Here is a 115,343-nt window from a genome sequence, read left to right on the forward strand (position 1 = left end):
TTTTATTCAAAACCTCTTCTGTAATAATTGTCGGATATTGTTTCATTAGTTCTTTAACATATGCTTCACTATCAAGTTTTTCAATAATTTCCTCTTCTGAAAAGTCCGTTTTATTTGAAAGTATGGTTGCTATTTGCTCCAAGTTTTTTCCTTCAGGGATTGTGATGGAGAATAATGCTTCTTTTATAACTTTTCCTGTCTTTAAATGAGCAATAATTTCATTTAACTCCATTGACGGACTAAGCTCGTAATCTCCTGCTTGAAAGCCGGACTCGTTTTTAAACTTTACATAATAACGAAATACTGTACCATCTTTAATAATGTCATTTTCTTCTAAAATATTAGCAATGCCTCGAACAGACGAACCAATTGGTATTGTAATCGACACTGTTGTCTCGTCTTCTTCATTAACGGGTTGTAAAGCAGAATTTATATAAAGGTACCCAGTTATTGAAACACCAATTAGGACAAGAGTAATAATAGAAACAATAATAAATACAATTTTTCTAACAAGATGTGCCTCTTGCACCCGTTCCTTATACTTAGCCCGGTAATCTTTTTGATTTTGATTAGATGTCCCCAAAAAGTTGTCCTCCCTTCATCCGTATTATTATACTACATGAACAACATTTTTCGAGGAATTTTTTACAAAAAAAAACGAGCATTAACTGCCCGTTACTAAAAATTATGGTTATTCGCCTTCTTGTTCAGCAAATGTATTTAACATTTCTTCAACCATTTCCCATTCTTCGTCAGTTTCAATTGGAAACAGTGCTAAATCATCCTCATCTTCATTCTCTTCAAAGCGGAAAGCAAAAACCTCAATGTCCTCTTCATCATCGTCATTCTCTTGGTTAGCTACTGGTTCAAGAACCATATAGGATTTCCCTGTTTCCTCCACATCAAAAGTGAATAACACCTCAAATAGATGCTCGTCTCCATTTTCATCAGGAATAATAATACGCTCTTTTTCTTCTTTTGCCATTATGCTTGCCACTCCTTTTTATTTTTGACTATCAAGATAGCCTTGTAATATCATGACGGCAGCCATCTTATCAATTACCTTTTTCCGTTTTTTACGACTGACATCGCCACTTAGCAAAATTCTTTCAGCCGCCATCGTAGAAAGGCGCTCATCCCAAAGAATTACTGGAGTATTAAAAGTATCCTTTATCAATTCTGCAAATTGGGCACAAGCTTCTCCTCGGGGGCCAATTGTTCCATTCATATTTTTCGGGAAACCGACTACGAATTTCTCTGGTTGATATTCATTCACAAAATGTGCAATTCGCTCAAGTCCGTAATCATTTTTGTCAACATCAATTTTGATTGTTTCTATTCCTTGAGCAGTCCACCCGAGTTCATCACTTACAGCTACTCCTATTGTTTTCGTTCCAACATCTAAGGCAATTATTCTCATTTATTTGTGCCTTCCTGATGAGTCTCTAAATACGATTTAACTAATTCTTCAATTAATTCGTCTCGTTCAAGCTTACGAATAATATTTCTTGCATCTTTGTGGCGTGGAATATATGCTGGGTCACCTGACAAAAGATACCCTACAATTTGATTGATTGGATTGTATCCTTTTTCCTTTAATGCTTCGTGTACTGTGAAAAGTACATCTTTCACATTTGTATCAACAGGCTCATCTTGGAAATTAAACCGCATCGTATTATCAAAAGAGCTCATCGTGACACCTCCGTTCTCGATATGAAACAGGGGATATCGATTATATCCCCCCATTTATCATAATCATTTTCTTATATTGTACACTATATTAGTAAAATTACGAAATAGTTTTCATCCATTGCTCCGCATAATTTAATGCAGCCACTAACTCACCTGGGTTTTTGCCACCTGCTTGAGCCATGTCAGGGCGTCCACCGCCACCACCACCGCAGCGAGAAGCAACCTCTTTTATTAAATTACCAGCATGGTAACCCTTTTCTATTAAATCCTTTGTTACACCAGCCGAAAGATTAACTTTATCGCCGTTCACTGCACCAAGAATAATAACGGCTGATCCTAATTTACCCTTCAAATCATCAACCATTGAGCGAAGACTATTCATATCTTTCGCACTAACCTTTTTTGCTAACAGCCTCACACCATTGATTTCTTTTACATCATTTATAATATTGGCGGATTCTATATTGCTTAATTTTGCAGAAAGTGATTCATTTTCTCGTTCTAACTGACGGATTTCTCCATGTATCGCTTCAATTCGTACTGGGACATCCTTTATATTGGTTTTTAATTTGTTAGCAACTTCTTTTAGAATTGCAATTTGTTCATTCATTAAAGCATATGCAGCACCACCAGTAACTGCTTCAATACGACGTGTACCTGCTCCGATACCTGTTTCTGACACTATTTTAAATAACCCGATGTGAGCAGTATTTGCGACATGACACCCACCACAAAGCTCAAGACTATAATCTCCTACCTGAACAACGCGGACAACATCACCATATTTTTCACCGAAGAGAGCCATTGCCCCCATTTCTTTTGCTTCATTTAAAGATTTGTTAAAAATATTCACGTCAATACTTTGCCATATTTTATTATTAACAATTGCTTCAATTTCATCTAATTCCTCTGGCTTAATTGGTCCAAAGTGCGAAAAGTCAAAACGAAGTCGTTCTGGAGCAACTAACGAACCAGCCTGAGCAACATGATTACCTAGTACGTCTTTTAGAGCTTGGTGAAGTAAATGGGTTGCTGTATGATTTTTGATAATCTTATTTCTTTTTTCCTCATTAATCCTAGCCTTTACTTTAACACCTTTCGTTAATGTGCCTTTTTCAACAATAACGGAGTGTAAATGTTGTCCATTTGGTGCTTTTTGGACATCCTTTACGTAGAGTTCCAGCCCATCATTTATCAAATAGCCTTGGTCAGCTATTTGACCACCAGATTCTGCATAAAATGGTGTTACGCTTAAAATAATTTGTGCTTCTTCACCAGCTTGGATGTTGTCAACATAATTATTATTTTGTAAAACAACATCTATGATTGCTTCAGTCTCACTCTCATTATAGCCAATAAAGCTGCTTTCTACTTTAATTTCACCAAGAACGCCGCCTTGTACTTGCATTGAGCCTTCATCGTGGCGCGCATTGCGAGCTCTTTCACGCTGTTTCTCCATTTCTTCGTTAAAGCCTTGCTTATCAATTGTCATACCTTCTTCGTCAGCATATTCCTCGGTAAGTTCATATGGAAAACCGTACGTATCATAAAGTCGGAAAGCATCCTCTCCACTTATGATTGAGCTACCCTTATCCTTTTCCTTTTTGATTATTTCTGCAAGAATTGCAAGACCCTCATGTAATGTTTCATGGAATCGTTCCTCTTCGTTTTTCATTACTTTTTGAATAAACTCTGTTTTTTCTTTGACCTCTGGATAATAGTCAACCATAATTTCAGCAACAATGGGAACTAACTCAAACATAAATGGTCGCTGTATATTAATCTGTTTCGCATAACGAACTGCACGGCGTAGCAATCGCCTTAAAACATAGCCACGTCCCTCATTCGATGGGAGTGCGCCATCACCTACAGCGAACGTTACTGTACGGATATGGTCGGCAATTACCTTGAATGCAACATCTTTTTCAACACTTTCATTATACTTTTCCCCAGAAATTTCTTCTGTCGCTTTAATGATTGGCATAAATAAATCAGTGTCAAAATTCGTTGGAACATCCTGCATAACAGAGGCGACACGCTCTAATCCCATCCCCGTATCAATATTTTTCTTTGGAAGCGGGGTATATGTATGGTCTGGATTATGATTAAACTCTGAAAACACAAGATTCCATATTTCAAGATAGCGATCATTTTCTCCACCAGGATAAAGCTCAGGATCATTCGAATCATTTCCGTATTCTTCGCCACGGTCGTAGAAGATCTCAGTGTTTGGACCACTTGGGCCTTCGCCAATATCCCAGAAATTCCCTTCAAGACGAATGATTCGCTCTGCTGGGATACCGATATCGTTTAACCAATAATTATAGGCCTCATTGTCCTCCGGATGAATCGTAACTGATAGCTTTTCCGGCTCTAACCCAAGCCACTTTTCACTTGTTAGAAACTCCCATGCCCATTCAATCGCTTCTTTTTTAAAATAATTTCCAATTGAAAAATTGCCAAGCATCTCAAAAAATGTATGATGTCTTGCAGTTTTCCCAACATTTTCAATGTCATTCGTACGAATTGATTTTTGTGCATTACAAATCCTTGGATTATCGGGAATGACACGTCCGTCAAAATACTTTTTCAAAGTCGCTACACCACTGTTGATCCATAATAATGACGGATCTTCATGTGGAACAAGAGAACGGCTTGGTTCAACAGCATGCCCTTTCTCCTTAAAAAAATCAAGATACATTTGCCGAATTTCGGCAGCAGATAGCCTCTTCATTACTTTATCCTCCTATAAATATTTCTTTGTTGAATTTATTCATAAAAAAACTCTCATCCCTACAGTATTCTGCAGGGACGAGAGTTGTTCATTCTCGCGGTACCACCCTGATTATGAGACGTCCTATTACATACGAAGCCCCATCACCTTCAATTACCTTAACGCGGTACACGGCAAGGTTTTTATCCTTGCACTCTGGATTAGCATTCAGTTATCCTTCATCTGGAGCTTCTTTCAGCCAAGGAATCTCCTCTCTTTTGATGGACTATAACCTACTAGTTCCTTCATCATTCAAGTTATAAAATTAATTCACATATGTGATATTTTAGTCATATTATCTAACATTTGTCAAACCTTTCATATGCGTAGTTCTAATTCTTTACACTACGAGTTTTCTTCAAATTAAACACTAGCAGAAAAATTACTTCTCGTAGTATGGCTATAACTGGAACCGCTAAAATCATCCCTATGACTCCAGCAAGCTCTTCACCAACTAATAACGTTATAATAATAACCACCGGATGCATATGTAAGCTTTTCCCCACTATTAATGGCGCTAGTATGTTTCCCTCTAAAAATTGTAATAATACAATAATCATCGCAACAATTAACACCATTTTCCCTGATAGTGTAATCGCCACGATAATAGCAGGAATCGCTCCAATAAAAGGGCCAAAATACGGAATAATATTTGTTATACCAATGATTGTCCCCAAAATTAATGGATAATTCATTCCAACTATCCAAAAACTTGCCGTCGCAACAATTCCAATTAAGAGACAAACAAAAAGCTGCCCCCTAATATAATTGCCAAGCGATTCATCGATTTGTTTTAATAATTGGATGCCAGGTCTTCTCCATTTTCGCGGTGTAACATACCAAATTGCCTTTTTAAAAAGACTAATATCCTTTAACATATAAAATACTATTAGTGGAATAAGCGCAAATAGAATTAATGAGTTTAATAACTCTTTTAGGAAGACGGCAATTGTTGTTAATAGTTGGTCAATTCCAGACTCTATACTATGTAGTCCTTCCTCTATACGCTGATGGATCCCTTCAGGGAAATGCTCCGTACGAAAATCAATTTCATTGATCCAATGACGATATGTGTTGACTAAGTAAGGGATATTCTCATTTAAATCCTTAAATTGATTTAATAACTGTGGAATTAGTTTATAAAGTCCAAAACCGATACCGCCAAAAAACACGACATAGATGGCTAATATTGCAATAACTCTTGGGACTCTTCTAGCATGAATGAATTCTACAACAGGTAAAAGTAAATACGCAATAAAGCTGGAAATTAAAAGTGGGGTGAGTGCTGTTAGTAAGATTTTTCCAATTGGTTCCCAAATTGGAAGGAGTTTTATAAAAACAAATAAACATAACAATGTAATTAACAAAGTAGCAGCACGAATTAACCAAACATATTTGTGATTCCCCATTACGTCACACACCTTTTAAAAACTTTAAGAGGGCTGTTTTTGCAAACAGCCCCCATTTCTCTATTAAAAGATCGCTTTTGTAATTCGTTTTCTCATTTTTCGCATCGTTCTTCCGTTAATCATGTTATTTCCTCGTGTCATGCTATACGCTGCTGCGCCAATTCCTAAAGCTAGTAACGATGTCATTGTTCTATTCAAAACAATCACCACCTAGAAGAAAGTTTACATTTCCATGCGTAAATCCTCTTCTTCAAATAAGTCATCTAATGAACTTAAAGTGCCATCTTCTTCAACCTGATGTGTAAATAACCGATTATTTTGAACGGATAGCTCAATAAAGCAATTCCAACAATAATATTGATTAACACCGATTTTTCCTAAATCTTTACTAGAACAGTTCGGGCACTTCATAGGGTTAGTCACTCCTCTTTAAAACGAGACATAAAAATTAGATTAATCAAGATCAACGATTAATATACTTTCACCTATAGTTAATGGATTTTTCGATCGATATAGTTTCCGACCTTCTGCCATATCAGAAAAAAAGCCATCCGAAACTTCATACCCTATGATTGTGCCCAATTCTTCCTGAAAATATACATCTTCGACTAAACCTAGCTTTTCCCCCTCGGTTGTAACTAACGGCTTTCCAATTATTCGATCGTGCACCCGATGAAGCACCCTATCTTTCTTTTCCGTTTCATTCAGCTTTATTTCGGCTGGTTCATTAGACAACATAACCCCATCCATTCCTAATGAAGCAATTTTAACAAGAGGAATAAGCATATTTTTTTTTAGTAACCCTTTCGGATCTATCATTAATCCATTAACTGTCCCGTTTTCATCAAAGCAAAGATCGATTACCTTTCCAAGTTCTTTACCAGATCCTCCATTATAGACAGGTAAATCTTTAATAGAAGAGAACGTTCGCAAAAGGACTCCACCTTTCGAACATTCATTTTCATGTATGAGGTTGACCAAATATATGTTTATCTCTTACAAAACATTTCAGGTCAACCTCTACATTCATATATTACGGAACCTCACATAAAATCATACGGACTAAGACTTTCCATGTTTGTTTCTTCTTGTTTTTCAACATTATTCTCATTAAATCTTTCGGTAATTTTGACTGCTAACGTTGTTTTCCTTAAGCCTTCATCCTGCCGTAGAACACCTTGTCGCAAAGCTTCCTCATCACCACATAAAATTAAATAATCCTTACTTCTTGTAATCGCAGTGTAAATCAAATTTCTTCGGAGCATTCGATAATAACCCTTTACAACTGGAAAAATTACAATTGGAAATTCACTTCCCTGTGACTTATGAATGGAGCAACAGTAAGCGTGAGTTATTTTGGAAAGGTCCTGCCTTGTATATAAAACTTCAATACCTTCAAAGCTTATTATAATTTGATCCGTACCTTCTGTATTTTCTTTAGCATAAATGATACTTACGATTTCACCGATATCGCCATTAAATACATTATCATCTGGTTGGTTGATAAGCTGTAGCACCTTATCACCTACTCGGTAAATAATTTCTCCAAATGATAACTCGCGTTTTTGGTCACTTTTAGGGTTAAATAGCAGCTGCAGCATTTTATTGAGCGTATCTATACCCGCTGAGCCACGGTACATTGGTGCTAATACTTGAACATCTCTTGCAGTATAGCCTTTTTTGAGTGCGTTTTGACATACTTGAGATACGACATCGAGAATTTGACCCTGCTTACATTTAAAAAAGGCACGGTCTACTTTTGGACTTGTTATATCAGTTGGTAGTTTTCCAACCTTAATGCTATGTGCTAAATCAATAATCGAAGAACCCTCCGATTGCCGATATATATCTGTTAATCGAACCGTTTTAATTTTTTCTGTCATTAGCAAATCTTTAAGGACTTGACCTGGGCCAACAGACGGTAATTGATCTTCGTCACCAACTAAGATTACTTGGACTTCATCAGGTAATGCCTTAAAAAGCTGATTGGCTAACCATATGTCAACCATTGAAAATTCATCAATAATAACAAGCTTTCCCCCAATTGGATTTTCTTCATCATGACTAAAGCCTTCAGATCCGTTCCACCCAAGTAGTCGATGGATAGTTACTGCAGGAAGCCCAGTTGATTCTGTCATTCTTTTTGCGGCTCTCCCTGTTGGGGCTGCTAATATGAAAGGAAAACTTTCGTCCTTTTTATAGTCTTTAGGGTTTAATGAATATCCATGCAACTGTGAATAAATTTCAACAATACCCTTAATAACGGTTGTTTTCCCAGTTCCTGGTCCACCCGTCATGATCATAATTGGTGAGGTAATTGCTGTTTGTATTGCATCCTTTTGTGATGGAGCATATTGTACCTGTAATCTTTCTTCTAATGATCCTAATGCCATTAAAAATTCAGATTCGGGAAATTGCTCATTAAACTTTTCTTGCTCTGCAATTCTTTTCAAGCTTGTAACAAGACCTTTTTCCGCGAAAAATAGCGAGGGTAAATAAACTCGATCCTCTTCGACAATAATTTTTTCTTCCTCGCCAAGTGAAATTATTTCCCGAGAAATGTCGACTTCAGAAACCTTATTTTCTTTGGCTTTTTCATTTATTAATTTATAAACCTCAATTATAAAAGGCTCAATATTCAAATAAACGTGACCATCCTGAATGGACTGTTGATTTAACGTATATAGGCACCCCGCCCTGATTCGATCAGGGTGATTTCCTTTTATTCCCATAGATTGCCCTAGTTCGTCAGCTCTAGTGAAACCAATCCCTTCAACGTCTTCAATTAGCTTATATGGATTGTCCTGAATGATTTCGAGGGTATCTTCCTTATAGGTTTGATATATTTTCATTGAAAGCTGAGGACCGAAGCCGTAATTTGATAAAGCAATCATAATTTGTTCTAAACCTTCGTGGAGCATTAATGTTTGATAGAGGTGCTTTGCCTTTTCCTCAGGAAATTTTGGAATTGTCATTAATACGGAAGGATTCTCGATTATTTTAGTAATAGCTCGTTCTCCTAATGCTTTTACAATCTTTTGTGCAGTCTTTTTACCAATTCCAACAAATAAATCACTTGATAAGTATTGAATAATACCATCTTCCGATTGCGGCAATTCTTTTTTAAAATGATGAACCTGGTATTGTAAGCCGTGACGGGGATGGTGATGGAATTGACCGAAAAATGTATATACTTCGTCTTCATGTATGTAAGGGAAATAGCCAGCAACAATGACTTCTTTATCCTCATATTGCTCATTCGTTTCGATTATCCGAATTCTTGCAACCGAATATACGGTTTCTTCATTATGAAAAATCATAACAATGAGCTTACCTTTAATAAATCGCTGTTGTTCTTGAAAGATATCAATTGATTGCTGTTTTTCCATTGTTATTCCCCTTTAATGCTTACGAAAGATTTGTTCAACGTTTTTCTTCCCATTGGCTGCCAAGAAGTGGTCAGGTTGTATTTCCAATGCTTTATTAAACATCTGTAGTGAAGAAGCTGGATCATCTTTAAAAGCATAAGCAACACCTAAATTATAGTATGCATCTGAATGTTCACCATTTATTTCAATTGTTTTTTCAAAATGCGGGATTGCCTCATCTACCATTTCGAGCATTGCTAAACATAATCCGTATTGAAACTGTGCATCAGCATCCCATTCATTAAGCTCAACTGCTCGTTGAAAATATGGAAGAGCGAGCTTCTCCTGCCCTAATTGAGAAAGGCTCATGGCAAGCATAAAATAACAATCACCTTCAGCTAACCCATGCTTCAACGCTTTTTCAAACATATCCTTTGCTTCAATAAAGTTGTCTTTATTATAATACGTACTTCCTGCTCCATAATAGGCGGTTGCTAACGAATCATCAATTTCTAACGCTTTATTAAAAAACGCTAGTGCCCGTTCCGGCTCACCTACTGCCGCCAATAAATTCCCAAAATTTATATAAGCAATTGGATCATTTGGATTTTCCGTTATCATCTCGTTAAATAACTTCGCCGCTTCTTCATACTTTCCTTGTTGCATATATTGAATTCCAAGAGTATTTTTATCAATCATACAATAGTCTCCTTCATTTAACGTGAATCCTGTCCTTCGAAACACATTGTAATTTCTAAATTAATAAGCTTATTTATGAGATTTTTCAATTCTTAACGAGTTAAACCTCAATTCTAAGATGAATTGAGGTTACACATACGTTAAGCGTTCATTATTTTTAAACACTTGATCAATTGTTGCACCACCGAGACATTCATCTTCATGATAAAAAACAACGGACTGACCAGGTGTGATTGCACGTACTGGGTTATCATAAATTACTTTTACCATTCTATCATCAAGAATTTCTACTGTAACAGCAATATCCGGTTGCCGATAGCGAAATTTAGCGGTACATTTGAAAGCTGAAGCTGGCTTACGATCGCTTACCCAGTTCACGTCGACGGCTATTAAAAAGTGGGAATACAATAGCTCGTTATGAAAACCTTGATCAACATAAAGAATATTGTCTTTAAGGTTTTTACCGACCACAAACCACGGCTCACCTGAACCACCTATTCCCAAGCCATGACGTTGACCAATTGTATAATACATTAATCCATCATGCTTTCCTTTTATTTCTCCGGTTAACGTTGCCATTGGACCTGGTTGAGCTGGCAAGTAATTGCTTAAAAATTCTTTGAAGTTTCGCTCTCCAATAAAACAAATGCCTGTACTGTCCTTTTTTGTGGCAGTGGCAAGCCCTGCCTCTGCTGCTATTTTTCTTACCTCAGATTTTGGTAATTGGCCTAACGGAAACATTACTTTCGATAGCTGCGCTTGACCTAATTGGTTCAGAAAATACGTTTGATCTTTATTTTCATCAACACCGCGGAGCATTTTATACTCCCCATCTCTGAATTCAACCCTTGCATAATGACCTGTTGCTAAATAGTCAGCTCCAAGAGTGAGCGCATGCTCTAAAAATGCTTTAAATTTTATTTCCTTATTACACATTACGTCAGGATTCGGTGTTCTTCCCGCACGGTACTCATCTAAAAAATACGTGAATACTTTATCCCAATATTGCTTTTCAAAATTAACAGAGTAGTAAGGGATGCCAATTTGATTACAGACACGGATTACATCATTAAAGTCTTCTGTCGCTGTACAAACACCATTTTCGTCCGTATCATCCCAATTTTTCATGAAAATACCAACGACATCATAGCCTTGCTGTTTTAACAATAAAGCGGCTACGGATGAATCTACCCCTCCAGACATCCCTACAACAACTCTTGTTTCTGCAGGAGATTTTTGAGCACCCATAATTTTCACCTCCTACCAATAGTTTCGATCTAGTTCATATATGCTTGTGCTGTTAAAGAATTGTATTGATTTTTATGTTAACCGTTTAACAATTTTTGTAATATCATATGCTGCTTCTTCAACTTGTTCAACAGTATTGCCATAACCAAAGCTAAAGCGAATTGATGAATGGATCTTGCTCGCATCTTGTCCGAACATTGCAACTAGTACATGGGAAGGGTCAATGGAACCAGCTGTACACGCAGAACCACTAGAGGCTGCAACACCAGCCAAATCAAAATTAACTAGCAATGATTCCACATTCGTTCCCGGAAAAGAAACATTTAAAATCTGTGGGAGAACTTCTTTTGCTCCTTTATTATTGATTGCAAAAGCAATCCCTTCTTCAGTAAATATAGTGATCATCCGCTCTTTAAACCGTAGGAAGCTTTCAATCTTTTTAGCACGTTCGTTTTCAACTATTTGAACAGCTTTTTTAAACCCAATAATCCCTGGCACATTTTCAGTACCAGCCCGACGTTTCCTTTCTTGTTCACCGCCATATTGCTGTGCCACTAACTTTACACCTTTTCTTACATACAATAAACCAATCCCTTTAGGGCCATTAATTTTATGTGCAGACGCTGACATTAAATCTAAGCGAAGTTCGTTTACGTCAATTTCGACGCTTCCGAACGCCTGGACAGCATCTGAATGAAACAGTATATCCGTTTCTGCTAACAATTCACCGATAGCTTGAATTGGTTGCATTGTGCCAACCTCATTGTTTCCAAGCATAATCGATACTAAAATAGTTGTGTCCTTTATTGCTTTTTTCAAATCTTCAACATCTATTTCTCCGTATTGATTTACCGGTAAATATGTAATTTCGAAGCCTTCTTTTTCAAGATATTTGCATGTATGTAAGACCGCATGGTGTTCAACGGCTGTTGTAATAATGTGATTCCCTTTTTCCTTATAGGCTCTAGCTACGCCCATAAGAGCAAGATTATCCGCTTCCGTACCACCACTAGTAAAAATAATTTCACTTTCTTTAGCATTTATACTTTTTGCAATAATTTCCCTAGACTCGTCCACCGCATGTCTCGACTTACGCCCAAACGAATGAACACTGGAAGGATTCCCAAAAACATTGACCATATAGGGTATCATCTCTTCCACGACTAAAGGATGTGTTGGCGTTGTTGCTGCATGGTCTAAATATATCGGTTGTTGCATACTTTCACCTGCTTTTTTCGATAGCAATGTTAAATGTAAAACATATATGAATCTTGATTATCCCCTTCATATGTAGCTAAATCATGAAGCGTCGTCGTATCAAGCACTTCTTTGACCGCATCACGAATTCGGATCCATAATTCCCGCTTGGCAGGCTCTTCGTCATCTAAAACCTCGACAGGACTTATTGGTCCTTCAAGCACTCGAATGATATCACCAGCAGTAATATTTTCGGCTTCTTTAGCTAAAATATAACCACCATATGCCCCACGAACACTTTTTACTAATCCCGCATTCCGTAAGGGCGCAATTAACTGTTCTAAATAATGCTCTGATAAATCATGATCCTTTGCGATATTTTTTAATGGAATCGGTCCTTCTCCAAATTTTTTTGCTAACGCAATCATGATGGTCAAGCCGTAACGACCTTTCGTCGATATTTTCAAAACACTCACCTCAATAACACTTTTTAAAATTACAATTTTCAACATCCGCTTCCAAAATGTCAACGCTATTATATCATGAAAATGTTTCCTCATACATTTTTTCAAGTTTTTAATTGATATGCTATTTTAGCATGATACTTAGAAAAATTAAAATAAAAGTAATTATTTTCTGTTACTATAGATGATAGAAATACGTGATAGAAATAAGTGATAGAAATAAGTGATAGAAAATTATTCAATACTGTCGCAACGTAGGATTGAATGGTGTATTGAAAAACGAATGAAAAATATTTGGAGTGATTTAGATGAGAATAGAGCCACTTGCTTACCGAATGCGGCCTTCCATTATTGAAGATGTAATCGGCCAAAAACATTTATTAAGCTCTGGAAAACCATTAGCACAAATGATTGAAAAAGGACAGCTTTCCTCAATTATTCTTTACGGCCGACCTGGAATTGGTAAAACTTCAATTGCCAATGCCATCGCAGGTTCATTAAAGCTCCCTTTTCGTAAGTTAAATGCTGTTACAAATAACAAAAAGGATTTGGAGGCTGTTGTCCAAGAAGCAAATGAGTTAAATGGTACGATTATCTTATGTGTCGATGAACTTCATCGCTTTAGTAAGACGCAAATAGAATTTCTTTTGCCTTTTATCGAAAATGGTTTATTAATATTAATCGGATTAACAAGTGAAAATCCATATCACAATATTAATCCTGCAATTCGCTCAAGGTGCCAAATTTTTGAGCTAATGCCATTAACTAAAGAAGAAATAATCACGGGATTGAAGCGTGCAATAGCTGATCACCAAAACGGGCTAGGTGACAACCAGCTTGAAGTAAGTGATGAAACTTTAAATTTCATTGCAGAAATGAGTGGTGGAGACTTACGAAGCGCATTAAATAAGCTTGAAATCTCATTCTTAACTGCCAAAACAAATGTTATTACGACCGATTTGGTGAAGGAAGCAATTCAAAGAAATGATATTAGTATTGACAAAGATGGTGATGCTCATTACGATGCATTAAGTGCCTTCCATAAATCACTACGTGGTGGTGATGTTGATGCCGCAATTTTATACTTAGCATTACTAATCGAAGGCGGAGATTTGATTGGCATTTCACGACGATTGCTTTGTGTTGCCTATGAAGATGTTGGCTTAGCAAAGCCTGAAATGGGGGAACGTACATTAGCTGCAATTCAAACCGCCGAGCGTTTAGGATTCCCAGAAGCACGTATACCCTTAGCAAATATCGTGATTGAGCTTTGCCTTTCACCTAAATCAAACCGTGCCTATATGGCTATTAATCAAGCACTTGATTTTATTAGAAGCGGAAAAAAAGTCGCCATTCCTAGTCATTTAAAGGATGCACATTACCATAACGCAAAGAAATTAGCACGAGGAATTGATTATCAATACCCCCATGATTTTCAAATCGGTAAATTTGGGGGGTGGGTCCCTCAGCAATATTTACCAAATGACCTCATAAATAAAAGATTTTACGACCCACTTGAAGCTGGTCAAGAGGAAAAATACATGAAGCTTTATGAGAAGTTAAAAACTGAACAACTGAAAAGAATAACGAAGTAGCTCAAACTTATTTCTAGATATTTCTAGTAATAGTCTCCAACTCCCTATTAAAGGAATGTCCTACTATTTTAATTGATATTGGCACTTACATGAACCATTTTCAAAGAATGTTTGGCCAAACTAGTAAAGTATAATCAAAAAAAAAAGTGGGCAGATTAATAGATAAAGGCAATAAAATCTATTAACGTAAAGGAGTTGAAAATATGAAAATAAGACAGGATGCTTGGTCACACGAGGATGATTTGCTACTTGCTGAAACTGTATTACGGCATATCCGAACTGGTAGCACACAACTAAATGCGTTTGAAGAGGTTGGCAATAAGCTTAACAGGACCTCAGCTGCATGTGGATTTCGTTGGAACGCCGAAGTACGACAAAAATACGAACAAGCAATGGAGCTTGCCAAGAAACAACGGAAAGAAAGAAAAAGAATACTAGCCCTGCAATCCCAACAAAATAACAAAGAACAAATGATAACGAATCTTTCATTTGATTATGAAAAAACAGTCGAGGCTGAAGCACCAGCTCCTTTTGAACAATTACCTCGGCAATATGCTGAGCAGGATTCGTTTATAAATCGTCAAATAAACAATCAGACAGACCAAAAGGATATGGACATAAATACCATTATTGCATTTCTAGAACGTATGAAAGTCTCTAGTGCAAATTCTCAAATCGTCAGAACAGAAAATGAAAGACTTGCTAGAGAAAATTATCAGCTTGTAAGCGAGAAAGAAAAATTACAAAAAAAATTACAAAGAGTGGCACAGGAAAACGAAATGATTCAAGAAGATTATCAGTCTTTATTACACATTATGGACCGTGCACGAAGGATGGTTTCAATTCAAAATCAAAGCAATCTCTCACCATTGGATGAGAATAATGAAGGTTTTGAACAAATAGCAAAATGAGGTTGTTGTCTGACAACCTTATTTTTGTGGTGCTACCCGATTAATCTTTATATCCTTTATGATTTCAGTTACCACATACCCGCCCATAATTAATCCTGCTGTTGAAGGAACAAAAGCGTTAGAGGCAGGCGGTATTTTCGCTTTTCTTACTTGTGCATTTTCATCTGGGACGATTTCTTTTCTAATATCTTCTCGGATGACAATTGGACTTTCATCTGAAAATACAACTTTCACTCCTTTATGAATTCCGTCCTTACGTAGTTTTTGACGAATTACCTTGGCAATTGGATCGGTATGTGTTTTCGAAATATCCGCTATCTTTAAACGCGTTGGATCGAGCTTGTTTGCTGCACCCATACTCGTTATTAACGGCACATGTCGTTTAAGACATTCTTTAATTAAATGGATTTTATATGTGATCGTGTCAGATGCATCAATTACATAATCCAGATTATATCCAAAAAACTCCTCGTACGTTTCTTCTGTATAAAACATTTTTAAAGCAATTACTTCACATTCCGGATTAATGTCAGCTATTCGTTCCTTCATTAGGTCAACCTTTGGGCGACCGATTGTTGATAATAACGCATGTAGCTGACGATTAATATTTGTAATATCCACGTCATCTTTATCTACAAGTATTAGTCTTCCAACTCCGGATCGCGCCAAAGATTCCACCGCAAACGATCCTACTCCGCCGATGCCTAAAACGGCAACAGTGCTATTTTTTAATAATTCCAATCCTTCTTTCCCGAAAGCTAACTCATTTCTAGAAAATTGGTGCAACAATTTAAATCACACTCCTAAATATCACGTCGGTGCCAGGGCGGTGTCCATAGAGGTGTCCATAGAGGTTCCTGACCCCGGAATAAAATGGAAATACTATGCCCTAATATAATATTGTTTTTCCCATTTACGGCATAAAAAACCCTAAGCAAATTTTGCTTAGGGCTGATCATTTACATGATTGAAAGTCCCGATTGTGTCGTCATCGTCCTTCGTTTTGGCCCCGCCAAACGTAGGTGGGTGCTCTGTTTCAAACTTCTGTAGATCCTCAGGCGGCAAAATGCCAGCTCATTTACAAGGCGTGTACGCAGTTCGAAAACTCCAAGCTCCCTTAAACTTTCTGTTCGGTCAAAACTTAATGGTTAATAACGAGTCACTTCAGGACTTTGTACTGTCATAATACCATATTTAAAAGACAGATTCAAGATTATCTCGACCATTGACTGGGATTGATTAAATAGCCATTTATAAACGTATTTGTAAATTTAATTCCAGCAGTTGATCATGGCTAACTTCACTTGGTGCATTTGTCATGATGTCACTTGCACTCGCTGTCTTTGGAAAGGCGATCGTATCACGAAGGTTTGTCCGTCCTGCTAATAGCATGACAAATCGGTCTAGTCCAAAGGCTATTCCCCCATGCGGTGGTGTTCCATAATCAAACGCATCTAAAAGGAAGCCAAATTGTTCACGTGCTTCTTCCTCTGGCATGCCAAGCACTTTAAACATCTTTTCTTGAATATCGCGCTCGTAAATACGGGCAGATCCCCCACCTAATTCATAACCATTTAATACGATATCATAAGCTTGAGCACGTACTTTGCCAGGATTCTCATCTAATAAAGGTAAATCTTCGCGAACTGGCATTGTAAATGGATGATGTGCCGCAAAATAACGGCCAGCCTCTGGATCAAACTCAAGTAACGGCCAATCCGTAATCCATAGGAAATTAAACTTCGTTTCATCGATTAAGTTTAAGTCCTTCGCAAGTTTTACACGAAGTGCACCTAAGCTGTCAGCAACAACTTGTTTTGAATCAGCAACAACTAAAATTAAATCTCCATTTTCAGCTTCCATTACTTTTTGAATGCCTGCTTGTTGATCATCGTTGAAGAATTTTGCGATTGGACCTTTCAATCCATCTTCTTCAACCTTGAACCAGGCTAAACCTTTAGCCCCGTAACGGCTAACATACTCCGTTAACCCATCAATATCCTTACGAGAATACTTTTCGGCAGCCCCTTTTACATTAATCGCTTTAATTTGACCGCCACCTGAGATCGCATTCGCAAACACTTTAAATTCAGTTTCTTTTACAAGCTCCCCGATATCAACTAGCTCCATGCCAAAACGTGTGTCCGGTTTATCAGAACCGTAGCGTGCGATCGCATCGTCATATGTCATTCGAGGGAATGGAGTTTGAATTTCCACTCCTTTCACTTCTTTTAATACTGTTGCCATCATTTCTTCCATTAACGCAATAAGATCCTCTTTATCCATAAACGATGTTTCAATATCCACTTGTGTAAATTCAGGCTGACGATCAGCACGTAAATCTTCATCACGGAAGCAGCGTGCAATTTGATAATACCGCTCAAAACCAGATACCATTAATAATTGTTTAAAAAGCTGCGGTGATTGCGGTAATGCATAAAATTGTCCTTCATGAACTCGACTTGGAACTAAATAGTCACGCGCACCCTCTGGTGTGGATTTTGTTAAAATGGGTGTTTCAACGTCTAAAAATCCATGGTCATCTAAAAAATTACGAACTACTTTTGTAACTTGATGACGCATTTTGAATGTATTGAACATTTCAGGACGGCGTAGGTCCAGATAACGGTACTTTAAGCGTAGCTCCTCAGATGCATCGACATCATCTTCAATCATAAATGGTGGTGTTTTTGATGCATTGATAATTGTAATTTCTTCAGCTTGAACCTCAATCGTTCCTGTTGCAATTTGTTTGTTATATGTTCCTTCAGCACGTGCAACAACTTTACCTTTTATATCTAAAACGAACTCACTTCGAGCTTTATCAGCTGTTTTTAACGCTTCTCCACTAACATCAGGGCTAAATACAACCTGCACGATCCCTGTACGATCGCGTAAATCGATAAAAATAAGTCCTCCTAAATCACGTCGCTTTTGAACCCATCCCTTTAACTGAACGGTTTCTCCCACATTCGTTTCCCTTAATTCTCCACAAAAATGACTTCTTCCTAATTCAGACATTCTATTTTTCCTCCTAAATTAACTTCTTTCTAGTAAATATTCAATAAAGTTCGAGATCCCAACTTCCTCTTGGGTACCTGTTGACATATCTTTAATGTTAATGACATTTTTCACTAACTCATCTTCACCTAATACTGCTACAAACTTTACGTTGAGACGATCAGCTGTTTTAAATTGAGCTTTCAATTTGCGATCTTGATAATCTTTTTCTGCCGTGAAACCAGCTTTTCTAAGTTCGTACAATAAGGAAGTAGCTTTATCCTTTGCTTGATCGCCAAGAGCAATTAAATAACAATCAAGCTCCTGTGCAATTGGCAAGCTAATATTTTCTGCTTTTAAAGCAAGCAGTAAACGTTCTATACTTAACGCAAATCCGATTCCGGGGGTAGCCGGTCCGCCGATTTCTTCAACTAAACCGTTATAACGCCCTCCACCCATTAATGTCGTAATCGCACCAAAGCCTTCCGCATCACTCATAATTTCAAATGCTGTATGATTGTAGTAATCTAACCCCCGCACTAAGTTTGGATCGACCTGAAATTCAATTCCGATATCAGTTAAATACGTTTTCACTTTTTCAAAGAATACGCGAGACTCGTCATTTAGATAATCGAGTATCGATGGTGCAGATTTTATCAATTCGTGATCGCGATCTTTTTTACAATCTAAAATTCGCATTGGATTTTTTTCTAATCGGTTTTGACAGTCACCACAAAATTCTCCAATTCTTGGTTTAAAATGATTCATCAGGGCTTCGCGATGTGCTTTACGGCTTTCGATATCACCAAGGCTATTAATTACGAGTTTTAATCTTTTTAGTCCAAGCTCCCGATAAATATCCATTGCTAAAGCGATAACCTCAGCATCAATAGCCGGATCGCTGCTCCCTAATGCTTCAACGCCAAACTGAATAAATTGCCGCCACCGGCCAGCCTGTGGTCGTTCATAGCGGAACATCGGTCCTATGTAAAATAATTTTGTTGGTTGGTTCGGACTTCCATACATTTTATTTTCTACAAATGAACGTACAGTTGGCGCCGTTCCCTCTGGTCTTAACGTCATGCTACGGCCACCACGGTCTTCAAACGTATACATTTCTTTTTGAACAATATCTGTTGTCTCCCCAACCCCCCTTTGGAATAACTCTGTCTGTTCAAAAATCGGGGTGCGGATTTCACTATAGTTATAGCGTTTGCACATCTCTCTCATTTTTTGTTCGACATATTGCCATTCCTCAACAACTCCCGGCAATATATCCTGCGTACCGCGTGGTATATTTATTGACATGTCTACTTCGACCTCCTTTTTATAGCTTCAAATTTTTTCATCGTCTTTTATTCGCAAGTTTTGGCTGGTTACTCAGAAGTTTCATCTGGTTACTCGCAAATTTTGCATTTTACTCACTAGTTTCGGTTGGTTACTCGCAAGTTTTATTTTTAATAAAAAAAAATCCCGCCCCTACAGTAAATGTAGGGACGAGATTAACTTCCCGTGGTACCACCCTAGTTGAAGTGCTCAAAATAGAAAGCAACCTTCCACTTATCAGTTAACGCCTGAAACGTCCTTTTCCTACTAAGACGCTGCTCTTTTCAGAAAGGAACCTCCTTGAGTGTTCTTCATTAAGCCAGCATGGAGAAATGCTTTCAGCCTACGGCATTTCCTCTCTTTCCATGTGAAATCTTAATTACTCTCTCCATCATAGGTTCAAATATTATTTGGTTCAAAATATCAGTATATCAACTGTTTAGAAATATCAATTAATCTCTATTATCATACGGATGAACACTGTTCTTGTCAAGAATAGAATCGTTTAATTCCGTTCTAATTTCCGTTTCATATTTTTTATCGTTCGTAAGTCCACACCAAATTCCTGTGCTAGCTCCATGTTTGAGGATGTTTGCTCTTTTTGGATAAAATCATGAAAATCAACCCCAAACAATTGATTAGTTGGATTATTTGTTATTTCACTTTTTGAACTATAGCGCATGAATTACATCCTTTCTCCCGTACAAGTATTTTAGAAAATATAACCTTGTACTATCATGCCCGCTATTAAACAAATAATTTCATAAAATAACAATGATTTTTTAACTAATCAGTATTTAATGGTTTTGCGATATAGACTCTCACAATTTATCTTGTTTACTCTCTACAATTAATGTGACTGGGCCATCATTCACTAATGATACATCCATCATTGCTCCAAAAGTACCAGTTTCAACCTTTACTCCTTTGGCTATTAGCGCCTCGTTAAATTTTTCATATAAGCTATTTGCGTATTCTGGCTTAGCTGCATCCGTAAAGCTAGGTCTTCTACCTTTGCGACAATCACCATATAATGTGAATTGGGAGATCGATAAAATTTCTCCACCGACATCTAGTAATGATAAATTCATTTTTCCTTCTTCATCTTCAAAGATTCGTAAATTCACAATTTTCTCTGCAACATAATTAATGTCTTCAACTGTATCTGAATGGGTGATGCCTACTAAAAGTACGAATCCATGGGTTATTTCACCTACAGTTAAGCCATTAACTTTAACATTAGCTTGTTTTGATCTTTGGACTACAACTCTCATTCGTTATGACACCTTCCTCATTAGTATGACATCCAACAAAGAAAAAGAAAGCAGCACTTTAGCTCCTGCCACTTTCTTTTTCCTGTCATTCAAGATAAACATCGATAAGTTACTCGTCAATGTTCTTACTACTGCATAATCCTTCGAACAGAATATACGTCATGTATTTGTTTAAGACGGTCTGCTATCTTTTGCAAATGATTTACATTTTGAATAGCGATCGTAATATTAATAGTCGCCATTTTGTTACGATCCGTCCTCCCCGTAACAGCAGTAATATTTGTTTTGCTTTCATTTATTGCATGCAAAACTTCGTTCAACAAGCCACGGCGGTCATATCCGGTAATTTCAATATCGACATTGTATGACTTCCCGTCACTAGCACCGCCCTCCCATTCAACAGGAATCAACCTTTCCTTCGCTTCATCTGTATGAATATTTGGGCAATCACTACGGTGAACAGAAACTCCTCTACCTTTAGTAATAAACCCTAATATTTCATCCCCTGGGACAGGGTTGCAGCATTTTGACAAACGGATTAGTAAATTGTCTACACCAATGACACGGACACCTGTATCTGTTTTTTTATTACGAGGCAAACTTTTCACTTCTGAAACAGCTTGCAGTAACGTTTCCTCAAGCTCTTGTCCTCGTTTTTTGCGGAGCTTTTCCGTTAGTCTAGTTGCGATCTGTGCTGCGGTAATGCCGTTATAACCGACCGCTGCATACATATCCTCTTCATTCGCAAAACTAAATTTTTCTGCAACCATCTTTAAATTTTCTGCCGTTAAAACTTCTTTAAGCTCGACGTCATATTTCAATACTTCTTTTTCAACAAGCTCTTTTCCTTTTTCAACGTTTTCCTCACGTCTTTGTTTTTTGAAAAATTGTCTTATCTTATTTTTCGCCTGTGAGGTTTGTACAAGCTTAATCCAATCCTGCGATGGACCATAGGAATGCTTGGACGTTAATATTTCAATAATATCACCTGTCTTTAATACATATTCTAGCGGAACAATTTTCCCATTAACTTTGGCACCTATTGTTTTATTCCCAATTTCCGTGTGGATCCGATAAGCAAAATCCAAAGGAACAGAACCACGAGGTAGCTCATATACATCACCCTTTGGCGTAAAAACAAAGACCATATCTGAAAATAAGTCGATTTTTAATGATTCCATAAATTCTTCAGCATCGCTTGTATCATTTTGCCATTCTAATATTTCTCGGAACCATGTGATTTTATCTTGTAATGATTTAGGGTCTTGGTTTTGCTGTTTCCCTTCTTTATAAGCCCAATGTGCAGCAATACCGTACTCGGCAATTTGATGCATCTCTACCGTTCTAATCTGGACCTCTAACGGATCACCTTTAGGGCCTATAACAGTCGTATGCAACGATTGATACATGTTGGCCTTAGGCATCGCAATGTAATCCTTAAACCGCCCTGGCATCGGCTTCCAGCAAGTATGAATAACCCCTAATACAGCATAACAATCCTTTATACTTTCAACGAGAACACGAACAGCAAGCAAATCATAGATTTCATTAAATTGTTTATTTTGCAGCACCATTTTTCGATAAATACTATATATATGTTTGGGACGGCCTGATATTTCAGCCTTCAAATTGACTTCATCTAAGCGCTTGCGGATTTCCTCTATAACTTCCCGTACATGGTGTTCACGTTCGGCACGCTTATTTTTCATTAAATTAACAATGCGGTAATACTGCTGAGGATTGAGATATCTCAACGCTGTGTCTTCAAGCTCCCATTTAATTGTGGAAATTCCAAGTCGGTGAGCTAATGGTGCAAAAATTTCAAGTGTCTCATTGGAAATGCGTCTTTGTTTTTCAGGAGATAAATGCTTTAACGTTCTCATATTATGAAGACGGTCCGCAAGTTTTATTAAAATAACACGAATGTCCTGGGCCATGGCTAAAAACATTTTGCGATGATTTTCCGCCTGCTGTGCTTCCTGAGACTTATATTTTATTTTCCCTAGTTTTGTAACGCCATCAACTAGCATTGCAACTTCTTTATTAAAGGCTTTTTCCAAATCTTTTAACGTTATATTTGTATCTTCAACTACATCATGGAGAAACCCAGCTGCAACTGTTACGGGATCCATTTCAAGCTCAGCCAATATCCCAGCTACTTGGACTGGATGTATGATGTAGGGTTCACCAGATTTGCGATATTGATTATGATGAGCTTGTTCCGCATATTTATAAGCAGATTGTACAAATGCTACATCCTGATCAGATAAATAGCCTCTCACTTTGTCTATTACTTGTTCAATTGTAAGTGTTTGTTCATTAGCCATAAAAATCACCTAATATCCATTGCCATTAGAATAAATCCTTTATTTTATCTATTATCATGTTAGAACAGCTCATTGTAAAGAAAAATAGAAAAAATAATGTAAAAACAAAGAGTACTCTATTGAGCACTCTACTTATAACTTAGTTTATAAAATTAATATTGCATTAAAGTAAGGACGTCATACCCTCTTAGCTTTGAGCGTCCATTTAAATATGTCAACTCGACTAAAAAAGCCAAACCGGCAACAACGCCGCCTAGTTGTTCAACGAGTTGAATGGTCGCATCCATCGTACCACCAGTTGCCAACAAATCATCCGTAATTAACACCCTCTGACCAGGTTTAATAGCATCCTTATGCATGGTTAACGTATCTTTCCCGTATTCAAGTCCATATTCAACGCGAATTACCTCACGAGGAAGCTTCCCTTCCTTTCTAACTGGGGCGAAGCCCACTCCTAATGCGTAGGCAACTGGACAACCAACGATAAAGCCTCGTGCCTCTGGCCCAACTATAATATCAATTTGCTTATCCTCCGCAAATGCGACAATATCATCAACAGCGCTTTTAAATACTTTGCCATTATCCATTAATGGTGTAATGTCTTTAAATTGGATTCCTTCCTTCGGCCAATTAGGAACAATTGCAATATAATCCTTATAATTCATCTGACAAATTCCTCCTCATATTTACGGGACGTACCAATTGCTTTGTCAAACCAATCCTTCAACGTTTGATAAGAAGAATAAATTAGTTCAGCTTCCATTTGTAATAATTCTTGCTTCTGTCGATAAGTTTTCGAAGCTGAAAATTCACGTTTACCAGGATTTTCAACTAGTGAAATAACACCATTTTCTATTTTAACAAATTCTAATTCAAAAAACACCTGTGTCATAAAATGGATCGTTTCTTTCGTCCAACCCTTTTTGCTTGACAATGCATCTGCATATTTCTTCACATCGAAGGGCTGCTGTTTAAGTAAAAAAGCATAATACCATTTAAAATGCTCCCTTGTAGGCAGCGTGCTAAAAAAGTGATTTTCATTATAATCTAACACTGCATATATTCTTTCAGGTGTGGTATCCTTTAGTAGCTTTTTAAAGGTTACTCTCTCATATGGTAAATCTAGAAGAACTATAAATTTATATCGTGATAGTCCTTCAAACTTCATGTTAACTACATCATGTATAACGTGAATTCTGTCATTCCAATCCTCTAACTTTAACCGAATCATCGTTTCAGTACGAAATGCAATGAAGACAACAGAATTTGGGTCTAATTGCTCGAGCTGTTTTTTTACATCCTTATTTCCACGTAAATCAAACAACTGCCATTCTTCAACGGTAGCATCATAAAGCATGAACTGTGGCTTCCTAAAGCCGTTCCATTCATTGATTGATAGCTCGCCAATAATACTTAAACGAGATAATGGGGATATTTCATCATATAAATAGCCGCATCCAAAACCGACACTATCTAAACTACTACCATCTTGCTCAAAAATAATCTTTAAGTGATTCATTTGACTGCCAATTTTTCGAATTTGCTTCAATGATACATTTTCAATACAAATAATTGGCTTCGGATTTCCAACACCAAACGGGGCAAGCTCTATCATCCTCTCGATCGTCTCGATACTTATGTCAGCTACTGTACATTTTAAATCAACATTCGTTACCGGAATAAAATCATCATCTGACAAAATTCCCGAAGCGAGCTTATTTAAACGATCTCGAAGCACTGTAACATCCTCGATGCTGAGCGTCATTCCTGCCGCCATTGCATGTCCACCAAAATGAGGAAGAATATCGCGGCAGCTTGATAAATGTTCAAAAAGATCAAATCCATCTATACTACGGGCCGATCCCTTTGCTACTCCTTTTTCTGAATCAATACTAAGCACAATCGTAGGACGATAATACTTGTTCACTAATTTCGAAGCAACTATACCGATTACTCCTGGATTCCAGCCTTCCTTTGCAATAACAAGAACTTTTTGATCATTTTCTAAGAAGTGTTGCTCTACTTCTTTAATTGCTTCCTCAGTAATTCTCGTTACAAGCTGTTGGCGCTCACGATTCATAGCTTCAATTCCAGAAGCTATCAGGTCAGCCTCTTCTATCGAATTCGACAAAAGGAGCTCTACCGCAGGGTCAGCCGAACCAAGACGACCAGCGGCATTAAGCCGTGGTCCTATCGCGAAACCAATTGTTTCCTCATCTATTCGCTTATCCTGAAGTCCGGCTTGTTTAAGTAATGAGCGCAGCCCCGGATTTTTTGAATTTTGAATAGCTTTTACACCTAAGCTTGCAATCACACGATTTTCATCTATTAATGGAACCAAATCTGCAACCGTTCCGATTGCTGCAAATTCTAGTAGATGAGTAGGTAATCGCCCAAGTATTGCATGTGCAACCTTTAATGCTACCCCTACCCCAGCTAATTCACCAAATGGATAATTACTTCCCGGTTTGCGTGGATGAATAATGGCATAAGCATCAGGTAGGTCTGGTGACACTTCATGATGGTCGGTAATAATTAAATCAAGTCCTAACTCACGTGCTACCTTTGCTTCATGAAATGCCGAAATCCCCGTATCCACGGTTATGATTAAAGAGAAGCCTTCGTTTTTCGCTGAGCGAAAGGCCGCTTCATTCGGCCCATAGCCTTCTGTAAAACGATTTGGTATATAAAAATCAACGTTCGCTCCTTTTTCCTCGAGGGCGCGGAGCATTACTGTTGTGCTTGTAACACCATCAGCATCATAATCGCCAAACACTAATATCTTTTCATCATTTTCAATCGCTTTTTCAATTCTATCTACAACATTATCCATTGAATCTAATAAAAAAGGATCATAAAAGCCTGCTTCACTTTTATTTAAAAAGCAACGCGCCTGATCAATCGTATCAATTCCCCTAATAACTAGTAATCTAGCAACTAAAACAGAAATTCCAAGCTCTTTAGTTAGCGCTTGAACCTTATCTTCCGTACATTCTTTTATTACCCAGCGAGTTTTTGACTGTAACAAAAAAACCACTCCTTAACCAATTAATTATACTATAAGTAGTGGCAAATGGATTTATTTTTATCTATTCAAAAAAAACCGGCAAGTTCTTGCCGATTTTTTCTAAACAAAGCGTGGTTTATTTCCTTTTATACTTCAGGTTCAGGATTAGGCCCTGAATCAACTTGCTTTTTCTTTGGCTTGCCAATTGATTTTGATTTCCATACTAACCAAAGCTGTGCTGCAATAAACATTGATGAGTACGTACCTGCTAGTAAACCGATTAACAAGGCAATCGAGAAGTTTGCGATTGATTCACTACCAAATATCCACAGTGCGCCTGCTGCAAACATTACGGTTAATACCGTATTTATGGAACGTCCTAATGTTTGTAGTAAGCTTTTGTTAACAAGATCTGCTAAATCATTATATGTTTTAATCCGTTTCTTCAATTTCATATTTTCACGAATCCGGTCAAACGTAACAATCGTATCGTTAATCGAATAACCAACAATTGTTAATACAGCTGCTATAAACGTTAAATCAACCTCTAATCTTGTTATACTAAAGAACACAATGATGAAAAACGCATCATGCAATAGCGCAATAATTGCGGCAAGACCGAAATACAATTCAAAGCGTACCGCAACATATAATACGATTCCGGCTGCTGCAATCATAACAGCAAAAAATGCATTTTTAGCTAGCTCTTTTCCGACTGTTGGAGAAACTGTACCAACGTTAGGTTCAGACCCATATTTTTCTGAAAAATAGTTTTTAAGCTTTGCTATTTCATCTTTTGAGAATACGCCGACAAATCTAGCGATAGCAAGATTTTGGTTATCCCCAGCAATCGTAATATCTTTAGGAGTAAACCCTAATTGCTCGAAATCCTGCCCGATTGCTTCTCTTGTAAGCGGTTGGTCTGAAGAAATTTCCACGCGAGCACCACTTGCAAAATCAATACCTAAATTAAGTCCCATCGTTGCAAGCGCAATAATACCCGCGACAACCATAGCGCTTGATAAAATAAAGAATTTTTTATGGTGCTTTATAAAGTCGAGTTTAGCAAAGCGGCCTTCAACAATAATTTCCTGTTCATCTACTTCACTTATATCTCGAATTTCACTTTGTTTAACACCGAACCAGCCTTGCTTTTTATTTAAGAATTTACTATTTACCCATAAACCTAACAATAGACGAGAACCATAAACAGCTGTAAGAAAGCTGACTAATATACTTAAAATTAACATCGTTGCAAACCCTTTTACAGAGCTTGTACCATAAACAAACAGAACACCAGCGGCAAGAAGTGTTGTTAAATTCGAGTCTAAAATCGTCGTAAACGACCGTTGATTTCCGGCACGGAACGCTGACATGACTGATTTCCCTGTTCGTAATTCTTCTTTAATTCGCTCATATGTCAAAATGTTTGCGTCAACTGCCATACCGACTCCGAGCACGAGCGCTGCAATACCTGGAAGGGTGAGGACAGCGTTCATCCAATCAAACACTTGAAGGACAATAAAAATATAAATACTAAGTGTAATAACAGCAATTATACCTGAGAAGCGATAATAGAAAAGCATAAATATAAAAATTAACGCAATACCAACAATACTTGCATATATTGTTTTATTTAGAGCTTCTTCACCGAATTGCGCCCCAACAGAGGTGGAGAATACTTCTGTCAATTCTACTGGAAGCGAACCAGCATTTAATAGATCAGCTAATTCCTTCGCTTCTTCAATTGTAAAGGTACCGCTAATCATAACATTTTCTGTATTTAGAACCTCATTAACAGTAGCGGCTGATAAATATTTTGGCGGTGCATCAGTTTTCTGTGACTCTGCTGCAAATGAATCTACACCTTCTTCAAAGTCTAACCATATGACTAGAAGGTTGTTTGGCTTCATGCCTAAAATTTGTTGTGTTACTTGTCCGAACTTATCGGCGTCATTTAGAGTAAGCGTTACAATTGGTTGATTATTTTCTCCAAATGATTGGGCAGCGCCGCCTTCTTTCAAATCTGCTCCATCCAAGAGTTTATTATCTAACACGTCTCTAAATGTAAGCTTTGCTTGCGTTGACAGGATTTCACGTGCTTTTTGTTGATCGGTTACACCAGCTAATTGAACGCGAATACGGTCTTCACCTTCAATTTGAATATTAGGCTCACTAACACCCAGCACATTTATCCGTTTATTCAAGGCACTTACCGTACTTAACATTAAATTTTTGTCTAGCTTTTGATTTTCGTCAATTGGCTTTACCTCATAGAGGATTTCAAAGCCCCCTTGAAGGTCCAAGCCAAGCTTAATATCTTTAAAAATCCCATTGATGGTAACTCCCATCGTACTTGCAAACAGCAGGACGATAAGAAAGAATGCTACGATCCGTCCTCTTTTGACCATGTTCGTTCCTCCTTCTAACATGAAAACAACGGGAATTTATCCCGTTTCCAATCCAACAGTTTAATATGTAAATATTTTTTCGAGTAAATCCATTATAGAAAACAGTCATATTATATGTCAATTTAGTTCAGTTATTTGCCATATCTTTATCATTTTCATATTGCGCGAAAAAATCTGGTGCTTTGTAAGCCTCAATCGTCAAATAACTCATGTAGTCGTTAATTTTAAGAGTTAAAATATCGCTCACAATTTCATGCAACGATTTATCTGTCTTTTTTTTCCACTTCTTTTTTTGTAGGCAATCCCAAATTTCCTCTAATGAAACACGGTCATAGCCCATTAATTTAAATTCCTCTAGCTTACTTTCGAGTGCCGGTTGTACTTGCTCTTTATAAAACTCAACCGGATGACGACTTACCATAAATGACCACTCCTTATCCTTCGCATTTATGAAACGATAAACTTGTCATGCTTGACCATAATTCAAGCATATAGATTATTGTATCGAATATCCAACGATTTTTGAAGGTAGGGAGCAAAATGTCTTACAAGAATAAGCAAACTTTTTTGCAAGGGACACTAATTTTAATATTAGCTGGGTTAATTACTCGCTTTCTTGGGTTTATAAATCGTATTGTCGTCGCACGCATAATGGGTGAAGAAGGGGTCGGCCTTTATATGATGGCCATCCCAACGTTAATCCTTATTATCACGCTTACACAGTTAGGCTTGCCAGTCGCGATTTCAAAGCTTGTAGCTGAGGCAGCAAGCATTGGCAACCGATCAAAAATAAAAAAAATCCTCGTCGTTTCTTTATCAGTAACCGCTATTTCGAGCATTGTATTTACCATTGGTATGATTTCACTTGCACCTGTTTTAGCAAATACGCTGTTAACGGATGAACGTACGTATTATCCGCTCATCGCAATCTCGCCAATTGTACCAATTATCGCATTGTCATCGGTGCTAAGGGGATATTTCCAAGGTCTGCAAAATATGCGCCCTGCTGCTTATTCGCAAGTTATTGAACAAATCGTACGGATATCATTAGTTGCTGTCATGACAAAAGCCTTTTTACCATATGGTGTAGAATTTGCGGCAGCCGGTGCAATGATTTCAGTTGTATTTGGGGAGCTTGCTTCGCTGCTTTATATGATAACAATGTTTAAAATTAAAAAAACCTTCAAGGTTCGCAAAAGTTTCTTTTCTCATATGAAGGAAGGTAAAAGTACTTTACATGACCTGTTAAAAATCGCCTTACCAACAACAGGTAGCCGTCTTATTGGCTCGATTTCTTACTTTTTTGAACCAATTGTTGTCTCACAAAGCTTAGCACTTGCAGGTGTAACGACCGCGATTGCAACAAAGCAATATGGCGAACTAACAGGGTATGCACTCCCGCTATTATTATTACCATCATTTGTTACGACATCATTATCCATTTCATTAGTACCTGCAATTAGTGAAGCGGCGGCCAGAGGACAGTCACTTATAATTGAGTATCGCCTCCAACAGGCAATGCGGTTAGCGATCGTAACCGGTGGCCTTGCGATTGTCATTCTCTATGTATTTGCTTCACCAATAATGGAGCTTATGTATCACTCAAGCAAGTCGGCAATATTTGTACAGTTAATGGCACCCTTTTTCCTATTTTCATATATTCAAGGACCACTACAAGCAGCATTGCAGGCACTAGATCTAGCTCGTGCGGCGATGATTAATAGTTTAATCGGTGCTAGTGTAAAAATTGCTGCTATCTTTGCTTTTGCATCAAGACCCGAATTTGGGATTATTGGCGTTGCACTTGGAATTGTGCTAGGAATCTTACTAGTCACACTACTACATTTTACAACGATTGTAAAAACAATTAGTTTCACGTTTTACGTCAAAGATCATGCGAAAAGCTTGTTAGTAATGATTATTACCGGCATCGCTGGACACTTTATTTTTAAATACATTTTAGTAGAAGCTTCATTATCATTACGGACTTTAACAGCAATTATTAGCACGTCAATTGTGTATATCATCCTATTAGGTAGCTTTCAACTCATATTAAAAGAAGAAGTCAAACGGTTACCTATCATCGGCAGACATTTAGCGTTAATCATGCCTAATAGTAAAAAATAGAAGGGGCCGACTTATACGGAAACTCAGCAGCTGGCTGGCTTGCTCCGGAAATTCAAAATTTTTGAAAAAGAACTTATTCGTTGCTAAATACAGTAGCAGGGGTGCCTGCCAGTCGCTTACGAACATAAGCGGTTGAAATTTTTCAATTGTAAATAAACTAATGGAATTGTAAATAAACTCATGGAATTGTAAATAAACTAATGAGATTTGTAAATAAATATATAGAATTCGTAAATAAACTTATGAAATGTAAATAAATACTCGGAATTTGTAAATATACTAATGAAATTTGTAAATAAATTTGCAGATTTTGTAAATATACTCATGGAATTTGTAAATAAATTTTTCAAATTGAGTTAAAGGTGCAAATTTCGTTATACGTTGTGTTGTGAAGAGTGAAAGTGCCTCTCATTTTTTTTCATCCTTCTCATCAATAAAAAGATTGCCATCATCATCGATTGAACAATAGGTAATTTTTTTTATATCCCTAAAGCCTTGTTTACGCAATTCCTGTCTTAGCCATAGGTTTGTTTTATGAATCCTTTTTAATTGATCCTCTTGGACAATTCCATCCTTAATGAGCGGAAGTGGAACATTAAAGGCTTCATTTGTATTTTTAAAAATATCCTTCTCAAATACAGATAGCTTTCCTGATGGCTCTAATATCGCAAATTCAACATCAGCGATGTTTTTTATATCCTTTTCACGCAATTGAACTAATAAATCATCGATGTTATAGCGTTGCTTCCTCATTTCCTTTTCATTAATTTGGCCTTGATCGATAAGAATGGATGGTTGCCCATCAACTAGATCCCGAAATTTTTGACTTCGAAGAGATATTAATGACAAAAAAATCTGAACCGCAACTAATATAAATATTGGGAGTAATGTAATGAAAAAAGGTTTATCTGGATTTTCTATTGCAACGATTGCTAATTCCCCTATCATTACAAAAACCACTAAATCTAGAAGACTTAATTCACCAACTTCTCGCTTCCCCATTATCCGGAAAATAAAGATGATCAATAAGTACAAAAACACAGTTCGTAGTACAATCGTCCAAATATCCATGTACATAACGCTCCTCATCCAACGTTCTTACCTTAGTTTGACCTTGGGAGTATTAGAACATAATTCGAAGGTTTTTCCATTTTTTATATTCTAAAATTTGTCCAACTGAATAAATTTTAGTAAAGGTGTAAACAACCTCTATCAGTAATATTGGGGGGAACAGTGATGAAAAGAAATTCATTGAAGGCAATGTTATACGGGGTCATTACAATTTTTGTTATTGTGTTATTCTCAAGCTTGGTTTTATCTTTATTATTACGCTTTACTGACATTAAAGAATCCTCGTTAACATGGGTAGTGTTAACCCTTTCGTTTCTTGCGTTATTTGTAGGTGGCTTTGTTTCTGGTGGAAAAGGAAAACAAAAAGGCTGGCTGATTGGGTCGGGAACTGGACTATTGTTTACTTTACTCGTATTTTTAGTCCAATATTTAGGCTATCAAACAGGTTTTTCACTTGAGCAATTATATTTCCACATTGCCTATATAGCTGTTGCTCTTATCGGCGGAGTAATTGGTGTAAACATTACGAGCAGAAGAGCGTAAGCAAAAACGTTACAAACAGAAGTATTAAAGAACAAAAGCTATAGGCGCCCTGATTAGCGACGTATAAACTAAGAGCGCATCGACTGAGATAAACAAAACACGTCGAGGGACTTAGTCGATGTTGACTTATCGCAAAAGAGATGAGCGAAGTTTACTAGTCGCTGGGCGCTTGCGCTGGAGGACTACTCTCTGTGCTATAGTATTTATCCACAGGATCAAATTTTATAATTTCCTAAACAAAAACAAAAGCGGAATTCATTGTAACTGAATTTCCGCTTTTTTGTGTTTAACTGTGCTTATTATTACGCTTTACTCGCTATCTTTTACTTCTCTTACAGCATTACGGTCATATGTTAGCCTAGAGCCATCTCCACATTTAATAACGACCTTATCCTCATCAAGAGAATCAATGATCCCATGAAGCCCACCAATTGTGACAACACGATCATTTTTTTGTAGGTTCGATTGCATCGTTTGAATTGCTCTTTGCTTTTTTTGTTGTGGACGAATAAGTAAGAAATAAAAAATTGCAAACATCGCCACTAACGGTAATACTTGATAAAGAATTCCACTGTCCATGTAATTCACCTCTTTCAATGCTTGTCTATGTAATTATTAAAACTATATTCTCAAACCATTCAACCTATTCTTTTTAATAGACTATATATTGGTTTAGAAATTTCTAGCATTGGGTTGATTAAATCCATACTGCTCGAAAAATTCCTCACGAAAATCGCCAAGTCTATCTTCACGAATGGCTTGTCGAACTTGCTCCATTAATTTTAACAGAAAATAGAGATTATGGTAAGTAGTAAGTCTAATGCCGAATATTTCATCACACTTTAGTAGATGGCGAATATAGGCTTTCGTATAATTTCGGCATACTTTACAGTCACAATTCGGATCTAACGGTGAAAAGTCTCGTTCATATTTAGCATTTTTGACGACAACTCGACCAACACTTGTCATACATGTGCCATTTCGGGCGATTCTCGTTGGCAAAACGCAATCAAACATATCCACACCACGGATTGCCCCATCAATTAGCGAATCTGGTGATCCTACTCCCATTAAATATCGTGGTTTACTTGTTGGTAGCCACGGTGTCGTATACTCCAATACATGATTCATTACTTCTTTTGGTTCTCCAACAGAAAGACCGCCAATTGCATAGCCCGGAAAATCAAGTGAAACTAAATCACTCGCACTTTGTTTGCGGAAATGTTCAAATTCTCCACCTTGTACGATTCCAAACAACCCTTGTTCATCTGGTCTCGCATGAGCTTTTAAACAGCGCTCAGCCCATCTAGATGTGCGCTCGACAGAGCTTTTCATATATTCAGGCTCGGCTGGGTATGGTGGACATTCATCAAAAGCCATCATAATATCTGAACCTAACGCATTTTGAATTTCCATCGCTTTTTCAGGTGATAAGAATAGCTTTGATCCATTTAAATGGTTTCGAAAATGAACGCCTTCTTCCTTTATTTCCCTTAAATCGCTGAGACTAAACACTTGAAATCCACCGGAATCAGTTAAAATCGAGCGATCCCAGTTCATAAATTTATGTAATCCGCCTGCTTCTTTTACAATATCTTCGCCGGGCCGTAGCCAAAGATGATAAGTATTACTTAAAATAATTCCAGCACCAATCTCAGCTAGTTCTTCGGGACTCATTGTTTTAACGGTTGCGAGTGTTCCGACTGGCATAAAGACAGGCGTTTCAAACGTGCTATGGGGAGTTGTGACTCTACCTAATCTGGCACCTGTTTGTTTACATGTTTTTATTAATTCATACTTAATAGCTGTCACTTGCTGGTCTCCTTTCGATTAACTAAAGCACCGTAAGTATATGCACTAAACTATTTAACGAGTTTCTCTTCATACACCATATAAAATATGTGTCAAGTTCCTCACTATAGTATGGGCATCCCTTCTACAACTAAGCGAAAACAATAGTGGCTAATTATAGCTATATAATGAGCATCGCATCACCAAAGCTAAAGAACCGGTATTTTTCAGATACAGCAGCTTCATATGCTTGTAATACATTTTCTCGACCAGCTAACGCACTTATTAGCATCATTAACGTTGATTTTGGCAAATGAAAATTAGTAAGCATTGCATCTATTGCTTTGAACGTATAGCCAGGATAAATAAAAATATTTGTCCAACCTGAGGCTTCTTGAAATTGTCCATCGTAGCGTGAGGCGATTGTCTCTAACGTCCTAGTAGATGTTGTACCGACAGTAACAATTCTACCCCCACTAGCTTTCACATCATTTAGTAGCTTTGCTGTTTCCTTTGTCATTTGATAAAACTCACCATGCATCTCATGCTCTTCCACATTGTCAGTGCTAACTGGACGAAATGTACCTAAGCCTACATGTAAAGTGATAAAGGTAACGCGGATCCCTTTTTCACGAATCTCATTCAACAAATCTTCAGTAAAATGTAAACCGGCTGTAGGTGCTGCAGCGGAGCCACGTTCTCGTGCAAAAACGGTTTGATATCTTTCTTGGTCATCTAATTGTTCTTTTATATATGGCGGAAGTGGCATTTCTCCTAAAGAATCCAATATTTCATAGAAAATCCCATCGTAAATAAATTCAAAGTTCCGACCACCATGCTCGTTTTCCGCTATGCACTTTGCCTTCAAACGACCATCGCCAAAGCTTACAATTGTACCTTTTTTGACACGCTTTGCGGGCTTCACTAATGTTTCCCAGCAATCATCTGCAAATTGCTTTAATAACAAAACTTCAACCTTTGCCCCTGTATCCTCTTTTATTCCAAACAGTCTCGCAGGTAAAACTCTTGTATCATTTAGCACTAGGCAATCACAGGGATTTAGATAGTTTATTATATTTTTAAATTGTTCATGTTTATATTCGCCAGTCAGCTTATTCAGAACCATTAACCGAGAAGCAGTTCGATCTTCTAAAGGTGTTTGCGCAATGAGCTCCTCAGGCAAGTCAAAATCAAACAAATCTACTTTCATATTTTGCTCCTTTTAAAGTGGTGAAAATGTTATCTAAATCGACCGATTATGTAAAAGATAACTGATAATACAATACTGATAACAATTGACGTTACAATTGGAAAATAAAAGGTTGTATTCCCTTTTTTAATAACAATATCTCCTGGTAGCCTTCCGAGAATCTGCCATAATAATCCGACAACGATTAGGACTATCCCAGCAATAATCAACATTTTGCCCATTTATTCGTTCGGCACCTCCAACTGAAAATGGTGATAAACTTCAGGAGTGATGACCCTGCCTCTAGGTGTTCTTTGCAAAAAGCCAATTTGTAATAAGTATGGTTCGTATACTTCTTCAATCGTTTGTGCTTCTTCTCCGATCGTTGCCGCAATTGTATCAAGTCCAACAGGGCCACCTCGGAATTTTTCAATTATACCTAACAACAGCTTCTGGTCAATATGATCTAAACCGAGACGATCGACTTGTAGTTTTTCCAATGAATCTACTGCTATTTTCGCTGTAATTTTACCATTTCCTTTGACTTGCGCAAAATCACGAACGCGTTTTAACAAGCGGTTAGCTATTCTTGGCGTCCCTCTAGATCGGCGTGCAATCTCCTCAGATGCAGTTTGGTCAATTTCGATATCAAAAATCGCAGCCGTGCGCTCAACTATATTTGTCAATTCATTTACTTTATAGTACTCTAAACGACTATGGACACCAAACCGATCTCTTAAAGGCGCGGTTAAAAGGCCGACTCTCGTAGTCGCGCCTACTAGGGTGAATGGGGGTAAATCAAGACGAACAGACCTAGCCCCTGGCCCTTTTCCGATGACAATATCTATACAAAAGTCTTCTAATGCTGAATATAACACCTCTTCAACTGAACGTTGCAAGCGGTGAATCTCATCAATAAATAATACATCGCCAGGCTCTAACGCTGTAAGAATCGCAGCTAAATCACCTGGTCGTTCAACAGCTGGACCTGAAGTTGTACGAATGTTTACGTCCATTTCATTCGCGATAATGGTCGCCAATGTCGTTTTCCCCAACCCAGGTGGTCCATAAAGCAAGACATGGTCTAGTGACTCTTGTCTCATCCTTGCTGCTTCAATAAAAACCTTTAAGTTTTGTTTTACTTTCTCTTGACCAATATACTGAATTAACAGCTTCGGTCTTAAGCTTTGTTCAAATGAATCCTCATCAATGATATGTTCACTTGATACTAACCGCTCATCCACAATAATCCCCCCTCTACTTTAACAGGAGCTGTAGAGCTTTCTTTATATATTGATCTGTCGATAATCCTTCGTCTTTTGCTAATATCGGTGCAATTTTATTTATCTCTTTTTCAGCATAACCTAAAACCTTGAGTGCTTCGATTGCATCCTCTAATTCATATGTATATTTTGCTTTTGTCTCCACATATTTTACAGGTTCGTATTGATCCGGCATTAAATCTGATAGTAAATCATTTAATTTTCCTTTTAAATCTAAGATCATTTGTCTTGCGGTTTTTTTGCCGACACCTGGAAACTTCACTAAAAACTTTTCATTTTCATCTTCAATCGCTTGAACAACATGATCTGGCTGGCCTGCTGCAATAATTGCCAAAGCACCTTTAGGGCCAATTCCAGAAACATTTAATAGCTTTGTAAAAAGTGTTCGCTCTTGGCGAGTTTGAAAACCGTAAAGAGCATTAACATCCTCTCGCACATATTGATACGTAAAAACTTTTATTTCTTCATTTAAATCCTTTTGAAAAATAAAAGGATTAGGTGTGAAAATTTGATATCCAACACCTGATACATCAATAACAATAAACTCTGGACTTATAAAATCAACTTTACCACGGACAAATTCGATCAAGAAAATCCCTCTCTCAGCTTCGCAAAATCAGCGAACATGCATTTCTATTTCTTATAACATTCTATCATACTTCTCTAATAGAATAGAAGTACAAAAGCGGTGCCATAGTAGTGTCCATAGTAGTGTCCATAGTAGTGTCCATAGAGGTTCCTGACCCCTCCAGAAAATGTAAAAAGCCTGAGGGGTATACTCTCAAGCCTTCTACATATTTCCCGTCATCATTCACTTGTTGATAAACTTTTAAAGCTTTGAATTACTTTTTGATAATGGTCCTTTGATACAACCGGGATTCCTTGCTTTAGCTCCTCCTGCTGGCGGCTTTCTAACTTACTGACGTCAATTTGAAAAAAGGATTGAATCACTTCCTCTGACTCTGGTTTTCCTTTATATATTGTAAGAATTCCGTCCTTTGAGATTCCAAAATAGCCATCAGCTTTTAGTAAGGGTGAAATATCATCTACGTTTTGTTTAAAAACCATTTGTCCTTCTTGTTGATCAACTAATTGCCAGTCATGATATTGACCCCAAAAATCCTCCATTGACCAAATCGTTTCTTTAACAATTTCTTCACTAACTTCACCATCTAAATAATGTCTTTGGAGAATGACATCTATTGTCAGTGGTCCAGCCACTGTTTGCACCTCTTCAGCTGGTGATGTGCTTTGAGCTTTTGTTAACTCCCTTTCATTAATTTTAGCAGCCGTAAAATCAAATAAAACAATTATTGAAATTACGCCTATTAGTAAAAATAATATTATTAGCTTTACGGCATGAGCTTTTTTAATTAAAGGAGCCATCATATGTCACCTCGATTTTTTAATATAAAAAAACTTCTATTCTGGTATCACTATTAGTTTCACCAATGAATAGAAGTTTTATCCAAGTGACCTATTAAAATTTTGCATACAAATTCGAAATACATGAATTCAGACATAAAATGTCAAGAAATTGACACGAACGAATGGCGAAGATCAACTACTTTATCTCCCTAATTGATTCCGATTGTTGGAAATTTGTTCAAACATTTCATTGTCTACTACTACTTCGACTGCTCTACCAACTGCCATTCCTTTTACAATCTGACGAGCATTTTCTTCGACAGTCCGACGGTTATTATTGTTTGTTTTAATCACGACTAATATAGTGTTCCCATTAATAATTGCAGCTACATCATCAACACCGCCAACATGCTCAAGTCGATCTGTAATTTTTTGGGCAACAATATTGTCGTGCCCAGTATTGTATGATTTAGTTGGATTCCCATTATATGTTGTATTCAACTGGCCATGATAATTGTAGTCATTATAGCCGTAGCTGCCGCCTTGAGAATAGGCACGAGAGCGATCACCTAAATAGTCCTGTTTTATTACTTCTCCATTATCCGTGCGTACCATTATTTGATCATTAAAGCCTACATCAGTTATCCCCGAAAAGGCATTATTTCTCTGATTATATCGAGGGTCGTGAATATCAAAATTGACTTGACCTGTTTGACCGTTGTTTATCCTATTTTGACTTTCATCATTGTCAATACTGCAACCTGCTAAAACACTGATTACAATAACAACTGACATTGTCGTATTAATTTTATTCAAAAGAAAGGCCCCCTTGCCAACATGTAAAAATAGGTAGGGTTGTCCATTAAGTGACCGCCCATTTATATATTGGCATTTGGAGCTGTATTTTACCCCAATTTTAATTGTTTTTTTTAGGTAAAAAACAAGGTGTTTATGAGCTTAAAATTTTGGTGGCGCCGCTGCAAGTCTTCGCTTATGCTCTGATTGTTTATGTAACCTTTCAATAACTTGGCGATCCTTGTCAGGTACTTTTTCTCCTTTTAAATAACGATCAATCATATCATAGGTTGTACCCATTTCATTCTCATCCGTTTGTCCTTCCCAAAGACCGGCACTTGGTGCTTTTGTAATGATCTCATCTGGAACACCAAGAACTTTGGCCATTTCTCTTACTTCCCCTTTGGTTAAATGAACAAGTGGAACTAGATCCACTCCGCCATCACCATATTTTGTAAAATAACCCGTATGCCATTCTGCCGCATTGTCCGTTCCAACAACTAAATACCGATAATTATTTGCAATTGTATATAGAGTACTCATACGAAGTCGTGCCCGCAGATTAGCATCGCCCAATTTTGCAGTTTGTTCATTCCATTCGTCTCGATCTAGTAGGTTATTTTTTATTTGTGAAAACAACAAATTGTGAGTTTCTGTTAAATCTACAGTCATTGCTTTAATTTTTGAGCTTTCTACTACAAGCATCGCATCATTTTGATCGTTTGAATGACTTTTGCACGGCATTATTACGCCAAGCGATTGCTCCGGGAATGCTTTTACTATTAAATGGGCAACAACCGACGAATCAATTCCGCCAGATAAACCAACAATCAAACCATTTAATTTTGAAGCTTGCACTTGGTCCTGAAGCCACTTTACAAGTAGCTCGATTTTTTTTTCCATTATCTCTTACTTCCTTTCAATCTGTATGTTGTTTTCCTTATTTTGTCCTTCATCCTGCTTATAATGATGACTGTTTCTGTTCTGTTGTTGTTTCTCGCAATTTGGTCATCATACTTATGCTGACCCTTTCTATATTGTTTTCTTTATATCGTACCACATTGATTATTTTTCAGACAATTTGTTAAGGAAATATTGCGTAAAAGATGGAAGGGGCCTACTATGCTGACAGAAAAAAATTTATTAAAGAACAAAAGCTATAGACGCCCTGATTAGCGACGTATAAACTAAGAGCGCATCGACTGAGATAAACAAAACACGTCGAGGGACGAGTCGATGTTGACTTATCGCAAAAGAGATGAGCGAAGTTTACTAGTCGCTGGGCGCTGGAGCTTGACGACTACTCTCTGTGCTATAGTATTTATCCACAGGATCAAATTGTATAATTTCCTAAACAAAAATAAAGGCGGCTTCATTCGAAACCACCCTTTACATTTTTACCAATCCTCATTTTCATCTTCATAATTTTCTTCTACTTCATCTTCTTCTCTTAATGGTGCTGCTTCATATCCAGGCATTGTTCCATACCCTGCTGGGGCTGCTCCGTATCCAGGCATCGACCCATAGCCCGCAGGGGTTGCTCCGTATCCAGGCATTGCTCCATAACCGGATGGGGCTGCTCCGTATCCAGGCATTGCTCCATACCCTGCTGGGGCTGCTCCGTATCCTGGAATCGACCCATAGCCCGCAGGGGTTGCTCCGTATCCAGGCATTGCTCCATAACCGGATGGGGCTGCTCCGTATCCAGACATTGCTCCATAGCCCGCTGGGGCTGCTCCGTATCCAGGCATCGCTCCATAACCGGATGGGGCTACTCCGTATCCAGGCATTGCTCCATAGCCCGCAGGTGCGGCTCCGTATCCTGGCATCGCTCCATAGCCCGCAGGTGCGGCTCCGTATCCAGACATCGACCCATCGCTCGCAGGAGTAGCTCCGTAAGGAGTTGCTTGAGGACCCCCATCGCAACCACAATCTCCACCAGAAGCAGGCATTTGCATTTGTGGGATAGGAGAAATCCCTGGATAGCCTTGAAGATTATCTTCATCATCAGCATCATATATAGCAGGACTTACAGCTGTTGGAAACCCTTGTTGAACTCCGCCCTGTGGTGTGCCTATTGGAACTCCTGAAGGAGCTGGACCATATGGAATACCACTAATCGGTGTTGGGCCACAACCACAATTATATATATTCGGATGTTGCATTTGTGGCATCATCGTCGGTACAGCTTGAGGCTGCATCATTCCATAAGGATTCATAGCTTCAGGCATTTCTCCTAATTCTCCTAAATCATCTTCTTCAACAGCAGGACTAACAGCAGTTGACGTAGAACCAGGCTCAGTGCCATAAGGAAGTCCATCTGGAGCAAAACCTGGCTGAGTGCCATAAGGAACTCCTGCTGCGGCGAAACCTGGCTGAGTGCCATAAGGAACTCCATCTGCGGCGAAACCTGGCTGAGCGCCATAAAGAACTCCATCTGCGGCGAAACCTGGCTGAGCGCCATAAGGAACTCCTGCTGGGGCGAAACCTGGCTGAGCGCCATAAGGAACTCCTGCTGCGGCGAAACCTGGCTGAGCGCCATAAGGAACTCCTATTGGCTGTGTCTGTGCTATTGGTAATCCTTGATAAGGACCCGGATGAAATCCAAATGGTAATCCGCTACCAGGTAATAATCCCGTAACAGGAATACAATATTGCGGGTACATTGCTGTTGGTGAAATTGTTGGCATCGGTTGGGCAGGTATCATCGGATCTTCCGCTTCTTCATCAAGGAATTTTGGAATGTCATCTTTTACACCTGCAATCTCCTTTGGCGGTTCCTGTTCTGGTGCTGATTTAATTTTTATTGGTGCAGCCTCTGGAGTTGGCATATAAGGGACAGTCGGATAAGTAGGAATGTTAAAGGTATAATTATACATTTGCTGTTGTACATGTAAATCAACGTCAAGTGGCTCCTCTTTTACAGGTACTTGAGGTGCAGGTGGTACTGGTGGCATTACTGGCATCTCTTTTTTCGGCGGAACTGGGGCAACCGGCATTTCCTTTTTCGGTGGTGCCGGAGCTACTGGCATTTCCTTTTTCGGTGGTGCCGGAGCTACTGGCATTTCCTTCATTGGTGGGATTGGAGTTGGTTGCACTGGCATTTCTTTTGGAACTTCATTTTTCTTAACTGGAACGCTACCTGTAGGAACTTTAATTTTCATACCAGGCATAATCATATCTGGATTACTTAACTGAGTATTCACGTTCTTTAATTCTTGGAAATCAACACCATACTTTTGAGCTATTTTCCAAAGCGTATCCCCTTTTTGAACAATATGAATCTTCACGGTTGCTTCTACCTCCTCAGGAAAAGTCTTTACTATTATATGGGCTTATAGGCAAAATGCTACCTTTATTTCTTCGTAATACTTTATGCTTTTAAAAATTAGAATATGAAAAAATTAATAGGATAGAGCAAATTTCAAGCTTATTCCACAAGAACAAAAGCTATAGGCGCCCTGATTAGCGACGTATAAACTAAGAGCGCATCGACTGAGATAAACAAAACACGTCGAGGGACGAGTCGATGTTGACTTATCGCAAAAGAGATGAGCGAAGTTTACTAGTCGCTGGGCGCTTGCGCTGGACGACTACTCTCTGTGCCATAGTATTTATCCATAGGATCAAATTTTTTAATTTCTTAAAAACAAAAAAAAAGACCCTATTCAATTACATTCACTTGAATAGAGTCCAACTTGAGTATTTTGTTTAATATCCATATACATCAGGTGAACTTAAGCTCGTTCTAGCATTTTGTTCAAGGCGTGAATTGCATCTTTAGCCGTTTGTTCATCGACCGAAATATTACTAATTTCTTCAGCTCGATCAATTGATTCTAATGCCCACAATAAATGAGGCAAATCAATTCTATTCATCGTCAAGCATGGACACATTTGAGGATTTAAAGAAATGATTTCCTTATCTGAATGCTGATCAATAATTCGCTTAACAAGATTCATCTCGGTTCCAATTGCCCATTTACTCCCTGCAGGTGCATTAGCGATTTTATCAATAATATATTTTGTTGAACCATTATAATCTGAAGCCTGTACAACCTCATACGTACATTCAGGATGGACAATAATATTCATCTCTGGTCTAGTTTTTCGAATTTCAGCAATATTTTCAACCGTAAAGTTTTCATGAACAGAGCAATGTCCCTTCCATAAAATTACCTTCACATCTTGAAGTTCACCATCAAATTCAAATTGTTCATTAACAGGATCCCATACGGCCATTTGCTCAAGTGGTATTCCTAAAGCCGCTGCTGTATTACGTCCTAAATGCTGATCAGGCAAAAATAACAATCGTTCTTTTTGTGTAAACGCCCACTCGATCATTTTTTTGGCATTTGAAGAAGTTACAGTCGCGCCACCATTTCGTCCACAGAATGCTTTAATGGCAGCAGTGGAGTTAACATATGTTAACGGTAAAACCGTATCGCCAAACGTATCTTGAATAACCTTCCATGCTCGTTCAGTTTGATGAATATCAGCCATATCCGCCATTGAACAGCCAGCTCTCATATCCGGTAAAATGACAATTTGATCATGTCTCGTTAAAATATCAGCTGTCTCTGCCATAAAATGAACACCACAAAACACAATATATTCAGCTTTCTCATTTTTCGCAGCTAATTGCGCCAACTGTAAAGAATCACCTGTAGCATCAGCAAATTGAACGACTTCATCCTTTTGATAATGATGACATGGTAGGAATAATCGTTCACCAAATTTCCCCTTTATTTCGCGGACACGTTGTTCCATTTCCTTCACATTCATTTTCTTATAGTGCTCAGGAATAGATACGTTTTTCTCGGATGTCAGTAAATCAAAAACTCCCACTATTTTATTCCCCCTTCAAGATTAAAGCTTATATCCAATGCTGCAACAGAGTGTGTTAGCATTCCTAATGAAATATAATCCACCTTCGTATCACGATATAAGCCAATTGTCTCTAAAGTAAGTCCACCAGAAATTTCAGTAATAATCCCATCTGGTACAAGCTTAACTAGATTTGTAACTTCCTCTGGTGAGCGATTATCAAACATAATAATGTCAGCATTAGCTTCAATTGCTTCGATTACTTGATCCATTGATTCCGTTTCAACTTCAATTTTAACCATATGACCTACTTGTGAGCGAACTTTTTCAACTGCTGCCTTAATACTCCCCGCAAACGTAATATGATTATCTTTAATCATAACACCATCATATAAGCCAAAACGATGATTATAGCCCCCACCACAGCAAACGGCATATTTTTCAAACATTCTAAGTCCAGGTAAAGTCTTCCTAGTATCACAAATTCTTGTGTGATCACTATTTAAAGCTTTTACTGCTTCATTCGTTAACGTGGCTATACCACTCATACGTTGCACTAAATTTAAAATGACTCGTTCCCCACTTAAAAGATAACGAACAGGTCCCTCTACTGTTGCAATCAATTCCCCTTTTTTTACGCAGTCTCCATCTTTTTTATAAAATGTAACCTTTATCGAAGGGTCAAATAACCGGTACGCTTCTTCGATAATTTCTAGACCAGCGATAATCCCATCTTTTTTTACTAAAAATGCTCCTTTACTTACTTCATCAATTGGAAAAATAAGTTCGCTAGTTAAATCTGTTTCTCCTAGGTCTTCAATAAAAAATTCTTGCAAGTGTTTGCGGAGCTTTATTTTATTCATTCTTCATTCAACACCTCTTACTTTTTTTACTTTGGTCAATGTTCTATATATTGTTGATTTTGCCAAGAACGTACGCTTTCCGCCTTGCAGAGCGAGAGGAACGTTCCCTACAAACAACTGAATTGTATTATAAAATATTTATGCAATCCTTATTAATGAGTCGCATAAACATGTGATGCCAAATTACGAATGAGTTTACGTTTTCCCCATTCATTTTTTTCAAATGGATAATCAGCTCGAAAGTGTCCACCCCTACTCTCTTCTCTCATAAGCGCAGACGTTGTAATGAGCCAACTAGCTTGAAGCATATTTACTATAATAATTTCATCCTCTGACAAGTCCTCAGAAATTGTTACATATTCATTTGGCAAAAATTGTTCCAACCATCTTTTTGCAAAATTCAATCCTTCTTCAGTTCGGACAATACCTGTATATTTCATCATGAGTGCTCTAATTTGATCTTTTGTTGGAAGCACTGATCGTTTGCTTTCCCTTATTGTCATAGAAGAATCTATAGGTATTTCGAACATTTTTACATGATGGCGATTACATAACAGATGATTAGCAAGCTCGTTCGCAAATACAATTCCTTCTAACAGAGAATTGCTAGCTAACCGATTTGCCCCGTGAACACCTGTACATGCAACTTCTCCAATTGCATATAAGTTTTCTACAGAGGTTTGACCTTGTTGATTCACCTCAACGCCGCCCATATGAAAATGAGCTCCGGGAACAACTGGTATTCTGCCATCATCTATCCTGATGCCATATTGTTCACACATTTGAGTTATTGTAGGGAAGCGGCTAGGAAAATCGTCGATCATAGAAATATCTAGAAATACTTGCTCACCTCTTAGAACGGCCTGATTAATTTCTCGAGAGACAACATCTCGTGGCGCTAAATCTTTTTGAGGATGGACTCCATCCATTAGACGCTTCCCGCTATTTGTAACAAGGATCGCACCTTCACCGCGCACCGCTTCGGAAATTAATCCTTTAACATCTCCGTTTACGTAAAGCATTGTAGGGTGAAACTGAACAAACTCTAAATCTACTAAATCAGCTCCGGCACGATACGCCATAGCCATACCGTCGCCTGTAATTGTCACATCATTGGATGTAAATAAAAACAAGCCCCCACAACCACCTGCAGCAAGAATTGTATTTTTCGCATATAAGTTTTTTAACTTACCAGAATTTGTTCTAACTTTTACCCCAAAACATTGCTGATCTTTAACAAGTAAATCAACAGCCATCTCATCTTCAACGATTTGAACTGTTGATTTTAACCGATTTAGCATAAACTGTACAAGTGCTCTTCCGGTAGCATCACCGCCAGCATGTAAGATTCTTCTTTTTCCATGGGCACCCTCTTGACCAAGAACAACATTCCCTTGATCATCCTTGTCAAACTTCATTCCTTGATCGATCATCTTTCGAAGTAGTATTGGGCCTTTTTGAACCAATGTCTGAACGGCTTCTTCACTGTTATGATCATTACCGGCAATCATCGTGTCGATGAAATGATTCCGCCAATGATCGCACCTTGAGAAAGCTGCAGCAACACCGCCTTGAGCATAGCTTGAATTGCTATCTTCTTTTTTCGACTTTGTGATAACAATCACATTCAAATCTCTACTTAATCGATCTGCTGCGACTAATGCCGCAATTCCACTTCCAATAATGACAACATCTGCAACATCTGTCTGAGTCATTAACTGGAACCCCCACATCTTACCAAAATCGGTTTATTAAAACGCTATTGTCTTGACACCTATCTTTACATATATTTAAATTAATGACAAGACTTTTTTATACTTCTAGATAGGATAACGTTATGAAAGAATTAAAGTATAAATAAGGACATCCGTTGTTTCCAATGGGAACGGAAAACAGTGCTTTTCAATTACAACTTTGCTTTATGTAGTATCCTTGTCTGCAATATTTTTCAGACACAAAATTGACACATATATTAAATTTATTGTATAGACAAAGTTGACATTTGTCACTATTAAAATACTGTAGGAGTTGAAGTTAATGATTTATTTAGATTATGCAGCAACAACGCCTATGCTTGATAAAGCACTACAAATTTACAATGAAGTAGCAAAAAATTACTTTGGAAACTCAAGTAGCCTTCATGATATTGGTTCTACTGCAAATGCAATTTTAGAACAATCAAGGAAAACAATTGCTCAATATATGAATGGAGATCCATGCGGAGTCTACTTTACTAGCGGAGGATCAGAATCAAATTATTTAGCGATTCATTCTTTGTTAAAAGGAAACCTTGAAAAAGGACGACATATTTTGACAACTGATTTAGAGCATTCATCAATAAGAAATACTTTATTAGATTTAAATGCTGAAGGGTATGAGGTTACCTCGATTCCTGTAGATCATTTTGGTCGCGTAGATTTAGATGCTTTGGAAGCAGCAATTCGACCTGATACTGTATTAGCAACTATTCATCACGGTAATTCAGAAATCGGTACGGTTCAGGATTTAATCACAATTGGCGAAATTTTAAACAATCATGACATTTTATTTCACAGTGATTGTGTGCAAACATTCGGTAAAATTGAAATAGATGTTCAACAAGCAAAACTGGATAGTATATCAATTTCTAGTCATAAAATATACGGTCCAAAAGGAGTAGGTGCTTGTTATATAAATCCTAAACGTTCATGGAAATCTGTCATTTCAAATACTACACATGAGCGTGGATTTAGACCTGGAACGGTCAATGTTCCGGGTATTGCAGCGTTCATTACAGCCGCAGAAGAAATTTTTCCAATAATGAAAGACGAGCAAATAAGATTCTCTAAGCTTAGAAAAAAGCTGATTGCCGGTATACAAGGTGAGGAGTGGACGATTACAGAGGTTGAACCTTCAAACCCAATTCGTTTGGAGAACATAATTGGTATATGTGTAGCAGGAGTTGAAGGGCAATATATGATGTTAGAATGCAATCGTCACGGGATCGCAATTTCAACTGGAAGTGCTTGTTCCGTTGGCTTACAAAAGCCAGCAAAGACCTTGCTTTCAATTGGAAAATCTAAAGAAGAAGCAAAGCAATATATACGCCTATCAGTAGGGAAATTTACAACAGATGATGAGATCGATGAAACGATTGATGTTTTTCAAAAAATATTAACTAACCATTTTCATAAAAAGTAGGAGGTAGCGATGTTAAATGGCAGAAGGGAAAAAGATTCTTGGGGATGAGAGACGAAATCTCATTCTTCATTTATTAAAACAAGAAAATAAACCGCTAACCGGGGGTTTTTTAGCAGAAAAAACGAATGTGAGTCGCCAAGTTATTTGTCAGGATATTACTTTACTTAAAGCAAAGCATGAACCAATTATTGCAACATCTCAAGGTTATATATACTTAAGAGACCAAGCGAAACAGCGACCTTCTAAAGTTATTGCATGTATCCATGCACCAGAACAAACAAAAGAGGAGCTCCAGCTTCTTGTCGATTGTGGCGTAACTGTAAAGGATGTAAAAATTGAGCATCCCCATTATGGAGAACTAACCGCAGCAGTGATGGTAAGTAACCGCAATGATGTCGAAAAGTTTCTTGAAAAATTTAAAGTGACGAATGCCGCGCTTCTTTCAGAACTTACTGGCGGGATCCATTTCCACACGCTCGAAGCAGACCGCGCAGACCAAATCGAAAACGCAATTGAACGTTTGGATGCAGCCGGTTTTTTAGTAAAATAACAAAAAGGTGCCAGGGTGGTGTCCATAGAGGTGTCCATAGAGGTTCCTGACACCGGCAAAATTTGGAAATTTTATTGATTTGTCTGCACCGATTATTGACCAACCAAGTAGTAAGGATAGCTACCTAATATTTTCACTTGGCAGCCTAGCGCCTCAAGCTCCGCAACTGCTCCAGGTATTAGGACCTGATCCATGGCCATTTCAACATCGATAATAAAAAAGTAATTTCCTAAGCCCGTTTTCATTGGGCGAGATTCAATTTTTGATAGGTTCAACTTTCGCCATGCAAAGGCTGCCAATACTTGATACAACGCACCTGCATAATCTGAAGGGAGCATAATCATTACCATTGTTCTGTCGCCACTATACAATGCATGCTCCTTCGTCAACTCAATAGACTCTTTATGAAGGATTACAAATCTCGTATGGTTATTGTCATAATCATGGATATTTTCTTTCACAATCTCTAAATTGTATTCCACCGCTGCTAATTCATTTCCAATTGCAGCGATGCATTCTTCTGGATGTTCATTTACATATTCCGCCGCTGCTCCTGTCGATTTTGTAAAATGAAAATCTACACCCGGCATATTTTTATGTAAAAATTGATGACATTGGGCAATCGCATGCGAATGTGAAAAAACAGTTGTGATCTCCTGCCATTTATCTTTATTATTCGGGTGAATCATCAAATGCTGGTGAATAGGTACAATTATTTCACCAACAATCGGCAATTGTTTTTCATGAATTAAATAATCAATTGTTAAATTAACCGATCCTTCGATCGCATTTTCTAATGGAACGACGCCATAATCAATCTCACCATTTGTAACGGCATCAATACATGCTGGTATCGTATGAAATGGGATTTGATCCTCATTCGGAAACAATTGATTAACTGCAATTTTTGTAAATGTTCCTTTTGGTCCTAAAAACCCTACTCTTAAAGCCAAATTTTCTCTCTCCCTCTTTATTTACCTGTTTTCAAGCAATGTTTTTCAAACTGTTGATAAAAATAAAAGCAAAAAGCACTTAAAAAGCACTTAAAAAGCACTTATAGTATGAAAAAAACTGCCTATGTAGACAGCCCTTTTCATCCAATTTCGATCTACTATTCGATAAATTCAAATTCAAATTCTAACAAACGAACAATATCCCCGTTTTTGGCGCCACGTTCTCGAAGTGCTTCATCTACACCAAGCCCTCTCATTTGGCGAGCGAAACGACGAATTGATTCATCCCGCGAGAAGTCTGTCATTTTGAACTTCTTCTCAATTTCACCACCAGAGATTACAAATGCACCATCATCATCCCTCGTAATTTCAAATGGAGCTTCTTCCCTCTCATGGCGATATAAAATATGGGATTGTTCCTCTTCCTGATCGTCAAGTGGAAATTCAGGTGTCGTTTCAACTAAATCGGCAATCTTAAATAAAAGATCTCGCAAGCCTTGTCTCGTAATAGCAGAAATCGCAAACACTGAAACATCTTCACGAGACGCTTCCTTAAGCTGTTGTTTAAATTTTTCCAAATTTTCTTCTGCCCCTGGAATGTCCATCTTATTGGCAACTACAAGTTGAGGTCTTTCCGTTAATCTTAAATTATATTGCTTTAGCTCATCATTTATCGTGAGATAATCCTCATATGGATCTCGCCCTTCCAAGCCTGACATATCGACAACGTGGACAATAACTCGGGTCCGTTCAATATGTCGCAAAAATTGATGACCTAGGCCTACTCCTTGATGTGCACCTTCAATTAGTCCTGGTAAATCGGCCATTACAAAACTGCGACCATCTTCTGTTTCCACAACTCCTAAGTTTGGAACAATTGTTGTAAAATGATATTCAGCAATTTTCGGCTTTGCTGAAGATACAACTGATAATAGTGTGGATTTCCCTACACTTGGAAAACCAACAAGCCCCACATCTGCGAGCACCTTTAATTCAAGGATAACATCGCGCTCCTGGCCGGGTTCACCGTTCTCTGCAATTTCTGGTGCTGGATTTGTCGGTGTTGCAAACCTCGTATTGCCTCTGCCACCACGGCCACCTTTTGCAATAACAGCGCGCTGACCATTGATCGTTAAATCTGCAATTTTTTCGTTTGTAGCGGCATCACGAACAACAGTCCCTGGCGGAACCTTGACAATCATTGGTTGAGCGTTTTTGCCATGCATCCCTTTTGACATTCCATGTTCACCACGGCTTGCTTTGAAATGTCGTTGATAGCGAAAATCCATTAATGTTCGTAATCCTTCATCCACTTCGAATACCACATCAGCCCCATTGCCACCGTCACCACCTGCAGGGCCACCTTTTGGAACATATTTTTCACGGCGATAGGCAACCATCCCATTTCCACCATCGCCACCCTTAACATATACTTTAACGTAATCGACAAACATGCTGTCACCTCTTTTCAGTTGTTATTAATAAAGACAGGTTCCCTTGTCCCATTTTGAATAGTTATAAGGAAAAGCCTTTTGGCACTAGTATGAAACATCCTTTATATTTGAAGCGTTACAATCATTGCATCATTATGTACTTCATAATCAACTATGTTTAATGATGGATAGTTCCCATCGGAATGCGATTTAAGAAAATGTAAGACAGAATTTTCATCCTTTATTATTCCACTAAAATCAAAAAAGAAACGAACTTCCTCATTGGATGTTTGGATCGAAATACTTAAATTATTCTCTGCATACGGCTTCACTGCTTCATTTAAAGTATGAAAAAAATCTCTACACCAACGTGACAATTCATTATCGTACTCTGAAAGATCTCGTTCCTCACCGACAATTTCATAATCTATTAAAAAATTATAATTTCTCCAATTAAACACCATTAATTGACCAGCAAGCTGAGATGCTTTTAAATTGGTAAGCTTTGTATCATTTTTCGTTTCCATTATAATTTCTTCAATAATTTCATGAACCCGGTCAAACCGATTTAAAGCAAGATTTCCTTTTATTAATTGAAGTTTATTTAACCAATCATGTCTTGAATGCCGCAAAATCTCAACTGCATTCCATTCTTTGTTCATAACAGTGCTCCTTTATTACAATTTGCCCACTGTGATGTCTTAAAAATCTAACGATGTTTTTTAAAAATCGCGCCTCAAAAACATTTACATGAATTATACCAAAGATTCAGGAAAATAATAATAAATTAATTTTAAATATTGCCGAAACAAAAAAAGCTCTAACCATAGCGGTTAAAGCCCTTTACAGCGAAATCAAATTATTGAGCTACTGGATATACGCTTACTTGTTTTTTGTCACGACCGACACGCTCGTAACGAACAACACCAGCAGTCTTAGCAAACAATGTGTCGTCACCACCACGACCTACATTGTTACCTGGATAGATTTTTGTACCACGTTGACGATAAAGAATTTCTCCACCGTTAACGAATTGACCATCCGCACGCTTAGCGCCTAAACGCTTAGAGATAGAATCACGACCGTTCTTTGTACTACCTACCCCTTTTTTCGATGCGAAAAACTGAAGATCTAGTCTTAACATTCTTTTCACCTCACCTTTTTTACTTTTCGGTAATTTTTATATTTTTACCATAATCATTTTCTATTGTTTGTAAAGAAACGAGCATTCCTTCAAGTAATAGTTGGATTTTCTCTTCTGTTTCCTGATCTATGTTATCTGGAACAACACAGCGGAGAAAACCACCTTGTTTACCTTGTTCAATCGTTAATTTCGTTTGTGCAAGCTTATAAATAGCATTTACTGTTCCAAATGAAACGGCAGAAACACCTGCACAAACTAAATCATGACCCTTTGGGCCTGATTCAGCATGTCCACTTAACTCAAACGAATCAATTGAATGGTCAGCACGTCTTGTAATCGTAACTTTTATCATTTAATCAACCAAATTAAGCGTTAATTTTTTCGATAACAACTTTAGTGTAAGGCTGACGATGACCTTGCTTACGCTTGTAATTTTTCTTTGATTTGTATTTGAAAACAATGATCTTTTTAGCGCGACCTTGCTTTTCAACTTTTGCGGTAACAGTAGCACCTTCTACAGTTGGAGCTCCAACCTTAACGCTGTCGCCACCTACCATTAACACCTTGTCAAAAGTAACAGTTTCGCCTGCTTCAGCATTTAGCTTTTCAACGAAAATAGCTTGGCCTTCTTCAACTTTAATTTGCTTTCCACCAGTTTCAATAATTGCGTACATTCTCTGCACCTCCTCTAATATTTAAGACTCGCCATCCAAGGTAACTAAACAAATATGACCGACGAAATTTAGTTTTAAAACCTATTCAGTGCGGTTGTAGCTTGTGGTGCGCTACATTAAACACAATCGATATCATACCATGTTTGGACAATATTTGTCAATATCAATTGATATTGCCCTTTTTTGAAAAAGCAATGCTGATTGAAACTTAATTGAATTACTACAATACGATTACCATGAAACGTTCAAACGTAATTCTCACAATGAGAGGAACAAGGCTTTACGATGGAATTTATACAGTTTAATTTGAAATACGGCTCAAAACGTCCTTTTCTGTACCAATATGGCGAATTTCAAACGACTGAATTAGAACATTAGAGCCTGTTATAAAAATTTTAAAGCCTAGCTCCATCTCGAGTTTGTCAATGATACCACTCGTCGTCAGCTTTTCTATGGCAGTTTCAGGTGCTTCAATCCAGATCGCTTCATGATCCATTCCTTTATATTCTAACAACGCTCTTTCAATCTGGAAGCCCACTTGTTCACTCGAATAAACTCTTCCAAGCTCATTGCATGTTGGACACGTGACTGTTAGTTGTTCTAATAGGGACTTTCGCTCTTTCTTCCGTGTCATTTCTAAAAGGCCGAGCTGTGTAAATCCATATACGCGCGTATACCCTCGATCAGCTTTCAGTGCTTCAATTAGAATACTTTTAATGTTGTCCCGATCTTGTTCCTGCTCCATATTAATAAAATCAATCAGCACCATTCCTCCTATGTTACGTAGCCGTAACTGACGGGCAATCTCAACTGCTGCTAGTTCATTCGTTTTGATTATCGTTTCTTGAACATTATATTTCCCAGTAAATTTTCCCGTATTAACGTCAATAACAGTCAACGCCTCAGTTTGCTCAATCATTAAACTCGCACCATTTTTCAACCATACATATGGTCGAATGAGCCGCTCCATTTCCTGATCAATTTCATACTTTGAAAAAACATTTTCCTTCCCAAAATAATGAGTGAGAGTAATTAAGTTTAAATTATAAATACCTAGCCGTTCCTTTAGCAATTGATAGACTTCACTATCATCAACAATAATTTCCGCCTCCTCACCTTGGGTGATATCCCGAATAATTCGTTCTTCAAGGCTAGCGTTATCAAATAAAAGCTGTGGCGCTTTTCTCTGTGCTTTTTCACTTTTTATCGCAGCCCATTTTCTTTGCAAATAGACAACTTCCCTCTGAACGACTTCAGGCTGTTCCCCTATACAAGCTGTCCGAAAAATAACCCCCTCATTTTCTGAACATAACGATTCGCCAACATTACGCCAATACTTCCTCTGTTCGTCATTCATTTTTTTCGAAATCGCAATATGACGGTCGTTAGGTAAATAGACGACATAACGACCCGGTAGCTCTATCAATGTAGTTAATCTCGGCCCCTTTTCACCGAACACATCCTTTGAAACTTGAACAATAATTTCTTGACCCTCATGAATCAAGCTTGATATTGACATTTTACTCTTCTGTTCTGATGGCAGAAATTTATACGATGCGAGTTGTTCCTTTGGCAAAAATCCATTTTTCCCAAGGCCAATAGAAACAAAGGCAGCTTGCATTCCTGGTACAACCTTTTCTACCCGCCCTTTATAAATATTGCCAACGATTGACTCATGGTCAACACCTTCAACGAAAACTTCAACTAATTTATTATTGTCAACAATAGCCGTACGCTTCTCTGTTGAACGATAATTCATTATTATTTTTTTCAAAATAGCTTCTTCCTTACTATAAAATTTTTCATAATGTATTTCTTCGCTGACACTTTTATCATACTAAAAAGGAAGAAAAGAAAAAAGCTAACAAAATATCTCGGCAATTGTACCGGTCGTCCGTTTCTCGGAAAAATAAGCATGAAGAAGCTCATTCTCATCGAACGTTATTTGATCGCGATCATTGTGTCTCATAATTATCTGATGCTTGCAGCCGCGACAAAACTTAGAAAATACATCTACAATTTGATCTGTCTCTTCTACCACAATTGGCTTTAACGTTTTAAATTCATGGCTTCTACCATAATATCGTTCTAACAAAAACCGAATATGGATAAACTTCCGTTGCTTCCACTCTGTATAGTGGGCAAATCCTACAAACATAAGAACAATCCAAGCATTCAAATGAAATGGATTGATCATAACCATCGCAATCATAAATAAGCATACAAATACAATTGAAGTTTTTAATGCATAGCGATGTGCACGTATAAATGGGTATTTATACGAAGCTACAAGAAACAGCAGTTTCCCACCATCTAAAGGCCAAATTGGGAGAAGGTTAAATACGAGTATCATAAAATTGTGCTTTAAAAAAAGTTGATAGGTCGCTTCATCAATAAATCCAATTAAAAAGAAAAGATAAGAAGCGATAACCATCCATACGTGCTGAAGTGGTCCGCTGGCAATGACAAGTAGCTCTTCTTTTAACGGGCGATTCCCATGCTCATCCATTTCTGCAACGCCACCAAAGGGCAAAAGTTCAATTTTTTTAATTCGCCAACGAAAAAAAAGGGCCGCACATACATGACCCATTTCATGAATAAATACGATCACAATCAGCATGATGATTTCTAAAAATCGTCCAGTTATCACCCCAATTCCGACTACAAGCCAAAATAAAGGATGGATGGTAAGTTTATTTAATATATCATTTATCGCTGACAGACTCGAGCGGATGTGATCAAGGTGATTACTTAATTTGCTTCGTTTCACTTCATCTATTCTAGTCAAAGCTGATCACCTGATTTGGATCAATAAAATCATCACCTTGTTTGAATGCAAAATAAAAAGTTCCTGCTTGGCCATCGCTCGTATTTGTTACCTTCCCCAGCACCGCTCGGCTTTCTACAAAATCATATAATTTCACATCAATTGAATCTAGATTCCCATACCAGGTCTCGCTTCCATTAGGATGCTGGATTACAACCGTTTTCCCTATATCGTCCTTAACACCGGTAAAAATTACATATCCGTCATTAATTGCCTCAATTACTGAATCACGGCCAGTCTCAACCATAATTCCTTGACTATCCTTTGTGAACGGTTCAAGTACACGCCCTGCAGCAGGAACTGCATAAATTTGTTGGTGGGATGAACCATCTTGGGAAACGACGAACTCGGTTTGTTTTTGCTCTCCATCATTTGCTTGTTCTGGCGTTGGCAATAGCGCTAATGGATCGCCAAATTGACCTTCGTACCAATCTAATACGGCCGCAAATTGAAATTCATTTTCCATTGCTTTCGTTACAAAGGTTCGAGCCGACTCCCATCTTGGCGATGTATCTTTAAAAAGGATTCCTACGATTAGAAATAAGCTTACAGCTACAAGTATTTGCAGCGTTACTAATTCTTTCCGGAACAAAGGCTCGTTCGATTTTGATGTATACTCATATTCTACAAACGGCGTTTCCCCAAATCGCTCCTCGTCCCTCGCTAACGGATTAAATCTATTATTTCGACTTGTAGATACTCTATCAATAGACTGCCGCTCTCTCCTTCTTTTTGCTATTCGTTTTTTTACATCTTCAACTCGTTCCCTCAACTTCAACATACCCCCGCTCATCTTATTCACCTGAGGATATTCAAAAGGCCAAACCAACCTTATTGAACATGCACATTTACTAAATATGTATGACTTGTCCTGAGAGGATATGACACGCAAACAAAAGAAAAGAGATTGTCCACAAACAAACTTTTGGACAATCTCTGAATTTTTCATACTTATAAGTCTTATTCATTACAAAAATAAACTTGTTCGATTTCATCAACCATACTTACTTCATACCGAAGAACTTTTTCATTTTTGAAAGCATTCCGGGCTTTTCTTGTTCAAGAGACAAGAGCGGTACCGATTCTCCTAAAATTCGGCGTGCCATATTTCGATAAGCAATGGATGCTTTACTAGTCGGGTCAAGTGCAATTGGTTCCCCACTGTTCGATGCTTTAATAACTGTATCATCATCACCAACAATTCCTAAAAGGTCAATCGCTAATATAGAAACAATTTCATCGACATCTAGCATTTCCCCGGATTTCATCATGTGGTTTCTAATTCGGTTTACAATAAGCTTAGGTGGTTCAACATCCTCCTGCTCTAGCAAACCGATTATCCGATCAGCATCGCGAACAGAGGATACCTCTGGAGTTGATACAACGATCGCTTTATCCGCTCCGGCAACTGCGTTTTTGTAGCCCTGTTCAATACCTGCAGGACAATCAATTAATACGTAGTCAAAATCTTGCTTTAATTCACCAACAATTTTTTTCATTTGCTCAGGTACAACAGCAGACTTGTCCTTCGTTTGCGCAGCCGGCAGCAAATATAAGCATTCAAACCGTTTATCTTTAATTAATGCCTGCTGAAGCTTGCAACGTTCTTCCGCCACATCAACTAAATCATAAATGATTCGGTTCTCTAATCCCATGACAACATCCAAATTGCGCAACCCGATATCGGTATCTATCATACATACTTTTTTCCCTGATAAGGCAAGGGCAGTACCTAAATTAGCAGTTGTGGTTGTTTTGCCAACGCCGCCTTTACCAGATGTTATAACGATAGCCTCTCCCATTCTACACCAAACCCCTTTCAAGCCTCGTTAAATTTGCTCTTAGATGCGGTAAAACCTGTACACGATCAATAACGATTTGATTCTCTTGCTCATCAATATAGGCACATTCCATTTCATTTCCAGCTTCATATTGATCTGGCGGATGATCTGGAGCACGATTTACTAAGTCATTAATTCTTAACTGCATCGGCTTCATCAACGAAGCTGCAATCACCGCATTATGATTTCCGTAACAGCCCGCATGGGCGATCCCTCGTAATGCACCCATTACGAAAATATTACCACCAGCGATTATAGTTCCACCTGGGTTCACATCACCTATTAGCAACAGATCACCATCGACCTGCAACACTTGACCTGAGCGAATGATTTTTGCAACTGATATAATCTCAGTTTGCTTTTTCAACTCAAGGGCCTCTTCTTTTGTTATAACATTTGATTCAATGGAGCTAACGACTAACTTCTTCTTAGAACGAATTATATCACGAATTTCATCCTGCTGCTTTCTCGTTAAATAACGATTTCCTACTTTTATATGTACGGAGATTAAAGGGCTATCCTCAGGCTGATGCTTTGTTGATAGCTTTTCCTCAAGCTCGGTTAATAATTGTTGAAACGAGCACGTATCATCTAAATGTAAGGAGAGACCATTTTTAGTACCTTTAATCGTCACATATTGCTGCTTTTGTCCGATCACCTTCGTTCACCTCACTGCTAAAAAATTTCGACGAACCCCATAACATTTCCTATATACCTTACAACAATTTTGAGCTTTCTTTGCTAGCTAGCTGCTCTAATTTTATTAAAAGCTTTCTCATTGGATAATAAATAATGATGAGAAAAAAGCCATTTAACACTAGAGTTGGAAATAATCTGTTATTCACAAATGCAGTCCATTCAAGATTAGCGATATTTATCAGCTTATATAAGCCATAAACAAGACTTTCGAAAAAACATAATCCAACTAAAGAAACAAGGAGTATAACTAGAATATTTCGATGTAATACTTTCATAGAATAAGATATTACATACACAACAATCGCAAATGAAAACATATATACACCGATAATATCGGTATAGACTATATCAAACATTAATCCAAAAATAACTCCATATAAAACAGTTAAATTACGCTCGTAAAAAAACGATAGCAGCATTAGCATGATCATAACAAACCTAGGGACAAAGATTCGTTCAATGTTAAAAGCTTCAATTGGAACAAATTCAACAAATATACTTTCTGAAATAAAAGCAAGAAATAGAAGGAACGGTAGAAGGAATTTTCTCCACATTCTAAGCTCCCCCTTCAACACTTTCTGTTAACTCTTGTTCGGGAGCTGTAGATACTCTCTCGACTATCATCACATGATCAATATCATAAAAATCAGCCGAAGGTTTTACATAGGCCATTTGAGTTAAACCATGTTCATCAGGAACAACCTCAATGATTTCACCGATTACTAACCCTCTCGGGAAAACACCGCCAAGCCCTGATGTAATAACCGTTTGTTTTTCCTCAAGATTAATTTCAACATCAAATGGAATACGTTTAAATAGAAGGGCTTGCTTTTCCTCATCATAGCCTTCTATTAGTCCAAAAACATTTTCATTCCCTTTAACGATAACAGAAATTCTATTCGTTCGGTCTACAGCACTTAATAGCTGGACAGTGGAGGTAAATTGCGAAACTTGCTTAACCTTTCCAATCATACCTTCTGAAGTAATGACTGCCATATTTTTCTTTACACCTTGCTGTTCACCCTTATTAAGAAATATTAATTCATGCCAATATTCTGGATTTCGGGCAATAACTGTGGCTTGCATAAGCTCATAGGTGCGCAAGCTTTCTTTCTTGTCCAACGTTGCTCTTAGACGATTATTTTCATTTTCTAATTCTAATACTTTGGCATGTAGCTCAACGTATTCATCTAACCGCGCCTTTAATAGTTTATTTTCCTCAAACGTATTTTTGATTTCAGTTATATTTTCAAAGAAACCCGCTGCATATTGAGCGGGTTGATGAAAGACTGATTGAAACCAACCAACCGTATCCTTGATAAACTGTTCAGGCCAGCTTAATCTGGATCGATCATTTAAGGAGAAACCAATCAATGCCACTAAAATAATAATACTAATTAAAAGCACGATTAATCGTTTATTCATAAAAAACGGTGGCATGATTTACACCTACTTACTTATTTTCTTGATCTCGATGTAATTCCTGCTTTCGAACGGAAAAGATGAAGATTGTCCAGTGCTTTCCCTGTACCAATCGCAACACAGTCTAATGGATCTTCAGCAACTAAAACAGGCATTTTCGTTTCGTTACTAATCACTTTGTCAAGGTTGCGTAATAATGCTCCACCACCTGTTAAGACAATGCCGCGATCCATAATATCAGCAGCTAGCTCTGGTGGAGATTTCTCTAATGTATTCTTAACAGCATCGACAATCGCATAAACGGTATCATGCAATGCTTCACTTACCTCTTCTGCGGTTATTGATACTGTTTTCGGAAGACCTGTTAGAAGATCACGCCCGCGAATTTCCATATCATCGATACCGTCTGGCATGCCAGCTGAACCGATCTCTAGCTTTAATTGTTCAGCCGTACGCTCACCAATTAACAGACTGTACTTCTTTTTTATATATTGAATGATAGCATCATCCATTTCATCACCTGCAACACGGGCTGACTGACTTGTAACAATACCACCAAGAGAAATAATTGCAACTTCTGTTGTTCCACCGCCAATGTCAACGACCATACTGCCCGTTGGCTCCCATACCGGAAGGCTGGCACCAATTGCTGCTGCAAACGGCTCTTCAATCGTATGGGCAAAGCGAGCACCTGCTTGAATTGTAGCATCCTCAACTGCACGTTTTTCAACAGCGGTAACCCCTGATGGTACACACACCATTATATTTGGTTTCCGGGAAAAAGCTGATTGGTTTTTCTGTGCTAGCTTTATAAAATGCTTTAACATTGTTGTCGTTGTTTCAAAGTCGGCAATAACACCATCCTTCATCGGTCTCATCGCGACAATATTCCCTGGTGTTCGTCCAATCATATTTTTCGCATCATTTCCTACAGCTTCTATCGTGCCTCGATCCGTACGAATAGCAACTACGGAAGGTTCACGAACAACGACACCTTTTCCTTTCACATAAACTAAAGTGTTAGCTGTTCCTAAGTCAATTCCCATATCACGAGAAAAGCCACCTAAACCAAACATATATATGTATCTCTTCCTTTCTAACATCGATAAGTAGAGAAAAACTACTTATACACACAAACTCGTATTTTTAATTATACGGCAAAAAAATAGAAAAGGATAGTGTTTTAAACATATCCTTTTTCCTTCAAGCTTATAAATTTAGTATCCCCAATAATGATGTGATCAAGTACTTCAATTCCAAGTAATTTTCCACATTCGACTAATCTTTTTGTGACTTCTATATCTTCTCGGCTTGGGGTTGCATCGCCGCTTGGATGGTTATGAATACAAATAATGGATGCACTAGATCGTTTAAGTGCTACTTTGAAGATTTCACGGGGGTGAACAATTGAGGAATTGAGGCTCCCTATAAAAATAGATTGCTTATGGAGAACTTGATTTTTCGTATTTAAGTAAAGCGCTACAAAATGCTCCTGCGATAGAAATCGCATTTCATCCATGACAAACTTTGCGGCGTCCTCCGGAGAACGAATCGTGTAACGGTCATCATATTGGAGCCTTCCAATTCTTCGCCCCAGCTCTATAGATGCCAATATTTGAATGGCTTTTACTTGGCCGATTCCATAAATACTCGTTATTTCCTCGATTGTCGCATCCTTTAACAGTCGCAAGCCTTCAAAGTTTTTCAACAGCCTATTGGATAGCTGTAGGACGGATTCTTTTTTTGTTCCTGTTCGTAGCAAGATTGCGAGTAGTTCTTGGTTTGATAGGCTTGCTGCACCTTCTGTCATTAATCGTTCCCGTGGTGTCGAATCCTTTGGATAATCTTTAATCATTAACGATGATCCTTCCATTTGTCTCCTCTCCTCTTATTTATTACTTAGCTCTGCTAATTATTATGTTGATTTTCGCTATGGGCGGACGCTAATTTTTTTAGCTCACGAACGGTTCTAGCAATTGGAAGACCGACGACGTTGAAATAATCACCGTTAATTCGTTTTACAAGCGTTGAACCAAGCTGCTGAATGCCATAGGCGCCAGCTTTATCAAATGGTTCACCACTACGGATATATTCATCGATTTCTTCATCTGTCAGCTCCCAAAATTCAACCTCTGTTTGTTCATGAAACGTATTTGTTTGCTCGCTTGCCACCAATGCTACGCCTGTATACACAGTGTGCACCCTTCCTGAAAGCATCTTGAGCATCATTTTCGCCTCAGTTTCATCCTTCGGCTTCCCTAACACTTCCTCGTCTAAGACAACAATTGTATCTGCTCCAAGTACGACAACCCTATCATCTATTAGGCGCTTTGCAACGTCCTCTGCTTTTTGTAACGCTAACAATTGAACAATTTCACCCGGGGTTAAATTGTTCTCAAACTGTTCTTCTATGTCACTAACAACAACTTCAAATGTAATGTTCGCATTTGCTAGAAGCTCTCGGCGCCGCGGTGAACCGGATGCCAGTACTAATTTCCTTGTCATATATCCCTCACCATTCTGTCATAATCCGTTATTCAAATTTCCACATACAATCATATAGTTCCGATGTATTACTTGTAAAATACCAAATTTTCTAGTCTAAAACAAATCCTAGAAAATGAAAATTACACTGTACTAACAATAAAAAAAGGAACCAAAAAGGCTCTTTTTTACTTGAAAATTAAATTTTTCAACGATTATCAATTAAGATTTATAATATTATCTATTTTTACGACGTGATTGTTTCATCTATCCATTTTTGATAAGCAAGTAATCCCTCTAATAAAGCTTGTTGTGAATCCCATAAATATTGATCGTTATTAGTAGAATAGAAAGTAGCAAGCGCTTTATGGGAACGAGTAATTGCCTCTGAAAACCGCTGTAAGTCTACTGATAAATCATCTGGCTTAAGCTTTGACCATTCAACAAAATCTATAACTAATTGATTCCAAACTGCGTTATTAAGCTTACCTACTTGTAGAGCAGAGGTCGATGCACTAATTAATGATTGAAAAATCGTATGTCCTGTAGATACAAATTGGGCAACGTGACTATTCAGTAGACTTGTATCAATAGTATTTGTTTCAATCGTTTTGATATAAACCTCTTGGCCCTTTTCTTGATAATAATCACTTATTATCATTGCATCGCTTCGTCTTGTCCCAATTCCTATAAACATTAACACTGGTTCTGAATTTGGAACAAGCACTGCGGCCTCGCCATTATTTTTTATTTTTGTAGCATACTCGTTCGCAGCTTCAAGCGTTGAAAACGCCCCACCTTGAACAACCTCAGCTTTCATAGCGGGAATTTCGATTGGTGCAACAGAACTGGTTGGAGTAGATAGTGATGGGTCTGAGTGTACCATACCTGTTTCTTCAGTACCCTTATTCATTTCCTCAGCGATACCATTGATATGAGCTTCCCCTCTCTGTCCATTTTGATTATAACTATTTTCACCTGCAATATCGGTAAACAGGGATAGAACAATATAGCCAAGACCAGTTCCAATGGCAATTGCCAAAACAAACGAAAAAAGTACTTTTTTTAGAGTGGCATTAGCTGCTTGTTTCCCTCGTAATTTCGGAAGGTGCTTTTTCCTTTTTTTATGAATCAGTTTTTTTCCATTATCCGAGGTAATTTGTATACCTTTTTTAACGGTATCTCGCTTAATTCGGCGCTCTTCAAAATCAATAATATTATTTATTTCTAATTGTTCCTCTCGATTCTCTACCAAAACGATGCAAGAATCATCATCCCCAGCTTCCTTAGCTGCAGCAATTTCTTGATTTAACTCCTGCTCTGTTAACGCAAATTTTTCTTTTCCATTAATTTTAATCGAAATTCGTTCCTCTCTCGGCTTGTCCAATTTCAACACCTCTTTCATTCCTGTTCGGTGTGACGTTCTGTGGTATACATGCTAGCATAACAAAAATAAAAAAGAACAAGACATTTGTCGTCTTGTTCTTATAACTATTCGTCAATTGCTGACAATATGATTAATATGAAGCTTACTTAATATCAACAATGTTTCTTACATCTTTAATTTAAGATGGGAATTTTGATTGTCTGACCTTCATATATTGCATCATCAACGAGGCCGTTTTGTTCTTTTAGAAGCTCAATCCCTTGATTTATATCTTGATAGTATTGCTTCGAAATTGTGTATAGTGATTCTCCCGCAGTAATTTCATGTTTGATGATTTTATAACCGTCAGTAACGAGTAGCTTTTCTTTAGTAGGAAGCTGGTTAAACACCGCGCTATTTGCTTGCTCACGATCTTCAGTAACCGTACCCTCTTCTGTTAATTCATTGCCAGCATCACTAGTTGAACCGGCATGTGTTAACGGATTAGTTTTATGACCCGGCTCAGGAATATCGAACGGTGGCACCTCTTCGTAAAGCTCTTCCAAGCCTGGATGATAAAATGTTGAAATAGTTAGTGAATATGTTAATTTTTCTTCTTCATCAATACCCTCAAGTGAAGTCCGCTCCTCCGGACCTGAAAAAGATAATGAGTCTATCTTCGTAATTCGTTCTAAGTCCTCAATTGTTTGCAGGAAAGACTCCATTGCATAATAGTCAGGAGATTCGACAGATAAATTCACAATTACCCGTTTCATCCCTTCCGGAAAACTACCAGAAGGTTGATTTGGTACTGCATGTTCACCAGACTTTTCATTTTGTGATTCATTCGTTCCATTTTCATTATTGCTATGATTATCTGTAGCTTGTCCATTATTTTCAGCTTGTTGCTGCTTAGGTGTAATATCAGCGTCACTAAAGCTCATAGTTTTAATAAAGCTTTTTGAAACAATTTCGGCTTTCTCTATATCTAAAATAAACTGCTCGACAATCGGCTTGACGGGAACCTTCTGTTGCAAAACCCGAGAGTCTTGATAAATTTTCGACTTAGAAGGTTGTTTGTTTTCAAAGGATGCCAAAATCTTTTCCTCAGTCTCAATGCTTTGATTTAGTTGTTCTAGCTTGTCATTCTTCGGCATAATATTAAAATAATAGAAGCCGGCAAACCCTAATCCCACTATGAAAATTAACATGATCATAATAAGCCAATGCTTTTTGCTAAATTGAAGAATCATCGTCCATTCCCCTCCTTAGCCGCATCTGCTTTTAAAGCATCTCGATTAACAGTTAACTGAAACTGCCCTTTATAACGCGGGACATAGTCACCTTCAACTTTTGTTTCTATTAGTTCACCATCTACTATTTCAAATTGTTCTAATTCTACTTCTGCTGTCGTTATACTATTTAAAATAGCGCTAGATAAATACGGTGAATCTAGTAGTGATTTTAAATAATAGGCGATTTCTCGGCTCGTATCAGCTTGTACAGTTAAGTCGATGCTACCAGTATCCGAATAGGAAAAATCCATCAAAAAACCACGTTCAGGGAGCAGCGATGTTAAATGACGAATTAAATAAACAGTCGGTGTTGGAAAGGTTTCCGCCCATTCAATCGTCATCTGTAAATCGTCTACTGCTGTTGTTTGTTTCACTTCATTTTCCTTCTGTCCTTGAATTTCAATAAGCTGTCTTGTTGTTTGTAGCTTTTGTTCAAGAGCTCTAGTCTCACTCGTAATCTCTTGGGAAACTAGCAGCCCATATATACTAAGACCAAGCATGAATAACAAAATAACGGCTAAGATGATATATGGTGCCATATTTCGTTTTTCAGGTTTTCCGAGGAGATTAATTTCAATTGTCATCGTCGCACCTCTCTTTTAAGGGAGAGTCCAATCAATTCATGGTAACGCGTAGGAATACTCTCATCTGCACTGTTTGTAACTAATGATTCTTGGATTAGTTCTACTGGTACTTCAACTAATCTTCTCAATCGTTCTATAATCGGCTCCATTCGAGGATAATCACCCGTTACTAATAGTTTTGATACACCTGCTTGACCTTGATTTACTGAGAAACGATAGAAGCTCATCATTCTTTCAATTTCTGATACCATTTCATCTACATGACCTTCAAGCTCAGATATCTCGCCTTTCCACGATAAAATTTCCTTGCGATCTGGACCTTTTGTAACCTCCCAAAGCTCATGATCTAGATTCAATTTTAAGTGCCGTGTAAATTGAGGAATTTCGTCATGAAAAATGGTAACATTAACAGAATTTATATCAAATTGAACAAGCATTACATGCTCTTCACGAAAAATCATTTCAATTTTTTCTAATAAACGATGGATAGAAAGGGATGACAAATCAGCGGCTACAGGCTTCAATTTACAATCCTCGATGATTGATTTATAGTCCTCAATCATCGTCCGCGGCGACGCGACTAATACAATTTCTGTAAAATCGTCAGTTTTATTTGTTATTGAAAAATCAAATTGGGCGTCATCAAATGGTAAGTGAATCGTCTCGCCAATTTCTAAATAAATGTGACCGGTGATTTCATCTTCAGGAATATCCGAAGGTATTTTGATCTTCCGTACTACAACAAAAGCATCGGGAACAATAAATTGAGTCGCTTTTCTTTGTAAATTATAATTCTCAACCATCTCTGAAAGGATCATTGTTAATGTTTCACGCTCAACGATTTTCCCTTCACGAATAATACCCGGTGGCAAATACCGTTCCCCATAGGATTTTATATGTTGTAAGCTTGGTTGTGTTGTTTCGACAAAGCGAAAAACATGATCTTTAATGACGAGATGTACTTTATGCTTTGAAAAGGTAAACATAGAACCTTACACCCCCGTTCCTCTACAACGAAATGATCTCTATATACCATTGTACAATAGGCTGTCCAAAAAAATAAGCCGTGATCGTACCGAAAACAATAAATGGGCCGAATGGTACCAGCTGTCCCCGTTTAATCTTTCCAGATAAAAGTCCAATTCCCCCGATTATTGTTCCATAAAGGCTTGCAAACATTAACGCCAGCAGCACGCCATTCCAGCCTAGTGCTAAGCCAAGAACGGCAAATAACTTAATATCGCCCCCGCCCATGCCTCCATTACTTATGTATGCAATGAAGAAAAGGAGAAAAAAGCCGACAGCACTACCAAGAAACGCACTCCACCAAGGTGTCATTGGAACGAAAATTCTGACTATTACTAATAAAGGCGCGAAAAAAAACAACACCTTGTCCGGAATTATCATAAAATGAATATCTGAGACAAATACAATCATTAGTAATGACATTAATAATAACGCCACAATCAGTTCTAGCGACCAGCCTAGCATGATCGCTGATAAAGAAAATAAAGCTCCAGTTAATAGCTCTGTCGCTGGATATATGAAAGAGATTTTAGTTCCACAGCTTTTACATTTCCCTCGTTGGAGTATGTATGAAAGCACCGGAATTAGTTCGCGGGCTGTTAGCTCATGCTTACATTTTGGGCAATGCGAGCGTGGCTTGATGATCGATTGCTGTTCAGGTACGCGCAAGCCGACAACGTTAAAAAAAGAACCGAAAATGAGGCCGATAGAACCTATGTATATGTATAAAAGGATGTCCATGTATTAATCAGTCCTGTATGCGGTAAAATTTATTAATAGTTGATATGGAAAACCGCATCAACATCGTTGATGCGGTATAGTTATATATTGATTATTATTAGTCTTCGTCGGCATCTTTATCATCAAAATAGCTAGCTAAATCTGCTTCTTCAATTGGACTGGCGGATGTACCAATGTCATAATCTCCAGCGGGATCTCTAGTCAAATAAATAGAATATTTTACTTGTCCACCGTCAGTATAAACTTGAACCTGTCCACTTTCATATTCTATCCCTGCACCATCTACAGGTATACTTTCTAAAAAACCACCATCTAATAGATTATAAGTTGTTGGTGGTTCATGGTCGACAGCGTCATTAAACACCCAAATAGGAGTTTTTGTATCAGAAACAGCAACACCTTCAGTAGCAACCATTAATCTAGCTGCCTCTATTACTTGTTGTGCACTTGCAATAGTTGCATCTTTTCTTGTATTCTCAATTATATTCCCAATACTTGGTACTGCAATTCCTGCGATAATTCCTAGAATTACGATGACTGCTAGTAATTCTACTAATGTGAAACCTTTACTGTTCTTTAGTAAACCCTTTGCCTTTTTGAACATTTTCCTCTCTCCTTTGCTGTTTCTATGTTATGATTATTGCTTCCTTCTGCACAGACTGGCTTTTGAAAGGAATTTTATTCTAGGATAGCAAAAACAAAAAAGCCAAACTATACAGTTGTATACTATTCGGCCGGTTGCACTACTAACTCCAAATCACCCAAGTGCCCAGTTACAGATGATTTTTCATCGTTTCCAATATGATACTTTCGATCTAGTACTATTATAGTAGGTTAATGTGATATAATCTATATCTTGCCGCGAGAAATTGTGAACGATTTGTAACCATTTATTGGATTTGATCAAATAACGAGAACATCGGAATCGCTATAGCGGCTACGATCCCACCAACAACAACGGATAGAAACACAATCATTAATGGCTCGATTAACGATTTAATTTGATCGGTCGCAATGTCGACCTCGGTTTCGTAGAAATCAGCTACTTTGTCGAGCATGACATCTAATGATCCTGTTTTCTCACCAACCGCTAGCATCTGTGTGACTAGCGGCGGGAAAGCCCAATGTCGCTCCATCGGGGCAACCATTGATTGACCTGTTTCCAATGCCGTCCTTGCTTCTCGTAACACTTTTACAATCACTTCGTTTCCTACAATTTTTTCAACAATTGCTACTGATTGTAAAATTGGCACTGAGCTTGCAAATAACGAAGCCATCGTTCGTGTCATTCTTGCTAACGCAGCTTTTTGTAACAGCTTCCCAAAAATAGGCATTTTAAAAAAAGCATAATCAACATGATATTTAGTTTTTGGGTGTTTCTTTATTACCATAAATCCAACGCTAATACCGATAATAAGCAATACAAAAAGCCACCAAAAGCTTTTAAACCAGTCTCCCGCTCCAACGACCATTTTTGTCATCAGCGGCAGCTCTGAACCGAATGATTGAAACATTCCGGCAAAGGTAGGGACGATCGTTGATAATAAGAATACAACGATAACTATTGCCATGATTCCGACAACAGCTGGATATGCCATTGCAGATTTAACCTTTGCCCGGGTATTATGCTGCTTTTCAAAATAAACAGCTAATCTGTCGAGGATTTCATCTAAATTACCGGCAACCTCAGCAGCGCGGACCATATTGATGTACAACGGCGGAAATACGTTGCGATGTTTTTCGGCAGCATCCGATAACGGCGTCCCGGACTTTAGGTTTTCCTCCACATCCTGCAGTGCTGCCTTTAAAGCTTTACTGCCTGTTTGCTCTGATAAAATATGGGTCGCATCGACAACGGAAATACCTGCTTTTAATAGCGTAGAAAATTGTCTTATATAAATAACCAAGTCCTGTGATTTAACACCTTGTTCAAACAGCTTCACTTCTTTATATAAAACACTTTTTATTTCGTCGATGGCGGTAACGGAAATACCTTGATTACGAAGGGTTGAAATCACATCCTTTTTTGTATCGCCTTTAATCTTCCCTTCGACTACTTTCCCTACTTTGTTACGTCCTTTATAGCGAAAAAAAGCCATGTTATACGGCCCCTTCCTGCAAGAATGGTGCAGCAGCTTCCTTCGTAATATATTTTTGATCGAGTAGTTCTTTTATTGACATTTCAAGAGTATGCATTCCGGCAGCTTTACTAGTTTGCATAACGTTTTGAATTTGATGAATTTTTTCGTTACGAATTAAGTTTTTAATTGCGGATGTATTCACTAATATTTCCGTCGCAGCCTTTCGCCCAGATTTATCCGCCTTTTGAAACAGACGTTGAGAAACAATGGATGCTAATACTGTTGCCAGCTGAATTCGGACTTGTGCTTGCTGATTAGGTGGAAACACGTCAATTATCCGGTCAATTGTTGCAGGAGCACTCGTCGTATGCAATGTACCAAGCACTAGGTGTCCTGTTTCTGCAGCAGTTATTGCCGTTGAAATTGTTTCCAAGTCACGCATCTCACCTACAAGAATAACATCGGGGTCTTGCCGCAAGCATGCGCGCAGACCATTGGCGAAATTTTGCGTATCAAAACCAACCTCTCGTTGATCAATAATACAGTAATGGTGCTTGTGTAAATATTCAATGGGATCCTCAAGTGTAATAATATGCCTTCTCATATTTCGGTTCATATAGTCAATCATCGCTGCTAAAGTTGTCGATTTTCCACTTCCCGTCGGTCCAGTGACAAGAACAAGACCTTGTGGTTTTTTCGCAATTTCTTTGAGTACATCTGGCATTTGTAAATCTTCTAACGTCGGGATTTTTGTTGGTACTGTACGGATCGCCATACTTATACAGCCCCGCTGATGATATGTGTTTACCCGAAATCGAGACAAGCCTGGGATACCATAAGAGAAATCAAGCTCCCCTCTATCTTTAAATTGCTCCCACTGAACGTCTGATAGAATCGCTTTCGCCATTCCATCAGTATCAACTGGTTTCAAAATCTCCTTGCCATACTGCTTCAAATCGCCATGAATTCTAAAAATCGGTGGAACCCCAACTGTCAGGTGAATGTCAGATGCCCCCAATTCATAGGCTGCACGAAGCAACTGATCTAATCGTTCTTTCATCACCAACACCATCCTTATTCATCTACGGCAACCCGTAATACTTCCTCTACGGTTGTGATTCCTTGCTTTGCTTTTAATAAGCCGTCATCTACAAGGAAGATCATCCCGTTCCGCATCGCGTAATCTCGTATTTTAGAAATCGATTGGTTGTTAATCATTAACGCCCGAATCTCATCGTCTATTACCAATACCTCTTGAACTGCTAATCTCCCACGATAGCCAGTACCGCGGCAGTTCCCACAGCCACGGCCCCGATAAAGCTTGTCTACCTTCATACCTCTTTTTGCAAAAAACTCTTTCTCAAATTGAGCCGGGGTATATGGTTCTCGACACTCTTTACAAACTCTGCGCAACAGTCTTTGCGCCACGACACCCGATAACGAGGAAACAACAAGATATGGTTCAATATCCATATCTATCAATCTGGGGATCGCACCAATCGCACTGTTTGTGTGAAGTGTGCTTAATACTAAATGACCTGTAAGGGAAGAACGAATGGCAATTTCTGCCGTCTCCCCATCACGGATCTCCCCAACCATGATTATGTTTGGATCCTGGCGTAAGATCGAGCGTAAACCTGCAGCAAATGTTAAACCGACTTTGCTATTTACTTGAACTTGGTTAATACCCTCAATTTGATATTCAACCGGATCTTCAATCGTAATAATGTTTACCTCATCTGAGTTGAGATGGTTTAACGCTGCATACAAGGTCGATGACTTCCCTGAACCTGTTGGGCCGGTTATTAATATAATACCAGAAGGTTGTTCTATCAGCTTTACAAAGCGGTTATAGTTAACTTTATTAAAGCCTAAATCATCCAAATTATTTAAAACACTACTTAAATCTAGGATCCGGATAACAATTTTATCGCCATACACTGTCGGTAACGTTGATATCCGTAAATCAACTGGCGTCATATTCAAGCTGATTTTGATTCGGCCATCTTGTGGCAATCGTGATTCGGTAATATTTAAGTTCGCCATGATTTTTATCCGGGCAGTTAACTGACTTTGAGCCGCTTTCGATAACGTCCGTTCTGTTTTTAAAACGCCGTCGACGCGATAACGGATCACCACAGTTGTTTCATGTGGGTCAATGTGAATATCACTAGCTTTAAGCTGGATCCCTTGTAATAAGATTTGGTTTACTAGATCAATAACCGTTGACTCATCATCATCAAGACCGATCGCGCTATCTAACGAGCTACCTGAGCTTGCTGATTGCATATGATAATACTTATTAATCGCTTGTAAAATATCATCCTTTGTAGCGATAACTGGTGAAATTTGCAAACCAGTTGCCATCCGCAAGTCATCAATTGCGTAATAGTCCATCGGATCATTCATCGCAACGGTTAACTGGTTTCCTTCTTTCCGTAATGGAATTAAAAGCTTTCTTTTCGCAAGCTCTAATGGAACAAGGTTGAGTAATTTCGTATCAATTGGATAACGGTATAAGCTTATATGTGGAATACCTAGCTGAAACTCTAATACTTCTATTAGTTGATGCTCTGTAATATAGCGTTTTTCAACAAGCGCATCACCAAGTTTTTTAGATTTCTCTTTAGTCTTTAATGTATCTTGTAGCTGTTCTTCCGTAATAATACCTGACTCAACGAGCAAGTCACCGAGTCGCTTTCGCTTCGTTGCCATTCTCAATCCCCCTTCTCTACGATTTGTTATTTAAACAAATCATTTTCAAGCTCCTCGAATAGAAGTTTGCGTTTTTTAATAACATCTTTGTCATCAGCAGGGTCTAGTTCTTTATTTTCACGATGAAATAACGGGATGTCCTGATTATCATTTGCTTTTTCCACATTTTCAGCCTTTCGCTCTTCAAGTAGTGGATCACTTTCATTTTGTGTTTTTTCCTGATTGTTTGTTTTTTCATCATCAGCCTTATCAGGAACTTCAATCACAAAATCACCTAGATCTGAAAGCAAATGTTCCATTTTGGATGTGTTTACTTGAGGATCATTCTCGCTTTCATCCTCTTTAGCTTCAGATTCAGGCTCAGCTTCAGCGGCGTGATCTGAGTCAGGTTTAATTTCTATTTCATAAAGCATATCTTCTAGAGTTGCGCTGGAATCAACCTCTTCCTCAACCTTTGATTGTTCAGATTGAGCTGGCACATCATCATGATCACTAGCGATCGTTTCAACATCTATTTCATGAACTTTCTCGATTGAGTGGTTTATGATCGTATGAATTTCAGCTTCTTCATCATAATCATTTTCAATATCATTGTCTTCACCGATTTCAATCGATTCCTCAACATTGTGAACATCAATTTGTTGTTCAACAACAGTATTTTCTTCAGCATCTGTCCTATCCTTATCATCTATCGGCAAATCCCATTGTGTATGGTTACGTATAGCGAGATCGTTATTTTCAATTATTTCAGATTGAATTTCATGTGAAAACTCAGGCTCATTAATAGAATTGTCAGCTTCAATCAAAGTACTATTATTTTCTACAGTTGAACCTGCTTCATTAAAGCTAGTTTCGATTTGTGTTTCTTCGTTATCTTCAACGGGGGCATCGTTAGATTTTCTTTTTTGTTCTAATGAACGAATGTACTCATCTATTTTCCTTTGATCCATGTGTAAGTCAGCCTTACGAGTTGTTTCTTCAACGTTGGTAGTTCCATCTAATGGTTGTGACAAATTTCCCGGCTGCAATTCTTCTTGTAGTAATTCATCCTCATTAGAATCCTTATATTTAGTTAGGATTACAGCCACGCACAGCACTAATAGTAATGTTGCTGCTATAGCAATCTGTAAATTATATAACTGTGAGATAAATTGAAAAATAATTGCAAACACCATCGATAGTAGAACAATAATAATTTTTTTCTTTTTTTTCATTTTAATTGGCACGAATAAAAGCACGAATAGTGCAATCCCTGTGCCTATGATAGCGGAGATTAATTCTATCATAAACCCACCTCATTCCTGTTTATCACAGTGTCTATATAAAAAGCGAACCCTTGCAGTGGATTCGCCATTTTATTTTCTCTCATATTATAATATCAAAAAATAGGAAACTATTAACCAAATTAGTGATAGGTTTGTGAACATTCGTTGAAGATTTTCCTAAACACACTCACATCTTGGTTATTATATTTTATTCATTTTCATTCTGTTCATCGACTGCGGTATTCCCTGATACACTTTCAGCAATCTCTGCTAAAGCATCTAGTTCAGCTTTAAGATTGGCTATCGTTTCTGAATCAGGCTTAAGTGGCACTTGCAGGACAGCATGAACTGGTGGGTAGTAATCTTCAGATATAAACTCTGATTCAATAACCGCTCCACTTTCATTCAGCTTGTTTCGATAAACTTGAACAATTTTCCCTTCTTTTCCTTCATCGATTAGATTTGATGTATTCCGTTGTATAGCCGGACTCGGTTGAATAATTTGCTTTTGTGGTAGTGTTTGTTCATTTTTCAAAACTACCTCAAATTTATTTTCGTGGGCATATCCCTCAACTGTTACTTTTAGTGAAGAATCTGCCAGCTGTAAGCCAATAGCTACATCGGATATACTCATGTTTGTAAAAGCAAGGTCCATCGTACTTGGCTTAACCTTTGCGTCAAAACCTAATTTGCTATATGTTGGCAAAACAGAATGTATGTGTCTCTCTTCAACATTTAATCCTGCCTTTAGTACTGCTTCATATAGGCCTGTAGCAATCACATTTAAGCCTTGTAGTCGTTGCTCAGAAATGAGATCACTTTTGATAGTAGATAGAAGCGAATAAGATTCCATTGATTTAAGAGGAATAGGGTTTACCGAATTTACCCATTCTTCAATGATTGCTTCCATTTCCTGGTCAAAGCCAGTTATTACACTTTCTGACAAAATTTCGACTCCGCCTTGATTTATACTAAGCAAGAATTCACTCATATAAAATTCAAAGGACCCCTGCTTCAAATTCACGACATTGCCCTTTATAGTATCTGCTAGTTTCTCATAGTCAATAGACTTGGCGATTACTTCATTATAAGTTGTAACCTGTTCCTTCAGACTATCTATATTTACTGCAGCAAGTAAAGGCGAGGCTTGTCCATTGACAACAGCTTCCACACTACCTTTTATATCAAATTGAAGAAATGAAGGGTCTAATTGCACAACATCTTCCTGATATTTTAGTGTAAAGGAACTATTTGCCTTCCATTCATCAATCGCTTCTAGCACCTTGCTCATTGCCTCTTGGCTTTCTATACCTTGTAAAGAAACTGGCCCAACTTTAGTCCCCTCAGAGTATCCGGTGGATTCTTTAAAAACAGTTTCATAAGCAAATGCCCCAAGGGAAGAGGACCCGATTACAAAGGCAGTACATGCTATTAATAACAATAGTATTTTTAGATCGAGCCAACGACTCACTACGAATGCCCCCTTATTCACTATCTACATTCATAGATAGTTCCACGATTACACTTGGGCCTTCCTCCTGTGCCTTGACAATGTCTTCTTCTGTTAAAACAGTCCCGCTACTAATAATGATATTGCCGTTTTTATCGTAAATATCTTTTGTAACAGTTTTTCCTTTTAAAATATCGATCTGTTTAGATTTAATTGACTGTACTTCCGATGAAGAACTAGGTTGTGCTTCTGTTCTCATTTGGACTCCTTCAAACGGATCACTCTTTTGTGGAAGTACGGCATCAATAGAAGTAGCTGCCATATGTGATGACTCTTCAATTTCTGCATATCGTTCTGCTGTAGCATTTTTTTCACTTTTAACATCTTGGTTTAATTCTTCAATTGAATTAAGGAAGTATTTCTGTACATCCTCTTTAACAATAATAATATCTTTCCCAAAAGTTAATACAGCAGTTGATGGTAGTGCTACCTCATTACTAGGTAGCTTTAACATCGTACCTAATATTTGACCATTATCTTCATCAACGTAATACTCGGTAACTTCTCCGATTAATTCACCTTTACGTGTCATAACTTTCGTACCGTTGATTTTTATTTTCTTATTGACTAATTGATTCGCAATTGGGATCTCATTTAGGTCAATAATGGCACTCTCACTTTCAACTGTAACAGCGTATTCACCAATTCCAACAACTTTTTTGAAAGGTATTGCTTTTACACTAACTTGCCAATCATCGTGCTCAATTGTTAAAAAATCGATCGAACCTTTATCCGGATTAATAACTAATGACTTAACTGATCCAACCTGTTGCCCATCAGCGATACTGATAATCGGCAGTCCAAGAATCTGATTACTTTTTTTCATTCTTTTCACCACACCTGTTCCTTTATATTCACGAATCGTCACATCTTTTTATATTTTAACATGATTTGCCTGAAAGAAAATAAAAATTGTTATTTTATGTCTTGACAATATTTATCAAACAAATAAAGAATCTCTTCCATCAGTATTGGATATTGATCAAATCGATCAATTAAATCTGTTAATAATTTTGACAAACTTTCATATTTTTCTTCATAAATATAATGCTCTACAAGTAATTGAGCAAATGTATAGTAGTCTTGATCCGGCAATTCTGGGTGTAAATACTCCTTTATTAAATGCTCGTATTCATCAGGCGCTGTCATGCTGCGAGATAAATGGATCTCGGACACCATCGTATGAAACATTTGTTGCTGGATCTTTGATTTTCTTTGTTCTTTCAGTTGAGTTGTCTGCTCATCTACCTCTATATGTTGTTGTGATTCTAGATGTGGTTGTTGTTCAGATCCTTGATCTGTTCCGTTTTCTTGTTCGTGTTGTTCAATATTTAGTTCTTGGCCTTGAGCCTGCTCTTGGTCTTGTTCAACACTTTGTTCTAAATCTAGATCGTGGCGTTGATCTTCCTCAACACTTTGTTCTAAGTCTAGATCGTGGTGTTGATCATCCTCAACACTTTGTTGTAAGTCTAGTTCTTGAATTTGATCTTCGCTTTGTTCTGAGTCTTGTTCTTGATCTTGATTTTCGATTTGTTCGTAATCTTGTTCCTCGCCCTGATCTTCACTCTGCTCTATAATTTGCTCTTGATCTGTTTCCTCAACCTCTATTTCAAATTCTTGATTTGGTAATACTGCTTCTAGTAAATCTTCTTCTTGTTCAAGATCTACATCTTTTTGTTGTTGTATATCTTGAACAGAATCTTGCTCTGCGCAATTTTCTTGGTCAGCTTCTTCATTATGTTCTTCTTGTTGAACAAATTCTTCTAGAACATCGTCATTCTCGACTTCTACTAATTCTTCAAGTACTTGATCCTCTAGTTTAGTTGAATCTTGTTCTTCCTCTTCTGGTGAATCTTGTTCTTCCTCATTTGCTAATTCAGCATCAAGCAGGGGTTCTGCTTCTTCATGATCTTCTTCCATAAAGACAAGATTCTGATCAAGCTCCTGTTCATTTCCACCTTCTAAAACGTGCTCAGGCTCATTTGTTTCATTTATTACAATGTCATGTTCTTGTTCTTCATCTTGATCTAAATCTTCATCAGTGGCTTCGTCATATTTGCCTTCTAATGGTTCTTCTACATCTAGCTCTAATCCATCTGTTTCAACTAATGTTTGTTCATCCGTTTCTTCAAATTTCCGGATCGATTCATCATCTACATCTTGAATTAAATCTTCTTCATGAGCATCGTCATAGTCCTTTTCTAGCAGTTCCTCCAGCACTTGACCTTCTGCCTCTGTTGAACCTTGGTTTTCTACTACTTCAGTTGAATCAATATCATGATCATCAGGGGTAATTTCGCCCTGTGTTTCACTATCTGTTTCAGCTTCAATACTTTCGTCAACCATTTCAGATGGGTCGTTCACTTCCTCTAGTATTGATTCAACATTTTCATCGATATATACCACATCAGAGCTTTCATCATGATCATTTATTTCTATATCAGCTGATTCTAAATTGATTTCAGTAACAATTTCAGCATCGGTTACTTCTTCTACTATTACATCTATTTCTTCGTCTTCAAATGTATTAGCCATTGCTTCATCATCCACATTGTTCTCATCTTGTTGCTCTAAGGAATCATATTCTGTTTCTTCCACGTTTTCAGCTTCCACGTTTCCAGCATCCACGTTTTCAGCGTCTACAGTGTCTTCTATGAGGGCCTCTGTATCAAGCTCTGCATCCCCAATATTCCTAACCTCTTCTTCATCACTATTGCAGGTTCCATCTTCAATGTCTTCATCTTCTTCTACATTCTCAGGGAAGTCTTTTTCAAAAGTTTCCTCGATAGCTCCATTAGTGTTCATTTCCTCAAGGTCTATCGTGGTATTATCATTATGATCAACATATTCAAATTCTAAATCTTCTTCCTTATCATTTGCATCTAAAAGCGCTTGTTCCTCATCAGTTTCCTCGTCAGTTTTCTCGACGGTTTTAATAGAATCCAAGTCTTCACTACTTATAACATTTACAGGATGATCCTCTAAAAGCTGTTGTTCGACTTCTATATTAGTTTCGTTTGATACGATGTCCATATTTCTTTCAACACCGTCTTGTTCAGTGGGAATTTCATCCTGACTTACATCGCCATTATCCTCTTGCATACCATTTTGTAGCTCTTCAGCAGGTTGTGCCTCAAGGTCATCATCAAGTATTTCATTCTCGTTATCGGAAATTTCATCTGAATCAACACTGTTCTCAACCTGAACTGCTTCGTTTAGATTTTCATATTCAAACGTTTCTATTCCATCTCTTCCTGCATCTCTTCCTGCATCTCTACCTGTATGATCATCTAAGTCACGATCGACTAATAAATATGTATCATTTATACCCAACCGTTCACTTTCGCCTGAATGGTCCGAATAAATAAGCATTGTTCGAAGTTTTTTCTCTGTAAAATAAGTAACAATAAGAGCAAAGCCAAATAACATAATTAATGTTTGCCATAGCTCATAATTAAAATAATTATTAGCTACAAGGCCTAACAATGCTAATACAAAAGAAACAACAATAATTAAAAGCTTTCCCTTCGAATTAAAACCTAGCGGGATAATATATAGAATAGGTATTAATAGCAAAATCGTTAAAAAGGCAAATAAAAATAACTTCAAGTTCTCACCTTCTTTCCAAAATTGTAAAAAATTCGCTTAATAATGACACTTTTCGACTATAAGCTATTGTATAATAAAGTTGAGTATTTTAAAAGAAGGGTTAGGGTATTATGGGGAAATTTTTGCGAAATAAACGAGGGTTTACATTAGTAGAAGTACTTGCTGCTTTAACTATTTTATCTATAGTTGTAATTCCGATGTTTTCCTTTTTCGCTCAAGCTTATGATTATACTAACAGGAATAAAGCAACTACATTGAGCCTAAACGTGGCCCAAAACGCCTTAACTTATATGCAAAAACAACATTTTAAAGAGATTATTAATATTATTGATAGCTCCACCCTAACTTTTGAAAATGATGGCAAAGAATATCACGAATATAACAGTACTGATCCAAACTATCCAAGTATAGTTAGTCCTACTATTAACGGCGATACTTTTACCTTAAATATTGGTATTCGAAAAAATGATGATTATCCAGATTATTTAATTGATGTCATTATAATTGTGCAACCAATAAAGAATAATAAAGAACTTTACCTTAAAGGCGTGATAGCTAATGAGAAAATTCGTTAATCTTAATCAAAGAGGTATGACTCTTGTTGAGACATTAATAACACTACTTATATCAACACTAATATTAGGAAGCATATATTCTGTATTTACCATGGGAATAAAATATTATAATAAAATTGCTATTGAAGGTCAGTTAAGAGATGAGGCCGATTACATTATTGCTTCAATACTAAATGAAATATATCGACTCTCACCTGATGAAATAAATGATTGTGGAACACCTGATTTTTGTTTTTCTGCAGAAAATAATAAAATATTAAAAGGTAGTAAAGTTAAAGATTCTTTAGATTTATATAATGTAATAGAAGAAGATAATCCTAACCCCGGTAGTATTACTGTTAGAGTAGAATCCGATAACCTAATTCTACAAAAATCAATTGAAAATGATGACGGAACTATAGAAACTTCGGAATATGAGATTAATGGTAACAGAATTAGTGTTGAAGACTCAAAACTGTTTTTTGAATGTACTAACCCTGATTTTGATCCATCTACTAATAAAACAATATGTAAAGCTAATGCAACAATAAATATATCACTAACTTTAAAACATTTAGACTACCACGATCCAAGTAATCCTATTTATGTAGAGCCTATAACATATATTTCTTCAATTGGATTCTAATGGGGAGGATAACCATGTTAAATCAAAGAGGTGCAGCTTTACCACTAGTTCTAATGGCAATAATTATTTTCTCAATACTTGGTTTATCAATACTATCAGCTGCAGTTAATGGAGCAAAAAGAGCAAATATCCAAACTCAAAATTACCAAAATACCCAGGTAGCAATAGAGGAATTAGAAAAAGTAGTTGCAGAAATAATAACTGAGATTGAAGACAGGAATATTAAACCTGAAAATTCAGATTATCATAATCAAATAAGTAATTTAATTGATAGCATATCAGATGTATCTATTACAGATTTAACTATCGCAAATTTCGGTACTACTAGTACACCAAACAAAGCTTTCCTATTAAGTAAAACCATTGATGAGGATGGAAGAAAAAAAACAATTTCTCGAAATTTATATTTGTCATCTTATCCAAGCTTTCTAAATTATGTTGCAGGCACACACGGCGGTGTTATGACAATAAATGGAGCAGCTAGATTTAATGGTAATATTAATGCAAAGAATTTAATTGTTAGTAACATAGCAGAATTCAAACAAGGGTCTGGAGAGTCTTCAATAATATCAACTTATCCAGAAATTAATGGTGATATATTTGTAGAAGAGTCTATAAATGGAATTAATAAATTAAACCATCCTGATATATTTAACTACTTTGAAGACCCAGACCCTACTATTTATCCACCAAAAGAAGATTTTGTTGATGTAAATTTTATTGAGACATTTAAAAAGAAATTGAATCAGGCATTAAAATCCAATTATTTTTCAATAAGTGATGATATTACTAACGAAACCCTTATGAAAAATGTTATAAAAAATGTTGTCCAAGATAATTGTATCAATGCAATTAATAGCTATCAACCTCTTATAGATGATGACTCTATTTTTGATGGAGGCAATTGTATAAATAACTATTACATTATAGAAAATGATTTGAATCAATCATTATTCAATGATGCTACTTTGACACCCCCTGACTTATCTGGAAAAAAAGTAATACTATTTACTGATACCATATCCATTGAAGATGTTGATTCTGGGGAATTGAGATTTAACGATGTAGAACGAGGCGTATTTTCCCTTTCAGAAAATTTTAAAATTGATGAAGATGCATGGCTAATCGTCCATGGAGATCTCATAATTGAAAGTAATAATGATGTTGAAATTGACGGAAATATTCTTGTTACTGGTGATTTGATTATCCAAGGGAATGAGGGAGATGATAAAATATATTTTAACTCTATTATATATTGCCTTGGGACATCTACTATTAATAACACAAATATCTTAGGGCTAACTTTATATGAAGATAAAGATATGGATGGAATAAATGATGAATCGCAACTTGTCCTATTAACACGAAATAATTTGATGATTACCCGCATCAATGAGTTTGCAACAGTTGATGATATAACCGAGCCCCTTAGAGGATATTTTTATACAGACTCTTATGCAGAATTATATGGAGTTGGTTCACTTTTTCATATTAAGGGTGGATTATTTGCTAGTAACGGCCTTGAGATTAATGCTGTTAGAGGAAATGTATCAAATAGCGGGAATATTTTAAATTTCACATCACCAGCAATGGGCAAGCCAAGATTTATCGTAGATTATGATGATAGTGTCATATTAAATCATCTAGATGTACTCCCTGTCGTTGATAGAATAAGAGTTATTTTAGATGACTATATATTTGAATGAAAATAGAGCCTAGCTCCAGCTAGGCTCCTCTTTATTTTACCATTTTAAATCAAGGGACGGAGTTTCAGTATCTCCTTTTGATTGTACATATATTCTAACAGTGGAAGTTGATCCGCTGACGACAGATTTAACTGTAATATCAGAATATCCTATTGCTTTTGCTGTAATCACTCCGTCATCATTAATAGAGATAACGTTTATATTACTAGAATTCCAACTAACAGGTGTCTCCGTTGGTTTCCTTATTAAATACGGTTCTAAACCAACTGTAGTACCTAGAGTAATATATTTTGGTGCTCCTTGCAATTTAACATATGGTAAAACTTCGATTTCTATTGTATCTGACTTATCGCTATCTAATGATAAAACGGTAATAGTTGTTATACCTGTAGAAATGCCTGTTACGTTTCCACTAGTATCAATATTTGCTACTGATTTATTAGAACTATCCCAAGCAACATTTTTATTTGGATAATCTTCAGGATCAAAAACGATTTTATCTCCTAACGATAGTTTTTCTCCAACCATTATCTTCTTATTAATTCCATCGATAAATTTAAGTCCAAATAATAAACCAGTACATTTAACTTTAAATGTTACTGCATCACCTGTTGCAAACCCACCTGTGGCAGTTACTGTGATCCTATGTTCATTACCATCGACCAAATTAATTATTGTACTCTCATCTAATGGGACTTCTTCTCCACCGTCAATAGAATAACGATAGGATACTTTATCCGTAGGCAGTATTTTCTTTTCTGGATCAATGTACAATTTTATATTACTATCTTTAAATTCATATGGCTCTGTTTGAGTTGGATCGATATTTATTGGTTTATCTGTTTCCAGTACAACCTTCGGGCTCAGATAAATTAATTTTTCTTTGTTATTCATATCTTTAACTCTAATAACTTCCGCATCACTATTTTCAAATTTCATCTCCGAAATAGGGTCACTTAAAACATTTTCAGTAACAGTATTACTATCCTCTATATCAAATTTAGATATATTACCAAGGTGATCACCCATATAATCTATGTTTCTATTAGAATCAGTAAGTTTGACAATCATTTTAATATTTTCCGATGGAGCTGCAATTTCTTTATCGTCTTCAAAATCTCCACGGCGATCCTCTATCTTATAATGCATAAATGCGTTCTTAAGTGGTTCATCAATTGCATGATCAACTTGTAATTGTAGTTGAACTGTTTGAGTCTGCGGCGTAAAGTTTGACGCATTATTACTCATATCTCCTTTTGCCATTCTACCACATTTGTTTGTGAACGGAGCTTTAGAACCTGTATAATAGGCTGTTCCAAAGACACAAATTGATGTTTTTTCCTTTAATTCTACTTGATTATTAAATTGCGCATTTCCGTATACAGTAATTTTACTATACCCTTTTTCAAGCGAAATATTGCCCTCGAATTTTGCATTTCCTAATATTGATATTCTACTATTCTTTTCTTCTATTTTCGTTTCTCCATTAAATAATGCATCCCCTAAAACATGAATACTACTTCCTTCATCCTTAATTAAAGTGTTTCCATTAAATTCCGCATCTCCAGTAATAGAAATAGTATTAAAACGATTTTGTAAGTTCGTTTCGCCATTAAAAATAGAATCTCCGGTGACTGTGATGGCACTTCTTTTTTCTTGGATATACGTATTTCCATTGAACTTAGCGTCACCTGTTATCGTAATATAGCTATCATCCCCCTGTAACCTTGTCTCACCGTTAAATAGACTATTACCAAGAACTGAAACATTGCTATTTTCTTTATAAGAGATTATATTCCCATCAAATTTAGTTGGTCCAAAAACGTGAAGAAAGCTATATTTTTCTGTTAGTTTTGTTTCACCACTAAATAATGTTCCCTTTAGTATAGTTTTAGATCCACCATTTAGTATAAAGTTAGTTTCCTTATTAGGAAATGTCTGCGGTATGTTCGGCTCTTTCGGTGACTTTAATTTTGTTATTTTTTTAACAGGAGAATAGTCTATATTTGATAAAGGAATATATACAGTCTTTCCATCTGTTGATTCCTCTTCTTTTACAACCACCTCAGGATTTAATATTGTTACACCTTTAGGTAGTTTTTGAGTAATATAAATATCAGACATTGTCTTATTTTCGTCATATTTCTTTAACAATTCTGGGGTTACAGTATACAGGACATTAAATTTACTACTATCACTATTAACTAGATTTCCGCTTTGGTCATATTCCTTCACTAATTCACTCACACTAGATAGTGAGCTTGAAGGTAATACCTCATAACTAATATTGGCATTGACTTTCAGGTATTTTTCAACCTCTTCCTTTACTTGTTTATCCCTACATCCTGTTAAAATAAGCAATAATCCAACAATTACAAGGATAACCTTAGGGAACAGCCGACTCACCATAATTATTCCCCCTTAAACTTCATAATATTTTTAATAATTTTTCTAAAATTTCCTTATTTATCATTATATAGTATTTTGTCAAGCAAAAACACATCATTTGGACTAGTAATCATTAACTTTTTGTTACAAATTACCTATTATTTTATCCTTTTTTTACCATCCCGCATTACTTCATAAACAAGTTTACTTCCGTTAAAATAGAACTATATTGAAATAGCTTCTAGAAAGGTGATGCGATGAGTTCGTATCCGAAACATCAAAGAAATAAACAAGTAGGTTTTACTTTAATCGAAGTCCTTGCTGCTCTTGTTATCCTATCGATTATTTTGTTATCCTTCTTCAGCTTCTTCAGTCAATCAGCATTATTTACACAGAAGCATCGTGAGAACTTAATAGCGATTAATCTAGCGCAGGACACCATTGTTGCTATTAAAAAGAATGCAGAGCATTTTCAAAAGTCGAAGACCTACATAGGCAGCTTTCCTGAGCCAGAAAAAAGTATTGTAAATGTTAATTCTTCAGGTATATTCGAGCAACGGCCTACCTTTAAACTGGAGCTTACCATTACAAAGGAAGCATCCTATAACTTATATAAGCTTCATATTCAAATCTTTGATCTAAAAGGGAATCAAAAAGCTGAAACGTACCACTACTTGAGGGGCTCATCCTAATGACGAGGCAACGCAGAAGATTGTTAATTAACAAGAGAGGTCTTACATTAATTGAAATATTAGCAGCATTGACAATCAGTACGTTTGTAATTGGGTTAGCTTTTTCGGTTTTACTGTCTTCCATTCATTCCTACAAAAAAACCGAAGGAAAACAACTCCTTCAACAAGAAGCCAATTTGATTTTGACCCAACTAAGAACGATTCATCGCACACAGTCATCATATGTCATTACATATGACTCCACCGCAAATCTGTATAAAGTGACATTATCGGATGGCGCGACTCAAAGTCTGGGAAGCCCTAAATATAAGCTTGAAATAATTCTTGATGACATCCTGATAACAGATACAGTTGAACAGCAAATTGATGCAACACGAAAGGAATACCATATCCTTTTAAATATTAGTGATCCTGCAACAAACAATTTATTTTCTATCGAAACTGGACTAACGAGATTATAGGTGGTGTTTACTGTGTGCTATGAAAGTGAATATATCTTCAACGCAAGGAATCTGTGCATTCATTAATAGGGTAGGTGGTTTGTATGAAGCTTCAACTTCCAAAAAAAGGCTACCTTTTGAACAATAAAGGCGCTGCGTTAGTAACAGCTTTACTAATTATTACATTACTGTTTATTTTTTCATCCGTTCTTATTTTTACTATTTTTAATAATGTCCAGCAGACACAAATAACAGAAGCCCAAATTCAAGCAACAAACATGTCTGAAATGGCAGTCATGTATTTTGAAGAGTATGTAGCAGCACAGGTTAAAACATCAGAAAATAATGTGGAGGCATTTTTCAATAGTAATCCGGAAACTACTGGTGATGAGCTAACACAATTGTTTTGTAACCAGTTTTACCTCTCCCCTATTCATAACATCCCCGTTTCTGTAAACAAGGACTATAAAGCAATGATCACTTCTGTTTCAATAGACAGAAGCGATTGTAATAAGATTTATGTAGAGTTTACAAGTGCGGGTGTTTATAAAGGAAAAACCGAGAACATAAATGGCAGTTTTTTCATCAATAATCATTCAATTTTCCCAGAGCGAACAAATACAAATGTTATGTTTCCGGACATCCCTACCTATTACTCCTCTAAATGTAATTCGTTGGAAAATTGCGATGGACTAAGTAGTGCAAAATTATCCGGAACAATTGTAGCTGCTAAAAAGGATACCAATACGATTAATGGTTTATATATTGAAGGAGCTTTAAATATGTCAAAAAACCATTCAAATTTAATCATTAAGAGCGGTGACTTATTTGTTAATGGACCAACGTCAATCGGTAATCAATCCATTATCCAAGTTCAAAACGGGAATGGGTATTTTAGAACTATTACAGGGGCAACGAATGCAGAAATTCATATTTCTGGAGACGCTTATATATATGGTGATATAACGAACTTCAAAGCTAGCAGTGGCAATCAATTATTACTTAAGGTTAGTGGCACAGTATATGTTCCGGATAATAGTGATCTGCCAACTAATTACCATAATTACTGTAGTGCTGATAAATCAAGAGGGATATGCGCATCCAACTACTCTGTATTAAGTCAGTCACCTTTAAATGTGGGAGCAGGAGAAGATGAAATCATTCTAAAGTGGGCTATTGATCGTCCATCAATATCGATTGAATATGAATAAAGGCGCTGGCTCGTGATTAACACTAACCAACACCTTAAATGAAAATTGGACAACGCCACCCCTATACAAACTATACCTTTAATGCCCCATAGACAGATACCTTATTCCTTCCCATTTGCTTTGCACCAGTGTACATCGCCCGATCTGCATTACGCAATAAAGAAAATGGTTCATCACAGTCTTCTGGGGCAGTTGCTACTCCAAGCGAAGCCGTTACGGAGATTTTTAATTTATTTAATCCTTCAGAAATTGACTGATCAATCGTAAAAGGATTATTCGAAATTTCCTTCCGTATCATTTCAGCTAAATTATACGCTTCATCTTTATTGTAGCCAGGCAGTAAAAGTACAAATTCCTCTCCACCAAATCTTGCTACAATCCCTTTAGACCTTATGATTTCTTTTAATCTTTCAGCTAACTCACATAGTATTTCATTCCCAGCTTGATGACCGTATGTATCATTAATAGATTTAAAATGATCAAGGTCTAAAATAACTAAAGAAATATGATTCAAATTTTGATGAAGCTGATTAAAGGTTTCTACTAATATCTTTTCAAAATATCGATAGTTGTATAGTTTCGTTAAAGGACACCTTTCACTTTCCCGCTTTTTTTGCTCATAAAGCTTTGAGTTTTCTACAGCTACTGCTAAATGTGATGCCAAAATATCAATAATACTCAATTGATATTTATCAAAGGCATTTTTCTTTCGCGACCCAAGCACGATAACACCTGTAATGAGCCTATTTCTCTTTATTGGAACAACTAGCAAACTTTCAACGTCTATCGTAAAGTACTTTTTCTGTAAATGATGCCATTGTGAAGCTGTTTTATATAATTCACTTTGCCCTAATATCCAAGCTCGATAAAAAATTCCTTCACCTCTATTTATTGGCATGTCTTTAATTGGTTGTTCCTGCCCATTTTCAATATGCCGCAAAAGAGACAAAGAATTACCACGGACACCAAAAATATAGATAAAATCAACGGGAAGCATGATATATAAATTATCAATAAACAATTTTAAAACCTCAGACTTTTTCAATCGAGCTGTTAATTGTTGACCAAGCTCACTCGTTTGTTTAAGATGATAATTCATTTTTTGACTTGTGTAGTATAGCTTTAAAATAAAAGAAACACTCAAAAATGGGATACCGATTAGGAAAATCCCAATGGTTCCGATTGTACCGTAGATTATGTATAAAACAAGACCAAGCGGGAATACAAGTAAGGCTGTTAAGACTTCCCACCAAAACCCCCTACCAAAGAAGGTGACATTTCCCTTTTTCAGAAAAAGCCTACGCACTAAATACAACATAATGTGGTTACATAAAAAAATTACAAAAGCATATATAGCTACTTCAAAATGGGTAGGTAAGTAAGTTAATAACACCACTCCATTAAATCCGCCTAGAACGGTATAAACATAGCCACCAAGCACGGATGAAATTAAAAATAGCAATAAATTTAATGGTATTTTGTATATGCTTTTTCTATCAATTCCTAAGCGAATGAGTAATGCTAAGACTGCGATTTGTGTTAATACAACTTCTATAAATAAACCAAAACGTAAAAAAACCGCCATAGAAATCCCTTGTATAAATAGGAGCGGTGTTTCATTAATAATAATTGGGAAAAGGGCAACCGCAATCATCAATATGAGAAAAGTTAATATATCTAAGCCATAATGACTTACATAAAAGTGAACCTTTTCTATTTGCATATTATGTAACACCACAAGTGCCATTGGCCAACAGACTATCCAAATTAGCCATAAAAACGCTTGTTTCATTTTTGATGGTTGCATTATCTTCCCCCTTCCCGTCTTATTTCTTAATTTTCTGAACATTCATTATTCCATTTTAACAAAAAATGTAAATGAATGTTATCGTTTTTAAATAATTTTAACTTTATTTTAAATATTTTTTATTACTTGCCTTACTTTTGATATAAAATAAAGCGAGCCTGTTATAATTAAAACCTCATTTTCCTTCATAATTTTTATTTCGTTTTCTATTGCGATTTGCCAATTTGCTTCCATATGCTTCATAGCTGAAGTAGAGAGTTTGTACAAATCAGCAGCGAATGCACAGCGCGGATATTCAAATTGTGTAAATGTAATCGTATCCGCTATTTGATCTAACTTTGCTACCATTTGTTGTAAGGCTTTATCCTTCATCGCACAAAATATAATTTTTACTTTTTTATTAGAATAGTAGCGTTGAATGGTTTCACATAAAGCATCAATGCCTTCAGGATTATGAGCTCCATCTACATATATGAGAGGGTTCTGGCTCATTTTTTCGAATCGCCCGATCCAGAAGGTATTTTTTAAACCGGATTTTATATGATCCTCTTCAATATGATAAAAATAATATTGTTTTAAATATTGTATGGCCATTAATGCAACGGTAGAATTCTTTATTTGATGTTTACCCTTCATTGAAATCTCTAAACCTGAAATCGAATTGTAAGCTGATGTAAATGAAAATTTCTCAGTTTCATGTTCTTGGTTCACATCAAAATAATTAAAATCCTTGCCGAGCTGGTAAAGCTTAGACCGCTTTTGTCTACATGTCTCTTTGATGACATCAAGTGCAGCCTTTTGTTCAACTGCTGTGATTACTGAGATGCCAGATTTTATAATTCCGGCTTTTTCTGTTGCAATATCTTCAATGGTGTCCCCAAGAACATCCATATGATCATGCCCTATGTTTGTAATGATTGTAAGTAGTGGATGAACAACATTTGTTGAATCTAATCGTCCCCCTAAACCCGTCTCCATGATGGTAATATCCGAGACTGCTACTTTAGCAAAATATTCGATCGCAATAACCGTTAACACTTCAAATTCTGTTGGTGCACCATATGGAGTTCCTTCCACCTTTTCGACGATTGGCTTCACCGTATTAACAATTGCAACAAAGTCATCATCGGAAATTGGTACGCCATTTATACTTATTCTTTCGTTAAAAGCTTCAATAAATGGAGATGTAAACGTACCAACTGTATACCCGGCTGCTTGTAAAATATGTCTCATAAAGCTAACAGTTGAACCTTTTCCGTTCGTACCAGCTACATGAACGACCTTTAGTCTTCTTTCCGGGTGTTCTAACTGTTCAAGCATATAATTCATTCGTTCTAGCCCAGGTTTAATGCCAAATTTAAGTCGACCATTTAACCACTGTAATGCCTTTGTAAACTCAGTATCCATTATAGAGCCTCCTTCTGGTGCGGATTCCTCAGTTTTGTCCTTCATCCTGCTTATGAAGGACATTTCTGGCGCCGCTTCACTCAGTTTTGTCCTTCATCCTGCTTATACTATAATTTCTAGTCGATTTCTCGACCATTAGTGACCATTAGAGAACATTCATTATTAACCATAAAGAAAAATCCCAAACCACCTACGCCAAATAACTTAGATGGTCTGGGTATTTTTTATATTCCCTTTAATTCTTCAATTCTTTAATTCTCGCCTCGACTGTTGCCCGCTTTTCTAGGTAATCCTGCTCTTTTTTCCGCTCCTCCTCGACAACATTGGCTGGTGCTTTAGAAATAAATTTCTCATTCGCTAATTTCTTTTGAACTCGATCTACTTCAGCATTTAATTTTTCTAGTTCTTTCTCTAACCGAGCAATCTCTTCTTCCATGTTAATTAAACCTTCTAATGGTAACGATAATTCAGCACCTGTTACAACTGCCGTCATTGCTTTTTCATCAGTGGAAATCTCAAGAGCAATAGTTAATTCGCTAGGATTACAGAAACGTTCTAAATAATGGCGGTTCTTTTCCAAGTTCACTAAAACATCTTGATTCTTCGCTTTAATATTCAATTTGATTTGCTTACTCATAGGTGTATTCACTTCAGCACGTATATTACGAACCGCACGGATTATATCAACTAATAATTTCATTTCTTCCGCAGCAGCCTCGTCTGTTACCTCACTACGAACCTCTGGCCACTTTGCGACAGTAATGGATTCACCTTGATGCGGCAACGCCTGCCAAATTTCCTCTGTAATAAATGGCATGAATGGGTGTAACAGTCTCATTGTATTATCCAGCACATAGGCAAGAACTGAACGTGTTGTTTTCTTTGCATCTTCATCCTCGCCATATAAAGGTAGCTTCGCCATTTCAATGTACCAGTCACAAACATCGTCCCAAATGAAGTTATAAAGGACACGGCCGACTTCACCAAACTCATACTTATCAGCCATCTTTGTAACACTTTCAATCGTTTCATTTAATCGTGTTAAAATCCATTTATCAGCTACTGATTTTTCACCGGAAAAATCTAGCTCCTCATACGTAATCCCGTTCATATTCATAAGGGCAAACCTTGATGCATTCCAAATTTTATTGGCAAAGTTCCATGTAGATTCAACCTTTTCCCAAACGAAACGTAAATCCTGCCCTGGTGAGCTTCCAGTTGATAAGAAGTATCGCAACGAGTCGGCCCCATACTTCTCAATTACATCCATTGGATCAACACCGTTACCGAGTGATTTACTCATTTTTCGTCCTTCTGCATCACGTACAAGTCCGTGAATTAATACATCATTAAATGGACGCTTATCTGTAAATTCTAGACCTTGGAAAATCATCCGCGATACCCAGAAGAAAATGATATCATAACCAGTTACTAAGCAATCTGTCGGATAAAAGCGTTTATAATCATTTGCATTTTCATCCGGCCAACCTAACGTAGAGAATGGCCATAGCGCTGAACTAAACCATGTATCTAAAACATCCTCATCCTGTTTCCAGTTTTCCAAATCCGCTGGAGCTTCATGGCCAACATATACCTCGCCCGTTTCTTTATGATACCAAGCTGGAATACGGTGACCCCACCATAATTGCCGTGATATACACCAATCACGGATGTTTTCTAACCAATGAAGATATGTTTTCTCGAAACGATCCGGGACAAAGTTTACCTTTCCGTCCCCTTTTTGAAGCTCAATTGCCCGATCAGCTAAAGGCTGCATTTTTACAAACCATTGCGTTGACAAATAAGGTTCAACAACGGCCCCGCTCCGCTCAGAATGCCCAACTGAATGAAGATGATCTTCAATTTTAAATAACACGCCCTGTTCTTCTAGGTCTTTCACAATTTGTTTACGGCACTCGAAGCGATCCATACCTTCATATTTACCAGCAAGCTTATTCATCGTGCCATCTTCATTCATGACAAGTACACGCTCTAAGCCATGACGATTTCCAAGTTCAAAATCGTTCGGGTCATGCGCTGGCGTAATCTTTACAGCACCGGAACCAAATTCCATATCAACATAGTCATCGGCTACGATTGGAATTTCACGGCCAACGATTGGTAGCTTTACCATTTTCCCAATAAGGTGCTTGTAGCGCTCATCATCTGGATGTACGGCTACCGCGGTATCACCAAGCATTGTTTCTGGTCGCGTTGTTGCAATTTCAATCGAGCCTGTCCCATCAGTTAGCGGATAACGCATATGATAAAATGCACCTTGCACATCCTTATAAATAACTTCGATGTCTGATAACGCTGTTTTCGTTTGCGGATCCCAGTTAATAATATATTCCCCACGATAGATTAGCCCTTTTTCGTAAAGCTTTACAAAGACTTCGCGAACTGCTTTTGATAAGCCCTCGTCCAACGTAAAGCGCTCCCGGCTATAATCAAGACCGAGTCCAAGCTTCGCCCATTGCTTACGGATAAAATCTGCATATTCCTGCTTCCATTCCCACGCCTTTTCCAGAAATTTCTCACGGCCTAAGTCGTATCGTGATTTTCCCTCTTCACGTAGCTTTTCTTCAACCTTTGCTTGTGTTGCAATTCCGGCATGATCCATACCTGGTAGCCATAATACATCGTAGCCTTGCATACGTTTCATTCTCGTTAAAATATCTTGAAGAGTTGTATCCCAAGCATGTCCTAAATGCAGCTTTCCGGTAACATTTGGGGGTGGAATTACAATTGTATAAGGTTTTTTATCCGGATTATTTTCAGCCTCAAAAAATTTTCCTTGTAACCACCATTCATAGCGGTTTTGCTCCACCGACTGCGGATCATATTTTGTTGATAAATTAATTTCCTGATTACTCATTCAAAAATCCTCCTCAAATTTGGTGAAAACGAAAAAACTTCTTAAGCCCTGTAAAAGGACGAAAGAAGTTATGGGCTCAACATAGCACTCTTCCTGTCATAGCTTGTTACATTAACAATAACTATATGATTTCAAAATGGTTCTAATAATTTTATGTACTACAATAGTTTACCTATTAAATCAGTAAAACGTCAATAGTATTGGCTTCTTTTTGGAAAAATAATCAGATGTTCTTTAACTTTAAATAAAATAGCACTATTTCCTAGATGCGACCATACAATATAGATAACAAACGTTTTTTTACAGAGGAGGCTTTCTATATGAGTCGCTTTTATAGATTCCGTCTTCCACCTTGGGCCCGTCATTTTCTTTTAGTGATGGAACAAGTAACATTGCCGCTTGTCATCTTTCAAGCGTTACGAACCTTGCTCCTACCAACTACATTAGATGTTATTTTATTATCTCTATTAGTCTTACTTTTAGTTGCCTTTACACTTGAATGGATCTAGAAAATCCCAGATAGATAAAAAATCTATTTGGGATTTTTCTGTTTATTAGATGGTATAGTTTCTTAATGTTTTACGTTACAATATTTCTTCCGTGCTTGCTTGCCTGTTCTGCTCGATTACTTGTTGGAGTTGCTGAACAAATGCTTTTGCTGCTTGCAATTGCCAAATATAGCGTTGCAATTGAACAACTGAGGTTTTTTCAGGTAACGTTCGATCATTTCGATAGTGTTTAATACAATTATAAATTCCACTTGTTTTCGTTAAATAATACATGAATAATAATCTCTCGTCCTCCGTTAAATGATTGTGATGATTATATTGATTATACTGTTGGAGTGTACTTGAAGAGAACTGCGGGGTTTTATAAAAAAGTTTTTTAAAATAGTAAAGAAGATCATATATCGGCGAAGCAGTAAAAGAACGTTCAAAGCTTGTTAAGTAAGGATGCCCATTTTCATCATAGAGTAAATGACTAGGCCTTACATTCCCATGACAAATAACAATTCGATTATTTGTTTTCTCTAATACATTATTATACCAGTCCTCGAGCTGATTTAATGAAAACTGTTCCATCTGCATGAATAGATTGAAATATGTGCAATACAAGAGATCATAAGGCGACATATAAAGTCTTTTTTCACATTGGTCAATATAACGTTCATAATCTAATTTTCTTATTTCAGCTCTGTATATAGCTTTTTCATAATATTTTTTATAGTACTCTTTATTAATCTTTTCTTTATTAGCTGTAACTATATGGACTTTTGCAATTTGCTTCATTAACTCGTTTTCACGATTTTCTTTTTCCACCCCTTTACCTTCTAACCACGGCATTAAATAATAATACATGCCATCCCTATGGATCATATATTCACCAGACTGAGTTGGGTAGATTGGGACAGAATGTCGGTATCCATTTAAATGAAGCGTTTGGATTGTAAACAAGAAGGATTTTCGTTGAACATCTGTTAATTCAGTTTCCTTCAATGCGAAAGTACCTTTTTTTGAATATATTTTAATGATCTTTCCGATTTTCTCCATAAACTCTGCCTCTATCTGATACATACGGAGAAGATTTTGATATTGATCTATCATACCTTGGTGTATCATTATCGACCACCTCATGTTCAAGTTATAGATAAATTTAGAAGGGGCCCCCTAATGGAAGCCCTTTGCCCTCGACTAAATCGTTCAATCAACACCAGCATATTCTGGAATATATAAAATTTGTCCCTCTTCCACGATATCGTCAGTTAGGCCATTTAATCTTATAATTTGACTTACAGAAATCTCATAGCTTGCCGCTATATTACTTAACGTATCACCTTGTTGGACAATTCTCATTCGCAGCTTTGAGAAGTCTTGTTCACCCTCTGATGAAAGCATTTTTGTTAAATATAATGCATTTTCAGAACGAACTGATGATTTCTTAGGTGCTTCATTATCCTCTTTCATCATTTCTTCTTTTGCAGCAACGCCTATCTGTTGTTGTTCAGATGAATACAGGCTTTTTGGGTTCCAAGCATATGCTTGATTCTCTGAACGACCCTTTACACCAATTTGAGGAGTATTTTCATTGGAATCAACTACAACTCCGGTATGGACTTCATCCTTTTTGGATTCTCTGCTTTCAACGTCCATTTTTGGGTCAGTAAACTTCTCTTCAATTTGAGTAACAGATTCTTTTAGGATGGCCTGATTCGTTGCTTCATCTACTTTTTCTTCCTTCCGATACTCGACAGCTTGTTGGGAGTTCACCAGTTGTGGTTCGGCATCATTTGATTCCCCATTTGTTATCTCCTTTTTCGAAACTACTTCTTTACGAACCTCTGTTGTAAAAGAAGGAAATTTTTCTACAGGTGCTTTCCTGTATTCACCACTTGCTCTATTAAAATAATCTATAAATGGTGTAATTTTTTGTTCTTTCACAATTTTGTTTTGGTCACCATTTATTGTCGCTTCAGTCGCAGGCGCTTCTAAAATAGAATCTGTCCTATTTTCATTTGCATCTGTTTCCAAATCATCGTTACGTACAGTTTCATTTTCTGTAGTAGCGATTCCCTTAGTCTTTTCATTAACTATTCCACTAATTGCCAAATCGGCTTTTAATTCTAGCCGCCCTTGTTCTGGAAGTTCATAATCAAATGACTCGATCAAAACGTAGACATCCTCAAGACTTCGAACTCGATTTGTCGGTATAGTTATATCAACAGGAAAACGATGCTTCATACAATGAATCCCACCGTCTTTTTCTAGTATTTCATCTATAGTTCTTACTGTTGAAATATCTCGATAAAAATCAGTCCCCAAATCATTTTCTGAGGTTGAATCGCCGTCAGTAGTCTTTGGGTAATAATCACCAGTTAATACCAAAGCACCTCGAATTGAAATATAATTCTCATGCTCTTGAATTGAAATTTCTGGATCAAGTGACATTGAAAGCAAATCGGACACTTCCTGTCCTTTTTTAAACCACACTGATTCCTCTACTGAAAACCGAATTGAAGACGTATGATTAAAAGTCAACTTAAATTCTCCCCCTTCATAAAGTGAAACTTCCATCAGCGCGATATTCACTCCCCACTGATGGTTAGTTGAATCAATCGGGTTGATTGCGTCCGTTCGTCCTCACTAAGTAGATGAAGTGAGGCTTGCGGATGATTACACCGGGATAAATAGAGGCTATTCAAAAAGTCATGAAACCTTTCGAACCCACAATTAAACCTATGTCATTACAGATTTATGAAGGGACAAGGATATTTATGTCATATATTTTGAATTTATTGGAGGGACACAGTAGTGTCCATAGTGGTGTCCATAGAGGTTCCTGACCCCTCCATTTTATGGTAAACAAAAAGCTCATTGGGACCGAAAATTCGGTTCCAATGAGCTTCATATGGATAAAGTTTATTTCAATTTTGCGAAGGATTCTTCTGCAGCGGCAATTGTTTTTTCGATATCCTCATCTGTATGTGCTGTTGATAAGAAATATGCTTCAAATTGAGATGGCGGTAGGAATACCCCCTGCTCAATCATTTCACGGTAATAATTTGCAAACATTTGTAAATCTGATGTTTTTGCTGTTTCAAAATTGATTACCTTTTCGTTTGTAAAGAAAAATCCGAGCATTGCACCTACACGGTCAGCAAAATGCGGAATATCATACTTTTTGGCGGCTCTTGTTAAACCTTCTAATAACCGAGCTCCTTTTCGATCGAACTCATCGTATGTTTCTGGTTTTAATCGTGATAATGTTTCATATCCAGCTGTCATTGCTAATGGATTGCCGGATAGTGTTCCAGCCTGATAGATAGGACCTGATGGAGCAATTTGCCGCATTATATCAGCTCTTCCGCCGTAAGCTCCAACTGGTAATCCGCCACCGATAACTTTACCAAGACAAGTTAAATCAGGTGTAATGCCAAAGTGACCTTGAGCACAATTGTAGCCAACGCGGAAGCCTGTCATAACCTCATCGAATATTAGGATTGTGCCATTTTTTTCAGTTATTTCCCGAAGTCCTTCTAAGAAGCCAGGGAGAGGCTTAACAAACCCCATATTCCCTGCAACCGGTTCAACGATTACAGCGGCAATATCTTTGCCATATTCATTAAATGCATAGCGAACACTTTCAATATCATTATATGGAACTGTAATCGTATTTTTCGCGACTCCTTCTGGAACGCCAGGACTATCTGGTAAGCCCAATGTTGCAACTCCTGATCCTGCTTTAATTAAGAGCGAATCGCCATGACCATGGTAACAGCCCTCAAATTTCATAATAAGATTACGACCTGTAAATCCTCGCGCAAGTCGTAATGCACTCATTGTCGCTTCTGTCCCGGAATTCACCATACGGACTACTTCGATCGATGGAACGCGTTCAATTACAAGCTCTGCCAGTTTGTTTTCCAACTCTGTAGGTGCACCAAAGCTTGTACCATTTTCGGTCACTTTTTTTAGAGCTTCAACAACATCATCATGAGCATGACCTAAAATTAAAGGCCCCCATGATAAAACATAATCAATATATTCATTACCATCAACATCAATTAATTTTGACCCTTTGCCACGTTCCATGAAAATTGGGTCCATTTGTACTGATTTAAATGCTCTAACTGGGCTATTGACCCCGCCAGGCATCATTTGAACGGCTTTACTAAAAGCAGCCTTTGATTTTTCAAAGGTTCTCATGACACCACTCCTCGTAAAAAAATAACGTTATATTTCACTTGCGCATGCAGCTTGAAGCTATTTTCCTTCATTCAACCACTTTACAACGTCTTTTGCAAAGTAAGTGATAATTAAATCTGCACCAGCACGCTTCATGCTCGTAAGGGATTCTAATACAATTCTTTTCTCGTCTACCCAATCGTTTAACGCAGCTGCCTTAATCATCGCGTACTCCCCACTTACATTATAAGCAACAATAGGAGCATTAAAACGATCTCTTACGTCGCGAATAATATCTAAATATGAAAGAGCGGGCTTAACAATTAAAAAATCTGCTCCCTCTTCAATATCTGACTGTGCTTCACGAAATGCCTCTAAACGGTTGGCTGGATCCATTTGATATGTTTTGCGATCGCCAAATTGTGGCGCGCTTCCCGCTGCATCGCGGAAAGGACCATAGAACGCTGATGCATACTTAACTGCATAAGACATTATTGGAATATGCTCAAAGCCGGCCTCATCAAGTCCTTTACGAATTGCAGCTACAAAGCCATCCATCATATTGGAAGGTGCAATAATATCTGCACCTGCCTTTGCTTGACTAACTGCAGTATCAGCTAATAATTTAAGAGTTGGATCGTTTACTATTTGCCCATTTTCAATCACACCACAATGTCCGTGATCTGTAAATTCACATAAGCAAGTATCAGCAATAACAATCAAATCAGGATAGCTTTCTTTAATTTGCCTTGTAGCTTTTTGTACAATACCATGATCGCAGTATGCACCCTTCCCTACTGCATCCTTTTCTGCCGGTATTCCAAATAAAATGACAGAAGGAATTCCAAGTTCAACTACTGACTGAATTTCATCGTTTAAAAGATCAAGCGAAATTTGATAAACTCCCGGCATTGAGTTTACCTCATTCTTAATATTTTCACCTTCAATAACAAAAAGTGGATAAATTAGGTCTTCTTTTCTTAAAAATGTTTCGCGAATCATTGAACGCATTGCATCACTTGAACGTAAGCGACGATGACGTTTAAAATTAAGATCTTTCATGTTGGATTCTCCTTTTTATAAATTGACTCTATCGTGGTATTGACTATTATAAAACTTAACAATCGCATCTATAAGTCCTTCGATTGTGTAATCCATAGCCACAACATCTGGACATATACCTGCTTCAATAGCTGTTCTCTCCGTTATTGGACCGATGCATGCAATTTGAACACCTTTCAAAAAATCACGCCACTCACTGTTTGCTAAAAGATCTACAAAATATGTAACGGTACTAGAGCTTGTGAATGTTATCATATCAATAGAGCGAGTTAGTAAAAGCTCCAAAAGCTCAGATTTCTTATCATAGTCAATAACGGTTTCATAAACAATCCAATCATCAACTATCATACCCAATTCAGTTAGCTTTTCTGGCAGTATTGAACGACCAAGATTGCCACGAGCTATTAAAATTCGTGAATTTGGCAATACTTTATTCGACATAGCCTCAATTAACCCTTCAGCCACATACTCTTCCGGTATAAGGTCTACCTTAATCCCTCTTTGTTGTAACGGTTGAAGCGTTTTTTTACCGACCACGGCAATTTGTGGTCGGTTTGTGCTTGTAAAGGTATTATTATTTTTATCTAAATATTCAAAGAAAAAACGAACACCATTTACACTAGTGAATACGAGCCAATCATAGCTATCGATCTTATCAATATAATGTTTTATATTTTCATCGTTTCGAATAGATTCGAATTTAATTAGTGGAATCTCAATTGGAATTCCACCAAGCTCTTTAATTTTTCCCGAAAAGGATTTTGCCTGCTCCTTTGCTCGTGTGACCAAAATTCTTTTACCTTCGAGGGAGCCACCTTTTGACATTATAGATCATGCTCCTCTTTTACTTGTTCAATTATGTCTTTGGCGCCTTTTGCAATTAATACATTTGCGGCTTGTTCTCCTAAAGCCTTTGGATCAGATCCAACCACTTGCTCTTTCATGATTGTTTTACCATCAGGTGAACCTACAAGGGCAATTAGCTTTATTTGGTTATCGCCTGTCATTTCAGCAAAACCAGCAATCGGCACTTGGCATCCGCCTTCCATCTTATGAAGAAACGCCCGTTCTGCTTCAACTGCCTTCGCTGTTTTTTCATCTTGAAGCTTGCTTAATAGCTCTACTATTTCGTGATCATCTTCACGACATTCAATTGCTAGAGCACCTTGCCCGACTGCAGGTACACTAACATCTATATCTAAGTATTCTGTAACGGTATCCTCTGACCATCCCATACGAAGTAAGCCAGCAGCTGCAAGAATAATTGCATCAAAACCTTCATTTGGATCTTCCAGCTTAGCAAGTCTAGTATCAATATTCCCTCGAATCCATTTAATCTCTAAATCAGGTCGGTAGGCTAACAACTGTGATGCACGTCTTAAGCTGCTAGTTCCAACAACAGCACCTTTACGTAAATCTTTAAGCTTTACATGTCCCTTCGATATAAAGGCATCACGATGATCTTTGCGTAGTGGAACACATCCAATCGTAAATCCAGGTGGTAAAACTGCCGGCATATCCTTCATACTATGGACTGCCATATCTATTTCTTTATCCATCATTGCCTGTTCAATTTCCTTAACAAACAAACCTTTACCGCCTACCTTGGATAGCGTCACATCAAGAATTTTATCACCCTTGGTCACAATTTTCTTGACTTCAAACTCAAACGGAAGCCCTAAGCTTTTCATTTGCTCTATAAACCAGTTAGTTTGTGTTAAAGCCAGTTTACTTTGTCTAGAACCTACAACTATTTTACGCATTGAGAAACCTCCAAAATGTGATGTGAATATAAATTACGCGACTTGCTTCTACTTATATTAACCGTACCAAAAGTGGAAACGAGACAGACTACCAAACAGGAAAAAGTTAATAAGCACAAAAAGAAATGCCCCAAGATTCCATATTGCAATTGTTCGCCCTTGCATACCTTTGGCAACTCGTAAATATAAATATGTGCTGTAAGCTAGCAAAACAATAAATGAACCAATTACCTTCGCATCATATAAATTAAAAGTATCTAACGATATATATGCCCAAACAGTTCCTAAAATAAGTGATATAAGGAGCATTGGGACGCCTACCATATTTAATGTATAGGATAATCGGTCTAGATTGGTCAAATCGCCAAGCCGCCGCAATCGCTTCCCCCATTGTTTTTTCTTAATCATTTTATATTGCAGCAAATACATCCCTGAAAAAATTGACGAAAGCGAAAAAGCTCCATAGGAAAGGATCGCAATTGTAACATGGATAATCAAAAGCTCTGAGATCAATTGCTCAGATAAAACTGTTGACTTATAATTCATAGGTGCAAATAAATGTAAAGCCATGATAATAAAGCCTAGGACATTCGTAAAAAAGACAATAAAGTCAGTTCGAAAGATCTTATTAATGACAAGTGAAAAGGTAACAAGGACCCAAGCATAAAAATATAGACCCTCGGCTAATGATAGGATCGGAAAACGACCCATTTCTATCATACGCGTGACTAAAAAAAGAGTTTGCAAAACCCATACAATAGCAAGCAACCAGAAGGCTATTTTTTTAGCCTTCCGGTTGTTTTGTAAAAAATCTATAAAATAGCCTAACACACTACAGGCATATATTATTATTGTAACTTCATAAATCCAACCAATTTGTAAGTTTATCATTAATAGAATCCTCTCTTGAACGGTCTATAAGAGAATATAAAAAGTGTAACCTCTAAGAAAAAACATAGTTATACATTTTTCACTGAATATGACCATGATTTTTCTTGTTCGAAGGGTATGACGACTTTATCCTGCTTTCGAGCGGCATTCATTTCCTCTTCAACCGCTTCTTCAATATCAAAAATTTTCATAAAGAGCTTTAACGATTCTTCCGCATCCGGTTCAGCAGCTAATTCTTTTGCGCGATTTATAGGTTCACGCAACATTTGATTAATAATGCTTTTCGTATGCTTGTTTAATATTTTTTTCTCTCGATCTGTTAAATTTGGCATTTTGCGTTCAATACTACTCATTGTTTCTGCTTGAATAGCCAAAGCACGATTGCGCAATGCTGATATGATCGGAACAACACCAAGAGTTCCTAGCCAATTTTTAAATTCTGCCAATTGCAACTCAATCATAACACCAATTTTTTCAGCAGCCTTTTGTCTTTCTGCTAAGTTTGCATCAACTATGCCTTGAAGATCATCGATATCATATAAAAATACATTTTCAAGCTCGTCCAGTTCTGGATCAAGGTCGCGCGGTACTGCAATATCAACCATAAATAACGGTCGACCCTTCCGCTTCTTCACAAGCTTAGCCATCATATCTTTCGTAATTACATATTCCTTTGATCCAGTAGAGCTAATTAAAATATCTCCTTCTACTAACGCTTCTTCAAGCTGATCAATTCTTTTTGCTCGCCCTTTAAAGCGTTCTGCAAGCTGCATTGCTTTTTCATACGTTCGATTCAATACTGTAATATTTACAGCACCACTTCCATGAAGATTTTTAGCTGCAAGCTCACCCATTTTACCTGCACCTAGAATAACAACATGCTTACTTTTTAAACTACCAAAAATCTTTTTACCAAGCTCAACAGCAGCATAGCTTACTGAAACAGCGTTTTCCCCAATTTCAGTTTCGCTATGGGCTCTTTTCGCTAGTGTAATCGCCTGTTTAAATAGTTCATTAAATACTGTGCCTGTTGTATTCTCCTCTTGTGCAAGGAAAAAACTATCCCGAACCTGTCCTAGAATTTGAGTTTCCCCTAACACCATCGAATTCAATCCACACGTAACACGGAAAAGATGCTCGATCGCTTGATCATTCTCATAAATGGTTAAAAATGGAGCAAATTCATCAATATCAAGCTGAAACCATTCCGCTAGAAATGCTTTTATATAATACCGCCCTGTGTGTAGTTGATCAACAACTGCATAAATTTCAGTACGGTTGCACGTTGAAACAATCACGTTTTCTAATATACTTTTTTTCTCACGAAGCGTTACGTGTGCATCTCGTATTAATGCGGGGTCAAATGTTAACTTTTCTCGAATCTCAACAGGGGCTGTCTTATAATTTAATCCAACTACGACAACATACATTGATTCTGCACCCCCAAAATAGTCTTAATCTAATATGATATGAATATAATAACATACAAAATTTACTTTCCTTTTTAAAAATGTGAACAGTATATGAAACAGTATGGTATCATAAACATTGGATGAAATCGACAAATTTTGTCTACTCTATCTATCTTAACAAAAATAATTCGTTACAATCAAGCATATCCTTGATAATTGCTCGTTATTTCTTTTTGGAGCAAGGCTAATGGAGGTCTGTTATGAAAAAAAAGCAAGGAATTTTCCCCGGTCTTATTTTAATTGGGATAGGAATTTATTTTTTGATGGATCAATTAAATTTACCAATTGTAAAAAATATATTCACATGGCCAACACTTCTATTAATTATCGGGCTTTCATTTTTGCTTCAAGCTTATCTTGCTAAAGATGCACAAAGTGTTTTCCCAGGGATCATTTTGTTTGGACTTGGTGTTCACTTCCACGGCCGGGATATATTTGACTTTTGGCCGGACCATTGGGCCGTTTATACTTTAATTGTAGGTATCGCTTTTATATTTCGTCATCAAAAAACGAAAAATGGTATCGTACCCGGAATCATATTGCTCGTTATTTCTTTGTTAGGTTTATTTTATGACGGGATTATTAGCTGGATGAATTATATTGGCAAGGCTGTAGGCTGGCTCGAAAGCTTTTGGCCAGTCGCCCTCATTTTAATCGGTATATACATCATATTCAAAAAGAGATAGACGCTTATGTCTATCTCTTTTATCACATAAATCACATAAATTGAAAAATTGTTGCCCAAGCTTCATCTTTTCCTTTTCCCGTTTCGGAAGAAAAGACAATTACCGGGTCACTAGGGTCTACTTCCAATGTATCTTTCACAACTTTTAAATGCTTCTCCCATTTACCCTTTGGAATTTTATCTGCCTTTGTCGCGATAATAATGACGGGAATTTCATAATGTTTACAAAAGTTATACATTAGTTTGTCATCTTCCGTAGGCTTGTGTCTTAAATCCACTATTTGAATCACAGCACGAAGCTTATCACTTGTTGTTAAATAAGTCTCAATCATTTTCCCCCATGCTTCACGATCTTTTTTGGATACTTTAGCAAAGCCGTAGCCGGGAACATCTACAAAGTAAAGTTGATCATTAATATTATAAAAATTTAATGTTTGTGTTTTCCCCGGTTTTGATGACGTTCTTGCTAGGTTTTTCCGATTCAACATCTTATTAATAAAAGATGATTTTCCAACGTTGGATCTGCCTGCTAAAGCAAAATTCGGCATTGGATCTGTCGGATATTGCTCAGGCTTTACAGCACTGATTACAATTTCTGCTTTTGTTACCTTCATTTTTTCTCTCCCGTTAATGCATGTTCTAAAACTTCATCTAAATGGCTAACTGGCACATACTGTAAATCGTTCCGGACACTTTCAGGAATATCGTCTAAATCCCTTACATTTTCTTCAGGAATAATAATTTTCTTTAACCCTGCTCGATGCGCTGCAAGTGATTTCTCTTTCAATCCTCCAATTGGTAGGACCCTTCCTCTAAGCGTAATTTCGCCAGTCATTCCTACTTCCTTGCGAACCGCTCTTCCTGTAAGAGCTGAAACTAAAGCAGTTGCCATTGTGATCCCTGCTGACGGACCATCCTTCGGTATAGCTCCTTCTGGAACGTGAATATGAATATCATTTTTCTCATGAAAATCAGGATCAATTTTTAACTCACTTGCCCTAGAACGTATGTAGCTAAAGGCTGCTTGAGCTGATTCTTTCATTACATCCCCTAGTTTTCCTGTTAGGGTTAGCTTCCCTTTGCCCGGCACGATCGAAACTTCGATTGATAGCGTGTCTCCACCAGCTGTCGTATAGGCCAGTCCTGTTGCTGCCCCGATTTGATCTTGTATTTCGGCTTGACCAAATCTAAATCTTGGCTTTCCAAGAAATTCTTCAATATTTTTCTCAGTAATGATAATTCGCTTGCGATCCTCCGATACGATCACTCTGGCTGCTTTTCTGCATAACGTTGCGATTTGTCGTTCTAAACTACGAACACCGGCTTCTCTAGTGTATGTTCGAATGATCTTTAGGAGCGCCTCATCACGAATTTGTAGTTTCCCTTTTTCTAAGCCGTGTTCTTTAAGCTGTTTTTGGAACAAATGATCCTTCGCAATATGAAGTTTTTCAATTTCTGTATAGCCTGCAATTGAAATAACTTCCATTCGATCTAATAATGGGCTAGGGATCGTTGCTAAACTATTCGCTGTCGCTAAAAACATAACCTTTGATAAATCGTATGTTTCTTCAATGTAATGATCACTAAAAGCTGAATTTTGTTCTGGATCTAGAACTTCTAACATTGCAGACGATGGATCCCCGCGAAAGTCATTTGACATTTTATCAATTTCATCTAATAGAAATACCGGATTGATAGTCGCTGCTTTTTTCATACCTTGGATAATTCTACCTGGCATCGCTCCTACATATGTCCGACGATGACCGCGTATTTCTGCCTCATCACGCACACCGCCAAGCGATATTCTAACAAAGTTTCTACCAAGTGCTTTAGCGATAGATCGAGCAAGCGACGTTTTTCCAACACCAGGAGGGCCAACAAGGCATAGAATGGGGCCCTTCAACGATTTCGTAAGCTTTTGTACAGCTAAATACTCTAGCACGCGCTCCTTAACCTTTTCTAAGCCGTAGTGATCTTGATCCAAGACTTTTTCAGCGTTACTAATATCCAAATTATCAACAGTCTCATTGTGCCATGGAATCGCAATTAACCATTCAATATAATTACGAATAACGGAGCTTTCCGCTGAGCTTGACGGTACTTTTTCATAGCGCTCTAGCTCTTTTAGCGCCGTTTCTTTTACACGGTCAGGCATTTTTGCTTTTTCGATTTTCTCTTTAATAATCTCAATTTCGCCTGTTTTTCCTTCTTTATCGCCCAATTCCTTTTGGATCGCCTTCATTTGCTCACGCAAATAGTATTCCTTCTGTGTCCGTTCCATTGATCGTTTGACACGTTGACCAATCTTTTTTTCTAGATTTAGAATTTCCTTTTCATTATTGATTAAGGAAATCATTCGATCTAAGCGGTCTTTAACATCAATTGTTTCTAATATTTCTTGTTTTTCTTTTATTTTTAGCGCTAAGTGCGAAGCAATTATATCAGCCAATCTACCAGGCTCTTCAATATCGGCAACAGAAGCATATGTTTCTGCCGTTACTTTTTTGGATAGCTTTATGTATTGTTCAAATTGGCTTAACAAAGTTCTCATTAATGCTTTTTCTTCAGAATTAGCTTGAACAGATTCCTCAATTTTTTCAATTTTCACCAAAAATGTTTCTTGATCTTCTACATACTCTGTAATCTTTGCCCTGTTAAGTCCCTCAACAAGCACACGAATTGTGCCATTCGGAAGCTTTAACATTTGCTTTACCCTTGAAAGCGTACCAATATGATAAATATCATCTTCAGAAGGGTCATTTATACCAACTTCTTTTTGTGTGGCAAGACATATTAGATGATCATCCACCATAGCCATTTCAAGTGCTTGAACCGACTTTTCCCGCCCTACGTCTAAATGAAGAACCATCGTTGGATATACAAGTAAACCACGTAAAGGAAGGAGAGGAACGGTCATCTCTTTATTATTCGCCAAATTTTAACACCTCGATTTATGTGAATCTTACATTTCCTGATTATATCGGCTTTGACACAATTCTATCTTATTTGTTTCATAGTTGTCCATTGTTTCATCAATATCAAGCCAAAAATTGGCATGTGAAATAGGTCCACATGCCATTTGTTCTACTTTAAGAAAGATTAACCTTGCTAGGGATTAAAGTATATCAAAAGACATTGTAATTTGCGGTTATGGGCAAATTACGAGTTTTTCTAATGAGTCTGGTCTGATAACTTAACCCTTTAAACGGATGCCGGTGGTAGGTTTAAATCTGTAACAGATGCAGGGACCACGTCTTTCTCCATAGCCTCTACACTAAGTTTGGTTGCACTAAAGCGCGGAAATACCAATTCAAAAACCTCATTTAAATGGCTAACAGTGATAATCTCGATTCCTTCAATCTCTTCCAAAATCGATTGATAATTTTCGCTTGGAATAATTACTTTTTTTGCTCCTGCTTGCATTGCTGCTTTTACTTTAGCGAATACACCGCCAACTGGTTTAACATTTCCGTGAATACTAATTTCTCCTGTAAAAGCGATAGTATTATCAACAGCCTGTTTATGTATGGCAGAATAAACCGCAGTTGCCATCGCAATACCCGCCGATGGGCCATCAACTGGGATCCCCCCAGGAAAATTCACATGAATATCATATGCAGTTGCTTGTACGCCCATTGATCGAAGCACAGTAAGAACATTTTCAATTGATCCCTTCGCCATGCTTTTGCGCCGAATCGATTTACTTTGATTTCCGATACTTTCTTCCTCGACAATTCCGGTAATATTGATTGTCCCTTTTTCTTTAGCCGGTATAACGGAGACTTCTATCTCCAGTAATGAACCCATATTAGGACCAAAGACCGCAAGACCGTTCACGAGACCAATTTTTGGCTCTCCATGAATTTTCTTTTCATAGCGCGGAGATAACTGACTAGAATGAATAACCCACTCTATTTCTCTTTCTGATATTTCAGAGCGATTTTCAGATATTGCCAAACCAGCGGATATTTGCATTAAATTAACAGCTTCGCGACCGTTCTTCGCATACTTTGCGATGATTCCAATTCCTTTCTCTGAAACCTTTAAGTTGATCTTATTTGCAGCCTTCTTTGCAACTGTTGCAATTTCTTCTTGTTCGAGTGGTCGGAAAAATACCTCTAAACAACGCGAACGAACCGCTGGTGGTATTTCCTCTGGCATTCTTGTCGTCGCACCGATCATCCGAAAATCAGCTGGTAATCCATTTTTAAAAATATCATGAATATGTAAAGGAATTTGTGAGTTTTCTTCACTATAATAGGCGCTTTCTAAAAAAACTTTTCGATCCTCGAGTACTTTTAGGAGTTTGTTCATTTGGATTGGATGAAGTTCACCGATCTCATCGATAAATAATATGCCGCCATGGGCATTCGTAACAGCTCCCTGTTTCGGTTGAGGAATTCCAGCCTGGCCCATCGCCCCGGCACCTTGATAAATTGGATCGTGGACAGAACCGATTAATGGATCTGCGATTCCTCTTTCATCAAAACGAGCCGTTGTCGCATCTAATTCGATAAAAACTGCATCTGGTTTGAAAGGTGTTTTTGAATGTTTTTTCGCTTCCTCCAAAACTAACCTCGCTGCCGCCGTTTTCCCAACACCCGGTGGTCCATAAATGATAACATGCTGGGGATTCGGCCCACAAATCGCCGCTCTTAAAGCCCTAATGCCATCTTCTTGGCCTACTATATCATTAAAGGAAGTCGGTCTAACCTTTTCCGCTAATGGTTCAGTTAAAGTGATTGACCTTAACTTTCGAAGCTCTTCCATCTCTTTCCTTGATTCTCGATCAATCGAAACCTTTTGAGTCCGTTGATTACGAAGAAGATTCCAAAAATATAGACCTATTACAATTCCAAAAAATAATTGAACGAACAATGCAATACCTGTCCAATTCATGCTTACCCTCCTGCACTTCGTTGTAGTAAATGTGTATGTCACTTACTGACTAGTATCTCCGTGCAAAGGGCTCAATAAACAATTTTTTCGTTCAACATTGTGGAAATAATTGCTAAGAACAAAAGCTATAAATGCCCTGATTAGCGACGTATAAACTAAGAGCGCATCGACTGAGATAAACAAAACACATTGAGGGACGAGTCAATGTTGACTTATCGCAAAAGAGATGAGCGAAGTATACTAGTCGCTGGGCGCTTGCGCTGGACGACTACTCTCTGTGCTATAGTATTTATCAACAGGATCAAATTTTATAATTACCTAGAGAATAAAAAAAGAAGCTGACATTTAGTCAGCCTCTACGACTTGTGTACTTTCTATGCACTTTCTCTTGGTGTTTCTTTCTTACTGGCAAACTCGATCACTTTACCGTCCTTCAAATGAAGCTGTGGACCTGCTTCTTGGCGAGCAGTTTCTGCTGTAATAACGCACTTATCAATATCATCTCTTGATGGGAGATCGTACATCACGTCTAGCATAATTCCTTCAATGATCGAACGAAGACCACGAGCACCTGTTTTGCGTTCTATTGCTTGTTTCGCAATTTCTCGTAAAGCTCCTTCTTCAAACTCTAAATTAACATTATCAAGCTCAAGCATCTTTTGATATTGTTTTATAAGGGCATTTTTCGGCGTCGTTAAAATTTCAACTAACGCATTTTCATCCAACTGTTCAAGCGTTGCAATAACAGGCAAGCGCCCAATAAACTCTGGAATAAGACCAAAGCAAAGTAAATCCTCTGGAAGAATTTTCGAAAGAATTTCCTTTTGTGGTAGATCCTCCTTCTTCGAATCAGTTCCAAAGCCGATAATCTTTTTCCCTAGACGGCGTTTGATAATTTGTTCGATACCGTCAAATGCTCCACCACAAATAAACAATACATTTGTCGTATCAATTTGGATAAATTCTTGGTGCGGATGCTTTCGTCCACCTTGTGGTGGAACACTTGCAACAGTACCTTCTAAAATTTTCAAAAGAGCCTGCTGTACGCCTTCTCCAGAAACGTCTCTCGTGATCGAAGGGTTTTCAGACTTTCTTGCTACCTTATCAATTTCATCAATATAAATAATCCCTTTTTCTGCCTTTTCAACATCGTAGTCCGCTGCCTGAATTAATTTTAATAGGATGTTTTCAACATCTTCACCTACATAACCAGCCTCAGTTAAAGATGTAGCATCTGCAATTGCAAACGGCACATTTAGAATTCTTGCTAATGTTTGCGCGAGTAGTGTTTTACCACTACCTGTAGGCCCAATCATAACGATGTTACTCTTTGAAAGCTCTACATCATCAACCTTGCTATTCGAATTAATCCTCTTATAATGATTATATACGGCAACTGCTAGAGATTTCTTAGCACTTTCTTGACCAATGACATAATCATCAAGAATTTCTCGAATCTCCTTAGGCTTTGGTACATCTTTAAACTCAACTTCTTCCTCTGTACCTAGCTCTTCTTCAACGATTTCGGTGCAAAGCTCAATGCATTCATCACATATATAAACACCGGGACCAGCGACTAGCTTTCGAACCTGATCCTGCGTTTTCCCGCAAAAAGAACACTTTAGCTGTCCTTTTTCATCATTAAACTTAAACATATTTAGATCACCCCTTACTAAATTCTAACAAATCAAGGTGCGTAGACATTGATTTTTCTCACTCTTCGTATGTAAAAGCATTGTACCATATGTTCGACTGAAACTGTTAGTGATATCCCTCTAAGTTATGTACACATTCATTTAATTATATGTATATTCTAAAAAAATTGAACGTTGCCTATTTCTCAAAAGACTCCTCCCTCTATATCTTACTTACATTTTACTATTCTAACCAACCATCTTCATAATTAATAAAAAAATGATAATGGATTTAAATAGTGTAAAACAAGGCACGAAGCTTCGCGCCTTGTTTTAGTTTTTTGTCATTTAGTGGAAAGGATATGAGTAACGTAAATTACTTTGAAATCGTTTTGCTATTTTCTACAAGGATGTCAATTGCTTTTCTTATTTTCAAATCATCTTCTACATAATTGTTGTTACCAAGCATTGTTTTAACATTTTCAACAGTCATTTGATACATTGAAGCAATATTCTCTAACTCAGCATTAATATCTTCTTCTGAAACTTCAACGTTTTCAGCTATAGCAATTGCTTCTAATACAAGATTTGTTTTAACGCGTTTTTCGGCATCAGCTTGCATTTGCTCACGTAATGCAGCTTCGTCTGAACCTGTAAATTGGAAATATAACTCTAAGTTCATTCCTTGCATTTGTAAACGCTGCTCAAATTCCTTCATCATACGATCTAATTCTGAGTTAATCATAGCTTCCGGAATATCAATAGTTGCGTTCTCTGTCGCCTTATCAATTAAAGCATCTTGGGTTGCATGTTTAGCTTTATGATTTTTATCAGCTTCAAGATTTTCTCTAAGTTTTGACTTTAGTTCATCAAGTGTTTCAACTTCGTCGTTTACATCTTTTGCAAACTCATCATCCAATTCAGGAAGAACTTTTGTTTTTATTTCATGAAGCTTTACTTTGAACATTGCCGGTTTACCAGCTAACTCTGGAGCATGGTATTCTTCCGGAAATGTCACATTAATTTCTTTCTCCTCATCCGTTTTCATTCCAACAATTTGATCTTCAAATCCAGGAATAAAAGTGTTTGATCCAATTACTAAACTGTAATTATCAGATTTTCCACCCTCGAATGCCTCACCATCAACAAAACCTTCAAAATCAATAACGACTGTATCGCCATTTTCAACTTCGCCATCTTCTTTCACGACTAGCTCAGCATTTTTTTCTTGTAAGCTTTTGATTTCAGCTTCTACATCCTCATCTGTAACAGTGGTATCCTGTTCTTCAACCTCAAGACCTTTATATTCACCAAGTTGAACCTCTGGTTTTACAGTTACAGTCGCTGTAAAGATCATGTTTTTACCCTGTTCAATTTGTTTTATATCGATTTCCGGGTAATCAACAGGTTCAATACCAGATTCCTCTACCGCATTGCTGTAAGCTTCTGGTAGCATAACATCAATAGCATCCTGATAAAGCGACTCTACTCCGAAACGTTGTTCAAACAACTTGCGAGGAACTTTACCTTTGCGAAATCCAGGTACGTTTACTTTCGTTACAACTTTTTTAAATGCCTGATCGATTGCCTGTTCAACTTTTGCAGCGTCAACTTCAATTGTTAAAACACCTTGATTTCCCTCTAATTTTTCCCATTTTACTGACATTTATATTTCCCTCCAACTTATTTTATACTCTGTTCATATAACCTATTATTTACCATTGCACAATTGTCCAAAAATATATTTTTCATTTTCATTCAAGTATGTATAGTAGACACAAGTACAACCATTGTATTATATCACACATAAAGAATCGCTTTCAATAATCCTATCAATACTTTTTTATACCTCTATTTTGCCATTATCCAGAATTTTATAACTCTAGTCCGGTTATTGACAACTTTTCTGCAGCCACTAGCTGTTCATAGCCGTTTTTAATATCGTCGATATTTTCATTATATAGTCTATTTAATTCTATATCATTTATTTCGATACCAAAAAGTTCATATCCCACTTTGTGCAGAGCTGCTGCCCATACCATTGCCCGTGCTGGATCTGGTTGAAAAGGAAATAATGTAAATAAAAATCGATTCCATAATTCTTTTACATGCTCATATAATGTCGGATTTTCCTGACCAAGTATATAATCTAATTTATTTAGTACTTCAATTGTAAAAGTTTCCTCGAAAAAGCTCTTTAAATCCTTCGTGTTTAGTGAAATAGTTTGTTGAAACTTTTTAACTGTAAACGATTCATTTATTTGCTTTTCCATTAATAAATGAAGAAGCATCGATTGAATAATAGGGTGTGATTTCTCGTTTATTAAAACTAATTCAATACAATCAATTATTTTGCTATTTATAGGTAAGCTTCTCAATTTTTGAATAACAAGGAGTTGTTCTTCAATGGTTCCATGTAATAATTGTTCCTCTAACACTCCTGTATCAATCATTGGTCTGTCTAATTGACTCTTTTGACTTATGCTTTTCTTTGAAAATTCAAGTAACTGAAACAACTCTTCTGCAAGTTCAGCCGGAATCCTTTCTTCGTTAAACAGTGGTTCTAGAATAGTTACAATTTCACTAAACTCACCTTGTTGCATTAAAATCGACAAATATATTTTTAACACATTAAAATAATCGCCAATTCCTTCTTGTAATAATCGCATGCATCTTTCCTTTGCATCCTCGTATATACCCAATTCGTAAAGACAAACTACTATTCCAATCTCTCCTTCTGGATAGTAGTTTGGAAAGTTCCTACTTAGCTGCTTAAAAACTTGCAAAGCATCTTTAAATTGACGGTTACTTAATGCTTCTATCCCTTTGTTCAATAACCGTTCCTCAAGATTTGGAAAGGGTATGATATTGTCTTTATTATTGTCATTAAATTTATTCATTGCCTGGCCACACCCCAAACTGGGTAATTTATATTGGCTTTTAGTTTATCAATTTCCTGTTTTAAACACAAATTAGAAAGACACGAATTTCCTTCAAATAAGGCAGAATTCGATGTCTTTCTTATACTTTAATCCTTTAACAAAGTTAAACTTTCTTAAAGTAGAACAAATGCAGAAGCGCCCTCTTTAGCGACGTATAAACTAAGAGCGCATCGACTGAGATAAAGGAAACACGACGAGGGATGAGTCGATGTTGACTTATCGTAAAAGAGATGAGCGAAGTTTACTAGTCGCTGGGCGCTGGAGCTGGGCGACTACACTCTTTGCTATAGTATTTTTCCACAGGATCAAATTTTATAATTTCCTACAGAAGCATAACAAGCGGGTTCGAAAACCCGCCTCTATAAGTTATTATCCAATTTTTCTACTTTTTTCATAGTTTCGTATTGCATCTTCAAAATTTAAAGTGACATCTATTTCGTCCCACCCATTTGCAAGCATTTCCTTCCAATATGGGTCTATAGCAAATGAATACTTTTTCTCTGAATCAATCACAACCTGCTTTTCTAAGTCAATGATTAATTCAAAGTCAGCTTCCTTTGACTTTTCAAGCAAGTCTTTGACATGAGTTTCCTCTAGTCGAATTGGCAGCATGCCATTTTTTAGGCAATTATTATAAAATATATCAGCAAAAGATGGTGCGATTACAATTTGAAATCCGTAATCCTTTAATGCCCACGGTGCGTGTTCTCTTGAAGAACCACAACCAAAATTATGTCCTGCTACCAAGATCGATGCACCTTTATTTTCAGGGCGATTTAATTCAAAGCTTTCATTTTCTGTTCCATCATTATTAAAACGCCAATCAAAAAATAGATATTGCCCAAAGCCAGTCCTTTCAATCCGCTTTAAAAATTGTTTCGGAATAATTTGATCTGTATCAACGTTCACACGGTCAAGGCCTGCTACTTTCCCTTTATGACGTACAATTGATTCCATTTGTATCCTCCCTCTCTTCTACTGAACCGTTTCTTTCATAAAAGTACGAACATCAACAAAATGACCAGCAATCGCTGCTGCTGCTGCCATTTGCGGACTTACTAGGTGTGTTCTTGCCCCTTTACCTTGTCGTCCTTCAAAGTTACGATTAGATGTAGATGCACACCGTTCTTTTTCCGGAACTGTATCAGGATTCATACCTAAGCACATACTGCATCCTGCTTCACGCCATTCAAAACCAGCTTCAATAAAAATTTGATCTAAGCCTTCAGCCTCAGCTTGCTGCTTAACTTTTTGCGAGCCAGGTACAACTAATGCTCTCACACCCGGATGCACCTTTTTACCTTTGACGATCGCTGCTGCAGCTTGCAAATCACTTAATCGTGAGTTCGTACAAGATCCGATAAATACATTTTGAATTGCTACTTTGCTTATTGGAGTACCTGCTTCAAGACCCATATAAGCCAACGCTTGTCGTACTGCTTTTTGATCCGATTCATCAGAGAAATCTTCTGGAGAAGGAATTGTATCGGTTACTGACATACCCATGGAAGGATTCGTCCCCCATGTTACTTGTGGTGCTATTTCTTCACCGATCATGGACACCTCTTTATCATACGTCGCACCCTCATCGGTTGCCAATTGCAACCATGTTTTTGCAGCCTTTTCAAACTCTTCACCTTGTGGTGCATACTTTCTTCCTTTTAAATAGTTTATTGTCGTTTCATCCGGGCTAATTAATCCTGCCTTCGCCCCAGCCTCAATTGACATATTACAAATTGTCATTCGTTCTTCCATTGTCATATTACGAATGGCTTCACCTGTATATTCGATAATATAACCAGTTCCAAAATTAACGCCGTATTTCGCAATGAACGCGAGAATAACATCCTTAGCTGTTACTCCTTGTTGTAAATTCCCTGTAATTTCAACCTTTAACGTTTTCGGTTTCACTTGCCATAATGTTTGCGTTGCTAGCACATGCTCAACCTCGCTTGTTCCAATCCCAAAAGCAAGCGCCCCAAACGCTCCATGCGTTGATGTATGGCTATCGCCGCAGACGATTGTTTTCCCAGGCTGTGTTAGCCCTAACTCAGGTCCGATTACATGAACAATACCTTGGTCCGGATTATTTAAATCCGCAATTTCTACTCCAAACGCCTTACAGTTTTCAGCTAATGTATCAATTTGTTTTTTCGCGATTTCATCTTTAATTGTGAAGCGGTCGTCTGTTGGTACGTTGTGATCCATCGTTGCAAATGTTAAATCTGGTCTTCTTACCTTGCGATTTTTCAAACGAAGTCCTTCAAAAGCTTGAGGTGAAGTAACTTCATGAACTAAGTGTAAATCAATGTAAAGTAATGTTGGTTTACCTGCTTCTGAAACAACGGCATGTGAGTCCCATACCTTTTCAATGATTGTTTTTGGTGTCCCCATATTCTGCCTCCTTAATTAGAATGGGCTTTGATAATTATGTTTCATGACTGCATCTTTAAAATCTATATTCCCTTTGACATTGTCTAAACATTTAAAAATAGATGTCAGCCTATATGTTGGCTGACATCGGTCTTTATTTACTAATTTCTTTTATTTCCTTAATAACCTGTTCAACCATTTGATCAGTTGATAACACTGACTCGTTCCCACTAGCAATATCAGCTGTACGATACCCTTTATTTAATACTTCATTAACCGCTTGCTCGATTACAGTTCCTTCCTCTAGTAAATTAAAGGAATATTTAAGCATCATCGCAACTGAAAGAATCGTGGCTAAAGGATTTGCTTTATTTTGACCGGCAATATCTGGTGCTGATCCGTGTGCGGGTTCATAAAGACCAGGACCATCTGCAGATAGACTTGCAGATGAAAGCATCCCTAATGAGCCAGTAAGCATAGAAGCTTCATCACTCAAAATGTCACCAAACATATTTTCCGTTACCATTACATCAAATTGTTTTGGGTTGCGAATAAGCTGCATGGCCGCATTATCAACAAGCATGTGGTCAAGCTGAACATCTGGAAAATCCTTTGCTACTTCGTTAGCAATCTCTCTCCAAACCCGACTTGTTTCGAGAACATTCGCTTTATCTACTGATGTTACTTTCTTGTTGCGTACCATTGCAAGCTCAAAAGCTTTACGTAGGATTCTTTCAATTTCTTCATTTGTGTAAACTAGCGTGTCAACAACCATCTTCACACCATTCTCGACCTTACGTTCACGTGGTGTTCCAAAATAAATACCGCCCGTTAACTCTCTCACAATCATTAAATCTACGTTTTCAATTACTTCTTTTTTTAATGTTGATGCATCGGCAAGACTTGGGAAGGCCTGAACCGGACGAAGATTAGCAAAAAGTCCAAGTTCCTTACGAATCCCAAGCAAACCTGTTTCAGGTCGCAAATGTGGTGGATTTTGATCCCATTTAGGACCCCCTACAGCACCTAAAAGAACAGCATCGCTATTCTTGCATAACTGAATTGTATCAGCGGGTAACGGCACACCATCTTCATCAATTGCTACACCACCGATACGGCCATATTCAAAATTAAATTGATGGCCATACTGCGCTGCAACTGTCTCTAATACTTTAATTGCCCCAGCGACGACTTCTTTGCCAATTCCGTCTCCAGGTAGTACTGCAATCGTCTTCTCCATTAGCGCGCCCCCTTA

102 protein-coding genes, 1 other RNA gene, 1 riboswitch and 2 other annotated features (1 of these 106 only partly in view) are annotated in these 115,343 nt (G+C 37.3%); of the genes, 14 read left to right on the top strand and 89 right to left on the bottom strand.

The genetic code is table 11. The annotated features are described in order from the left end of the window. The 14 genes from mltG to cymR all read right to left on the bottom strand — a co-directional run. Positions 1-583, bottom strand: partial view of an endolytic transglycosylase MltG gene (gene mltG / locus D612_RS0112920; protein ID WP_017755901.1) — the 5' portion only. Its footprint begins 566 nt before the window's first position; only the first 583 of its 1,149 coding nucleotides appear in the window; the start codon lies at positions 581-583; the stop codon falls past the left edge of the window. Positions 584-691: 108 nt separating this feature from the next. Then, positions 692-985 (bottom strand): DUF1292 domain-containing protein, encoded by a 294-nt coding sequence (locus D612_RS0112925; RefSeq protein WP_017755902.1) that lies wholly within the window; start codon positions 983-985, stop codon positions 692-694. An 18-nt stretch (positions 986-1,003) separates the two neighbouring features. Continuing rightward, complete coding sequence (gene ruvX / locus D612_RS0112930; protein ID WP_017755903.1) at positions 1,004-1,420, bottom strand: Holliday junction resolvase RuvX; 417 nt, start codon at positions 1,418-1,420, stop codon at positions 1,004-1,006. Next, positions 1,417-1,692 carry an IreB family regulatory phosphoprotein gene (locus tag D612_RS0112935; RefSeq protein ID WP_017755904.1) on the bottom strand — a complete coding sequence of 92 codons (276 nt, stop codon included), beginning with the start codon at positions 1,690-1,692 and terminating at the stop codon, positions 1,417-1,419. The genes ruvX and D612_RS0112935 overlap by 4 nt, the downstream gene beginning before the upstream one ends. A gap of 97 nt (positions 1,693-1,789) precedes the next feature. Beyond that, the gene (gene alaS / locus D612_RS0112940) at positions 1,790-4,426 is read right to left on the bottom strand and encodes an alanine--tRNA ligase (protein WP_017755905.1); all 2,637 of its coding nucleotides are present in this window, start codon (positions 4,424-4,426) and stop codon (positions 1,790-1,792) included. Positions 4,427-4,797: 371 nt separating this feature from the next. Next, a complete protein-coding gene (locus tag D612_RS0112945) occupies positions 4,798-5,874 on the bottom strand; it encodes an AI-2E family transporter (protein WP_017755906.1) in 1,077 nt (358 codons plus the stop codon). A gap of 63 nt (positions 5,875-5,937) precedes the next feature. Next, a complete protein-coding gene (locus tag D612_RS19110; RefSeq protein WP_017755907.1) occupies positions 5,938-6,072 on the bottom strand; it encodes a YrzQ family protein in 135 nt (44 codons plus the stop codon). Between the two features lie 24 nt (positions 6,073-6,096). Then, the gene (locus D612_RS0112955) at positions 6,097-6,285 is read right to left on the bottom strand and encodes a hypothetical protein (protein ID WP_017755908.1); all 189 of its coding nucleotides are present in this window, start codon (positions 6,283-6,285) and stop codon (positions 6,097-6,099) included. A gap of 42 nt (positions 6,286-6,327) precedes the next feature. Next, the gene (locus D612_RS0112960; protein ID WP_017755909.1) at positions 6,328-6,807 is read right to left on the bottom strand and encodes a PRC-barrel domain-containing protein; all 480 of its coding nucleotides are present in this window, start codon (positions 6,805-6,807) and stop codon (positions 6,328-6,330) included. 110 nt (positions 6,808-6,917) lie between these two features. Next, complete coding sequence (gene recD2 / locus D612_RS0112965) at positions 6,918-9,263, bottom strand: SF1B family DNA helicase RecD2 (protein WP_017755910.1); 2,346 nt, start codon at positions 9,261-9,263, stop codon at positions 6,918-6,920. A 12-nt stretch (positions 9,264-9,275) separates the two neighbouring features. Next, positions 9,276-9,941: a tetratricopeptide repeat protein gene (locus D612_RS0112970; RefSeq protein WP_017755911.1), complete on the bottom strand. Its 666-nt coding sequence runs from the start codon at positions 9,939-9,941 to the stop codon at positions 9,276-9,278. A gap of 129 nt (positions 9,942-10,070) precedes the next feature. Continuing rightward, a complete protein-coding gene (mnmA, locus tag D612_RS0112975) occupies positions 10,071-11,189 on the bottom strand; it encodes a tRNA 2-thiouridine(34) synthase MnmA (RefSeq protein WP_017755912.1) in 1,119 nt (372 codons plus the stop codon). Positions 11,190-11,261: 72 nt separating this feature from the next. Further along, positions 11,262-12,407 (bottom strand): cysteine desulfurase family protein, encoded by a 1,146-nt coding sequence (locus tag D612_RS0112980; RefSeq protein ID WP_026092504.1) that lies wholly within the window; start codon positions 12,405-12,407, stop codon positions 11,262-11,264. A 29-nt stretch (positions 12,408-12,436) separates the two neighbouring features. Next, positions 12,437-12,853, bottom strand: a complete 417-nt coding sequence (gene cymR, locus D612_RS0112985; RefSeq protein WP_026092505.1) for a cysteine metabolism transcriptional regulator CymR — start codon at positions 12,851-12,853, stop codon at positions 12,437-12,439. A 305-nt stretch (positions 12,854-13,158) separates the two neighbouring features. Here cymR and D612_RS0112990 point away from each other — a divergent pair, with 305 nt between their 5' ends. Next, positions 13,159-14,445 (top strand): replication-associated recombination protein A, encoded by a 1,287-nt coding sequence (locus D612_RS0112990; RefSeq protein WP_017755915.1) that lies wholly within the window; start codon positions 13,159-13,161, stop codon positions 14,443-14,445. Positions 14,446-14,648: 203 nt separating this feature from the next. Beyond that, the gene (locus D612_RS0112995; protein WP_017755916.1) at positions 14,649-15,356 is read left to right on the top strand and encodes an RsfA family transcriptional regulator; all 708 of its coding nucleotides are present in this window, start codon (positions 14,649-14,651) and stop codon (positions 15,354-15,356) included. A gap of 18 nt (positions 15,357-15,374) precedes the next feature. Here D612_RS0112995 and D612_RS0113000 read toward each other — a convergent pair whose 3' ends face one another. The 11 genes from D612_RS0113000 to D612_RS0113045 all read right to left on the bottom strand — a co-directional run bounded on the left by D612_RS0113000 (position 15,375) and on the right by D612_RS0113045 (position 29,122). Then, complete coding sequence (locus D612_RS0113000) at positions 15,375-16,145, bottom strand: tRNA threonylcarbamoyladenosine dehydratase (RefSeq protein ID WP_017755917.1); 771 nt, start codon at positions 16,143-16,145, stop codon at positions 15,375-15,377. 180 nt (positions 16,146-16,325) lie between these two features. Next, a non-coding RNA gene (gene ssrS / locus D612_RS19115) (6S RNA) lies at positions 16,326-16,530 on the bottom strand. A 77-nt stretch (positions 16,531-16,607) separates the two neighbouring features. Beyond that, positions 16,608-18,377: an aspartate--tRNA ligase gene (gene aspS, locus D612_RS0113005; RefSeq protein ID WP_017755918.1), complete on the bottom strand. Its 1,770-nt coding sequence runs from the start codon at positions 18,375-18,377 to the stop codon at positions 16,608-16,610. An 18-nt stretch (positions 18,378-18,395) separates the two neighbouring features. Then, a complete protein-coding gene (hisS, locus tag D612_RS0113010) occupies positions 18,396-19,664 on the bottom strand; it encodes a histidine--tRNA ligase (protein WP_017755919.1) in 1,269 nt (422 codons plus the stop codon). Positions 19,665-19,845: 181 nt separating this feature from the next. Then, positions 19,846-20,086 (bottom strand) — a binding site (T-box leader). 101 nt (positions 20,087-20,187) lie between these two features. Next, positions 20,188-20,364 carry a hypothetical protein gene (locus D612_RS18360; protein WP_017755920.1) on the bottom strand — a complete coding sequence of 59 codons (177 nt, stop codon included), beginning with the start codon at positions 20,362-20,364 and terminating at the stop codon, positions 20,188-20,190. Between the two features lie 139 nt (positions 20,365-20,503). Beyond that, positions 20,504-20,956, bottom strand: a complete 453-nt coding sequence (gene dtd / locus D612_RS0113020; RefSeq protein ID WP_017755921.1) for a D-aminoacyl-tRNA deacylase — start codon at positions 20,954-20,956, stop codon at positions 20,504-20,506. Between the two features lie 128 nt (positions 20,957-21,084). Further along, entirely contained in the window at positions 21,085-23,283 is a 2,199-nt protein-coding gene (locus D612_RS0113025) for a RelA/SpoT family protein (RefSeq protein ID WP_017755922.1), read from the bottom strand. Between the two features lie 152 nt (positions 23,284-23,435). Next, the gene (locus D612_RS0113030) at positions 23,436-23,948 is read right to left on the bottom strand and encodes an adenine phosphoribosyltransferase (RefSeq protein WP_017755923.1); all 513 of its coding nucleotides are present in this window, start codon (positions 23,946-23,948) and stop codon (positions 23,436-23,438) included. Further along, a complete protein-coding gene (gene recJ, locus D612_RS0113035; RefSeq protein ID WP_017755924.1) occupies positions 23,945-26,311 on the bottom strand; it encodes a single-stranded-DNA-specific exonuclease RecJ in 2,367 nt (788 codons plus the stop codon). The genes D612_RS0113030 and recJ overlap by 4 nt, the downstream gene beginning before the upstream one ends. A gap of 125 nt (positions 26,312-26,436) precedes the next feature. Then, the gene (gene secDF, locus D612_RS0113040; RefSeq protein ID WP_017755925.1) at positions 26,437-28,701 is read right to left on the bottom strand and encodes a protein translocase subunit SecDF; all 2,265 of its coding nucleotides are present in this window, start codon (positions 28,699-28,701) and stop codon (positions 26,437-26,439) included. Between the two features lie 127 nt (positions 28,702-28,828). After that, positions 28,829-29,122 carry a post-transcriptional regulator gene (locus D612_RS0113045; protein ID WP_017755926.1) on the bottom strand — a complete coding sequence of 98 codons (294 nt, stop codon included), beginning with the start codon at positions 29,120-29,122 and terminating at the stop codon, positions 28,829-28,831. Positions 29,123-29,241: 119 nt separating this feature from the next. On the opposite strand from D612_RS0113045, the gene spoVB reads away from it, so the two are divergent. Then, entirely contained in the window at positions 29,242-30,828 is a 1,587-nt protein-coding gene (gene spoVB / locus D612_RS0113050) for a stage V sporulation protein B (RefSeq protein ID WP_017755927.1), read from the top strand. Positions 30,829-31,236: 408 nt separating this feature from the next. Here spoVB and D612_RS0113055 read toward each other — a convergent pair whose 3' ends face one another. Further along, on the bottom strand, positions 31,237-31,899 hold the full coding sequence (locus D612_RS0113055; protein ID WP_017755928.1) for a DUF421 domain-containing protein: 663 nt from the start codon (positions 31,897-31,899) through the stop codon (positions 31,237-31,239). A gap of 165 nt (positions 31,900-32,064) precedes the next feature. On the opposite strand from D612_RS0113055, the gene D612_RS0113060 reads away from it, so the two are divergent. Next, a complete protein-coding gene (locus D612_RS0113060) occupies positions 32,065-32,442 on the top strand; it encodes a TIGR04086 family membrane protein (protein WP_017755929.1) in 378 nt (125 codons plus the stop codon). A 309-nt stretch (positions 32,443-32,751) separates the two neighbouring features. Here the strand turns inward: D612_RS0113060 and yajC are convergent, their stop codons facing one another. The 13 genes from yajC to nadB form a co-directional block, all read right to left on the bottom strand. Continuing rightward, positions 32,752-33,021, bottom strand: a complete 270-nt coding sequence (gene yajC / locus D612_RS0113065) for a preprotein translocase subunit YajC (RefSeq protein WP_017755930.1) — start codon at positions 33,019-33,021, stop codon at positions 32,752-32,754. A 93-nt stretch (positions 33,022-33,114) separates the two neighbouring features. Next, complete coding sequence (gene tgt / locus D612_RS0113070) at positions 33,115-34,254, bottom strand: tRNA guanosine(34) transglycosylase Tgt (RefSeq protein WP_017755931.1); 1,140 nt, start codon at positions 34,252-34,254, stop codon at positions 33,115-33,117. A gap of 160 nt (positions 34,255-34,414) precedes the next feature. Beyond that, positions 34,415-35,443: a tRNA preQ1(34) S-adenosylmethionine ribosyltransferase-isomerase QueA gene (gene queA / locus D612_RS0113075; RefSeq protein WP_017755932.1), complete on the bottom strand. Its 1,029-nt coding sequence runs from the start codon at positions 35,441-35,443 to the stop codon at positions 34,415-34,417. A gap of 29 nt (positions 35,444-35,472) precedes the next feature. Next, entirely contained in the window at positions 35,473-35,664 is a 192-nt protein-coding gene (locus tag D612_RS0113080; protein ID WP_017755933.1) for a DUF2905 domain-containing protein, read from the bottom strand. Then, positions 35,665-36,666, bottom strand: a complete 1,002-nt coding sequence (gene ruvB, locus D612_RS0113085) for a Holliday junction branch migration DNA helicase RuvB (RefSeq protein WP_017755934.1) — start codon at positions 36,664-36,666, stop codon at positions 35,665-35,667. A 13-nt stretch (positions 36,667-36,679) separates the two neighbouring features. Then, on the bottom strand, positions 36,680-37,294 hold the full coding sequence (gene ruvA, locus D612_RS0113090; protein ID WP_017755935.1) for a Holliday junction branch migration protein RuvA: 615 nt from the start codon (positions 37,292-37,294) through the stop codon (positions 36,680-36,682). A 218-nt stretch (positions 37,295-37,512) separates the two neighbouring features. After that, positions 37,513-38,091 (bottom strand): intercompartmental signaling factor BofC, encoded by a 579-nt coding sequence (locus tag D612_RS0113095; RefSeq protein ID WP_017755936.1) that lies wholly within the window; start codon positions 38,089-38,091, stop codon positions 37,513-37,515. 183 nt (positions 38,092-38,274) lie between these two features. Further along, positions 38,275-38,889, bottom strand: coding sequence for a YhcN/YlaJ family sporulation lipoprotein (locus D612_RS0113100; RefSeq protein WP_017755937.1), 615 nt, complete (start codon positions 38,887-38,889; stop codon positions 38,275-38,277). 141 nt (positions 38,890-39,030) lie between these two features. After that, on the bottom strand, positions 39,031-39,771 hold the full coding sequence (nadE, locus tag D612_RS0113105) for an NAD(+) synthase (protein ID WP_017755938.1): 741 nt from the start codon (positions 39,769-39,771) through the stop codon (positions 39,031-39,033). A gap of 494 nt (positions 39,772-40,265) precedes the next feature. Further along, positions 40,266-42,158 (bottom strand): SafA/ExsA family spore coat assembly protein, encoded by a 1,893-nt coding sequence (gene safA, locus D612_RS20060; protein WP_017755939.1) that lies wholly within the window; start codon positions 42,156-42,158, stop codon positions 40,266-40,268. Positions 42,159-42,605: 447 nt separating this feature from the next. Beyond that, a complete protein-coding gene (gene nadA, locus D612_RS0113115) occupies positions 42,606-43,715 on the bottom strand; it encodes a quinolinate synthase NadA (RefSeq protein WP_017755940.1) in 1,110 nt (369 codons plus the stop codon). Then, on the bottom strand, positions 43,715-44,557 hold the full coding sequence (gene nadC, locus D612_RS0113120; RefSeq protein WP_017755941.1) for a carboxylating nicotinate-nucleotide diphosphorylase: 843 nt from the start codon (positions 44,555-44,557) through the stop codon (positions 43,715-43,717). Before nadC ends, nadA begins: the two co-directional genes overlap by 1 nt. Before the next feature lie 152 nt (positions 44,558-44,709). Further along, the gene (gene nadB, locus D612_RS0113125) at positions 44,710-46,272 is read right to left on the bottom strand and encodes an L-aspartate oxidase (RefSeq protein ID WP_017755942.1); all 1,563 of its coding nucleotides are present in this window, start codon (positions 46,270-46,272) and stop codon (positions 44,710-44,712) included. 322 nt (positions 46,273-46,594) lie between these two features. Here nadB and D612_RS0113130 point away from each other — a divergent pair, with 322 nt between their 5' ends. Both D612_RS0113130 and D612_RS0113135 read left to right on the top strand, forming a co-directional pair. After that, on the top strand, positions 46,595-47,737 hold the full coding sequence (locus D612_RS0113130; protein WP_017755943.1) for an IscS subfamily cysteine desulfurase: 1,143 nt from the start codon (positions 46,595-46,597) through the stop codon (positions 47,735-47,737). Positions 47,738-47,753: 16 nt separating this feature from the next. Continuing rightward, positions 47,754-48,287, top strand: coding sequence for a transcription repressor NadR (locus tag D612_RS0113135; RefSeq protein ID WP_017755944.1), 534 nt, complete (start codon positions 47,754-47,756; stop codon positions 48,285-48,287). Between the two features lie 92 nt (positions 48,288-48,379). Here the strand turns inward: D612_RS0113135 and pheA are convergent, their stop codons facing one another. The 29 genes from pheA to D612_RS0113280 form a co-directional block, all read right to left on the bottom strand. After that, complete coding sequence (pheA, locus tag D612_RS0113140) at positions 48,380-49,240, bottom strand: prephenate dehydratase (RefSeq protein WP_017755945.1); 861 nt, start codon at positions 49,238-49,240, stop codon at positions 48,380-48,382. A 158-nt stretch (positions 49,241-49,398) separates the two neighbouring features. Continuing rightward, positions 49,399-50,694, bottom strand: coding sequence for a GTPase ObgE (gene obgE, locus D612_RS0113145; RefSeq protein ID WP_017755946.1), 1,296 nt, complete (start codon positions 50,692-50,694; stop codon positions 49,399-49,401). 101 nt (positions 50,695-50,795) lie between these two features. After that, entirely contained in the window at positions 50,796-51,335 is a 540-nt protein-coding gene (locus D612_RS0113150; RefSeq protein ID WP_017755947.1) for a Spo0B C-terminal domain-containing protein, read from the bottom strand. A gap of 197 nt (positions 51,336-51,532) precedes the next feature. Then, positions 51,533-51,817, bottom strand: a complete 285-nt coding sequence (gene rpmA / locus D612_RS0113155; protein WP_003331797.1) for a 50S ribosomal protein L27 — start codon at positions 51,815-51,817, stop codon at positions 51,533-51,535. A 19-nt stretch (positions 51,818-51,836) separates the two neighbouring features. After that, positions 51,837-52,169, bottom strand: coding sequence for a ribosomal-processing cysteine protease Prp (locus tag D612_RS0113160; RefSeq protein WP_017755948.1), 333 nt, complete (start codon positions 52,167-52,169; stop codon positions 51,837-51,839). Positions 52,170-52,182: 13 nt separating this feature from the next. Further along, positions 52,183-52,491 carry a 50S ribosomal protein L21 gene (gene rplU / locus D612_RS0113165; protein ID WP_017755949.1) on the bottom strand — a complete coding sequence of 103 codons (309 nt, stop codon included), beginning with the start codon at positions 52,489-52,491 and terminating at the stop codon, positions 52,183-52,185. Positions 52,492-52,505: 14 nt separating this feature from the next. After that, positions 52,506-52,597: a sequence feature (ribosomal protein L21 leader region), on the bottom strand. A gap of 195 nt (positions 52,598-52,792) precedes the next feature. Further along, positions 52,793-54,265, bottom strand: coding sequence for an Rne/Rng family ribonuclease (locus tag D612_RS0113170; protein ID WP_017755950.1), 1,473 nt, complete (start codon positions 54,263-54,265; stop codon positions 52,793-52,795). Positions 54,266-54,352: 87 nt separating this feature from the next. Further along, on the bottom strand, positions 54,353-55,279 hold the full coding sequence (locus D612_RS0113175; protein WP_017755951.1) for a M50 family metallopeptidase: 927 nt from the start codon (positions 55,277-55,279) through the stop codon (positions 54,353-54,355). After that, positions 55,272-56,090, bottom strand: a complete 819-nt coding sequence (locus D612_RS0113180; protein ID WP_026092508.1) for a peptidoglycan DD-metalloendopeptidase family protein — start codon at positions 56,088-56,090, stop codon at positions 55,272-55,274. Before D612_RS0113180 ends, D612_RS0113175 begins: the two co-directional genes overlap by 8 nt. 232 nt (positions 56,091-56,322) lie before the next feature. Beyond that, entirely contained in the window at positions 56,323-57,120 is a 798-nt protein-coding gene (gene minD / locus D612_RS0113185; protein WP_017755953.1) for a septum site-determining protein MinD, read from the bottom strand. 1 nt (position 57,121) lies between these two features. Then, complete coding sequence (gene minC / locus D612_RS0113190; RefSeq protein WP_017755954.1) at positions 57,122-57,817, bottom strand: septum site-determining protein MinC; 696 nt, start codon at positions 57,815-57,817, stop codon at positions 57,122-57,124. Positions 57,818-57,875: 58 nt separating this feature from the next. Further along, positions 57,876-58,412, bottom strand: a complete 537-nt coding sequence (gene mreD, locus D612_RS0113195; RefSeq protein WP_017755955.1) for a rod shape-determining protein MreD — start codon at positions 58,410-58,412, stop codon at positions 57,876-57,878. Between the two features lies 1 nt (position 58,413). Beyond that, positions 58,414-59,298, bottom strand: coding sequence for a rod shape-determining protein MreC (mreC, locus tag D612_RS0113200; RefSeq protein ID WP_017755956.1), 885 nt, complete (start codon positions 59,296-59,298; stop codon positions 58,414-58,416). A gap of 17 nt (positions 59,299-59,315) precedes the next feature. Further along, entirely contained in the window at positions 59,316-60,356 is a 1,041-nt protein-coding gene (locus tag D612_RS0113205; protein ID WP_017755957.1) for a rod shape-determining protein, read from the bottom strand. A gap of 107 nt (positions 60,357-60,463) precedes the next feature. Further along, entirely contained in the window at positions 60,464-61,153 is a 690-nt protein-coding gene (radC, locus tag D612_RS0113210) for a RadC family protein (protein ID WP_017755958.1), read from the bottom strand. A 35-nt stretch (positions 61,154-61,188) separates the two neighbouring features. Then, complete coding sequence (locus D612_RS0113215; protein WP_017755959.1) at positions 61,189-61,785, bottom strand: Maf family protein; 597 nt, start codon at positions 61,783-61,785, stop codon at positions 61,189-61,191. Positions 61,786-62,011: 226 nt separating this feature from the next. Beyond that, the gene (locus D612_RS0113220) at positions 62,012-63,151 is read right to left on the bottom strand and encodes a hypothetical protein (protein ID WP_017755960.1); all 1,140 of its coding nucleotides are present in this window, start codon (positions 63,149-63,151) and stop codon (positions 62,012-62,014) included. A 173-nt stretch (positions 63,152-63,324) separates the two neighbouring features. Further along, on the bottom strand, positions 63,325-64,383 hold the full coding sequence (locus D612_RS18785) for a LysM peptidoglycan-binding domain-containing protein (protein ID WP_017755961.1): 1,059 nt from the start codon (positions 64,381-64,383) through the stop codon (positions 63,325-63,327). After that, positions 64,380-65,009 carry a PilN domain-containing protein gene (locus tag D612_RS0113230; protein WP_017755962.1) on the bottom strand — a complete coding sequence of 210 codons (630 nt, stop codon included), beginning with the start codon at positions 65,007-65,009 and terminating at the stop codon, positions 64,380-64,382. Before D612_RS0113230 ends, D612_RS18785 begins: the two co-directional genes overlap by 4 nt. After that, positions 65,006-65,995: a type IV pilus biogenesis protein PilM gene (gene pilM, locus D612_RS0113235; RefSeq protein WP_017755963.1), complete on the bottom strand. Its 990-nt coding sequence runs from the start codon at positions 65,993-65,995 to the stop codon at positions 65,006-65,008. The genes D612_RS0113230 and pilM overlap by 4 nt, the downstream gene beginning before the upstream one ends. 22 nt (positions 65,996-66,017) lie before the next feature. After that, on the bottom strand, positions 66,018-66,776 hold the full coding sequence (locus tag D612_RS0113240) for a prepilin peptidase (protein WP_017755964.1): 759 nt from the start codon (positions 66,774-66,776) through the stop codon (positions 66,018-66,020). 97 nt (positions 66,777-66,873) lie between these two features. Beyond that, on the bottom strand, positions 66,874-67,380 hold the full coding sequence (locus D612_RS18790) for a pilus assembly FimT family protein (RefSeq protein WP_017755965.1): 507 nt from the start codon (positions 67,378-67,380) through the stop codon (positions 66,874-66,876). Between the two features lie 120 nt (positions 67,381-67,500). Beyond that, positions 67,501-67,583, bottom strand: a riboswitch (cyclic di-GMP riboswitch). A gap of 83 nt (positions 67,584-67,666) precedes the next feature. After that, positions 67,667-68,875 carry a type II secretion system F family protein gene (locus D612_RS0113250; protein WP_017755966.1) on the bottom strand — a complete coding sequence of 403 codons (1,209 nt, stop codon included), beginning with the start codon at positions 68,873-68,875 and terminating at the stop codon, positions 67,667-67,669. A gap of 1 nt (position 68,876) precedes the next feature. Next, a complete protein-coding gene (locus tag D612_RS0113255) occupies positions 68,877-69,917 on the bottom strand; it encodes a type IV pilus twitching motility protein PilT (protein WP_017755967.1) in 1,041 nt (346 codons plus the stop codon). 14 nt (positions 69,918-69,931) lie between these two features. Further along, positions 69,932-71,572: a GspE/PulE family protein gene (locus tag D612_RS0113260; protein ID WP_017755968.1), complete on the bottom strand. Its 1,641-nt coding sequence runs from the start codon at positions 71,570-71,572 to the stop codon at positions 69,932-69,934. Between the two features lie 26 nt (positions 71,573-71,598). After that, the gene (locus D612_RS0113265; protein ID WP_017755969.1) at positions 71,599-72,858 is read right to left on the bottom strand and encodes a hypothetical protein; all 1,260 of its coding nucleotides are present in this window, start codon (positions 72,856-72,858) and stop codon (positions 71,599-71,601) included. Between the two features lie 187 nt (positions 72,859-73,045). Further along, positions 73,046-74,308 (bottom strand): VanW family protein, encoded by a 1,263-nt coding sequence (locus tag D612_RS0113270; protein WP_017755970.1) that lies wholly within the window; start codon positions 74,306-74,308, stop codon positions 73,046-73,048. Positions 74,309-74,321: 13 nt separating this feature from the next. After that, positions 74,322-75,173 (bottom strand): PRC-barrel domain-containing protein, encoded by an 852-nt coding sequence (locus tag D612_RS0113275; protein ID WP_017755971.1) that lies wholly within the window; start codon positions 75,171-75,173, stop codon positions 74,322-74,324. Positions 75,174-75,262: 89 nt separating this feature from the next. Further along, positions 75,263-77,956 (bottom strand): hypothetical protein, encoded by a 2,694-nt coding sequence (locus D612_RS0113280; protein WP_017755972.1) that lies wholly within the window; start codon positions 77,954-77,956, stop codon positions 75,263-75,265. Positions 77,957-78,066: 110 nt separating this feature from the next. Between D612_RS0113280 and D612_RS18795 the strand changes: the two genes are divergently transcribed. The 3 genes from D612_RS18795 to D612_RS0113295 are packed head-to-tail and all read left to right on the top strand — an operon-like array spanning position 78,067 to position 80,862. Next, the gene (locus tag D612_RS18795; protein WP_017755973.1) at positions 78,067-78,531 is read left to right on the top strand and encodes a type II secretion system protein; all 465 of its coding nucleotides are present in this window, start codon (positions 78,067-78,069) and stop codon (positions 78,529-78,531) included. Next, the gene (locus D612_RS18800) at positions 78,515-79,156 is read left to right on the top strand and encodes a PilW family protein (RefSeq protein ID WP_017755974.1); all 642 of its coding nucleotides are present in this window, start codon (positions 78,515-78,517) and stop codon (positions 79,154-79,156) included. The genes D612_RS18795 and D612_RS18800 overlap by 17 nt, the downstream gene beginning before the upstream one ends. 14 nt (positions 79,157-79,170) lie before the next feature. Continuing rightward, a complete protein-coding gene (locus D612_RS0113295; protein ID WP_017755975.1) occupies positions 79,171-80,862 on the top strand; it encodes a type IV pilus modification PilV family protein in 1,692 nt (563 codons plus the stop codon). Positions 80,863-80,898: 36 nt separating this feature from the next. Here D612_RS0113295 and D612_RS0113300 read toward each other — a convergent pair whose 3' ends face one another. Then, the gene (locus D612_RS0113300; RefSeq protein WP_017755976.1) at positions 80,899-83,271 is read right to left on the bottom strand and encodes an Ig-like domain-containing protein; all 2,373 of its coding nucleotides are present in this window, start codon (positions 83,269-83,271) and stop codon (positions 80,899-80,901) included. A gap of 236 nt (positions 83,272-83,507) precedes the next feature. On the opposite strand from D612_RS0113300, the gene D612_RS0113305 reads away from it, so the two are divergent. The 3 genes from D612_RS0113305 to D612_RS0113315 all read left to right on the top strand — a co-directional run bounded on the left by D612_RS0113305 (position 83,508) and on the right by D612_RS0113315 (position 85,593). Continuing rightward, positions 83,508-83,942 carry a type IV pilus modification PilV family protein gene (locus tag D612_RS0113305; protein ID WP_017755977.1) on the top strand — a complete coding sequence of 145 codons (435 nt, stop codon included), beginning with the start codon at positions 83,508-83,510 and terminating at the stop codon, positions 83,940-83,942. Then, positions 83,942-84,403 carry a PulJ/GspJ family protein gene (locus D612_RS0113310; protein ID WP_017755978.1) on the top strand — a complete coding sequence of 154 codons (462 nt, stop codon included), beginning with the start codon at positions 83,942-83,944 and terminating at the stop codon, positions 84,401-84,403. The genes D612_RS0113305 and D612_RS0113310 overlap by 1 nt, the downstream gene beginning before the upstream one ends. An 83-nt stretch (positions 84,404-84,486) precedes the next feature. Then, a complete protein-coding gene (locus tag D612_RS0113315; RefSeq protein WP_017755979.1) occupies positions 84,487-85,593 on the top strand; it encodes a hypothetical protein in 1,107 nt (368 codons plus the stop codon). A 70-nt stretch (positions 85,594-85,663) separates the two neighbouring features. On the opposite strand, the gene D612_RS0113320 is transcribed toward D612_RS0113315, so the two are convergent. The 3 genes from D612_RS0113320 to D612_RS0113330 all read right to left on the bottom strand — a co-directional run bounded on the left by D612_RS0113320 (position 85,664) and on the right by D612_RS0113330 (position 91,685). Next, entirely contained in the window at positions 85,664-87,400 is a 1,737-nt protein-coding gene (locus D612_RS0113320; protein ID WP_017755980.1) for a sensor domain-containing diguanylate cyclase, read from the bottom strand. A 108-nt stretch (positions 87,401-87,508) separates the two neighbouring features. Continuing rightward, positions 87,509-88,807, bottom strand: a complete 1,299-nt coding sequence (locus tag D612_RS0113325) for a bifunctional folylpolyglutamate synthase/dihydrofolate synthase (protein ID WP_017755981.1) — start codon at positions 88,805-88,807, stop codon at positions 87,509-87,511. 235 nt (positions 88,808-89,042) lie between these two features. Then, on the bottom strand, positions 89,043-91,685 hold the full coding sequence (locus D612_RS0113330) for a valine--tRNA ligase (protein ID WP_017755982.1): 2,643 nt from the start codon (positions 91,683-91,685) through the stop codon (positions 89,043-89,045). A 320-nt stretch (positions 91,686-92,005) separates the two neighbouring features. Here D612_RS0113330 and D612_RS0113335 point away from each other — a divergent pair, with 320 nt between their 5' ends. After that, positions 92,006-92,194 carry a hypothetical protein gene (locus tag D612_RS0113335; RefSeq protein ID WP_017755983.1) on the top strand — a complete coding sequence of 63 codons (189 nt, stop codon included), beginning with the start codon at positions 92,006-92,008 and terminating at the stop codon, positions 92,192-92,194. Between the two features lie 75 nt (positions 92,195-92,269). Here the strand turns inward: D612_RS0113335 and ysxE are convergent, their stop codons facing one another. The 8 genes from ysxE to hemA form a co-directional block, all read right to left on the bottom strand. Further along, positions 92,270-93,304 carry a spore coat protein YsxE gene (gene ysxE, locus D612_RS0113340; protein ID WP_017755984.1) on the bottom strand — a complete coding sequence of 345 codons (1,035 nt, stop codon included), beginning with the start codon at positions 93,302-93,304 and terminating at the stop codon, positions 92,270-92,272. 81 nt (positions 93,305-93,385) lie between these two features. Continuing rightward, entirely contained in the window at positions 93,386-94,756 is a 1,371-nt protein-coding gene (gene spoVID, locus D612_RS0113345; RefSeq protein WP_017755985.1) for a stage VI sporulation protein D, read from the bottom strand. A gap of 345 nt (positions 94,757-95,101) precedes the next feature. After that, complete coding sequence (hemL, locus tag D612_RS0113350; RefSeq protein ID WP_017755986.1) at positions 95,102-96,388, bottom strand: glutamate-1-semialdehyde 2,1-aminomutase; 1,287 nt, start codon at positions 96,386-96,388, stop codon at positions 95,102-95,104. Between the two features lie 57 nt (positions 96,389-96,445). Then, positions 96,446-97,429 (bottom strand): porphobilinogen synthase, encoded by a 984-nt coding sequence (gene hemB / locus D612_RS0113355; RefSeq protein ID WP_017755987.1) that lies wholly within the window; start codon positions 97,427-97,429, stop codon positions 96,446-96,448. A 15-nt stretch (positions 97,430-97,444) separates the two neighbouring features. Continuing rightward, a complete protein-coding gene (locus tag D612_RS0113360; RefSeq protein ID WP_017755988.1) occupies positions 97,445-98,254 on the bottom strand; it encodes a uroporphyrinogen-III synthase in 810 nt (269 codons plus the stop codon). After that, positions 98,254-99,192 carry a hydroxymethylbilane synthase gene (hemC, locus tag D612_RS0113365; protein ID WP_017755989.1) on the bottom strand — a complete coding sequence of 313 codons (939 nt, stop codon included), beginning with the start codon at positions 99,190-99,192 and terminating at the stop codon, positions 98,254-98,256. Before hemC ends, D612_RS0113360 begins: the two co-directional genes overlap by 1 nt. Positions 99,193-99,249: 57 nt before the next feature. Further along, positions 99,250-100,083 carry a cytochrome C assembly family protein gene (locus D612_RS0113370; RefSeq protein WP_017755990.1) on the bottom strand — a complete coding sequence of 278 codons (834 nt, stop codon included), beginning with the start codon at positions 100,081-100,083 and terminating at the stop codon, positions 99,250-99,252. A gap of 68 nt (positions 100,084-100,151) precedes the next feature. After that, entirely contained in the window at positions 100,152-101,513 is a 1,362-nt protein-coding gene (gene hemA / locus D612_RS0113375; RefSeq protein ID WP_017755991.1) for a glutamyl-tRNA reductase, read from the bottom strand. 242 nt (positions 101,514-101,755) lie between these two features. Between hemA and D612_RS0113380 the strand changes: the two genes are divergently transcribed. Further along, positions 101,756-102,241, top strand: a complete 486-nt coding sequence (locus tag D612_RS0113380) for a LiaF transmembrane domain-containing protein (protein WP_017755992.1) — start codon at positions 101,756-101,758, stop codon at positions 102,239-102,241. 31 nt (positions 102,242-102,272) lie between these two features. Here the strand turns inward: D612_RS0113380 and yihA are convergent, their stop codons facing one another. The 9 genes from yihA to leuB all read right to left on the bottom strand — a co-directional run bounded on the left by yihA (position 102,273) and on the right by leuB (position 115,328). Further along, complete coding sequence (gene yihA / locus D612_RS0113385) at positions 102,273-102,854, bottom strand: ribosome biogenesis GTP-binding protein YihA/YsxC (RefSeq protein WP_017755993.1); 582 nt, start codon at positions 102,852-102,854, stop codon at positions 102,273-102,275. Continuing rightward, positions 102,851-105,157: an endopeptidase La gene (gene lon / locus D612_RS0113390; protein ID WP_154649530.1), complete on the bottom strand. Its 2,307-nt coding sequence runs from the start codon at positions 105,155-105,157 to the stop codon at positions 102,851-102,853. The genes yihA and lon overlap by 4 nt, the downstream gene beginning before the upstream one ends. Positions 105,158-105,441: 284 nt before the next feature. Beyond that, entirely contained in the window at positions 105,442-107,139 is a 1,698-nt protein-coding gene (gene lonB / locus D612_RS0113395) for an ATP-dependent protease LonB (RefSeq protein ID WP_017755995.1), read from the bottom strand. Between the two features lie 374 nt (positions 107,140-107,513). After that, complete coding sequence (gene clpX / locus D612_RS0113400; protein WP_017755996.1) at positions 107,514-108,794, bottom strand: ATP-dependent protease ATP-binding subunit ClpX; 1,281 nt, start codon at positions 108,792-108,794, stop codon at positions 107,514-107,516. Positions 108,795-109,149: 355 nt separating this feature from the next. Beyond that, positions 109,150-110,439: a trigger factor gene (gene tig / locus D612_RS0113405; RefSeq protein ID WP_017755997.1), complete on the bottom strand. Its 1,290-nt coding sequence runs from the start codon at positions 110,437-110,439 to the stop codon at positions 109,150-109,152. A 208-nt stretch (positions 110,440-110,647) separates the two neighbouring features. Continuing rightward, positions 110,648-111,673: an outer membrane protein assembly factor BamD gene (locus tag D612_RS0113410; RefSeq protein WP_017755998.1), complete on the bottom strand. Its 1,026-nt coding sequence runs from the start codon at positions 111,671-111,673 to the stop codon at positions 110,648-110,650. A 411-nt stretch (positions 111,674-112,084) separates the two neighbouring features. Beyond that, positions 112,085-112,672: a 3-isopropylmalate dehydratase small subunit gene (gene leuD, locus D612_RS0113415; protein ID WP_017755999.1), complete on the bottom strand. Its 588-nt coding sequence runs from the start codon at positions 112,670-112,672 to the stop codon at positions 112,085-112,087. 18 nt (positions 112,673-112,690) lie between these two features. Continuing rightward, positions 112,691-114,109, bottom strand: coding sequence for a 3-isopropylmalate dehydratase large subunit (gene leuC, locus D612_RS0113420; RefSeq protein ID WP_017756000.1), 1,419 nt, complete (start codon positions 114,107-114,109; stop codon positions 112,691-112,693). A 133-nt stretch (positions 114,110-114,242) separates the two neighbouring features. Continuing rightward, the gene (leuB, locus tag D612_RS0113425; RefSeq protein WP_017756001.1) at positions 114,243-115,328 is read right to left on the bottom strand and encodes a 3-isopropylmalate dehydrogenase; all 1,086 of its coding nucleotides are present in this window, start codon (positions 115,326-115,328) and stop codon (positions 114,243-114,245) included. Positions 115,329-115,343: the final 15 nt, after the last annotated feature.

The sequence above is a fragment of the Calidifontibacillus oryziterrae genome, assembly GCF_000331575.1.
Taxonomy (GTDB): Bacteria; Bacillota; Bacilli; order Bacillales; family Bacillaceae_J; genus Calidifontibacillus_A; species Calidifontibacillus_A oryziterrae.

Excerpts from the sequence above, each read along its gene's own strand:
- D612_RS0112925 (WP_017755902.1), bottom strand. The coding sequence starts at position 985 with ATGGCAAAAGAAGAAAAAGAGCGTATTATTATTCCTGATGAAAATGGA.
- ruvX (WP_017755903.1), bottom strand. The coding sequence starts at position 1,420 with ATGAGAATAATTGCCTTAGATGTTGGAACGAAAACAATAGGAGTAGCT.
- D612_RS0112935 (WP_017755904.1), bottom strand. The coding sequence starts at position 1,692 with ATGAGCTCTTTTGATAATACGATGCGGTTTAATTTCCAAGATGAGCCT.
- alaS (WP_017755905.1), bottom strand. The coding sequence starts at position 4,426 with ATGAAGAGGCTATCTGCTGCCGAAATTCGGCAAATGTATCTTGATTTT.
- D612_RS0112945 (WP_017755906.1), bottom strand. The coding sequence starts at position 5,874 with ATGGGGAATCACAAATATGTTTGGTTAATTCGTGCTGCTACTTTGTTA.
- D612_RS0112955 (WP_017755908.1), bottom strand. The coding sequence starts at position 6,285 with ATGAAGTGCCCGAACTGTTCTAGTAAAGATTTAGGAAAAATCGGTGTT.
- recD2 (WP_017755910.1), bottom strand. The coding sequence starts at position 9,263 with ATGGAAAAACAGCAATCAATTGATATCTTTCAAGAACAACAGCGATTT.
- D612_RS0112970 (WP_017755911.1), bottom strand. The coding sequence starts at position 9,941 with ATGATTGATAAAAATACTCTTGGAATTCAATATATGCAACAAGGAAAG.
- mnmA (WP_017755912.1), bottom strand. The coding sequence starts at position 11,189 with ATGGGTGCTCAAAAATCTCCTGCAGAAACAAGAGTTGTTGTAGGGATG.
- D612_RS0112980 (WP_026092504.1), bottom strand. The coding sequence starts at position 12,407 with ATGCAACAACCGATATATTTAGACCATGCAGCAACAACGCCAACACAT.
- D612_RS0112990 (WP_017755915.1), top strand. The coding sequence starts at position 13,159 with ATGAGAATAGAGCCACTTGCTTACCGAATGCGGCCTTCCATTATTGAA.
- D612_RS0112995 (WP_017755916.1), top strand. The coding sequence starts at position 14,649 with ATGAAAATAAGACAGGATGCTTGGTCACACGAGGATGATTTGCTACTT.
- aspS (WP_017755918.1), bottom strand. The coding sequence starts at position 18,377 with ATGTCTGAATTAGGAAGAAGTCATTTTTGTGGAGAATTAAGGGAAACG.
- hisS (WP_017755919.1), bottom strand. The coding sequence starts at position 19,664 with ATGTCAATAAATATACCACGCGGTACGCAGGATATATTGCCGGGAGTT.
- D612_RS18360 (WP_017755920.1), bottom strand. The coding sequence starts at position 20,364 with ATGCGCTATAGTTCAAAAAGTGAAATAACAAATAATCCAACTAATCAA.
- dtd (WP_017755921.1), bottom strand. The coding sequence starts at position 20,956 with ATGAGAGTTGTAGTCCAAAGATCAAAACAAGCTAATGTTAAAGTTAAT.
- D612_RS0113025 (WP_017755922.1), bottom strand. The coding sequence starts at position 23,283 with ATGGCTAATGAACAAACACTTACAATTGAACAAGTAATAGACAAAGTG.
- D612_RS0113030 (WP_017755923.1), bottom strand. The coding sequence starts at position 23,948 with ATGAATTATAAGGATTATATTGCAATTGTTCCTAATTGGCCGAAGGAA.
- secDF (WP_017755925.1), bottom strand. The coding sequence starts at position 28,701 with ATGGTCAAAAGAGGACGGATCGTAGCATTCTTTCTTATCGTCCTGCTG.
- D612_RS0113045 (WP_017755926.1), bottom strand. The coding sequence starts at position 29,122 with ATGGTAAGTCGTCATCCGGTTGAGTTTTATAAAGAGCAAGTACAACCG.
- spoVB (WP_017755927.1), top strand. The coding sequence starts at position 29,242 with ATGTCTTACAAGAATAAGCAAACTTTTTTGCAAGGGACACTAATTTTA.
- D612_RS0113055 (WP_017755928.1), bottom strand. The coding sequence starts at position 31,899 with ATGGATATTTGGACGATTGTACTACGAACTGTGTTTTTGTACTTATTG.
- D612_RS0113060 (WP_017755929.1), top strand. The coding sequence starts at position 32,065 with ATGAAAAGAAATTCATTGAAGGCAATGTTATACGGGGTCATTACAATT.
- yajC (WP_017755930.1), bottom strand. The coding sequence starts at position 33,021 with ATGGACAGTGGAATTCTTTATCAAGTATTACCGTTAGTGGCGATGTTT.
- queA (WP_017755932.1), bottom strand. The coding sequence starts at position 35,443 with ATGAAAGTAGATTTGTTTGATTTTGACTTGCCTGAGGAGCTCATTGCG.
- D612_RS0113080 (WP_017755933.1), bottom strand. The coding sequence starts at position 35,664 with ATGGGCAAAATGTTGATTATTGCTGGGATAGTCCTAATCGTTGTCGGA.
- D612_RS0113095 (WP_017755936.1), bottom strand. The coding sequence starts at position 38,091 with ATGGCTCCTTTAATTAAAAAAGCTCATGCCGTAAAGCTAATAATATTA.
- nadE (WP_017755938.1), bottom strand. The coding sequence starts at position 39,771 with ATGGAAAAAAAAATCGAGCTACTTGTAAAGTGGCTTCAGGACCAAGTG.
- nadC (WP_017755941.1), bottom strand. The coding sequence starts at position 44,557 with ATGAATAAAATAAAGCTCCGCAAACACTTGCAAGAATTTTTTATTGAA.
- nadB (WP_017755942.1), bottom strand. The coding sequence starts at position 46,272 with ATGACTCAGACAGATGTTGCAGATGTTGTCATTATTGGAAGTGGAATT.
- D612_RS0113130 (WP_017755943.1), top strand. The coding sequence starts at position 46,595 with ATGATTTATTTAGATTATGCAGCAACAACGCCTATGCTTGATAAAGCA.
- D612_RS0113135 (WP_017755944.1), top strand. The coding sequence starts at position 47,754 with ATGGCAGAAGGGAAAAAGATTCTTGGGGATGAGAGACGAAATCTCATT.
- obgE (WP_017755946.1), bottom strand. The coding sequence starts at position 50,694 with ATGTTTGTCGATTACGTTAAAGTATATGTTAAGGGTGGCGATGGTGGA.
- D612_RS0113150 (WP_017755947.1), bottom strand. The coding sequence starts at position 51,335 with ATGAACAAAGAATGGAATGCAGTTGAGATTTTGCGGCATTCAAGACAT.
- rpmA (WP_003331797.1), bottom strand. The coding sequence starts at position 51,817 with ATGTTAAGACTAGATCTTCAGTTTTTCGCATCGAAAAAAGGGGTAGGT.
- D612_RS0113160 (WP_017755948.1), bottom strand. The coding sequence starts at position 52,169 with ATGATAAAAGTTACGATTACAAGACGTGCTGACCATTCAATTGATTCG.
- rplU (WP_017755949.1), bottom strand. The coding sequence starts at position 52,491 with ATGTACGCAATTATTGAAACTGGTGGAAAGCAAATTAAAGTTGAAGAA.
- minD (WP_017755953.1), bottom strand. The coding sequence starts at position 57,120 with ATGGGAGAGGCTATCGTTATAACATCTGGTAAAGGCGGCGTTGGCAAA.
- mreD (WP_017755955.1), bottom strand. The coding sequence starts at position 58,412 with ATGTGGAGAAAATTCCTTCTACCGTTCCTTCTATTTCTTGCTTTTATT.
- mreC (WP_017755956.1), bottom strand. The coding sequence starts at position 59,298 with ATGCCACCGTTTTTTATGAATAAACGATTAATCGTGCTTTTAATTAGT.
- D612_RS0113205 (WP_017755957.1), bottom strand. The coding sequence starts at position 60,356 with ATGTTTGGTTTAGGTGGCTTTTCTCGTGATATGGGAATTGACTTAGGA.
- radC (WP_017755958.1), bottom strand. The coding sequence starts at position 61,153 with ATGGAAGGATCATCGTTAATGATTAAAGATTATCCAAAGGATTCGACA.
- D612_RS0113215 (WP_017755959.1), bottom strand. The coding sequence starts at position 61,785 with ATGACAAGGAAATTAGTACTGGCATCCGGTTCACCGCGGCGCCGAGAG.
- D612_RS18785 (WP_017755961.1), bottom strand. The coding sequence starts at position 64,383 with ATGATTCTTCAATTTAGCAAAAAGCATTGGCTTATTATGATCATGTTA.
- D612_RS0113230 (WP_017755962.1), bottom strand. The coding sequence starts at position 65,009 with ATGACAATTGAAATTAATCTCCTCGGAAAACCTGAAAAACGAAATATG.
- pilM (WP_017755963.1), bottom strand. The coding sequence starts at position 65,995 with ATGTTTACCTTTTCAAAGCATAAAGTACATCTCGTCATTAAAGATCAT.
- D612_RS0113240 (WP_017755964.1), bottom strand. The coding sequence starts at position 66,776 with ATGGACATCCTTTTATACATATACATAGGTTCTATCGGCCTCATTTTC.
- D612_RS18790 (WP_017755965.1), bottom strand. The coding sequence starts at position 67,380 with ATGTTCAAAAAGGCAAAGGGTTTACTAAAGAACAGTAAAGGTTTCACA.
- D612_RS0113250 (WP_017755966.1), bottom strand. The coding sequence starts at position 68,875 with ATGGCTTTTTTTCGCTATAAAGGACGTAACAAAGTAGGGAAAGTAGTC.
- D612_RS0113255 (WP_017755967.1), bottom strand. The coding sequence starts at position 69,917 with ATGAAAGAACGATTAGATCAGTTGCTTCGTGCAGCCTATGAATTGGGG.
- D612_RS0113260 (WP_017755968.1), bottom strand. The coding sequence starts at position 71,572 with ATGGCAACGAAGCGAAAGCGACTCGGTGACTTGCTCGTTGAGTCAGGT.
- D612_RS0113265 (WP_017755969.1), bottom strand. The coding sequence starts at position 72,858 with ATGATAGAATTAATCTCCGCTATCATAGGCACAGGGATTGCACTATTC.
- D612_RS0113275 (WP_017755971.1), bottom strand. The coding sequence starts at position 75,173 with ATGAAAAAAAGTAATCAGATTCTTGGACTGCCGATTATCAGTATCGCT.
- D612_RS18795 (WP_017755973.1), top strand. The coding sequence starts at position 78,067 with ATGGGGAAATTTTTGCGAAATAAACGAGGGTTTACATTAGTAGAAGTA.
- D612_RS18800 (WP_017755974.1), top strand. The coding sequence starts at position 78,515 with ATGAGAAAATTCGTTAATCTTAATCAAAGAGGTATGACTCTTGTTGAG.
- D612_RS0113295 (WP_017755975.1), top strand. The coding sequence starts at position 79,171 with ATGTTAAATCAAAGAGGTGCAGCTTTACCACTAGTTCTAATGGCAATA.
- D612_RS0113300 (WP_017755976.1), bottom strand. The coding sequence starts at position 83,271 with ATGGTGAGTCGGCTGTTCCCTAAGGTTATCCTTGTAATTGTTGGATTA.
- D612_RS0113305 (WP_017755977.1), top strand. The coding sequence starts at position 83,508 with ATGAGTTCGTATCCGAAACATCAAAGAAATAAACAAGTAGGTTTTACT.
- D612_RS0113310 (WP_017755978.1), top strand. The coding sequence starts at position 83,942 with ATGACGAGGCAACGCAGAAGATTGTTAATTAACAAGAGAGGTCTTACA.
- D612_RS0113315 (WP_017755979.1), top strand. The coding sequence starts at position 84,487 with ATGAAGCTTCAACTTCCAAAAAAAGGCTACCTTTTGAACAATAAAGGC.
- D612_RS0113320 (WP_017755980.1), bottom strand. The coding sequence starts at position 87,400 with ATGCAACCATCAAAAATGAAACAAGCGTTTTTATGGCTAATTTGGATA.
- D612_RS0113325 (WP_017755981.1), bottom strand. The coding sequence starts at position 88,807 with ATGGATACTGAGTTTACAAAGGCATTACAGTGGTTAAATGGTCGACTT.
- D612_RS0113330 (WP_017755982.1), bottom strand. The coding sequence starts at position 91,685 with ATGAGTAATCAGGAAATTAATTTATCAACAAAATATGATCCGCAGTCG.
- D612_RS0113335 (WP_017755983.1), top strand. The coding sequence starts at position 92,006 with ATGAGTCGCTTTTATAGATTCCGTCTTCCACCTTGGGCCCGTCATTTT.
- ysxE (WP_017755984.1), bottom strand. The coding sequence starts at position 93,304 with ATGATACACCAAGGTATGATAGATCAATATCAAAATCTTCTCCGTATG.
- spoVID (WP_017755985.1), bottom strand. The coding sequence starts at position 94,756 with ATGGAAGTTTCACTTTATGAAGGGGGAGAATTTAAGTTGACTTTTAAT.
- hemL (WP_017755986.1), bottom strand. The coding sequence starts at position 96,388 with ATGAGAACCTTTGAAAAATCAAAGGCTGCTTTTAGTAAAGCCGTTCAA.
- hemB (WP_017755987.1), bottom strand. The coding sequence starts at position 97,429 with ATGAAAGATCTTAATTTTAAACGTCATCGTCGCTTACGTTCAAGTGAT.
- D612_RS0113360 (WP_017755988.1), bottom strand. The coding sequence starts at position 98,254 with ATGTCAAAAGGTGGCTCCCTCGAAGGTAAAAGAATTTTGGTCACACGA.
- hemC (WP_017755989.1), bottom strand. The coding sequence starts at position 99,192 with ATGCGTAAAATAGTTGTAGGTTCTAGACAAAGTAAACTGGCTTTAACA.
- D612_RS0113370 (WP_017755990.1), bottom strand. The coding sequence starts at position 100,083 with ATGATAAACTTACAAATTGGTTGGATTTATGAAGTTACAATAATAATA.
- hemA (WP_017755991.1), bottom strand. The coding sequence starts at position 101,513 with ATGTATGTTGTCGTAGTTGGATTAAATTATAAGACAGCCCCTGTTGAG.
- D612_RS0113380 (WP_017755992.1), top strand. The coding sequence starts at position 101,756 with ATGAAAAAAAAGCAAGGAATTTTCCCCGGTCTTATTTTAATTGGGATA.
- yihA (WP_017755993.1), bottom strand. The coding sequence starts at position 102,854 with ATGAAGGTAACAAAAGCAGAAATTGTAATCAGTGCTGTAAAGCCTGAG.
- lon (WP_154649530.1), bottom strand. The coding sequence starts at position 105,157 with ATGACCGTTCCTCTCCTTCCTTTACGTGGTTTACTTGTATATCCAACG.
- lonB (WP_017755995.1), bottom strand. The coding sequence starts at position 107,139 with ATGAATTGGACAGGTATTGCATTGTTCGTTCAATTATTTTTTGGAATT.
- clpX (WP_017755996.1), bottom strand. The coding sequence starts at position 108,794 with ATGTTTAAGTTTAATGATGAAAAAGGACAGCTAAAGTGTTCTTTTTGC.
- tig (WP_017755997.1), bottom strand. The coding sequence starts at position 110,439 with ATGTCAGTAAAATGGGAAAAATTAGAGGGAAATCAAGGTGTTTTAACA.
- D612_RS0113410 (WP_017755998.1), bottom strand. The coding sequence starts at position 111,673 with ATGAATAAATTTAATGACAATAATAAAGACAATATCATACCCTTTCCA.
- leuD (WP_017755999.1), bottom strand. The coding sequence starts at position 112,672 with ATGGAATCAATTGTACGTCATAAAGGGAAAGTAGCAGGCCTTGACCGT.
- leuC (WP_017756000.1), bottom strand. The coding sequence starts at position 114,109 with ATGGGGACACCAAAAACAATCATTGAAAAGGTATGGGACTCACATGCC.
- leuB (WP_017756001.1), bottom strand. The coding sequence starts at position 115,328 with ATGGAGAAGACGATTGCAGTACTACCTGGAGACGGAATTGGCAAAGAA.